Source organism: Enterobacter cloacae complex sp. S1 (genome assembly GCF_014930525.1).
GTDB lineage: Bacteria > Pseudomonadota > Gammaproteobacteria > Enterobacterales > Enterobacteriaceae > Enterobacter > Enterobacter hormaechei_C.
In genome coordinates, this window is record NZ_JADBRE010000010.1 from 1 (window position 1) to 115,343 (window position 115,343).

The window sequence follows — 115,343 nt, forward strand, 5'->3', positions numbered from 1 at the left end:
GGATAATTTTAAGTCAATTAACTAAAAGTTAATTGAGTTTGTACGGATTAATCTTATAGAGAGTAACATAAAAATACTCATTAGGGAGTAAATCTGAGGATTACTCTTGTCCGTATTTCTCTAAAAGTGCTTCAGCAATCGCCATGGTTTCCACATCCGCTACACCATTCCATAACTGCGGACGGAAATGCATCTGGAAAACCATGATGATGCGTTTTTGCTGTTCGGGCGTACTGTTTTCTGGCACCTCGTAACCGTAGCGCGCCAGCAAATCGAGGAGTGCTGCGGTATCAACCTGCTGATAATGCGGTCGCCCGTTGATATAAAAATTCACGCGCCCCGGATCGGGCCAGGCTCCGATACCCTGCTGCGCCAGTTCGCGCCACGGAAACAGTGGCCCAGGATCGTCTTTACGCTGCGGGGCGATATCCGAGTGTGCCACCACGTTCTGCGGTTTAATGTCGTAGCGGGCGATGATGTCTCTGGCAAGCGGGATCAGCGCCGCAATTTGCCCCGGTTCGAAGGGGGTAAAGGTTTTCACGTCACCGATTTTCCGCCAGCCGCGGTTTTCCAGCTCAATGCCGACGGAGGTATCATTTATGCGGTTGGTGCCACGCCAGAAGCTGATGCCCGCATGCCAGGCCAGTTCGCTCTCCGGGACCAGCTGCCAGATACGCGGTTTGCCCTGCGGAGCTGGCGGCTTTGCGGGGATGAGATAGTGAGAGCTGACGTTTTTATCGGTCAGGGTCGCAAGCGAGGTGTCGAAATCATCGGCGGTGTAGTGAATAACCAGCACCTTTATACGCGGGTAGGCCGCCTGCGCCTGATGGCGCGTATCCAGCTCGTACGCGCCTTTATCAACAATGCCCTCTTCCGAGGCGCATCCTGCCAGCAACATCGCCAGCAGGAGGGTTGAGAGCGAACGCTTCATCGACGGGTCTTCACCGCCGTGCCGCTTACGCTCACCATCAGCATGCTGGCATCTTTTCCGACCGTTTCGTAGTCGATATCAATGCCCACCACCGCATCCGCGCCCAGCGCTTTGGCCTGCTCGCCCAGCTCCTTAAACGCAATCTCGCGCGCTTTACGCAGCTCTTTCTCGTACGCGCCGGAGCGTCCGCCGACGATATCCCGAATGCCGGCAAAAAAGTCGCGGAAAATGTTGGCGCCCAGAATCGCCTCACCGGTGACCACGCCGCAGTACTCGGTAATCGGTTGACCTTCCAGGGTTGGCGTTGTTGAAAATTGCATACTTTCTCTCCTTCTTTAGCGTTCAATGCGTTAGCGACAGCATTATCGGTTCGTTACGCTATGATTGAAAGGATAGTTAATAAATAAGGAAATCAACATGCGCTACTCTGCTTTAACGCTTTTAGTGCCATGCGCGCTGGTGCTCAGCGCCTGCACAACGCCGGTCACGCCAGCCTTTAAGGATATCGGAACCCGCAGCGGCCCTTGTATTGAGGGTGGCCCGGATGCCGTGGCGCAACAATTTTATGATTACCGTATTCAGCATCGCGGTAATGACCTGACCGCCCTGCGCCCGTACCTGAGCGATAATCTGGCGAAACTGCTCACCGACGCTTCGCGCGATCCGCAGCACAACGCCCTGCTGTCATCCGATCCGTTCTCCAGCCGCGCCACGCTGCCGGACAGCGCCGACGTCGCCAGCGCGTCCACCATACCGAATACCGACGCACGCAATATTCCCCTGCGCGTGAAGCTCACCCAGGGGACGCAAACCTGGCAGGATGAGGTGCTGATGATCCGTGAAGGCCAGTGCTGGGCAATAGACGATGTGCGCTACATTGGCGGCAGCGTTCATGCCCCGGCGGGCACCCTTCGCCAGTCGATCGAGAACCGCTAACGCCTCCGTTCAATAAACGTTAACCCCGTAAAATGTCCGGCATTTCCTGCGGAATGCCGACATTTATACTCGCCCCCCTTTCCCGTCGCTATTTTGTGCTATGTTTAAGAGGAAACACGGGTTATATTTAACTTTTAACGCAGAAATATTGCATAACTATTCTGTCAACGGTACTATCTGCGGCCTCAATTGCTATAGATTGCCTGGATGAGTAAAGACTGCCCCGATGAGTATTAAACTAAACGGCATTAACTGCTTCTACGGCGCACACCAGGCGCTGTTCGACATTACGCTGAGTTGCCCGGAGGGCGAAACGCTGGTTTTGCTCGGCCCAAGCGGCGCGGGAAAAAGCTCCCTTCTGCGTGTTCTTAATCTGCTTGAAATGCCCCGTTCGGGGACGCTGGCCATCGCCGGTAACCATTTTGACTTCGCGAAAACCCCGTCTGATAAAGCGATTCGTGAACTGCGTCAAAACGTGGGCATGGTTTTCCAGCAATACAATCTCTGGCCGCATCTGACGGTGGTGCAAAACCTGATTGAAGCCCCGTGCCGCGTGCTTGGCTTAAGCAAAGACCAGGCGATGGCGCGTGCGGAAAAGCTGCTGGAACGTCTGCGTCTGAAACCGTACAGCGACCGGTATCCTTTACACCTCTCTGGTGGTCAGCAACAGCGTGTAGCGATTGCCCGTGCGCTGATGATGGAGCCGGCAGTGCTGCTGTTTGACGAGCCAACCGCGGCGCTGGACCCGGAAATTACCGCCCAGATCGTGAGCATTATTCGTGAGCTGGCGGAAACCAACATTACCCAGGTCATCGTGACCCACGAGGTGGAAGTGGCGCGCAAAACCGCCAGCCGCGTGGTCTATATGGAAAACGGGTATATCGTTGAGCAGGGTGACGCGAGCTGCTTCACTAACCCGCAAACCGATGCCTTCAAAAACTATTTATCTCACTGATGTGTTAGGGAAATTATAATGAAAAAAGTATTGATTGCCGCGCTGCTTGCTAGCGTCAGCCTTTCCGCTACCGCAGCCCAGACCATCCGTTTCGCCACTGAAGCGTCCTACCCTCCGTTTGAATCCATTGATGCGAACAACAAGATTGTTGGCTTCGACGTGGACCTGGCAAACGCCCTGTGTAAAGAGATCGACGCGACCTGTACCTTCAGCAACCAGGCGTTCGACAGCCTGATCCCAAGCCTGAAGTTCCGCCGTATCGACGCCGTAATGGCCGGAATGGACATCACTCCGGAGCGTGAAAAGCAGGTTCTGTTCACCACCCCTTACTATGACAACTCGGCCCTGTTCATCGGTCAGAAAGGTAAATACGCCTCCGTTGACCTGCTGAAAGGCAAGAAAGTCGGCGTGCAGAACGGCACCACGCACCAGAAATTCATCATGGATAAGCATCCGGAAATCACCACCGTGCCGTATGACAGCTACCAGAATGCGAAGCTGGACCTGCAAAACGGTCGTATCGATGCGGTGTTCGGGGACACGGCTGTCGTGACCGAATGGCTGAAAGCGAACGACAAGCTGGCCGCCGTGGGTGACAAGGTGACCGATAAAGACTACTTCGGTACAGGTCTGGGTATTGCCGTACGTCAGGGCAATACCGAGTTGCAGCAGAAATTCAACGCTGCGCTGGAAAAAGTGAAGAAAGACGGCACCTACGAAACCATCTACAAAAAATGGTTCCAGAAGTAATTCCTGATGAATGAAATTTTTCCTTTAGCAAGCGCCGCCGGGATGACCGTCGGCCTTGCCGTTTGTGCACTGATTATCGGCCTCGTACTGGCGATGTTCTTTGCGGTGTGGGAGTCCGTTAAGTGGCGCCCTGTCGCATGGCTCGGTTCAGCGCTGGTGACTGTGCTGCGTGGACTGCCAGAAATTCTGGTGGTCCTGTTTATCTATTTCGGCTCCTCACAGCTGCTGTTAACGCTGTCGGACGGCTTCACGATTAATCTCGGCTTTGCGCAGATCCCGGTGCAGATGCAGATTGAGAACTTCGACGTCAGCCCGTTCCTGTGCGGCGTGATTGCGCTCTCCCTGCTCTATTCGGCCTATGCGTCACAAACGCTGCGCGGCGCGCTGAAAGCGGTACCGCAGGGTCAATGGGAATCCGGCCAGGCGCTGGGTCTGTCGAAAGCGGCGATCTTCTTCCGCCTGGTGATGCCGCAGATGTGGCGTCATGCCCTGCCAGGGCTGGGTAACCAGTGGCTGGTACTGCTGAAAGATACCGCGCTGGTGAGCCTGATCAGCGTGAACGATTTGATGTTGCAAACAAAAAGTATCGCCACCCGTACGCAGGAGCCGTTTACCTGGTACATCGTCGCGGCGGCTATCTACCTGGTGATCACGTTGCTGAGCCAGTACGTTCTGAAGCGTATTGATCTGCACGCAACGCGTTTTGAACGGAGACCAGGCTGATGCTGGATTATTTACCCGAACTGATGAAAGGGCTGCACACCAGCCTGACGCTGACCGTCGCGTCTATCATCGTGGCGCTGATCCTGGCGCTGATCTTCACCATCGTCCTGACGCTGAAAACGCCGGTGCTGGTGTGGATTGTACGTGGCTACATTACGCTCTTTACCGGAACGCCGCTGCTGGTGCAGATCTTCCTGATTTACTACGGCCCGGGCCAGTTCCCGTCGTTACAGGAATATCCGGTTATCTGGCATCTGCTCTCTGAGCCATGGCTCTGCGCCCTGATTGCCCTCTCCCTGAACAGCGCGGCCTATACCACGCAGCTGTTCTACGGCGCCATTCGCGCGATCCCGGAAGGCCAGTGGCAGTCCTGCGGGGCGCTGGGCATGAGCAAGAAGGATACGCTGGCGATCCTGCTGCCCTACGCCTTTAAGCGCGCGCTCTCTTCCTATTCCAACGAAGTCGTTCTGGTGTTCAAAAGCACCTCTCTGGCCTACACCATCACCCTGATGGAAGTGATGGGCCACGGACAGCTGCTGTACGGACGCACCTACGACGTGATGGTGTTCGGTGCGGCGGGTCTGGTCTATCTGGTGGTCAACGGTCTGCTGACCCTGATGATGCGTCTTATCGAGCGTAAGGCGCTGGCGTTTGAGCGCAGAAATTAATCAACTTAATGCATAAATGTGTTTTTAAAGTGCGGGTAACCTGATGGGTTATCCGCATTTTTTTATGCTTTAAATAATATTTAATCATATTTATTGCATATAAATTCATTGAGTGGCATTGTACATCCATGCCGCAGACACGGCGCATAATGACAAGATTGACAGACGGGAGCATTACAATGAAAAAGTTAGTTCTGGCCGCATTACTCGCAACCTTCGCCGCTGGCGCATCCGCCGCCGATAAAATCAATTTCGGCGTTTCTGCCACCTATCCGCCGTTTGAATCGCTGGATGCCAGCAACCAGATCGTCGGCTTCGACATCGACCTGGCGAAAGCGCTGTGCAAGCAGATGCAGGCCGACTGCACCTTTACTAACCACGCATTTGACAGCCTGATCCCGTCCCTGAAATTTAAAAAGTACGACGCGGTGATCTCCGGCATGGACATCACGCCAGAGCGCAGCAAGCAGGTCGCGTTCACCGACCCGTACTACGCGAACTCTGCGGTGGTGATTGCGAAGAAAGGGGCTTATAAATCTTTCGACGAGCTGAAAGGCAAGCGCATCGGCATGGAGAACGGCACCACGCACCAGAAATACCTCCAGGACAAGCATCCTGAAGTGAAAACCGTGGCCTACGACAGCTACCAGAACGCCATTATCGACCTGAAAAATGGCCGTATTGATGGCGTATTTGGCGACACCGCGGTCGTGAATGAGTGGCTGAAAACCAACCCGCAGCTGGGTACAGCGACGGAGAAAGTGACCGATCCGCAGTATTTCGGCACTGGCCTCGGTATTGCCGTGCGTCCGGATAACAAGGCTCTGCTTGAGAAACTGAACGGCGCGCTGAAAGCGATCAAAGCTGACGGCACATACCAGAAAATCAGCGAGCAGTGGTTCCCGCAGTAATGGTTTTTGCCGGGTGACGGCTGCGCCTTACCCGGCCTACGGGGGGAGTTGTAGGCCGGGTAAGCGCAGCGCCACCCGGCACTCTCTCACAACGGCACAAAGAACCTGAACCGTGCCCCGCTCACGGACTCCATCAGCCTGATCCCCCCGCCGTGCAGCTCCAGCATTCTTTTCACGATTAACAGCCCTAACCCGCCCCGGTGCTCCCGCGAGGCCTGTGGATTTAACGCTGACGGACGCTGGAACAGATCGTCCCGTAATGCGGCATCAACACCCGTTCCGCTGTCGGCCACTTCAACCTGTAACCGGTCGTTCTCCTGCCACACCGCCAGACGAATGTCTCCACCTGCTGGGGTATGGCGTATCGCATTATCCAGCAGATTCGTCACCACCCGTTCAATCATGGAAACATCGGCCAACACCTGCGGCAGCGGACCCGGGACGTCAATGTGCAGATTTAACTCACGCGTGCGGGCAGCGAGTTCAAACTTTTGCGCCACGTCGGAAATCAGTTCAGCCATGGCAAAACGCTCGCGCTGGGGCTTGATGCCGCCGTGCTCAAGACGCGCCAGCTCGAACAGCTGCTGCGACAGATGGCGTACCTTTTGCCCCTGACGCAGCGCGGTAGCGAGGTACTGCTGATGCTCCTGCGGCGACAGCGTTGCGGATTTCAGCGACAGCGTTTCCAGATAACCCAGCAGCGACGTCAGCGGGGTGCGTAAGTCGTGCGAAATGTTGGCGATAAACTCCCGGCGCTGGCGGTCGCTGTCGGCCAGCCGATCCCACTGAGAGGTGATTTTGCGCGCCAGCTCGATAAAGGTATTGCGCAGGATCGCCACTTCATCCTGGCCGGCAGGCTCAAGCGGCTGGGCCGCCAGCTGCTTAATCGCGCTGATGCTGTCCTGCTCCAGCCCGGCCACGTCCAGCGTGAGCTCTTTAACCGGGCGCGTCACCCAGTACCAGAGCAGCAACCCCGCCAGCAGACCAAACAGCGCCACCAGCAGCATCGACCACAGCGCCGTACTCCAGAGCGCTTTGTGCCAGGCCATCTCCGCCAGCGCGTTGGACTCCTCCCCCTGCAAAATAATGTACAGATACCCCTTCAGCTCACCGTCCTGCCGCAGCGGGGTGGCGCTGAAGACTTTCTTATTCTGGCTTCGGGGATCGTCGCCAAACACCGGCATCACCGTCCCGCTGAGGAAATTCTGTATCGGCGCGAGGTCAATTTTTTGCCGCTGAATGTGCCCCGGCGGGGCGGCATCGGCCAGGATATCGCCATCTGGCGAGACAACATACAGCTCGACGCTCGGATTAAACGTCATCAGCCGGTCGAACAGCGGTTTTAAGGCGCTGCGATCCACCCTGCCCTGCGTATCCAGAATCGCTTCCCGCTGCACAATCTGCTGCGCCAGCCCGCCGGAGAGCCGCTGCACCATCGCATTGCCGTACTGCATGCTACTGTAGAGCTGCACCGCACAGGCGACGGTGGCGCAGAGCAGCAGTAACACCGTAAACAGCAGCGTCAGGCGCTGGCTCAGGCTAAAGCGACGCATCATGATTCTGCTCCGCAAATTTGTAGCCTTTGCCCCAGACGGTGCGAACGATCTCCGGCTCGGCGGCATCTTTCTCTATTTTAATGCGCAGGCGGTTAATGTGGGTATTGACGGTGTGTTCGTAGCCTTCGTGCTGATACCCCCATACCTGCTCCAGCAGTGCCAGCCGCGAAAAGACCTCTCCGGGATGGCGGGCAAAGAAATAGAGCAGTTCAAATTCGCGCGGGGTGAGATCGACGTGTTGACCGTTAAGGCGCACGGTGCGCGCCAGCGGATCGATAGTCAGTCCGTGCGCCTGAATAATGCCGTCCGTCTGCGCCTGGCCCATCGCCTGCTGACGTCGAAACAGCGCCTTAATGCGGGCAATCAGCTCCTGCACCGAGAAAGGTTTTGCCAGATAATCATCCGCCCCGGTTTCCAGGCCGGTAATACGGTCAGTTTCACTGCTGCGGGCGCTAATGATGATAATGGGCAGGTAGCGGGTCATCTGGCGGATACGGCGGCAAATCTCCAGACCATCGACATTCGGCAGCATCAGATCGAGGATCACCGCGTCCCACGGCTGTGTTTCAAGACGCTGTAAGGCGTTGCCCCCGTCGGGCTCGTGGGTAATGGCGTAGCCTTCATCTTCCAGATTAAGACGCAGGAGTGCCGCGATATCGTGGTCGTCTTCTACCAGCAGGATCTGCTTCATGGGTAAGCCTTCAATCATTTGTTATGACATAAGCTTACCTGATTTCGAGCGGGGGAAGAGTTCACATTTTGTTGAAGATTTGGAGGTTAACAAACCACATAACCGGTCTCCTCTGTATTTTCTGAAGCAGCCTCGCAGGATTTAACTTCTCCTTTCCCCCCTCTTTTTATTAAGGTTTTACCGACGTATGTTCAGCTCACACCAGCAAAATCTGGTGTCGGGATTGGCATCCTGCATAACATACTGACGACGTGAGACTTTTTTACGCTGTGCGTCCGGTTACACTTCAATGATGTTTATATGTCGATCGTCTCGCCTTTTTCAGACACACTTCTCACCCTTCCTGTTAATCACAATACCGAATTCACCGGTCTGGCCGACAACTGCCAACGCTACTGCGAAGCGCTGGTTGAAGAAATCGATCCTGCCAGAAAAATGGCGCTCTGTGGCCGCCTCGCCACCTGTCTTGCCTTGCTCCGCCCGATGCTGCTTGAACCTTTGCCGTTATTGTGAGGAAGGGAGTACTTGCGGGGGAGTCGCATTCCTGGGTTGAGCAAACAAAGCCGGGTGGCGGCTACGCCTTACCCGGCCTACTCCGGATCGTAGGCCCGGTAAGCGCAGCGCCACCGGGCGATGTTGAGGATTAACGCGTTTTCACCAACAACGTCAACACTTCATAATGGGCGGTATGCGGGAACATATCGAAAAGCTGAACGCGTGCAATGCGGTATCCCGGCAGGCTGGCAATATCCTTCGCCATGGTCTGCGCGTTACAGCTGGAGTAGACGATGTACTCCGGCGCCATCTGGCTCAGGTAGTCGCAGAGCGCCTGGCCGATACCCCGGCGCGGCGGGTTCACCAGCACCAGCTCCGGCACGTTGCCCTGTCCGGTGGCGAACCGGGTCGAGTCTAGCGCCTGGAAGTGCAGATTCGTCAGCCCCAGCTCTGCGGCGGACTGCTTCGCGCAGGCAATCGCTTCGGCGGAGATCTCAATTCCGGTGAGCTGCATGTCTGGCGTGGAACAGTGCAGACCAAAGCCGCCGACGCCGCAGAACAGATCCCACATGTGATGAACCTGTAACGCACGCACCCAGTCGCGCGCGGTGGCATACAGCGCGCTGGCGACGGTGGGGTTAGTCTGAAAGAAGCTTTGCGGACGGATCCACAGCGGCACGCCGTTAAAGCTCTCCGCCAGCGCATGCTGTTCGGTGAAGAAAATCTCTTTCTCCCCTTCCATGATCGCCATATGCACCGGCTGAATATTCGCGGTGATCACCTTGAGCTGCGGAAGCTGTTCCTGCAACCCCGGAAGCGCCGCGCGCAGCTGCTCCAGCTTGTTTTCCGAACGCAGCACAAAGCGCAGCATCATCCCGCCGTCGATCTGGCTTTCGGTCAGCAAAAGGTATTTCAGCTCGCCGCGCCTGCGGGCAACGTTATAGGGCGTTAACCCCGCCCGGGCGATAAACGGTTTCAGCGCGCTAAACACCGGCTCAAACGAGGCGGGATATAGCGGGCAGTCGGTTAAATCTTCCGGGGTGCCGTCGCGGTGCAGCATCCCCAGCAGCGGCTTTTCAACGCTGCCGCTGACCACCATTTTGGCTTTATTGCGAAAGCCCTGTTCCGGGCCACTGACGGGTGCGCACCACTCGCCCACCGCATGTGCTGTCAGCAGCTGTTGCAGGTCGGCCATTTTGGCGGTGAGTTGTTGAGAGACCGGCTGTTCTATCCACTGACAGGAGCGGCAGCGTCCGGCGTCATAGAGTGCGCACTGCATATGAAAACCTTAAGAAACACGAGGGCTGCGATTATACACATTATTGCAGGCGGAAGAACCGCCGACTGGAAGCCGGGAGATAAAGCAGGCAGAGCACCAGCATATCCGGCAGTTTTTGCATCACCAGTGAATGGAAAATCTCGCGTCGCGACTCACCGGGTATGCTGAACAGCTCCGGATAGCCATAGCCCAGCGAGGCGGCCCACAGGTAGCCTGCGGCGGTGATCTGCGTAAGCAAATACACCCAGCGCGCCCAGTTACGTCCTTTCACCAGCGAGAACGCACAGTAGATCTCAATAAACACCAGCATCAGGCTGCTGAGAAACACCAGCGTCAGATTCCACGTCTGCGCGCTGCGGTGAATAAATTCCCCCATTCCGCGCGGACCCAGCGTGTTCATTATCATCAGCACATCCAGGCAGCGGATCATAATAATGGCGAGCGCCGCCACCTGCACCAGTGCAGGGACGTTCGGACGAGCGTGCGAATGACGTGTTTTTTGTAAGAATCCCAATGTTTTTACTTCCCTGAAAAACAGTGCCGCGTCATACGCGGCACATCACTGGAAATAGTAATTCCTTCAGCCGCGTCTTGCACGCTGGATATCGCGCACACGCTGTTTTTCCGCGCGCGCCATCAAATACCAGGCGATAAATCCGACAATTCCGACCACGCCAAGGATGATGGACGCCAGGGCGTTGATCTCCGGATTCACCCCCATCCGCACGCTGGAGAAGACCAGCATCGGCAGCGTCGTCGCGCCCGGTCCCGACACAAAGCTGGCGATAACCAGATCGTCGAGCGAGAGCGTGAACGCCAGCAGCCAGCCGGAGATCACCGCCGGCATAATCATCGGCAGCGTGATGATGAAAAAGACCTTCAGCGGCGTTGCGCCGAGATCCATCGCCGCCTCTTCAATGGAGCGATCCAGCTCGCGCAGCCGCGAGGAGATCACCACCGCCACATACGCCGTACAGAAGGTGACATGTGCCAGCCAGATGGTGAGCATCCCGCGATCCGCTGGCCAGCCGATGGCGTGCGCCAGCGCGACAAACAGCAGCAATAGCGACAGGCCGGTGATGACGTCCGGCATAACCAGCGGGGCGGTGATCATAAACGCGAAACCATTCGCCCCGCGGAAACGGCCAAAGCGCACCATCACCAGCGCGGCAATCGTGCCCAGCACGCAGGCCATCGTCGCCGCCAGCGCCGCAATGGTCAGGCTCAGCCCCACCGCGCTCATCATCGCATCATCGTGGAACAGCTCGCTGTACCAGCGCGTGGACCAGCCCGCCCAGACGGTGACCAGCTTAGAGCTGTTGAACGAGTAGATCACCAGCATCAGCATTGGCGCATACAGGAAGGTAAAGCCGATAATCAGGATCGCAATTCGCCACGGGGAGCGTACTACCGGTAAGTTGTTCATCCGTGGTCTCCCATCTGTTTCTGCTGATGTTTGTGGAACCACATGATCGGCACGATCAGCAGCAGTAACATGACGATCGCCACCGCCGAGGCCACCGGCCAGTCGCGGTTATTGAAGAACTCCTGCCACAGCACGCGGCCAATCATGATGCTGTCCGGGCCACCGAGCAGTTCCGGGATCACAAACTCCCCGACCGCCGGGATAAATACCAGCATCGATCCGGCGATGATCCCGCCTTTGGTGAGCGGCACAATGACGCTGAAGAAAGTCTTCAACGGGCGTGCGCCGAGATCCAGCGAGGCTTCCACCAGCGAGTAATCGATTCGCGTCAGCGCCGTATAGATTGGCAGCACCATAAACGGCAGATAGGCATAGACAATCCCGATATACACCGCAAGGTTGGTGTGCAGGATCGTCAGCGGCTGGTCGATGACCCCAAGCCACAGCAGGAAGTTATTCAGTATGCCGTTATTCTTCAGGATCCCCATCCACGCGTACACGCGGATCAGGAACGACGTCCACGACGGTAAAATGACCAACAGCAGTAAAATATTTCGCGTCGACGGCTTGCTGTGCGCCACTGCCCACGCCAGCGGGTAGCCCATCAACAAGCAGCAAATCGTAGAAATAGCCGCAACCTGTAACGACTGCAAATAGGCTTCGAAATAGAGCGGATCGTCGGTCAGTTGCAGGAAATTACCGAGGTTTAAGGTCAGCGTCAGCTGCCCGTCGGCCCACTCCCACAGATCGGTATACGGTGGGATCGCCCGCGCCATCTCCGCCAGGCTGATCTTAAAGACGATCAGGAACGGCAGCAGAAACAGCAGGATCAGCCAGATATAGGGCATGGCGATGACCAGCTTGCGGCCATGCGCCATCTGCATGCGCGCCAGCCAGAGCGCGAAACCGCCCGGTTTTTTGACGCGGGCTGGAGGTTCAAGTGTGCTCATGACCGCTCCTTATACCGTCAGGACTACGCAACTGTCCGCATCCCAGCAGAGGCTCACTTCGTCGCCCCAGGTTGGCTGTCCCTTGCGATACCGGTGTTCGTTCTGTAACTGGGCGCTGAGCATCTGGCCGCTTTTCAGGCGCACATGGTAAATCGACAGATCGCCGAGATAGGCAATGTGCACCACTTCGCCCACGGCAAAGTTATAGCCATCGGCGGGCGGCTCATCGCAAAGCATGATTTTTTCCGGGCGCAGGGCAACGTAAACCGGCACGTTGTCGACCACGGAGTTATCAGAATCAACCTTCAACGGATGCACCAGCCCCGGCGATTCAATCACCAGACCGTCTTCCTGGCGTTCCTTCAGCAGCCCTTCGAAGACGTTCACCGAGCCGATGAACTCCGCGCTGTAGCGGGTTGTCGGGTGTTCATAAATCTCTTCCGGCTCGCCGATCTGCACAAACTTACCGCGATTCATGATCGCAATGCGCCCGGCCATGGTCATCGCCTCTTCCTGGTCATGAGTCACCATCACGCAGGTCACCCCCACGCGCTCGAGGATATCCACCACTTCCAGCTGCATCCGGTCGCGCAGCTTTTTGTCCAGCGCGCCCATCGGCTCGTCGAGCAGTAATAATTTTGGACGCTTCGCCAGACTTCTTGCCAGCGCCACGCGCTGACGCTGGCCGCCGGAAAGCTGATGCGGCTTACGCTTCGCAAACTCCTGCATATGCACCAGGCTCAGCATCTCCGCCACGCGCGCGGTGATTTCGGCTTTCGGCAGTTTGTCCTGCTTCAGGCCAAAGGCGATGTTCTGCTCAACGGTCATATGCGGGAACAGGGCATAGGACTGGAACATCATGTTTATGGGCCGCTGGTACGGCGGCACGCTGGAGAGGTCTACCCCATCCAGCACGATCTGCCCGGCGGTAGGCTGTTCAAAGCCTGCCAGCATACGCAGCAGTGTGGATTTGCCGCAGCCCGATGCGCCGAGCAAAGCAAAAATTTCACCTTTGTAGATCGTCAGGCTGACATCGTCCACGGCATGCTGGCCGTCGAAGGATTTGGTGAGGTTACGAATTTCAAGAAGCGGGGTCAGCGCTTTACGGACTTTCGCCTGCGGGCGGGGGATCGCGTCATTCACGGGGTGCTCTCCGGCATAGATCAACACTGGTGCAAACGCACCGTCAGGGTGCGCATCGCCGGGCGGCGCTAACGCTTGCCCGGCCTACGGGATCTGTCGGCCCGGTAAGCGACAGCGCCACCGGGCAACGATATCAAACGCCGTTACTTACCGCTTTTCACCTTGGTCCACGCGCGGGTACGCACACGGTCAATTTTCGGTTCCTGCACTTTCAGGGTGAAGAGCTTGGCAAACACATCGGCTGGCGGATAGATCGCCGGATTATTGCGGATTTCTTCGCTCACCAGCGGCACGGAGGCCTTGTTACCGTTGGCGTAGTAGACATGGTCGCTGATGTGGGCAATCACCTCCGGACGCATCAGGTAGTTGAGGAACTGATACGCTTCCTCTTTATTTTTCGCATCAGCCGGCATCGCGAAGACGTCGAAGAACGCCAGCGCCCCCTCCTTCGGAATGAAGTAGGAAACATTTACGCCGTTTTTGGCCTCTTTCGCGCGGTTCGCCGCCTGCCAGACATCGCCCGCCCAGCCGATGGCCACGCAGATATCCCCGTTAGCCAGGTCGTTGATGTACTGAGAGGAGTGGAAGTAGCGAATATTCGGACGCAGCTTCAGGAGCAGGTCGGTTGCCGGACCGGTGTAGTCGTCGGCCTTGCTGCTGTTAGGATCTTTGCCGAGATAGTTAAGCACGGTGGCGAAAATCTCTTCCGGCGCATCGAGGAAAGAGACGCCGCAGCTTTTCAGCTTCTCGAGGTTTTCCGGCTTCAGCACCACGTCCCAGCTGTCCAGCTTGACGTCCGGGCCCAGCGCCGCTTTGACTTTATCCACGTTATAGCCAATACCGGTGGTCGCCCACAGGTAAGGCATCGCGTATTTATTCTCCGGATCGTGCTTCGCCACCAGCTTCAGCACGTCCGGATCGAGGTTTTTCCAGTTCGGTAATTTGCTCTTGTCCAGCGGCTGGAAGACACCGGCGGTCAGCTGACGCTCCAGGAAGCTTGCCGACGGCACCACCAGATCGAAACCGGTGCTGCCCGCCATCAGTTTGCCTTCCAGCACTTCGTTGGAATCGAATACGTCGTAGACAACCTTAATGCCGGTCTCTTTTTCAAAATTCGCGACGGTGTCCGGCGCAATATAGTCAGACCAGTTATAGACGTGCAGCGTTTTTTGTTCCGCAGCGAGCGTGCCGGCAGAGACGGCCATCAGAGCACCCGCAACCAGACCCGATAACCATTTTTTATTCAAGGCGATCATATTGTTATTCCTTCTGAAAGTTCGTTAACAAACGAACCAAAACTGTGCAGCCTGAAGATATGCAATAATCATGCATAGTTTGTCGCTCTGCCCGAAATAAAATACCCCCCTCTTCCCGGCAGGTTCCGCTCGCTTTTTTAAGCACCGCAAGAATAACTGTAGCCCGTGTCTCCGGCTATAGCCCAGACGAAAAAACGCCTTTTATCAATTTTTTATGCAGATTATGTCTACGTGATAAGCCGAAACGGCCGGAGAGGAGGTGAAAAACTCTTTAAAGAAAGGTTAAAAGCAGCAGAAAAAATGGTGTTATGCAGCCGCTCTGGCAGCGACTGCGCAAAAGTCAGACAGGCTTAGTGGAGAAAATTGGGAGATGCATCATTATTCTCGGCATCATCTTCCGCGCTATACAGCAGGTGATGTGCGTTGGCTTCCATCATTACCATGGAAATTTGCTCTTCGCTCAGGCGCATAAACCAGGCGAACTGCTTGAAGGAGAGCCCCGCGCCGGAGAATAAAGACTGGCAAACCACCAGCTTTGGCAGATTATCATCCTGTATGTCGAGAAACGCTTTCACCGTCAAAGAACTGGCGTTGATCGCTGACAGATCAGACGCCAGCGCCAGCAGCGCAGAAGGCTTTACTTCAGCCAGCGCCGAGAACAGGATCACGTCGTTAATCAGATCGATTTTGGCATCGAAAATGCCATCGAAATTTTGCATGTGAGGCAGATGCAGCGCCTGGCAGGAGTCGCATTCGAAGAAAGTAATACCGGCATCATCGAGCCATTGACGTAACGTATCCAGTGTAGGTACGACCTGTAAATCCATCGCTGTGCAGCCTCTTAAATAAAAACGTTGTCCAGATTACGCAAAAAGTGCGCGCCGATCCATTTAACCGCCCGTTTTCAGGCAAAATCCCGGCGTCGCATGGCGTTCAATCCATGCGATCATTTTACCTGCAATATCGACGCCTGTGGTTTTTTCCACCCCTTCCAGCCCCGGCGAGGCGTTGACTTCCATCACCAGCGGCCCGCGCCCGGCACGCAGCAGATCGACCCCCGCCACGTCCAGGCCCAGCGTCTGCGCTGCTTTCACCGCAATCTCGCGCTCGCGCTCGCTAATAAGGGCCACCCGCGCGATACCGCCGCGGTGCAGGTTAGAGCGGAAGTCGCCCTCTTTTGCCTGCCGCTCTATGGCGGCCACCACCTCATCGCCCACCACAAAGCAGCGGATGTCGCACCCGTTGGCCTCTTTAATATACTCCTGCACCAGAATATGGGCATTCAGACCGCGAAACGCGTCGATCACGCTTTCCGCCGCCTGACGCGTCTCCGCCAGTACCACCCCAATACCCTGCGTACCTTCCACCAGCTTAATAACCAGCGGCGCACCGCCCACCATGTCGATTAAATCGCTGGTGTCGTCCGGGGAGTGGGCAATCCCGGTGACGGGCAGATCGATCCCCTGGCGCGCCAGCAGTTGCAGCGAGCGCAGCTTATCGCGGGCGCGGGAGATCGCCACGGACTCGTTGAGCGGATAGCTTCCCAGCATTTCAAACTGGCGCAGCGCAGCCGTACCGTAATAGGTGATCTGGGAGCCAATGCGGGGAATTACCGCATCAAAATGCGGGAGTTTGCGGCCTTTGTAATGAATCGACGATGCCGCAGGGTCGATGTTCATATAGCAGGACATCGGATCGAGGATCTCAACCTGATGTCCGCGTTTCGCCGCCGCTTCTCGCAGGCGTTTACATGAATAGAGCGTTCCATCCCGGGACAATATGGCAATTTTCACCCTGCACCTCTCTAAAGACATGGTAAAAGCCTGCCTATCATACACGAGGCGCAGGAGGAATGGACTACCGCGTTGCCCAGCCCTGTTTGTGCAGGTAATCAAGAATGAACGGGCGGTTCTCCTTGATGATGGTGCGACGAATATGGTCGCTCCAGGTGTCGCGGCGGTTGTTGCTGTCGCGCGTCAGATAGTAGTTCGCCAGCTCTTCATCGTATTGATGCAGAACGTCCTGGTCGACCGGCTGGTAGTGGTTTTCATGCACCAGCATCGCAGCAGGAATGCGCGGCTTCAGATCCGGGTTATCCGCCGGCCAGCCGAGGCACAGACCAAACAGCGGCAGCACGTGTTTCGGCAGCTTCAGCAGTTCCGTCACGCTTTCGATGTTGTTACGCAGCCCGCCAATATAGACGCCGCCAAGCCCCAGCGATTCCGCCGCCGTGAACGCGTTTTGCGCCATCAGCGCCGTATCCACCACGCCCAGCAGCAGCTGTTCCGCCAGCCCCAGCTCGGCCTCGGGGCAGATTTGCAGATGACGGTTAAAATCGGCGCAGAACACCCAGAACTCAGCCGCCTGGGCAACGTGCTTTTGTCCGCCCGTCAGCGTTACCAGCTGCTCACGCATCGCCGGATCGGTGATGCGGATAATGGAGCTGCACTGCAAAAAGCTGGAGCTGGAGGTGCCTCTTGCGCTGTCGATGATCGCTTCCCGCTGCGCCTGGGTAATCGGCTCATCGGTGAAATGGCGAATGGAACGGTGGGAACGAAGCAGGTCAATGGTTGGCGTCATTTTGTCTCTCTTTGTGTTGCGTAAAACGTATGGCAGCCAGTATAGGCAATGATCCACCTGATGTAATTGGCGAAACATAGCCTGACTGTATCAAAGTGACAGGTGAAACCTTCTTTCCATGACGGCAGGTTATCGTGCACTATAGGCGCCATTCGCCGTCAGGCTTGTTTTTTGAGGAGAGAGAAATGTTTGCAGTAATTTTTGGTCGTCCAGGATGCCCTTACTGTGTACGCGCGAAAGAGCTGGCAGAGAAACTGACTGAAGAACGTGATGATTTCAACTTCCGTTACGTGGATATCCACGCGGAAGGCATCACTAAAGCCGATCTGGAAAAAACCGTGGGTAAACCGGTTGAAACCGTGCCGCAGATCTTCCTCGATCAGAAACACATCGGCGGCTGCACCGATTTTGAGGCCTACGCCAAAGAACACCTGGGCCTGTTTGCGGCTCAGTAATGCGAAGACGCCCTCACCCTGAGGGCGTTTTTATTTACGGTGCTTCCTCTGTTGCAGCAGGCTGCGCGTAAATAAGAAACAGAGCGCGCCCAGCGCACACCAGAAAACGCCACTCAGTAGCCACGCCACTTCCTGCCAGACGCTTCTCGACGAGAGAAACAGCACGCGCATCAGAAGCAGGCAGAGCGGGGCCGCAAGCATTGCCCCAATAAGCGGCATCACCACCTCGCCTTTACGCGAGAGAAAACCGGCGACTACCCCCGGCAGGATGAAGAACAACAGGCCCAGCTCGGGATGACCGGACGCTCTGAAGGCGCCTTTCACGTTAAAAGCGAGCGACATGCAAACGACCGTAAACAGCAAAAAACAGCTGATTACGCCAGCCCAGTTTCGTTTAAAGTTCAAACTATCCTCCTGACTTATCTCTATCAAATACAAAAATCGTCCGGTGGACGCCCAGTCAGATAAAGCAATGCGGCAATCCTTGCCAAAGCACGCACAGAAGTCGTGCGATAATAGGTGGCTGTCGGTAGCTATTACGATTAAACTAACCGACTGCTAGTGTTTAGGGTATTTATCAGGAAGCAGGGAGATGCAAAGTGATTCCCTGACTCTGAAAACAGTAGCCCAAATAGTCCTTTCATTCAACAACTTACTGGTAAACAAGAAGTTAGCCTCCGTGAATATAAACGTCGCAGACTTGTTAAATGGGAATTACATCCTGTTATTATTTGTGGTACTGGCGCTGGGCCTTTGTCTGGGTAAATTACGCCTGGGTTCAGTTCAACTTGGTAATTCCATTGGCGTTTTAGTCGTCTCCCTGTTATTAGGTCAACAACATTTCAGTATTAACACGGACGCGCTTAACTTAGGTTTCATGCTGTTTATTTTTTGCGTAGGCGTGGAAGCTGGTCCGAACTTTTTTTCCATTTTCTTCCGAGACGGCAAAAATTACCTGATGCTGGCGCTGGTGATGGTCGGCAGCGCCCTGCTGATTGCGTTAGGGCTGGGCAAACTGTTTGGCTGGGACATCGGCTTAACGGCCGGTATGCTGGCAGGCTCGATGACCTCCACGCCGGTGCTTGTCGGCGCGGGGGATACGCTTCGTCATTCTGGCATGGCAGGCACGCAGCTTTCCTCCGCGCTGGACAACCTGAGTCTGGGCTATGCCCTGACCTATCTGATTGGTCTGGTGAGCCTGATTGTTGGCGCGCGCTATCTGCCAAAACTTCAGCATCAGGATCTCCAGACCAGCGCCCAGACCATCGCCCGCGAGCGCGGCCTGGACACGGACTCCAAACGTAAAGTTTACCTGCCGGTGATCCGCGCCTACCGCGTCGGGCCGGAGCTGGTTGCCTGGACCGACGGGAAAAACCTGCGCGAGCTGGGGATCTACCGTCAGACCGGCTGCTACATCGAACGTATCCGTCGTAACGGCATTCTGGCAAACCCGGACGGTGACGCGGTGCTCCAGATGGGCGATGACATCGCCCTTGTTGGCTACCCGGACGCCCACGCGCGTCTCGATCCGAGCTTCCGCAACGGGAAAGAGGTGTTTGACCGCGACCTGCTGGACATGCGTATCGTCACCGAAGAGATTGTGGTGAAAAACCACAACGCCGTGGGCCGCCGTCTGGCACAGCTGAAGCTGACCGACCACGGTTGTTTCCTCAACCGCGTGATCCGTAGCCAGATTGAAATGCCTATCGACGATAACGTGGTGCTCAATAAAGGCGATGTGTTGCAGGTCAGCGGCGATGCCCGACGGGTTAAAACCGTTGCCGACCGTATCGGCTTTATCTCGATCCACAGCCAGGTGACGGACCTGTTAGCCTTCTGCGCCTTCTTCATTGTCGGCCTGATGATCGGGATGATAACCTTCCAGTTCAGCAACTTTAGCTTCGGCATTGGTAACGCAGCCGGTCTGCTGTTCGCCGGGATCATGCTTGGCTTCCTGCGAGCGAACCATCCCACCTTCGGCTATATCCCTCAGGGGGCGCTGAACATGGTGAAAGAGTTCGGTCTGATGGTCTTTATGGCGGGTGTCGGATTAAGCGCCGGGAGCGGCATTGGCAACGGCCTGGGCGCGGTCGGCTGGCAAATGTTGGTTTCCGGACTTATCGTCAGCCTGGTACCGGTGGTGATCTGTTTCCTGTTCGGCGCCTACGTGCTGCGCATGAACCGCGCCCTGCTCTTCGGCGCGATGATGGGCGCGCGCACCTGCGCACCGGCGATGGAGATCATCAGCGACACCGCGCGCAGCAATATCCCGGCGCTGGGCTATGCAGGCACGTACGCAATCGCCAACGTGCTGCTGACGCTGGCGGGTACGCTGATCATCATTATCTGGCCTGGACTCGGATAAATCTCAAGTTTGCGTGTAGCTGAAAAAATTTTCGTTACGCGCAGAACTTTTTACGCAGGGTGCAGTCATAACTAGTGCCACTGCTTTTCTTTGATGTCCCCAATTTGTGGAGCCCATCAACCCCGCCGTTTTGGTTCAAGGTTGATGGGTTTTTTGTTGCCTGAATTTTATTAACATTAAAATCAACAGGTTATATTGCATCATCAAGCCCAGTGGCGGCAAAATGGCGACTAAAAATACATGTATCACCATCTTACGTTATCCCACCTCTTAACATGCTCAGTGGGCGCTTTACAAAAACCATCAAGATCAGGAAATAAGGTTAACTGTCGCACATCAAATGTTTCTGAAAGGATGCGCAAGAACATCAGTTTCATTTCAGCCGTTATTGCTAATGGCTAATAAAATCGTCCTGGCAGTGTGGGAACTTTCATAAGTCATTTCTATTACTTGGTTAAAATTTACCTGGTCAATTTCCTAAAAACAGATTCCTTGGGTTTAACATGATCAGGTTTGAATTTTCATCTCATCTGCGGGCATATGCTACGGCGAATAAATGTAAATGATGGAATTAACAGAGATGGACTTTTCAGCAGCAGTATTTGGATTAAAGATGACGACCATGCCGAAGATAACATCCAACGGTGACAAGAAGGGTTGGTATGTATGGCTATAAATGGAACAATGACGCTAAATGGTGCTGACTACGCCCCATTTAATTTATATGGGGTTGGCATCTTTATGGCGCATTCCGGTCAGGGAACTTACCGTAATCAAGGAACTTGTGGCGCAATACAAGGTGCAGGCCCAATTCCCCCAGGTAAATATTGGATTGTTGATCGAGGCTCAGGAGGTTTCTTATCCTCATTAAAAGCTCATGTTCAGGACCAATGGAACAAAATAAGATCCGGTGCGGAATTTGGCCGTGATGAGTGGTTTGCTTTATATAAGGATGATTGGGGAATCGACGATGGAACATGGGTTGATCACGTCTATCGCGGGCTGTTCAGACTCCATCCCGGTACAGTGTCAGAAGGGTGTATAACAATCGCTCATAACTCCGATTATGCATTAATCCGTAACGCTCTTATGAACACAGAGCTTATTCAGGTTCCATGTATGCGTTCACTTATGGCTCGCGGCTGTATTGAGGTTGTTGACGGTGGATATAGCTACACTTGCCCGTAAATGGGGATCAAGACTGCTTAAGGCCGTCTGGTTTGTGTTAATTAGCTTTCCGCTAGGACGCACGCTGGGTCCTTCAACAGATTATATTAATCATAATGTTGCAACTGCTATTTGCGGCTTCATCTATGGTGATGTGAATGCGGAAACAATGTACGAAACATATATAAACGCCGATATTTTAATCCTGTTTACTCTCACAACGGTTTTCTATCTCTTAACAATGAAGTTATTCAATAAAATAAGGAACAAATAATATGCCAATCCCTCCCTATATGTGGCTCAAAGACGACGGCGGCGCAGATATCAAAGGCTCAGTAGATGTTCAGGACCGCGAAGGAAGCATTGAGATAATCGGTTTAAGTCACGGTATCAATCTTCCGGTTAACAGCGCAAATGGAGCGATTACCGGTACACGACAGCACTCTTCTATGAGGATCGAAAAGGAGGTGGATAGTTCTACCCCATATCTTTATAAAGCTGCCGCCACTGGCCAGGCGCTAAAAAGCGCAGAAATTAAGTTCTATCATATTAACGATGCCGGTCAGGAAGTGTGCTATTACACAGTCTTCATGGAGAACGTGAAGGTGACTGGGGTTAACTGTAGCGTACCTAATGTGAAAATCGCGGCCAACGATAAAATTAACCACGTCGAAAGCGTCAGCTTGCAGTATGAGAAGATCACCTGGCGCATTGTTGATGGGAACATCCAGCACAGTGACGCCTGGAACGAACGCACTACGGCGTAAAATAAAAGTACTTCTTTAAGGGCATTTATTTGCCCTTATTGCCCTTCCCTCACCCGCCACAAACATATATGATTTAATGTATATGATAAAAACCACGCAGGATCGCCAGATGCTTCACCCCGTTCAGCTCTTCAAAACCCTCTCCGACGAAACGCGCCTCTCCATCGTCATGCTTCTGCGTGAAGCGGGCGAGCTGTGCGTCTGCGATCTCTGCTCCGCTACCAACGAGCCGCAGCCGAAAGTCTCCCGCCACATGGCCTTACTGCGCGAGGCCGGGCTGGCCATCGACCGTCGCGAGGGTAAGTGGGTCCATTACCGTCTCTCTCCCAACATGCCTGCATGGGCGGCAACCGTTATCGACACCAGCTGGAACTGCCTGCGGGAAGAGACGCGTATGAAGCTGAAAAACCGACTTCCGGGCTCGTGCTGACCAAAACACATTCCCAATAACAGATATAACGGAGTAAAAGATGTTTCTGGCAGGGGCTATTTTTCTGTTTACGCTGGTACTGGTTATCTGGCAGCCCAAAGGGCTCAGCATCGGGTGGAGCGCCACCATTGGCGCCGTGCTGGCGCTGATGAGCGGCGTGATCCACATCAACGATATCCCTGTGGTATGGAATATCGTCTGGAATGCGACGGCAACGTTCATCGCCGTCATCATTATCAGCCTGCTGCTGGATGAGTCCGGCTTTTTCGAGTGGGCCGCGCTGCACGTTGCCCGCTGGGGAAACGGTCGCGGGCGATTGCTGTTTACCTGGATCGTGCTGCTGGGCGCAGCCGTGGCGGCGCTGTTTGCCAATGACGGCGCGGCGCTGATCCTCACCCCTATCGTCATCGCTATGCTGCTGGCGCTGGGGTTCAGCAAGCAGGCTACGCTGGCGTTCGTGATGGCGGCGGGATTTATCGCCGATACCGCCAGCCTGCCGCTGATTGTCTCCAACCTGGTCAACATTGTGTCGGCGGACTTCTTTAAGCTGGGCTTCAGCGAATACGCCTCGGTGATGATCCCGGTTGATATCGCTGCGATTGCCGCAACGCTGGTGATGCTGCATCTGTTCTTCCGAAAAGAAATTCCCCCCGAATATGACCAGGCAAAACTCCGCGAGCCCGCACGGGCCATTCACGACCTGCCAACGTTCAGAACGGGCTGGATTGTGCTGCTGCTACTGCTTGTCGGTTTCTTTGTGCTTGAACCTCTGGGTATCCCGGTCAGCGCTATCGCAACAACTGGCGCGCTGATTTTGTTTGCCGTTGCTAAACGCGGGCACGCCATTAACACTGGAAAAGTGCTGCGCGGCGCGCCGTGGCAAATTGTTATCTTCTCGCTGGGGATGTATCTGGTGGTGTATGGCCTGCGCAACGCCGGGCTGACGGAGTCTCTTTCAGGCGTTCTTGATCACTTAGCCGGATACGGACTCTGGGTCACCACGCTGGGAACCGGATTTATCACCGCCTTCCTGTCATCCATAATGAACAATATGCCAACGGTGCTGATTGGCGCGCTCTCCATTGAGGGTAGTGCTGCAACAGGGTTGGTTAAAGAGGCAATGATTTACGCTAACGTGATTGGCTGCGATTTGGGGCCGAAAATTACCCCCATAGGAAGTCTGGCTACCCTGCTCTGGCTCCATGTGCTGGCACAGAAAAACATGACTGTTACCTGGGGCTACTACTTCAGGACGGGCATCATAATGACCCTGCCGGTTCTCTTTGTGACGCTCGCCGCACTCGCGCTACGTCTCTCCTTCACACCATAATGAGTCACTGATATGAGCTACATCACCATTTATCACAACCCCGCCTGCGGCACGTCGCGCAATACGCTGGAGATGATCCGCAACAGCGGTACGGAACCAGAGATTGTCCTCTATCTGGAAAACCCGCCGTCACGCGATCAACTGACCAGGCTGATTGCAGACATGGGGATTTCCGTGTGCGATCTGCTGCGCAAAAACGTCGAGCCTTATGAGCAACTGGGCCTTGCCGGGGGAAATTTCACCGATGACCAGCTTATCGATTTCATGCTGCAATACCCCATCCTGATTAACCGTCCGATTGTGGTGACGCCGCTGGGCACCCGTCTGTGCCGTCCTTCTGAAGTCGTTCTCGACATCCTTCCGGACGCGCAAAAAGGGGCATTTACGAAGGAAGATGGCGAAGTCGTCGTTGACGCCAGCGGGAAAAAAATCTCCCGACAGTAAGCGTAGCCGGGGCGAGTGCTATCAGACGGTATCCTCGCCTGCAATCCGCCCCACCATCACCCGGATCTCCTCCCGGGTTAACGGCGACCGATCGGTCACAAAATGCAGCGTCATCCCCTCGATAAACGCATCCAGCGCGCGGGCGGTGGCCGGCTCAAACCACTGCTCCAGCGTAGTCTGGCTCATCTTCATCCAGTCCTGCATCACCGTTTTCAGCGCGGCGCTGCGGTGCATAAACGCGTACAGCTGATACATCAGCGCCATATTGTGTGGCGTGGTCACGGCTGAACTGTGGATCAGCGTGGTAATCGCCTCGCACGCCCTCTCCCGCCCGGTAACCCCCGCGAAGAAATCCCGGTACTGCTGAGACATCTGCTGCGTAAACCACGTGAATGCCTCCTCCAGAAGCGACTCCATCCCGTCGAAATAGTAGGTCATCGACCCCAGCGGCACGCCTGCGCAGGTGGCAATTTTGCGGTGCGTGACGGCATGAATACCGTGCTCAGCAATGGTGTCCAGCGTCGCCTGGAGTATCTTCTCGCGGCGGTTAGGGTCGTTCGGTGGTCTGCTCATAAAATCCTCATCCGGTTTATGTACAAATGTACACAAAGTTGCTAGTGTTGTCGCTATTGTTGTACTTCTGGTGCTGATCCCAATGACGCTAACTTCTCCTCGCAAAGCCCTGCATCTGCGCATGTGGGCGCTATTTATGTTCTTCTTCATCCCCGGGCTGCTGATGGCTTCCTGGGCAACGCGCACCCCGGCAATCCGCGATACGCTATCCGTTTCGACTGCGGAGATGGGGATCGTGCTGTTTGGCCTGTCGATTGGCTCGATGAGCGGCATTCTCTGCTCGGCCTGGCTGGTGAAACGCTTTGGCACGCGCGCGGTGATCCGCACCACCATGTGCTGCGCCGTGGTGGGAATGCTCGGTCTGAGCGTGGCGCTGTGCTTCGCCTCGCCGCTGATGTTTGCCCTTGGGCTGATGGTATTTGGCGGCAGCTTTGGTGCGGCGGAAGTGGCCATTAACGTCGAGGGGGCCGCCGTCGAACAGGCGATGAACAAAACGGTGCTGCCGATGATGCATGGCTTTTACAGCCTCGGCACGCTGGCGGGCGCGGGCATAGGGATGGCGCTGACGGCGCTGGGCATTGCGGCCAATGTGCACATTTTACTCGCGGCGCTGGTCTGTATTATCCCGATCCTCACCGGCATCAGGGCTATTCCCGCTGGCACAGGACAAAATGCCTCGGACGAACAGAAGTCTGCGGCAAAAGGGTTGCCCTTCTATCGCGATTTCCAGCTGATGCTGATTGGTGTGGTGGTACTGGCGATGGCGTTTGCTGAAGGCTCCGCCAACGACTGGCTACCGTTGCTGATGGTGGACGGGCACGGATTTAGCCCCACCTCCGGCTCGCTGATTTACGCCGGGTTTACGCTCGGCATGACCGTCGGACGCTTTACCGGGGGCTGGTTTATCGACCGTTACAGCCGCGTGGCTGTCGTCCGTGCCAGCGCCCTGCTGGGTGGGCTGGGCATCGCGATGATTATCTTTGTGGATGTGGACTGGATTGCCGGCGTGTCGGTGATCCTGTGGGGACTGGGCGCCTCCCTTGGCTTCCCGCTGACCATTTCCGCTGCCAGCGATACCGGCCCCGACGCGCCGACGCGCGTGAGCGTCGTGGCGACCACGGGCTACCTCGCTTTCCTGGTGGGCCCGCCGCTGCTTGGATTCCTCGGTGAGCACTACGGGTTACGCAGCGCGATGCTGGTGGTATTAGGGTTAGTCATTATTGCCGCCCTGGTGGCGCGAGCGGTGGCAAAACCGGAAGCAGAAACAACGTCAATGGAGAAGGGATATGAGCGTTAAACTGATTGCAGTCGACATGGATGGCTCCTTCCTGAGCGATGCGAAAACCTATAACCGCGCGCGTTTTCTGGCGCAGTACACGCGCATGAAAGCGCAAGGCATCCGTTTTGTGGTCGCCAGCGGAAACCAGTACTACCAGCTGATCTCATTTTTCCCGGAGATCGCCCATGAAATTGCCTTCGTTGCCGAAAACGGCGGCTGGGTGGTGGATGCGGGCGAAGACGTGTTTAACGGCGAACTGTCGAAAGAGCATTTTCTGACCGTCGCCACCCTGTTAAACGACGTGCCCGGCATAGAGATAATTGCCTGCGGAAAAAACAGCGCCTACACGCTGAAAACGTATAACGACCTCTTCAAAGAGATTGCTGCGAAATACTATCACCGCCTTGAAAGCGTCAGCAGCTTTGACAACCTCAACGATATTTTCTTCAAATTCGGGCTAAACGTCTCTGACGACGAAATTCCGCGCATTCAGGCGCTGCTGCATGAGAAGCTTGGCGACATCATGGTGCCGGTGACCACGGGACACGGCAGTATCGACCTGATTATCCCCGGCGTACACAAAGCTAACGGCCTGCGGATCCTGCAAGCGCGCTGGGGCATTGAGGACAGTGAAGTGGTGGCCTTTGGCGACAGCGGTAACGACGTGGAGATGTTGCGCCAGGCTGGGTCTGGCTTCGCGATGGCCAATGCCAGACCGCACATTAAGGCGGTGGCCCGCTATGAAGCGCCGAACAATAATGACGAAGGGGTGCTGGACGTAATTGATAGGGTGCTGGACGGGGAGGCGCCGTTTAATTGATTCCGTGCGCTCTGGTGCCCTCACCCTAACCCTCTCCCACAGGGAGAGGGGACTGTCCCGAGCTCGCCCACGGGGGAGAGGGAATAAGAATTACGGTTGCAGGGCGTTTCCGACGCGTTTGTCTTTCAGGAATACCACCATCAGGGCAATCCACAGCACGCCGTTGGCGAGGTTAAACAGGCTGAACAGTCCGTTACCGCCGAAAGCATAGGCATGCTTGCTCACCTCAATACCGACGGTGAAAATCAGCATTTGCAGCATCCCCATCGCGGCAGACACCGTGCCTTTACTCATTTCACTGGCGAACAGCGTCAGGCGTACCAGACCGGCATTCGCCACGCCGATACCAAACGCGTAAACGCTCAGCCCCGCCGTCATCCACAGGTACGCATGGGACGAGACTACGGTCGCCACCGCCGCGATAATCAGCCCTGCCGCTATGGGCCAGCCACCCATAATAATCAGCGAACGCACGGTACGTCGCGACGTCAGACGCGCCAGCACCAGGTTACCGATAATCAGCGCGCCAAAAATCGGCACCTGTAACAGGCCATACTCATAGCTGCTAAGCTGTTCGCCGCTGATGATAATGACCGGCGACTGGGCAATCCACGCCAGCAGCGGCAGGCTGACAAAGCCCGTCGCCAGCGCGCCCGCGACAAAACGGCCGTTTTTCAGCACCGCCTTATAGTCACGCCCCAGCTCTTTAAGCGAGAGCTTTTCGCCCAGGCGGGTGGCGGTCTCCGGCATCGCACGGTGCAGCCCAAAGAAAGAGATGGCCGCAAGCGCGGCAAAGAGGACGAACATCCCTTCCCACGGCGCAACGTGGACCCATGCGGCTCCCACCAGCGGCCCCAGAAGCGGCGCAATCAGCGCCACGTTCGCCATCAGCGCGGTTATTTTGATACATACCGCCTCCTCAAACGACTCCTGAATAGCGGCGTAGCCCACGGCGCCAATAAAGCACAGGCTCACGCCCTGAAGGAAACGCAGCAGCGTGAATTGCTCAATGTTCTGCGCCAGCAGCGTGGCGAGACAGGTGACGATAAACCACACCACGCCCGTCAGCATCACCGGGCGGCGGCCAATACGATCCGACAGCGGCCCTAAAAGCCACTGTAAAAACATGCCGCCCGCCAGATAGGCGGTCATGGATGTAGGTACCCACTCAATATCTGCGTTGTACTGCTCAACCACAGCCAGCATGCCTGGCTGGATCATGTCGTTGCCGATGTAGGTAGAGAATTCGTAAAGCACCAGACACAGAGGAAAAAGTAACGCCTGACGACCCAGACGATTACCGGAAGAAGAACGGTTTATCATGCAATCTCTTTAGTATGAAAAAATCGCGATGAGTGTAATGAATTGCCGCTGTCTGAGATAGCATAATCACGTGAAAACACAGAAATAAGGCACTTATCGTTGTTGTTTAAGGTTTCCTTAAGTTGCCCTCCCTATGATAGTGCTATTTCACGTTATTGACCGAAACTATGACACACGCCGTCAGCCCTTCAGAATTATCTAAGTTACCGACAAATAAGACAAAAAGCCTTTACCGTTTGCCTGCCCGCTTTTATGGTTATCAGCTTTTCGGGCTGATCGTCCTTGCGCTGCTTTTTACCTTGCTTTCGCGCGATGAATCGCTTGACCGATGGATAACCGGCTTCTGGTATGACGCGGCGACGCACCATTTCCCGCTACAGCAAAACCCGCTGCTGGATCTGCTGAACCATCGGCTGGCGAAATATGTGGCCATTGCGCTGGCTGCCGCATCGCTGATTTACGGCGCTTACAAACGCAATGCCCGGCTGGTGACGGCCGCGCTTCTGATGGGGCTGGGGGCGCTGGTAGTTGGGGTGCTGAAAAGCATAAGCCACCACAGCTGTCCGTGGGATCTGGTGGAGTATGGCGGCAAAGCCGTCTCGTATCCCCTGTTCAGCGCCGTTCCGGCAGACAGCGGACCGGGACGCTGCTTTCCCGGCGGCCACGCCTCAAGCGGGTTTATGGTGATGGGGTTGTTTTTTGCCTTCTGGCGTGAACGTCCGCGCCTGGCATGGTCCTTTGTCGCGTTAGGCGTTGTTATGGGGCCGCTGATGGGATTCGGCCAGGTCATGCGCGGCGCGCATTTTTTCTCTCACAACCTGTGGGCCGGGTGGTGGGTCTGGTTTTCCCAGGTGCTGGTTTACGGGCTGGTTTCCACCTGGTTTGCTAAAGAGTAACGAGATTATGTTAGAAAATCTGAACTACGAACTGTTTTACCTGCTCAACGCCACGCCAGCATCACCGGAATGGATGATCGATCTCGCCACCTTCATTGCGAAAGATGTGATCAGCATTGTACCGGCGCTGGCGGTGATCCTCTGGTTATGGGGACCTCGTACACAGGTCACCGCCCAGCGCCATCTGGTGATCAAAATGGCGATGGCGATCGGCGTGAGCGTGCTGGCAAGCTACGTGCTGGGCCACGCCTTTCCGCACGATCGTCCGTTTGTCGATCGCGTCGGCTACAACTTCCTGCACCATGCGCCGGATGACTCGTTCCCGAGCGATCACGGCACGGTGATCTTCACCTTTGCGCTGGCCTTCCTGTTCTGGCATCGCCTGTGGTCTGGCATGGTGCTGATGGGGGTGGCGGTCGCCATCGCCTGGTCCCGCGTCTACCTGGGCGTGCACTGGCCGCTGGATATGGTCGGCGGTTTCCTGGTGGGGCTGATGGGCTGCGTCAGCGCAGCCATCCTGTGGAGCCTCTTTGGTCCGGCGCTTTATCGTGGATTATCACAGGCCTATCGCGTTCTGTTTGCCCTTCCGATCCGCAAAGGCTGGATACGTGACTAACCCCGGTCCGTCAGGTTACACTTGAGCCCCCGCCCTGCGGGGGCTCACTTTTTTAGCCCGAGGATCTATGGAAACACGTCGCGATGACCGCATTGCTCAGCTACTTCAGGCGCTGAAGCGCAGCGATAAGCTGCATCTTAAGGAAGCCGCTACCCTGCTTGGCGTGTCTGAAATGACCATTCGTCGCGATCTGAACAGCGACAGCGCCCCCGTTGTGCTGCTTGGCGGGTATATTGTTCTGGAGCCGCGTAGCGCCAGCCATTATCTGTTAAGCGATCAAAAAACACGCCTGGTGGAAGAGAAGCGCAAAGCCGCGCGGCTCGCCGCCTCGCTGGTGCAGCCGCATCAAACGCTGTTTTTTGACTGCGGTACGACAACCCCGTGGATCATCGAGGCCATCGACAGCACCGTTCCCTTTACCGCCGTCTGTTATTCGCTAAACACCTTCCTGGCCTTGCAGGAGAAACCGGCGTGCCGGGTGATTTTGTGCGGCGGCGAGTTTCATGCCAGCAACGCCATCTTCAAACCGCTGAATATTCAGGACACGCTGAGCAATGTATGTCCGGATATCGCCTTTTACTCTGCGGCGGGTGTGAATGTGAAACAGGGGGCAACCTGTTTTAATCTTGAAGAGTTACCGGTGAAACAGTGGGCGCTCAACGCCGCACAGCAGCATGTGCTGGTGGTTGATCACAGTAAATTTGGCAAGGTTCGTCCGGCAAGGATGGGGGAACTGTCGCGCTTTGACGCCATCGTCAGTGATTGCCGCCCGGATGACGAGCTGGTGTCGTATGCAAAGGCGCAGCAGGTGAAGTTGATGTATTGAGGTTGTGCCGGGTGGCGGCTTCGCCTTACCCGGCCTACAACGGCTCAAACGAAGGCCGGGTAAGCGCAGCGCCACCCGGCAAAAACCTAGCTAAACCAGCTGCCAAACCAGCCGTGGAACTTCATTAATACAAAGTCCCACATCCGGCTGAAGAAGCCGCCCTCTTCCACCGCTTCCATCACCACCAGCGGACGCTGCTCAATGGATTTGCCGTTAAGCTGGAAATCTATCGTCCCGACCACCTGGCCTTTTTTCAACGGCGCGGTCAGCTGTGGCTCGGTCAGGGTATAGCTGGCTTTCAGGTTTTTCAGCTGACCGCGTGGAATGGTGACGGACCCCGCTTCACCTGCCCCCAGGTTCACTTCGCTTTTATCCCCAAACCAGACGCGCTGGCTGACGAAGGTGGCGTCCGGCTTAATCGGCGTGACGGTTTCAAAGAAGCGGAAACCCCAGGTCAGCAGTTTTTCGGATTCATTAAAACGAATGCGGTCGGTTTTCGTCCCCAGCACCACCGAGATCAGGCGCATGTCGCCCTGCGTCGCAGAAGCCACCAGGTTGTATCCGGCCCCGGCGGTCGTCCCCGTTTTCATGCCGTCCACGTTAACGTTACTGCTCCAGAGCAGACGGTTACGGTTAGGCTGGCGAATATTGTTGAAGGTAAACTCTTTCTCTTTATGGATGGCGTACTCATCCGGCACGTCATGGATCAGCGCTTTGCCCAGCAGCGCCATATCGCGCGCGGTACTGAACTGACCGGGCGCATCCAGGCCGTGAACGGTTTTAAAGGTGGTGTTGGTCAGGCCCAGTTTTTGCGCGTAGCCATTCATCAACCCAATAAATGAGTCCTGACTGCCTGCGACGTAATCGGCCAGCGCAATACAGGCATCATTTCCCGACTGAATAATGACCCCTTTATTCAGATCGGAAACGGAGACCTGATCGCCGGGCTTCAGGAACATGACGGACGAGCCGCGCAGCGCCGGGTTACCGGTCGCCCAGGCATCTTTGCCGACGGTGACCATGTCATCCAGCTTGATCTTGCCCGCTTTCAACGCCTGGCCGACCACATAGCTGGTCATAATTTTCGTCAGGCTCGCCGGGTCGAGTTTTTCGTCAGCGTTACCTTCCGCCAGCACTTTCCCGCTGGCGTAATCCATCAGGATCCAGGCGCGCGCATCGACAGGCGGCGCTTCGGGCGCCGTCTGTTCCGCCGCATGGAGCGTTGGGGCAAAAAGGAAAAGCAGCGCCGAGCCTGCCGCCAGGCTGCGCAGAGAAGAAGTTTTTTGCGTCATAAATGCCACCCGAGTGTCCATTCTAAAAATCACGTCACAATCACCGTGTCGCAAGAAGCGATGAGTAATAGCGCACTACAGCGTTCAAAGAAACCTGTTCCAGGTAAAGTTTTTAAAGTTTATGCAATAACATTCAGATACGCTTTGATTGCGGCGTTTTTTTTAGCATCTGTTGCGTAATTGTTAGGTTTATCTCACCATGGCGAAAAGCTGACTCGGATTCACATCTCATCGGGAGTAAATATGATTACGCTGTGGGGCAGGAACAATTCGACCAACGTGAAGAAAGTGCTTTGGACGCTGGAGGAGCTGGATTTACCGTTCAATCAAATCATGGCAGGCATGGCGTTCGGGGTGAATAAAGACGCCGACTATCTGGCGATGAACCCAAACGGACTGGTGCCGTTGCTGCGCGATGACGAGACAGACGCCACGCTGTGGGAGTCCAACACCATCGTGCGTTATCTCGCCGCGCAGTACGGCCAGGGTCGCCTGTGGGTGGAAAATCCGGCCCGGCGCGCGCAGGGCGAAAAATGGATGGACTGGGCAAACCAGACGCTTTCCCCCACGCACCGGGTGATCCTGATGGGGCTTGTCCGCACGCCGGAAGCCGAACGTGATTATCCCGCCATTCATGCCGCCCAGGACGCCTGCGAATCCCTGTTCGCGATGATGGACGACGAACTGGCGAAGCACGCCTGGTTCTCCGGCGACACCTTCGGCGTGGGCGATATCGCCGTCGCCCCCTTCGTCTGGAACCTCACTAACATGGGTCTTAGCTGGACCCCGCGCCCTCACCTGGAGCGCTGGATCCAGCAGCTTAGCGAGCGCCCGGCGTATCGCAACGTGGTGATGATCCCGGTGACCTGATTACGACCCGGACGGGCTGACTTTCAGCAGTTGCCCGTCCGTCTCGTCAGTCAGCACGTATAGATAGCCATCCGGCCCGACGCGCACATCGCGAATACGCTGATCTTTATCGCCCAGAATGCGTCCGTCCTCCGTCACGCTATTGCCCTTCACGCTCAGCACGATCACGTCTTTCTCCTTCAGCGCGCCGATAAACAGCTTGTTTTTCCACTGCGGGAAGACGTCGCTGTTGTAGAACGCCATGCCGCTGACGGCGGGCGATACTTTCCAGACAAACAGCGGCTTTTCGGTGCCCTCAACGTGCTCGCCTTTCGCTTCCGGGATTTTCAGGCCGCTGTAATTGATCCCGTGCGTCGCCAGGGGCCAGCCGTAGTTTTTGCCCTTCTCAGGAATGTTAATCTCATCCCCACCGCGTGGTCCGTGTTCGTTGAGCCACAGCGTGTCGCTCCACGGGTTCATCGCCATCCCCTGCGGATTGCGAATGCCATAGGACCAGATTTCAGGGCGTGCGCCGGCGGTGTTCACAAACGGATTATCCGGCGGCACTTTTCCGTCCTCCGTCAGGCGCACCACCTTGCCCTGAAGCTTGTCCAGATCCTGCGCCGTCGGGCGCTGGTTGTTTTCACCCAGGCCAATAAAGAGATGGCCTTTGCCGTCGAACACCAGCCGTCCGCCAAAGTGGTTGCCGGTAGAGAGCTTCGGCATCTGTCGGAACACCACCTGGAAGCCCTCAATGCGCGACAGGTCATCGCTCAACCGCCCGTAGCCCACCGCGGTACCCGCTTTGCCATCATTACCTGCCTCGGCGAAGCTGAGCCAGACCCGCCGTGACTGTGCAAAATCCGGGGCCAGCGCGACGTCCAGCAGTCCGCCCTGGCCGCTCGCCCACACTTTCGGCACGCCGACAATCGGATCGGAGAGCCCTTTTCCTGCCTGCCAGTGCTTAAGCTGCCCGTCTTTGAGCGTGATGAGCAGCCCCTTGTTATCTGGCAGAAACGCCAGCGACCAGGGGTGATCCAGTTTTGTCTGTAGCACGTCGACCTTAACCGTCTCAGGTGCTGCAAGCAGTGAAAGCGGGAATAACAAGACTGGAAGGGAAATCAGCGAGGATCGAGGCATAACGCGCTCCTTTATCGACATATGGCTTAAAGATTAGCCACTGTTCCCGGGTGCGTTACCACTTTTACAAAAGCTTAATCAGAAGGGGGAGTTGCCTCCCCCGGGTTCAGTGCCGGGCAAGCGTTTCCGGCTTGTTCAGACACATGATGCAAAGCGCGAGCGTGGTCAGGCAGTTTTCAAGCTTCTCCGCGTTAACGGCAATAAAATTCGGGCAGTCGTGACGTCCGTTCATCAAACAGACCCCGGCGATGGAGAGCACCTCGGCGGCGCGGCGCAGCGCCACTAATTCGCTTTCAGCGTAGTGCGCTTTCAGGATGGGTGCTTTTTCACGCATGAAATTGCAAAGTTCAAAGAAGTTATCACGCAGATTTTCGCTTTCGCTGACTGACATATACCCTTTCGCCTTGCGGAGTTGCAGATATGCGGCCAGGTCGATTCGGGCGTTGATCAGCTTGTTAAGCAGATCGCGTTTCAGTCTGTCAACGGACATGCTATTTCCTCCCCTGTCAGCCATGTTACCTTATTAAGGATAAGGTCATTTTTTGTACAATGTAATGCCTGAGATCAATAAACGATAACTGATTAACATTCTTTACAATGTTACAACGATTGCCCGCCTCAACTGCGCCATCAAGAGTGTATAAATCCCCCGCGATACGCTGTAAAATCCCGCCCTGATAACTCCATAATTGATGAATTTTTAACCTATGAGCAATGTTACGCACCCGCCGAAAATCGGCTTTGTCTCCCTCGGCTGCCCGAAGAACCTGGTGGACTCCGAACGCATCCTGACTGAACTTCGCACTGAAGGCTATGACGTGGTGCCAAGCTACGACAACGCCGACATGGTGATCGTCAACACCTGCGGGTTCATCGACAGCGCGGTCCAGGAGTCACTGGAAGCCATTGGTGAAGCCCTGACGGAAAACGGCAAAGTGATTGTCACCGGCTGCCTGGGCGCGAAGGTGGATCAGATCCGCGAAGTGCACCCGAAAGTGCTGGAGATCACCGGCCCGCACAGCTACGAGCAGGTGCTGGAACATGTTCATCACTACGTCCCCAAACCAAAGCACAACCCGTTCCTGAGCCTGGTGCCGGAACAGGGCGTGAAGCTGACGCCGCGCCACTACGCCTACCTGAAAATTTCCGAAGGCTGCAACCACCGCTGTACCTTCTGCATCATCCCGTCGATGCGTGGCGATCTGGTGAGCCGTCCGATTGGCGAGGTGCTGGCAGAAGCCAAACGCCTGGCCGACGCGGGCGTGAAGGAGCTGCTGGTCATCTCCCAGGACACCTCCGCCTACGGTGTGGACGTCAAACACCGCTCCGGTTTCCACAACGGCGAGCCGGTGAAAACCAGCATGGTCGGCCTGTGCGAGCAGCTGGCTAAGCTCGGGATCTGGACGCGCCTGCACTACGTCTATCCTTACCCGCACGTTGACGATGTGATCCCGCTGATGGCGGAAGGCAAAATCCTGCCGTATCTTGATATCCCGCTACAACACGCCAGCCCGCGCATTCTGAAGCTGATGAAACGTCCTGGCTCCGTGGATCGCCAGCTGGCGCGCATCAAGCAGTGGCGTGAGATCTGCCCGGATCTCACCCTGCGCTCCACCTTTATTGTCGGCTTCCCGGGTGAAACCGAAGAAGATTTCCAGATGCTGCTCGACTTCCTGAAAGAGGCGCGTCTGGATCGCGTCGGCTGCTTCAAGTACAGCCCGGTTGAAGGCGCAACGGCCAACGAGCTGGCGGACCAGGTACCGGAAGAGGTAAAAGAGGAGCGCTGGAACCGCTTTATGCAGCTACAACAGCAGATCTCTGCTGAACGCTTGCAGGAGAAAGTGGGCCGCGAAATTCTGGTGATTATCGACGAAGTGGACGAAGAAGGCGCGATTGGCCGCAGCATGGCGGATGCACCGGAAATCGATGGCGCGGTGTACCTGAACGGCGAAACACAGGTTAAGCCGGGTGATATTATTCGCGTGAAGGTTGAAAACGCGGATGAGTATGACCTGTGGGGTAGCCGGGTTTAAACACCCTGCTTCCCTTTTGTAGGCCGGGTAAGGCGTAGCCGCCACCCGGCACATTCCACAGCACTACCCTTTTATCCGCGGATCCAGCGCGTCGCGCAGCCCATCCCCCAGCAGGTTAAACGCCAGCACGGTCAGGAAAATCGCCAGGCTCGGGAAGATCGCCACGTGTGGCGCAATCACCATATCCGCCCGCGCCTCGTTCAGCATCGCGCCCCACTCCGGCGTCGGCGGCTGTGCCCCTAACCCCAGAAACGACAGGCTGGCCGCCGAGATAATCGACACGCCTATGCGCATGGTGAAATAGACCACGATAGACGAGACCGTTCCCGGCAGAATATGGCTGAACAGGATGGTGGCATCGCTGGCTCCCATGCTGCGCGCCGACTCGATAAAGGTCTGCTGCTTCAGCACCAGCGTGTTGCCACGTACCAGACGCGCGAAAGCGGGAATCGAGAATACCGCCACGGCGATAATGACGTTCGCCATGCCGCTGCCCATCACCGCCACCACGGCAATCGCCAGCAGAATACCGGGAAAGGCAAACAGCACGTCGCAGATACGCATGATGATGCGGTCCCACCAGCCTTCGTAGTACCCGGCCACCAGCCCCAGCACGGTGCCAATTGCTGCGCCCATCAGCACCGCGAAGACCCCGGCCGCCAGTGAGATCTGCGCCCCTACCAGCACGCGGCTGAATATATCGCGCCCGAGCGAGTCCACGCCAAACCAGTGCATCATCGACGGACCATCGTTCAGCCGGTCGTAGTCGAAGTAGTTTTCCGCATCAAACGGGGCTATCCAGGGGGCGATAATCGCCACCAGGATCAGCAGTAACACAAACAACCCGGCGACCATAGCGACGGGCTGACGACGGAATCGACGCCAGAACTCAACCCACGGGGTGCGAATATGGTCCGGCCTGATCCCCGGCATAGCGTTTAAAATGGCCTGGCGACGCCAGTTCAGTAATCGCATCTTACTTATACCTGATGGCCGGGTTAATGGCGGCGTAAAGCACATCCACCACTAAGTTGATAAGAATAAACTCCAGCGAGAAAAGCAGGACTTCAGCCTGAATAACCGGATAGTCACGCATATCGACCGAGTCGACCAGCAGGCGCCCCAGCCCCGGCCAGTTAAAGACCTTCTCAACCACGATAGAGCCCCCCAGCAGGAAGCCGAACTGTAGCCCCATCATCGTGACCACCGGGATCATCGCATTACGAAAACCATGCTTCAGAATGACCCATTTCTCACTCACCCCTTTTGCCCGCGCGGTGCGAATGTAATCTTCGCTCAGCACGTCGACAAACGAGGCGCGGGTAAACCGGGCCATAACCGCCGCAACGGCCGCGCCTAGCGTCATAGAGGGCAGAATGTAGTGCTTCCAGGTGTCGGCCCCGACGGTCGGCAACCAGCCCAGCTCGACGGAGAAAATCTGCATCAGCAGCATGCCCAGCGCAAACGCCGGGAAAGAGATGCCGGTGACCGCCAGCGCCATACCGAGCTTATCCGGCCAGCGGTTGCGCCAGACGGCGGCGACAATCCCCGCCCCCAGGCCAAAGACAACCGCCCAGCTCATACTGGCAATCGTTAACCAGAAGGTAGGCATAAAGCGGCTGGCAATCTCCTCCGACACCGGACGACGCGACACCATTGAGATGCCGAAATCGCCCTGAAGGACATTGCCAATGTAACGCAGAAATTGCCTGTACAGCGGTTGGTCAAGACCGAGCTGTTTACGCACCAGTTCAATAACCGTCGCATCCGCTTCCGGTCCGGCAATCAAACGCGCCGGATCGCCGGGCAGCATATGGACAAACAAAAACACCAGCACGGCCACAATCAGCAGCGTCGGGATAAGCCCCAGCAGGCGTTTACACACATAATTCAGCATGAGTTTTATTTCAAATCCGCGTCATCAAAGCTAAAGCCCGTATCCGGCATGATGTAAAAACCGGTCAGCGCTTTGTTGTGGGCTGAGACCAGTTTTTCCACCACCAGCGGCACCCACGGCGACTCTTTCCAGATAATGTCCTGCGCCTCTTTGTACAGGCGTGCTTTCTCTTCCGGTTTGGTGGTTTTTAGGGCATCGGCCAGATCTTTATCCACCTGCGGATTACTGTAGAACGCGGTATTGAACAGCGTTGGCGGCCAGTTCTGGGAAGCAAACAGCGGCGACAGGGACCAGTCCGCTTCTCCGGTTGAAGCCGTCCAGCCGGTGTAGAACATCCGCACTCCGCTCTCTTTCTGTCCTTTGCCTTCCACTTCCGCCGCTCGCTGTCCGGCATCCATCGCCGTAACCCTGGCTTTAATGCCCACCTGCGCCAGCTGCTGCTGGGTAAATTGCAGCACCTTCTGCGCGGTACTGTGGTTATGCGACGACCACAGCGTAGTGCTAAAGCCGTTCGGATAGCCCGCCTCTTTCAGCAGTTCCCGCGCTTTCGCCGGATCGTAAGGCCACGGCTGATAGCTTTGCGCGTACTCAATGGTTGGCGGCATCACGCCCGTCGCCGGGGTGGCATAGCCGGCAAAGGCCACCTTCACCAGCGCCTGGCGGTTAATGGCGTAGTTGATGGCTTCACGCACCTTCGGGTTATCAAACGGTTTCTGCGTGACGTTCATGCTGATGTAGCGCTGCATAATCGACGGGCTGGCCACCAGTTCCAGCTTGCTGTTTTTCGCCAGCAGCGCCGCCTGTTCGTACGGGATCGGGAAGGCAAACTGCGCTTCGCCGGTTTGCAGCATTGCGGCGCGGGTGTTGTTGTCCACTACCGGCCGCCAGGTGATGGTATCCAGTTTCGGCAGCCCCTGCTGCCAGTATCCGGCGAATTTTTTCACCTTCACAAAATCGGTCTGGTTCCAGGTGAGCAGTTCGTACGGTCCGGTCCCCACCGGGTGGAAGCCAATCTCTTTGCCGTATTTTTTCAGGGCGGCGGGCGAAATCATCGCCGTCGCGGGATGCGCCAGGATATTGATAAACGCCGAGAACGGCTCTTTGAGGGTGATCTTCACCGTCGCCGGATCAACCACCTCGGTTTGGGCGATATTTTTATACAGGTTGTAGCGTTTAAGACCGTTTTCCGGATTGCTGGCACGATCCAGGTTGACCTTAACCGCCTCGGCGTTGAAGTCGGTGCCATCCTGGAACTTCACGCCGGTACGGAGCTTAACGGTATAGACCAGCCCGTCGTCCGACACGGTATAGCCTTCCGCCAGCACGTTTTTCAGCTTCATTTCGCGGTCCAGGCCGAACAGCCCCTGGTAGAAGGATTTTGCCACCGCCTGAGAAAGAGTGTCGTTGGCATCATACGGATCCAGGGTCGTGAAGTTAGACCCCACAGCCACCACCACATCTTTCGCCGCGAACGCGGGGGCGGCGGCCAGCGCAGCCGCCACGCTCGCGGCCAGCAGCCATTTACGAGCAACAAAAGGAACCATTGTGTTCTCCTGCCTGTTGTAAGTTATAACCGCGAGAATGCATTGCCCTGACGCGGTGGTGCGACAAAATGACCGGGTCCCACCTCACGCAGCGCCACGCGCTCCAGGGTTTCGCCCCGTTTACGAATATTGCTCGGCATTTCGTCCTGCAACAGCACGCGCTGGGCGTGACGATGCTCAGGATCGGCAACCGGTACGGCAGCCATCAGCTTGCGGGTGTACGGGTGCTGCGGGTTTTCAAACACCGCCCGACGGGGGCCGATTTCAACAATTTGCCCCATGTACATCACCGCCACGCGATGGCTGATCCGCTCCACCACCGCCATATCGTGGGAGATAAACAGAAACGCAATGCCCAAATCCCGCTGTAAATCGAGCAGGAGATTGATGATTTGCGCGCGGATAGAGACATCCAGCGCTGACACGGACTCATCCGCAATCACCACTTTCGGATTGAGGGCCAATGCCCTCGCAATGCAGATACGCTGACGCTGACCGCCAGAAAATTCGTGCGGATAACGCCAGGCATGCTCCGGCTTCAGGCCCACGCGCTCCAGCAGCCATGCGACGCGGCGCTGCGCGGCTTCACCGTCGAGCAGGTTATGCACCCGCAGCGGCTCCATAATCGAGTACCCCACCGTATGGCGCGGATCGAGCGACGCATAAGGATCCTGGAATATAAACTGAATATCCCGGCGCACCGCCTGCAATTTACTGTTAGGGAGCGCGTCGATGCGCTCACCGTTGAAGGTGATGCTCCCCTCCTGCGACGCCACCAGCCTGAGCAGCGCCCGCCCGGTGGTGGATTTACCGCAGCCGGACTCCCCCACCAGCGCCAGCGTTTCGCCCGGCCAGAGATCAAAACTGACGTTTTCAACCGCATGCACTTCGCGCTTCACGCGATTGAGGATCCCGCTACGCAGCGGGAAACGGGTCACCAGGTCACGCACTTCGAGGATTGGCCTGCCGGGAACCACCGTATCCTGCTCGGTTTCGTCTTCCTGCTGGCCCTGTTCGGTCTGTGAGAACAGCGGAAAACGGCGCGGAAAATCACTGCCATTCATGGCCCCCAGACGCGGGACCGCCGCCAGCAGCGCTTTGGTATAAGGATGCACCGGCGCATGAAAGACCTGCTCCACCGTGCCGGTTTCCACGGCATTGCCCTGATGCATAACCAGCACCCGATCGGCAATATCCGCCACCACCCCCATATCGTGGGTGATGAAAATCACCCCCATCTCCATCTCCTGCTGCAATACCTTAATCAGTTGCAGGATCTGGGCCTGAATGGTGACATCCAGCGCCGTGGTGGGTTCGTCGGCAATGAGCACCGCCGGACGGCACGACAGCGCCATCGCAATCATCACCCGCTGGCGCATGCCGCCGGAAAGCTGATGCGGATAGCGGGACAAAATCGCGTGCGCCTCAGGGATACGCACCAGCTCCAGCATCCGTTTTGCTTCGTTGAGCGCCTCATCACCGCTCAGTCCCTGATGCAGGCGGATAGATTCGGCAATCTGCTCGCCCACCGGAAAAACCGGGTTCAGGGAGGTCATCGGCTCCTGAAAAATCATCGCAATATCTGCCCCGCGCACCCCCTGCATCTGGGACGCACTCAGCTCGTTGAGATCGATAACCTGACGGTTGCGACGGCGCAACAGCATCCGCTCGCTGGTGACCTGCCCGCCCGTCTGCTCAAGCAGACGCATCAGCGCCAGCGCGGTAACGGATTTACCGGAACCTGATTCGCCAACAATCGCCAGCGTCTCGCCGCGCCTGAGCGAAAACGATAAATTCTGTACTGCGGGGATGAACTGCCGCTCTTCCTGAAACGCAATATTCAGTTGGTGGACAGCCAGCACTTCGCAGTTGTCCAGCTCTTCACGGTGCGGCACGCAATGCCCCCTTATTCACGATAAATGCCTGTGCTGGGCGCATCGCCGGCATACCCCCACGCCCGGTACATCCCTTCACTGTTGAACGGCAGAGCCACGTTGCCCTCCCGATCCACCGCAATTAAGCCGCCAATCCCGCCCAGCGCCGGCAGTTTCTCCATCACTACCCGCTCGCAGGCCTCACTCAGGCTTAATCCGCCGTAATCCATTAGCGCGGTAATGTCGTAGGCCGCCAGCGCGCGGATAAACACTTCGCCGGTGCCGGTGCATGACACCGCCGCGGTGGCGTTATTGGCGTAACACCCGGCCCCCGGCAGCGGGCTGTCGCCGACGCGACCGGGAAGTTTGTTGGTCATACCGCCTGTCGACGTCGCGGCGGCGAGATTACCGGCTTTATCCAGCGCCACCGCGCCTACCGTGCCCATTTTGCTGCGTTCATCGAGCGGCGCGGCATGGTCCAGCTGCGTCATCCCCGCTGTACGGGCGTCCAGCAGTTGCCGGTAACGCTCCTCGGTGGAAAAAAGATCGGGCGAGACCGTGTCCATCCCGTGCTCAACGGCAAATTTTTCCGCCCCCGCCCCGGCCAGCAGCACATGCGGGCTTTGTTCCATCACCAAACGCGCGGCCAGCACCGGATTACGCAGACGGCTGACGCCCGCTACCGCGCCCGCCTTCAGGGTGACGCCGTCCATCACGCAGGCATCCAGCTCGTGCGTTTCATCGCGCGTAAAGACCGAGCCAATACCGGCATTAAACAGCGGGCACTCCTCCAGCAGACGTACTGCTTCGGTCACCACGTCCAGCGCGCTGTCGCCCGCTTCCAGCATCCGCTGGCCTGTTTCCACAATGGCGTTCAGCGCATCAATATAACGCTTCTCCTGCTCGGGACTGAGCTGTGCACGGGTGATTGCCCCGGCACCGCCATGAATTGCGATAACCGCTTTACTCATTTCGCATCACCCATTAGCCTGGCTGGCTGCTTTTTCTATAAATATCATTATCGTCGACGAATCTTCAGATGATTTTTGAATATAGAAAGACGCAACTGTGATGTAAAGCGTACACCCATCGGGTCATACAGTTAGCCGCACTTTTCTGCCATAATGAGCGCTTTCGTTGTTACTCCGCAGGAGCCCACCATGGATTTTACCGCCGGACTGATGCCGCTTGAGACGGCACTCTCGCAGATGCTTGACCGCATTACTCCACTGCACGACGTTGAGACACTGCCGCTTGTGCGCTGTTTTGGCCGTATTGCCGCGCGCGATATCGTCTCGCCGCTGAACGTGCCGGGGTTCGATAACGCGGCGATGGACGGCTATGCCGTACGTCTGGCGGATCTGCAAACGGGTCAGCCGCTGCCGGTGGCAGGTAAAGCGTTTGCCGGGCAGCCGTTTAACGGTGAGTGGCCAGCGGGCACCTGCGTGCGCATTATGACCGGGGCACCGGTGCCAAAGGGCTGTGAAGCCGTGGTGATGCAGGAAGAGACCGAACAAACGGACGACGGCGTGCGCTTTACCGCCAGCGTCAAAGCGGGACAGAATATCCGCCACATCGGGGAAGACATTACCCTGGGCGCAACGGTCTTTGCCGCCGGGCAAAAGCTGACGGTCGCCGAACTGCCGGTGCTGGCATCGCTTGGCATCGCGGAGATTGACGTGGTCCGCAAAGTGCGCGTGGCGGTGTTCTCCACGGGAGACGAGCTACAGCTTCCGGGTCAGCCGCTGAACGAGGGGCAGATTTACGACACCAACCGTCTGGCGGTGCACCTGATGCTTGAGCAGCTGGGCTGTGAGGTGATTAACCTCGGTATCATTCCTGACGATCCGCAAAAACTGCGCGCGGCGTTTATCGACGCTGACGCCTCTGCCGACGTGGTGATCAGCTCCGGCGGCGTATCGGTTGGCGAAGCGGATTACACCAAAAGCCTGCTTGAAGAGCTGGGCGAAATCGCCTTCTGGAAGCTAGCGATTAAACCGGGCAAACCGTTCGCGTTTGGCAAACTTCCGCACAGCTGGTTCTGTGGCCTGCCGGGTAACCCGGTCTCTGCCGCGCTGACCTTCTACCAGCTGGTGATCCCGCTGCTGGCGAAGCTTTCAGGCAACAATGCCAGCCCGCTGCCGGAGCGTGTGCGCGTGCGGGCGGCAACGCGCCTCAAAAAATCACCGGGCCGTCTCGATTTCCAGCGCGGCATTCTGGCGCGCAACGCCGACGGCGAGCTGGAGGTGAGCACCACCGGGCATCAGGGTTCGCACATCTTTAGCTCCTTCAGTCAGGGTAACTGCTTTATCGTGCTGGAGCGCGATCGCGGCCACGTTGAGGCGGGCGAATGGGTTGAAGTGGAACGCTTTAACCACCTGTTCGGAGGCTGACATGACGGTGGAACTGAGCGACCCGGAGATGATGCGCTATAACCGCCAGATCGTGCTACGCGGGTTTGATTTCGAGGGCCAGGAAGCGCTCAAGGCGGCCAGCGTGCTGGTTGTGGGCCTGGGCGGTCTGGGCTGCGCAGCGGCGCAATACCTGGCTGCGGCGGGTGTCGGCAGCATGACGCTGCTGGATTTCGACACCGTGTCGGTGTCCAACCTGCAACGCCAGACGCTGCACAGCGACGCGACGGTCGGTCAGCCTAAAGTGGAATCAGCACGCACGGCGCTGGCGCGCATTAACCCCAACGTTCAGTTCACCCTGATTGACGCGATGCTGGATGACGACGCGCTGTTTGCGCAGATTGCACGGCATGACCTGGTGCTGGACTGCACCGATAACGTCGCCATTCGCAACCAGCTCAATGCGGGCTGCTTTGCCCGTAAAACGCCGCTGATTTCCGGCGCGGCCATCCGCATGGAGGGGCAAATCAGCGTCTTCACCTACGCTGAAGGAGAGCCCTGCTACCGCTGCCTGAGCCGTCTGTTTGGCGAGAATGCGCTGACCTGCGTCGAGGCGGGCGTGATGGCGCCACTGGTTGGCGTTATCGGTTCCTTGCAGGCGATGGAGGCGATCAAAGTGCTGGCGCACTACGGCACGCCCGCAGCGGGTAAAATCGTGATGTATGACGCGATGACCTGCCAGTTCCGCGAGATGAAGCTGATGCGTAATCCCGGGTGTGAGGTGTGTAGCCAGTAAAAAAGTCGGGTGGCGGCTTCGCCTTACCCGACCTACAACGGCCCGAGCGTAGGCCGGGTAAGCGTCAGCGCCACCCGGCAACAGCGTCAAATAGACGTCCGCCCAAACGCCCCCTGCCAGTCCTGCTCAAACTTCACAATTGCCGCATCCACGGCCGGAGAGGTAATAAACTGCTGCGCCACGTCCAGCGGCAGCGTGATGGACTCGCACCCTGCCAGCAGGCAGTCCAGCGCCTGGCGCGGGGTTTTAAAGCTCGCCGCCAGCACTTTTGACTGCGGGGCATGCAGGGTCAGCAGCTGTTGCAGTTCAACCACCGTCTGGATCCCGTCCCCGCCCTGCGCGTCCACGCGGTTCACATAAGGAGCCACATACTCAGCCCCCGCCAGTGCGGAGAGCATCCCCTGTGCTGCGCCGTACACCGCCGTACCCAGCGTCGGGATCCCTTCTGCTTTCAGCATTTTGAGCGCCGCCAGCCCTTCAGCGGTCACGGGCACTTTCACCACCAGGTCATTGATTATCGCGCGCAGTTTACGTGCGTCTTCCACCATTCCCTCGGCGGTCTTCGCCATCACCTGAGCGAACAGCCGGCCCTTGCCGCCCAGCGCGTCGTGCAGCGCGGGCAGCAGCTCTTCCAGAGGCGTTTTACCCGCCGCCACAATGCTTGGGTTAGTGGTCACGCCCGCCAGCGGGAAGATACGCGCCAGCTTTTTGACTGCCGCAACGTCAGATGTGTCGAGATAAAGTTCCATGATGTCACCCTCAAAATTAGCCTGCACTTACCCTATCACAGCAAAACCTGCTCAGGAATTGACCCATATCAAGATAACTTTCATTCGAAAGTAATTTAATCTTCATATGTAATTTGAGGGCAAGAAAATGATCTTCAATATACAGCGTTACTCCACCCACGACGGTCCCGGTATTCGAACCGTGGTATTCCTGAAAGGCTGCTCGCTGGGCTGTCGCTGGTGTCAGAACCCGGAAAGCCGCTCCCGCACGCGGGACGTCCTGTTTGATGCCCGCCTGTGCATGGACGGCTGTGACCTGTGTCAGCAGGCCGCGCCGGGGTGTGTTGAACGCGCGCTGAACGGGCTGGTCATTCATCGTGAGACGCTTAACGACGAGACGCTCACTGCCCTTACCGACTGTTGCCCGACCCAGGCGCTTACCGTCTGCGGTGAAGAGAAGCAGGTGGAGGAGATTATGGCCACCGTGCTGCGCGACAAGCCCTTCTACGACCGCAGCGGCGGCGGGATCACCCTCTCCGGCGGCGAGCCGTTCATGAACCCGGCGCTGGCACACGCCCTGTTTAAAGCCAGCCATGAACAAGGTATTCATACCGCCGTTGAAACCTGCCTTCACGTACCCTGGCATTATATCGAGCCGTCACTGCCGTATGTCGATCTGTTCCTGGCAGATCTGAAACATGTGGACAGTGACGTATTCAAACAGTGGACCGATGGCTCAGCCAGACGGATCCTGGACAACCTGAAGCGCCTCGCCGCTGCCGGGAAAAAAATCACCATCCGCGTGCCGCTGATCCAGGGCTTCAACGCCGATGAAGCGTCGGTTACCGCCATTACCAATTTCGCCGCCGATGAACTCGGCGTTCACGATATTCATTTTCTGCCGTATCACACGCTGGGCATGAACAAATACACCCTGCTCGGCCAACCCTACTCTGCCCCTGACAAACCGCTGGATAACCCTGCCCTGCTGGACTTCGCGCAGCAGTATGCCTGCCAGAAAGGGTTAACCGCGACCTTACGAGGATAAACTTATGACCACCCTGAATCTCAACACCCTCAGCGAGCGCATCAAGGCGCACAAAACGGCGCTGGTGCATATCGTTAAGCCGCCGGTCTGTACCGAGCGCGCGCAGCACTATACCGAAATGTATCAGCAGCATCTGGACAAGCCGATCCCGGTACGTCGCGCGCTGGCCCTCGCCCACCACCTGGCAAAACGTACCATCTGGATCAAGCACGACGAGCTGATTATCGGCAACCAGGCAAGCGAAGTGCGTGCCGCGCCGATCTTCCCGGAATATACCGTCTCCTGGATTGAGAAAGAGATTGACGATCTGGCGGACCGTCCGGGCGCGGGCTTTGCGGTCAGCGAAGAGAACAAGCGCGTCCTGCATGCGATCTGCCCGTGGTGGCGCGGCCAGACGGTGCAGGATCGCTGCTACGGTATGTTTACCGACGAGCAGAAAGGCCTGCTGGAAACCGGCATCATCAAAGCGGAAGGCAATATGACCTCCGGTGACGCACACCTGGCGGTTAACTTCCCGCTGGTGCTGGAGAAAGGTCTCGACGGCCTGCGCGCGAAAGTGGCCGAGCGCCGGTCGCGCATCAACCTGACGGTGCTGGACGATCTGCACGGCGATCAGTTCCTGAAAGCCATTGATATCGTGCTGGAAGCCGTAAGCCTGCACATCAAACGCTTTGCCGACCTGGCGCGTGAAATGGCCGCGACAGAAACCCGCGACAGCCGCCGCGACGAGCTGCTGGCCATGGCGGAAAACTGCGACATCATCGCCCACCAACCGCCAAAAACCTTCTGGCAGGCGCTACAGCTGTGCTACTTCATTCAGCTGATCCTGCAAATTGAGTCCAACGGTCACTCCGTCTCCTTTGCCCGTATGGACCAGTACCTTTACCCGTACTATCGCCGCGATGTGGAGCTGGACCAGAGTCTGGATCGCGAGCACGCCATTGAGCTGCTGCACAGCTGCTGGCTGAAGCTGCTGGAAGTGAACAAAATCCGCTCCGGCTCGCACTCCAAAGCCTCTGCGGGCAGCCCGCTGTATCAGAACGTCACCATCGGCGGCCAGAAGCTGGTCAACGGTGAACCGATGGACGCGGTCAACCCGCTCTCTTACGCCATTCTCGAATCCTGCGGTCGCCTGCGCTCCACCCAGCCAAACCTGAGCGTGCGCTACCACGCGGGCATGAGCAACGACTTCCTCGACGCCTGCGTGCAGGTGATCCGCTGCGGCTTCGGGATGCCGGCGTTTAACAACGATGAAATCGTCATCCCGGAATTTATCAAGCTCGGCGTGGAACGAGAGGACGCGTATGACTATGCGGCGATTGGCTGCATCGAAACCGCCGTTGGCGGCAAGTGGGGCTATCGCTGCACCGGCATGAGCTTTATCAACTTCGCCCGCGTGATGCTGGCGGCGCTGGAAGGCGGTCGCGACGCCACCAGCGGCCAGGTGTTCCTGCCGCAGGAAAAAGCGCTTTCTGCCGGTAACTTCGGGAATTTTGATGAGGTCATGGCGGCGTGGGATAACCAGATCCGCTACTACACCCGCAAATCCATTGAGATCGAGTACGTGGTGGACACCATGCTGGAAGAGAACGTCCACGATATTCTCTGCTCGGCGCTGGTGGACGACTGTATCGAACGCGCGAAAAGCATTAAGCAGGGCGGCGCGAAGTATGACTGGGTTTCCGGCCTACAGGTGGGGATCGCCAACCTCGGCAACAGCCTGGCAGCGGTGAAGAAGCTGGTGTTTGACCAGGGCGTTATCGGTCAGCAACAGCTGGCGGCGGCGCTGGCGGATGACTTCGAGGGGCTGACCCACGAGCAGCTGCGCCAGCGCCTGATCAACGGCGCGCCGAAGTACGGCAACGACGACGACAGCGTGGACCTGCTGCTGACCCGTGCCTACGAAACCTACATTGAAGAGCTGAAGCAGTACCATAACCCACGCTACGGCCGCGGCCCGATTGGGGGTAACTACTATGCGGGCACGTCGTCTATCTCCGCAAACGTGCCGTTTGGCGCAGCAACCATGGCAACGCCGGACGGCCGTAAAGCCCACACCCCGCTGGCGGAAGGGGCAAGCCCGGCCTCCGGTACCGACCACCTCGGCCCGACGGCGGTGATTGGCTCCGTGGGTAAACTGCCGACGGAAGCGATTCTCGGCGGAGTGCTGCTAAACCAGAAGCTGAACCCGTCGACGCTGGAAAACGACAGCGATCGCCAGAAGCTGATGGTGCTGCTGCGCACCTTCTTCGAGGTGCATAAAGGCTGGCACATTCAGTACAACATCGTCTCCCGCGAAACGCTGCTGGAAGCGAAGAAACACCCGGATCAGTATCGTGACCTGGTGGTGCGCGTGGCGGGCTACTCGGCGTTCTTCACTGCCCTGTCGCCAGATGCGCAGGACGATATTATTGCCCGTACTGAGCATACGCTGTAACGGTTTATCCCCTCTCCCTTGAGGGAGAGGGTTAGGGTGAGGGGGAAATGCGCACGCTGATGCCCTCACCCCGGCCCTCTCCCACGGGGAGAGGGAGAAAACACTAAAAACGGCAACTTTGGTTGCCGTTTTGCTTTGACTTTCGAATGAAATTAAATTTGTGCTCCCCGTCACCTTGTTATTAGAATGTTTCAAACGCAGTGACCCAGGAGCACAGTATGACCGTAAAAGTTATCGTCACCGATATGGACGGAACTTTCCTTGATGATGCCAAGCAGTACGATCGTGACCGCTTCCAGGCACAGTTTGAGCAGCTTAAAGCCCGCGACATTGAATTTGTTGTCGCCAGCGGCAACCAGTATTACCAGCTCATCTCCTTCTTCCCGGAGCTGAAAGATCAGATCTCCTTCGTCGCGGAAAACGGCGCGCTGGTCTTCGATCACGGCGAACAGATTTTCCACGGCGAACTGACGCGTCATGAGTCGCAGATCGTCATTGGCGAGTTGCTGAAAGACAAAGGGCTGAACTTTGTGGCCTGCGGGCTGGAGAGCGCGTACGTCAGCGATAAAGCACCAGAAGCGTTCGTGAAGCTGATGTCGAAACACTACCATCGCTTAAAACCCATCAGCGATTACCGCGAAATTGACGACGTGCTGTTTAAATTCTCCCTGAACCTGCCGGACAGCGATATCCCGAATCTGGTCGATAAACTGCATGTCTCCCTGGACGGCATCATGAAGCCGGTCACCAGCGGCTTCGGTTTTGTCGATTTGATTATCCCCGGCCTGCACAAGGCCAACGGCATCAGCCGCCTGCTTAAACGCTGGAAAGTCTCACCTCAGGCGTGCGTCGGCATTGGCGACAGCGGCAACGATGCGGAAATGCTGAAGCTGGTGAAATACTCCTTTGCGATGGGCAACGCGGCGGACAGCATTAAAGAGGTCAGCCGTTACACTACCGACGATAACAACCATCAGGGCGCGCTGAATGTGATTCAGGCCGTGCTCGACGCGCACTCCCCGTTCGACGCCTGATCCCCCTACCTGCCGGAGCCTCGCTCCGGCCCGCTCACTCTTTTCCCATCCTGTGGCACCCGTCAAGGTTTTAAACTTGCATTAACTTTTTTTTAACTTAAAGTATCACTTGTAGACACTTTTACTTTCGAATGAAAGATGCGAGGCAGTTATGACCTTTACCAGCGAAACGTTGCCAGCGGACCATAAAGCGGCAATCCGTCAGATGAAACGCGAGCTACGGGCCCAGATCGGCGATGTGCAGGCGGTGTTCGACAAGCTCAGCGACAGCATTGCCACCCGCGTGGCGGAAATCAACGCTCTCAAAAACAAAGGCGAAACCGTCTGGCCAGCGATCCCCTTTGCGGACGTGAAAAACGGCACGATCACCGCCGAACAGCGCGAAGCCGTTAAACGTCGCGGCTGCGCAGTGATCAAAGGCCACTTCCCGCGCGAGCAGGCGCTGGCATGGGATCAGTCGATGCTCGACTACCTCGATCTGAATAAGTTTGACGAGGTGTACAAAGGCCCCGGCGATAACTTCTTCGGCACCTTAACGGCCTCTCGTCCGGAGATTTATCCGATCTACTGGTCTCAGGCGCAAATGCAGGCGCGTCAGAGTGAAGAGATGGCGCAGGTACAGTCGTTCCTTAACCGCTTATGGACATTTGAGAGCAACGGCAAGCAGTGGTTCGACCCGGACGTGAGCGTGATTTACCCGGACCGCATCCGCCGTCGTCCACCGGGAACCACCTCGAAGGGACTTGGCGCACACACTGATTCTGGCGCGCTGGAGCGCTGGCTGCTGCCCGCTTATCAGCAGGTCTTTGCCCGCGTGTTTGACGGCAACGTTGAGAAATACGATCCGTGGAATGCCGCGCACCGTACCGAAGTGGAAGAGTACACCGTGGATAACACCACCAAATGCTCGGTGTTCCGCACCTTCCAGGGCTGGACGGCGCTGTCGGACATGATCCCCGGCCAGGGGCTGCTGCACGTGGTGCCGATCCCGGAGGCAATGGCTTACATTCTGCTGCGTCCGCTGCTGGACGACGTGCCGGAAGACGAGCTGTGCGGCGTGGCGCCGGGACGCGTACTGCCGATTTCCGAGAAGTGGCACCCGCTGCTGATCGAAGCGTTAACCAGCATTCCGGCGCTGGAAGCCGGTGATTCCGTGTGGTGGCACTGCGATGTGATCCACTCCGTCGCGCCGGTGGAAAATCAGCAGGGCTGGGGCAACGTGATGTACATTCCTGCCGCGCCAATGTGCGAGAAGAATCTCGCCTATGCGAAAAAGGTCAAGGAAGCGCTGGAAACCGGCGCGTCGCCGGGCGATTTCCCGCGCGAGGATTATGAGAAAAGCTGGCAGGATCGCTTTACCGTGAACGATCTCAACATCCACGGCAGGCGCGCGCTGGGCATGGCTTAACCGTCGTACAGCCCTTCCCGCTCCACGGCGGTGCGTCGCTTCCCCTGACGTATCCGCCGTACCGACTCCCGCACGGTCAGCGTGCCGTTTAGCAGCAACGTTCCTACCGGCGCGTCCGGGCGCATCAGCCGCTGCTGGAGCATATATACCGCTTCTGTTCCCAGCTCATCGCGCGGGACATGCACTGCCGTTAAGGGCACATCCTGAATCGCGGCCAGATTAAACCCGTCAATGCTCATCACCGAGACATCCTGCGGCACGCGCAGACCGTGTTTTTGCAGCGCGCTGATGGTCCCCGCCGCCATAAAATCGCCACCAACCAGGAACGCCGTCGGCAGGTCCTTCCCTTTCTGCTGGTGAAGCCACTCGCTCACCAGCTGCTCCGTCTCTCTGGCACTGAAGCTGGACACCATCAGCAGGTCGCGCCTGTCGCTGAACCTGAGGTTATGACCGTGCCAAGCGCCGCGGATCCCGGACAGGCGCAGCTCCATGGTGTAGCGACGCAGGCACAGCACGTTCATCACCTCCCGGTGCCCCATCTCGAACAGGTACTCTGCCGCCCGCTCGCCAATCGCGCGATGATCCGGCGCGACGGCGGGCAGGCGCATGTGGCGGTCCCGGCAGTTAATCAGCATGCAGGGTTTGCCCACGTCTACCGCCAGATCGTGGATATGCGGATCGTCGATACCGAGGAGGATCGCCGCCTGAGTGTCCGCTTCGTTCATGCGGGCCAGAAACAGCTGGGCATCGCTGTCGTTCTCCTCCAGCGCACAGTAGCGCAGACGCACCTCGTGCGAGGCCAGTCCTTTGCTCACGCTCTGGATGACGCGGTAGTAAAAGATGTCGGACCGCTCGTCAAACGCCCGCTGCGGGGCAAACACCACCAGGCTGTTAAGCAGCAGACGCCCCGCCGCCATGCCGTCCATTACCCCCAGCTCCCGCGCGCACGCCAGCACCTTTGCCCGTGCCTTTTCGCTGGTGTTTGCCTTCCCCGCCAGCACGCGAGAAACGGTGCTGATGGAGAGCTGCGTCCGGGCGGCGATTTCGGTGATTTTAAGCCTTTTGTCCATTTTGTGATCTGGCTCCGGATGTGAAATGAAAAAATTTTCACAACATGTTTATCAGATAATAACTTGCGAGAGGGCCATAATGCCGAAAATTAAACCTCGGTTATGAGAAAATTTGCACAAAATCCACTATTCCCTGCCCAATTTCTTTCTTAAGGTGAACCTGTCACACAACTTCCATACTAGTTGTATAGCAGCTTAGTACTCTAAAACAGATAACTTTCAAACGCCTGACGCTGTGTGACACCTGAACCTTTGTCCCCTTACCGTCCGTCTTGTGGAGAAGAAAATGAGTCAGGACATCAATAACACCGTTGCGACAAGCAAAACACGTCGCGTCATCAGGAACCTGCGCTGGTACATACTGGTGCTGTTTCTTCTCGGCGTGACCGTTAACTACATCACCCGTAATTCGTTAGGTATTCTCGCCCCTGAACTGAAAGAGAGCCTCGGGATCACCACCGAGCAGTACTCCTGGATCGTCGGCGCGTTCCAGATCGCCTACACCATTTTCCAGCCCCTGTGCGGCTGGCTGATTGACGTTATCGGCCTGAAAATCGGCTTTATGGTCTGCGCCGGGATCTGGGCGCTGATGTGTATCTTCCACGCGGGTGCCGGAAGCTGGCTGCACCTGGCGATTCTGCGCTTCTTTATGGGTGCGTCCGAAGCCGCCGCCACGCCAGCGAACGCCAAAACCATCGGTGAATGGTTCCCGAAATCAGAGCGCCCTGTTGCCGCAGGCTGGGCGGGGGTAGGCTTCTCCATTGGGGCCATGCTGGCCCCGCCTATCATCTACTTTGCCCACGCGTCGTTCGGCTGGCAGGGTGCGTTTATGTTTACCGGCGTGCTGGCGCTGCTGTGGGTGATCCTGTGGTGGGCGTTTTATCACAACCCGGAACAGCACCCGAACCTGAGCCGCGATGAACTGGCGTTTATCAAGCAGGATAACGAACCTGCGCCGGTCAAACTGCCCTTCCTGACCGCGCTGAAAACCGTCTCGAAGAACAAACGTTTCTACGGTATCGCCATCCCGGCCTTTATGGCGGAACCGGCCTGGGCCGTGCTGAGCTTCTGGGTGCCGCTGTACCTCGCCAAAGAGCACGGCATGGACCTGAAGCAGATCGCGATGTTCGCCTGGCTGCCGTTCCTGGCCGCCGACCTCGGCAGCGTGGCGAGCGGCTACCTGACACGGCTCTACACCCGCTGGTTTGGCTGCACCCGCGTCAACTCGGTGGTAGCCAGCTCCGTCACCGGCGCGTTTCTGATGATTTCTCTGGCCGTCGTGGCCGTGACCCGCGACCCGTATATCACCATCGTGCTGATCTCTATCGGCGGCTTCGGGCACCAGATCATCTCCTGCATGCTGAGCGCCCTGGTCGTGGAGTCGTTCGACAAAGGCCAGATGGCGACCGTCAACGGCATGCGCGGCTCGGCGGCGTGGATCGCCAGCTTCCTGTTCTCACTGTTAATCGGTGTGACCGCCGACAAAATCGGCTTTAACCCGCTTTTTATTGCCATGGGCTTCTTTGACCTGATTGGCGCTGTCTTCCTGGTAGCATTTATTGCTGAACGTCGCGCCAAGCGCGCCTGATAGTGGATGTATTGCATATGAAAACCCTGAAAAACTGGACCGTAGATAAGCAGTCAGCAAACCATCTGGAACTGCTGGTCGATAATCAGCACCGCCTGTGTCTGTATGTGCTGGAAGAGAATCTGTTCCGTGTGCTGATCAAACGTAAAGGCGAGCTGGCGCTGAACCGCACCTGGAGCATCGCGCCGGAACAAGATGTGCCGTGGGAAGGCCGCCGTCGTGACGATGTCAGCGGCTTCACCTGCCCTGCCTGGACGCTGACGCAGCAGGACTACACGTTAACCGTAGCGACTGAACAGCTGCGCGTCACCATCCACCAGCCGCTGTGGCTGGAGTGGCACTACCGCAATGAGGCGGGCGAGTGGCAGCCGCTGGTCAATGACCGCCCGACCAGCGCCTACCTGCTGAACGCCCACGGTGACGGCGTGGCGCACTATCTTAGCCGTCGTAAGGATGAACGTTTTTACGGTCTGGGTGAGAAAGCGGGTGATTTACAGCGCAACGGCAAACGCTATGAGATGCGTAACCTGGACGCGATGGGCTATAACGCGGCCAGCACCGATCCGCTTTACAAGCACATCCCGTTCACCCTCACCCGTCGCGATGACGTGAGCTACGGTCTGTTCTACGATAACCTGAGCAGCTGCTGGCTGGATCTGGGTAACGAGATCGACAACTATCACACTGCCTACCGCCGCTGGCAGGCGGAAGCGGGCGATATTGACTACTACCTCTTCACCGGCAAGCGCGTGCTGGACGTGACCAAAGCCTTCGTGCGCCTGACGGGGAAAACGCTGTTCGGACCGAAATGGAGCCTGGGCTACAGCGGCTCGACCATGCACTACACCGACGCGCCGGACGCGCAAAACCAGCTGATGAACTTCATCCGCCTGTGCGATGAGCATGCCATTCCGTGCGACTCGTTCCAGCTCTCCTCCGGCTATACCTCGATTAACGGCAAGCGCTACGTCTTTAACTGGAACTACGACAAAGTGCCGCAGCCGAAGGTGATGAGCCAGGCGTTCCACGACGCGGGGCTGCGGCTTGCGGCCAACATCAAGCCGTGTCTGTTGCAGGATCATCCCCGCTACAGCGAAGTGGCGGAACGCGGCCTGTTCATTCGTGATTCAGAAACCGATGCGCCTGAACGTTCCAGCTTCTGGGATGACGAAGGATCGCACCTTGACTTTACCAACCCGCAGACGGTGCAGTGGTGGCAGAACGGCGTGACCACGCAGCTGCTGGAGATGGGCATCGACTCCACCTGGAACGACAACAACGAGTATGAAGTGTGGGACGGGGAAGCGCGCTGCTATGGCTTCGGTCAGGAGATCGCCATCAAGCACATTCGCCCGGTGATGCCGCTGCTGATGATGCGCGCCTCGCTGGAAGCGCAGCAGCGCTTTGCGCCGGAGAAACGTCCGTATCTGATCTCCCGCTCCGGCTGTGCCGGGATGCAGCGCTACGTTCAGACCTGGAGCGGCGACAACCGCACCAACTGGGACACCCTGCGTTATAACATCCGCATGGGGCTGGGCATGAGCCTGTCCGGACTGTTCAACGTCGGTCACGACGTCGGCGGTTTCTCCGGCGACAAGCCGGATGCCGAGCTGTTCGTGCGCTGGGTACAGAACGGCGTGATGCACCCGCGCTTTACCATTCATTCGTGGAACGATGATCACACGGTGAACGAGCCGTGGATGTACCCGGGCGTCACGCCTGCGATTCGCAGCGCCATTGAACTGCGCTACCGCCTGCTGCCGTATCTCTACACCCTGCTCTGGCAGGCGCACGCCGACGACGAGCCGATGCTGCGCCCGACCTTCCTCGATCATGAGCACGATGCGCAGACGTTTGAAGAGTGCGACGACTTCCTGCTGGGCCGTGACCTGCTGGTGGCCAGCGTCGTCGAAGCCGGGCAGCGCGAGCGCCGCGTCTGGCTGCCGGATAACGAAACCGGCTGGTACGATTTTTACACTCACGCGTGGTATGCGGGCGGGCAATCGATCGTCCTTGATGCGCCGCTGGAAAAGCTGCCGCTGCTGGTACGCGCCGGGGCCGGTTTGCCGCTCAGCGAGCGCATCCGTCACGTGAGCGCCGATAAAGACGATACCCGTGAGCTGAAACTGTTCCCGGTGAAAGGCGTCGGCACCACCGCCGGGCTGCTGTTTGAGGATGACGGCGAAAGCTGGGGCTACCAGAACGGCAATGCGCTGTGGGTGGAATGGGAGATGGTGTGCGACGGCGCAAGTATCAACCTGAAAGTGAATGCGCGCGGCGACTATCGTCCGGCATGGAAGGCGCTGAAGGTGTCATTACCGGCGGGGGAAAAACGTACGTTGCGGGTGAACGGAGTTGAAGGGAGCGAGTGGGTGGTGTAGTGCGGCCTGTTGCCCTCACCCTAACCCTCTCCCACAGGGAGAGGGGATAGAACGTAGGCCGGGTAAGGCGAAGCCGCCACCCGGCTATTTTTTTAACTCTCGATACCTTTACTGCGCAGGTAATCTTCGTAGTTACCGGTGAAGTCCACCACGCGCTCTGGCGTAATTTCGATCACGCGGGTCGCCAGCGAGCTGACGAACTCCCGGTCGTGAGAGACGAAGATCAGGGTGCCCTGATACATCTCCAGCGCCATGTTTAGCGACTCAATAGATTCCATATCCAGGTGGTTGGTCGGTTCGTCCATCACCAGAATATTCGGTTTTTCCATCATCAGCTTGCCGAACAGCATACGGCCCTTTTCACCACCGGAGAGCACTTTGGCTGGCTTTTTGATGTCGTCCTGGCTGAACAGCAGACGCCCCAGAATGCTGCGTACCGCCTGCTCGTCGTCGCCTTCCTGCTTCCACTGGCTCATCCAGTCGAAGACGGTCAGATCGTTTTCAAACTCATATTCATGGTCCTGCGCGTAGTAACCAATCTGCGCGTTTTCAGACCATTTCACGGTACCGTTATCCGGTTGCAGTTCACCGACCAGGGTTTTCAGCATAGTGGATTTACCCACGCCGTTGGCGCCGAGGATGGCAATCTTCTCGCCCACTTCCAGCAGCAGGTTGAAGTTTTTGAACAGCGGGCCTTCATCGAAGCCTTTGGTGAGGGCTTCCACTTCCAGCGCGTTACGGAACAGCTTCTTGTCCTGCTCGAAGCGAATGAACGGGTTCTGACGGCTGGAGGCTTTAACCTCTTCCAGCTTGATTTTGTCGATCTGACGTGCACGCGACGTTGCCTGGCGCGATTTAGAGGCGTTGGCGCTGAAGCGGCTGACGAAGGATTGCAGGTCCGCAATCTGCGCTTTCTTCTTGGCGTTGTCGGCCAGCAGACGCTCGCGCGCCTGGGTTGCCGCCGTCATGTACTCATCGTAGTTGCCCGGATAAACGCGCAGCTCGCCGTAGTCCAGATCTGCCATGTGGGTACACACCATGTTCAGGAAGTGACGGTCGTGCGAGATGATGATCATGGTGCTGTCGCGATCGTTCAGCGTCTGCTCCAGCCAGCGGATGGTGTCGATGTCCAGGTTGTTCGTCGGTTCGTCGAGCAGCAGGATGTCCGGGTTAGAGAACAGCGCCTGTGCCAGCAGCACACGCAGCTTCCAGCCTGGCGCGACTTCGCTCATCGGGCCGTAATGCTGTTCAACCGGAATACCGACGCCCAGCAGCAGTTCGCCCGCACGCGCTTCCGCAGAGTAGCCGTCCATTTCGCCGTATTGCGTTTCCAGGTCGGCCACTTTGTAACCGTCTTCTTCGCTCATCTCAGCGAGACCGTAGATACGATCGCGCTCCTGCTTCACTTCCCACAGCTCCGCGTGCCCCATGATCACGGTGTCGAGCACGGTGAACTCTTCGAAGGCGAACTGATCCTGACGCAGCTTACCGATGCGCTCGTTAGGGTCGAGCGACACGTTACCGAGCGTTGGCTCCAGGTCACCGCCGAGGATCTTCATAAAGGTGGATTTTCCGCTACCGTTGGCACCAATCAGGCCGTAACGGTTGCCGCCGCCAAATTTGACGGAAATGTTTTCGAACAGCGGCTTACTGCCAAACTGCATAGTGACGTTGCTGGTAACTAACACGGAGAGATTCCTGCGAAAAGTGTGATAAACGCGGCATTATGCCACAATTCCGAATTGAGATCCCGTGTTGCGGTAATCCACTAAACTTTAACAAAATCGAAAAAAATGTGATTTCGTACACATCTGAATTCCCAGTTAACGGGAATGCACATATAATGCGCTCCCATTACCGATTCAGACTTATCAACTCATCGCCAGAATGGCTTAGATACCTCGCATAACATGAACATGAAATTAACAACGCTTTTTGCGGCGGCGTTAGCCGTAGTAGGTTTTTGTAAGACCGCGTCTGCGGTGACGTATCCCCTGCCGACAGACGGAAGCCGTCTGGTGGGTGAAAACCAGGTGGTGACGGTGCCGGAAGGGAACTCTCAGCCGCTGGAATACTTCGCGGCGCAGTATCAGCTCGGTCTGTCGAACATGCTGGAGGCGAACCCGGGCGTTGACCCGTATCTGCCGAAAGCGGGTACCGTACTCAACATTCCACAGCAGCTGATCCTGCCGGATACCGTGCACGAAGGTATCGTGATTAACAGCGCCGAAATGCGTCTGTATTACTACCCGAAAGGCACCAACACCGTGATTGTGCTGCCTATCGGTATCGGTCAGCTGGGTAAAGACACCCCGCTGAACTGGACCACCAAAGTGGAGCGTAAGAAAGCGGGCCCAACCTGGACGCCGACCGCCAAAATGCACGCTGAGTACATTGCTGCCGGCGAACCGCTGCCAGCCGTTGTGCCTGCCGGCCCGGATAACCCGATGGGTCTGTACGCGCTGTACATTGGACGTCTGTATGCCATCCACGGTACTAACGCCAACTTCGGTATCGGCCTGCGCGTAAGCCACGGCTGCGTGCGTCTGCGTAATGAAGACATCAAATTCCTGTTCGATAACGTGCCGGTCGGTACGCGCGTGCAGTTCATTAACGAACCGGTGAAAGCGACGTCAGAGCCGGACGGCAGCCGCTACATTGAAGTGCATAACCCGCTGTCCACCAGCGAAGATCAGATCAACAACAACGAAATCGTACCGATTAAGCTGACCAGCGCGGTACAGTCCGTCACCTCTCAGGCGGATGTTGACACAACCATTGTTGACCAGGCGATTCAGAACCGTTCCGGTATGCCGGTGCGTCTGAACTAATCGTGAGAATTAAAAAAGCGGGCCGCGGGGCCCGCTTTTTTTTATCCGTTATTCACGATAACGATGCCGCCATGGTCATAGCGATAGTGACAATGGGCGTACTCCAGCGGCGTACCATCTTCAAGATAGATCACCTGCTCTACCTCCAGCACCGGATCGGTCTGTTCACAGATTAAGTGCTGCATATCCAGCGCATTTGGCTTCAGCGCCCGCACCACCCGATACGATCCCATGATCTTCAGCCCCAGCGTCTCCTGTACATACCGGAATACCGAACTTTCAAGATGGGTTTTGTTCAGACCGGGCACCAGATTGAGCGGCATTACCGTGGAGTCCAGAGACATCGGCTCACCGTTCAGTAAACGCAGACGGATAAAGTCATAGATCGGCGTATCCGGATTTATCATCAGCGATGCCTGCTCTTTCTCGTTCGGGAAGCGCAGTTCGAAGTGCACCACCTGGCTCGTCACCGTGCCTAAATGTTCCCAGGTTTTGGTCGCCCCGAAGTAGTCGCTGCCGGAGAGATCCCACTGGGAAAGCTGGAGGAAATTTTTGCGGATGAACGTGCCCTGCCCCTGTCGGGTATAGACCAGCCCTTCTACGATCAGCTGACGCATCGCCTGCTGAATGGTCATCCGGCTGGTGCTGAACTCCGCCGCCAGCGCGAACTGGTCCGGCAGAGGTTCATTGGCGGCGTACTGCTGGGTGATAATGCGTTTCTTAATTTCCCGCGCTATGGTGATGTACTTCGCCGCCATCGTCCTTCCTTAAATTAGTGTTCTGTCCCGCTGTTTTTCAACGCCACTCGCTCGGCAACTTTGAGGAAAGGCAGGTAGAAGAATACACCAAATACGATGATTGCCAACTGCACCACCACCGCCCGCCAGTCCCCCGCCGTCGCCAGCCAGGCGCTGAGGATCGGCGGGGTCGTCCACGGGATCATCACCACGCAGCGCGACATGAGCCCCAGCGTGGTACAGAGCCACGCAAAGTAAATCCCGATAGCGGGCAGCAGCACAAACGGGATCATCAGCGGCAGGTTAAAGACTATCGGCAGGCCGAAAATCACCGGCTCGTTGATGTTAAACAGACCCGGCGCCAGCGACAGACGCGCCACCTGCTTCGCTGATTTCTGTCTTGAGAAGATGAAGATAGCAATCAGCAATGAGATTGTGCTGCCCGTCCCGCCCACCATGCCAAAGGTCGGCACAAAGATGTTGTTGATGATGTGCGGGATCGGCTGGCCGTTGGCAAAGGCCAGCATATTCTCATTGGTATTGATCAGCAGGAATGGCTCCAGCACCACGCTGTTGACCACCGACTGATGAATACCGAGCGTGAACAGGAAGTTACCGAAGCTGTAAATGAAGATCGTCCCGGGCAGACTGGTGTTGATCAGCCGCAGCGGCTGCTGAATAAATGTCGTAATGAGATGGATCAGATCCGTGTGCAGCACGTTCGCCAGTATGGCCGCCAGCACCGCAAACAGGGAGAGCGTGAGGATCGTCGGGATCAGCGCGGTAAAGGATTTGCTCACCGCTGGCGGTACGTTCTCCCCCAGCGAAATGTGCAGCGCCTTCAGCCGTGAAATGGCGATAAACAGCTCGGTTGAGAGCAGCCCAATCAGCACCCCGGCGAAAATCCCGGTGGAGCCGATATTGGCGAACGTCAGCACCTGGGTAACGTTTACCGTGGCGTCGCTGCCGACGGGGGTAATCTGTAAGCGCATCGGCATCATGATGATGAAACTGCTGACGGCGATAACCACTGCCGAGACCGGATTGTCGAAATCTTTGTTGCGCGCTAGCGACCAGGCGATCATCGGCGCCAGCAGCAGCGCGGCGATGTTCAGCGTGCCGTTGATGATCGCCTCGCCCCACACCTTAAACTGCGTAAGCGTGTCGCCCGCAAAAATCCACGGGAACACCACGTTATTCACCAGCACCGCCAGACCGGCAAGGATGAAAATCGGCATTACCGTGGCGAAGGCATCGCGCAGGGAGCGAAGATGCACCTGGTTTGCCAGGCGCGCTGAGAACTCAACAAATTTATCGACAAAAGACTGCATGTGCGGTGTTATTTTTGTTTCAGACATAGCGGATAGTTCCCATCAATCAGTCACAAAAACGGCCCGGCAGCGTACGGCTTACATCTCGCGTCCGTTGGTATGGATAACCTGTTTTAACCACGCATAGCTCTTCTTCGGCACGCGCTTCAGGTCTTTCAGGTCGTGATTTTCACGGTTGACGTAGACCACGCCGTAGCGCTTGCGCATGTCACCCTGCGAGCTAAGAATGTCAATCAACCCCCAGCCGAGATAGCCCAATACCTCTGCCCCGTCCTCGAACATCGCCTCTTTCATGGCCTCGATATGCGCCCGGTGGTAGTCGATGCGGTAGGTATCCTCTATGGGGTTTACGCCATCCCAGGACTCAATCACCCCAATGCCGTTCTCAATCGGGAATACTGGCATCCGCCAGTCGTTGGCATAGCGGGTGATGATGGTGCGAAAGCCCAGCGGGTCGATCTGCCAGTTCCACTCGGTGGCCTTCAGGTACGGATTGTTTTTCTCGCCGTGCAGCAGGTAATAGTTCACCGGCGTGCCTTCCGGGATGGCATCGCTGTCCAGCGTTTTGCTGGCGTAGTAGCTGAAGGCCATAAAGTCGTTCTTCGTGCGCGCAAACAGCGCGAGATCGTCTGCGCGGTAGATATCGCCGAAGCCTTCCTGCTCCACCACCGCCATCACCGCCGGGCTGTAGCCCTGGCCCGCGAAGACGCGCAGCAGGTTCTGGTTGAGGAATTCGTCGTACTGCTGGGCGCAGAAGATGTCACGTGGTTTGCAGGTGGCCGGATAAATCAGCTGGTGCGCCAGCATGCCGCCCATCAGCTTGCCCGGCTTAGTCTGGTGCAGGTACTCGGTCAGCGCCATGTGCGCCACCATGGTGTGATGCTGCACTTCGTACAGATCGCGCAGGGTTTCCTCCCCCTTCATATAGCCGGAGATGCGAAAGGCTATCGGCATGTGGAAAATATTCTGCTCGTTAAAGGTCAGCCAGTACTTCACCCGGTCACCGTAGCAGTCGATCATCTTTTTGCCGTAGCGGATAAACGCCTCCACCACGCGACGATCGTTAAATCCGTTGTACTCCTGCGCCAGCGCCAGCGGCATATCGAAGTGGTAGAGGCAGACCATCGGCTCGATACCGCGGGCGATCAGATCGTCGATAAAACGGTCATAAAACGCGATGCCTTCGGCGTTGAACTCGCCGTCACCCTGCGGGCAGACGCGGCTCCAGGAGATCTGGAAGCGGTAGCAGTTCATGCCCAGATCCTGCATCAGGTCGAAATCTTCCCGGTAGCGGTGGTAGGAGTCGGTGGCCACTTTCCAGTCAGAGATATTTTCACCGGCTTCGCGAATGTCATACACCGACATCCCCTTTCCGCCCTCATTCCAGGCCCCTTCCGTCTGCATGCTCGACACCGAGTTGCCCCATAAGAAGTTGGCTGGCAGTGATTGATTCATGGTTGCCTCCTATATGACTAGTCATTTAAATGATATGACTAGTCATATAGCCGGAGATGAAATTTCGATCAAAGGGGAGGAACGATTTTTGTGAGATGGGTTTGAATAATGACGAGGGATGTCTTGCGAACTGCGCCCTGGCAGCAAGTCATATTGCTGCCAGACGTAAATGAGTCTGCGCAATTCAGGGGAAAGATACCGAACCGCCGAACTCCATATAGATTTTTGCCAGATTATTTAACTGGTTAAAGCGATTTTCATACAGTGCCAGTTCGGCCTGACGGCGTTTCTCCTGAGCATCAAGCCAGAAAGAAATTCGCACCGCGCCCTGGCGATAGCGAACTTCGTTTAACCTCTCTGATTTTTTCGCCAGTTCCAGGCCTTCACGTAGAAGCGTCTCCTGTTCCAGGAGTTGATGACGCAAAGCAAGCGCATCTTCTATGCTACTCATCGCCTTGTAAAGTTCCTGTTTAAACTCCAGAACCCGTTGCTCGTAGTCGTTGCGGGCAATCTTCACGTCCATGCCCCTTTCTCTCCATTCCAGGAACGGCAGGGTCAGGTTTGCTCCAACAGAGCCTACAGGATTTTCCAGGAAGGCCATAAGGCTGCTGCTGCTGGTGCCAAGCGAGCCGGTCAGACTAAACGCTGGATAAAATGCAGTACGCTGGACATCAACGGTGGCCAATGCTTCCCGTACCCGCCACTCTTTAGCGCTGATATCGGGTCGATGCCGCAGCACGTTGACCGGGATCTTTCCACTGACCTGCGGCAGTGGTCCCATTGGTAACGTTTTCGGTTCGACTATCGCGCTGCCCGGCGCGGTTCCAAGCAAAACGGCTTGCTGATTGAGCGCCTGTAAACGTTCATTCTTCAACGCCGCCAGCCTGTTTTCCTGCGAAAGCACGCCCTGCTGAGCATCCACAACATCCAGAGAGGAGGCACCGCCCGCGGCATAACGCGCGTTAGCCAGGCGCAGCGTCTCTTTTGCATAGTCGATGCTTTGTTGCAGGACAGACAGCTGCTGGTTAATAAAGCCTAAGCGCCAGTAATTATTACTGGCATTTGAAAGCAGCGTCAGGCGTGCAGAACGCAGATCCTCTTCCGAGGCAAAACGTGCCCACGCCTTCGCATCGCGCTGCCGCGCTATTTTGCCCCACAGATCCAGCTCATAGCTGGTATTAATACTGGCAACGCTGCCCCTGCTCCAGTGGGCTGAGCTGTTCAGCTGTTTTTTACCGTCAAGCGCGAGCGAACCTTTTAGTCCCGGATCGTTTGTGATGCCAATCCGCTCTTCTTCCAGGCGGGCGCGATAAACACGCAATACTGCTCCAGCGACATCGTTATTGCGCACCATCACCTGCCGCAGCCAGCCGTCGAGGTCTGGATCGTTAAAGGCCTGCCAGTCGAACGGCATCCTCTCCTCCGCAGCATCCGCCTGATACCAGTTGGCAGGGTATTTCACCTCAGGAGGCTGATAGTCGCTCTTCAGAGAGTCGGCGCAGCCAGCACTAAGCAGGACAGCAAGGCATACCGTTAAAGGGGATAATATTTTCATGGGTTACTCGCTGGCCAGTGAAACGACCGGATCCATCCTTGCTGCCTTGCGGGCAGGGAGATAACCAAAGATCATGCCGATTAAAGTTGAGCAGAAGAATGCGGCAGCAGCGGCCTGCCACGAATAAATGGCGGTGAAAATGCCCCCTGCCAGCGCGGTGAACAACGCTCCGGCGGCATACGACAGTGCAATACCTAACACTCCGCCTATTAGACATACCAGCACAGCCTCAATCATAAACTGCTGCATGATATCGCCCTGACGCGCACCGACCGCCATTCGTACGCCAATCTCATGGGTCCGTTCCGTAACCGACACCAGCATGATATTCATCACCCCAATGCTGCCGATCATCAGCGAGATGCAGGCCACCATCAGAATCAGGATGCTAAAGGTCATTGAGGTCCGTTCTATTGATTGTCGAATCTGCTCGAAATTATAAAGCTGGAAGTCTTTCACGCCGTGGCGTTGAGTGAGAAGCTGAGAAATAGCGCTGACCGCTGCCTCGTTGGCAACATCATCCTTAAGCCTTACGCTGATGCTGGTCAACACCGGTTTTCCTGTCATTCGATACATCACCGTGCTGTAAGGCATCCAGACGTTAATGCGATTAGGCGCATAGCTTCGGCTGTTCCCTTTGGCGATGCCGACAACCCGTGCAGGCACGGAACCCAGAAAAACGATTTGCCCAAGTGCCTTGAGTCCCGCATCGTCAAATAACGCCTTGCGGGCGTTTTCATCAATGATGACTTCCTGCGAGGCATTTCGATCGTCCTGGAAAGTTGATCCCTGCAACAGTTCAATACCGTTTACGCGAAAATGATCGCGCCCAACGCCATTGATCGTGGCGGTAGCGGATTTACCCAGAAAGCGAATGTTGTCGGAAGCGTTAACTTCGGGGCTGACGCTGTCAACAAACCCCTGCTTTGCTAATGCTTCGGCGTCTGCCGGGACGAGTGTACGAATGGCTTCAGTGCTGTCGTCAAAGAAATCCCTTCCCGGGTAGATGCTCACCACGTTGGTTCCAAGCTCCTTGATATTATCAAGGGTTCGCTGTTTCGCGCCTTCACCCAGTGCCACCACCGTAACAACCGCGGCGATACCAAAAATAATGCCCGTCATGGTTAACGTCGTGCGCAGGCGATGCGCATTCATCGCTTTTAACGCCATGTGCAGGGATTCACGGGTGCGGTCAACAATACTTTGCCACCAGCTTTGCTGAACGCTGTCAGGTCGTTTAAGGGCAACCCCGGAGGTAACACGACTGCCGGTATCAGAAATAATTTCACCGTCACGCAGCTCAATAATACGGTTAGCATGCTGCGCTACCTTCATATCATGTGTCACCATAACCACGGTATGGCCACGCTGATTCAGTTCACTGAGTATTGACAGTACCTCCTGACCGGACTGCGTATCCAGCGCGCCGGTGGGTTCATCCGCCAGAATGATTTCACCGCCGTTAATCAGCGAGCGGGCAATACTCACACGCTGCTGCTGGCCGCCTGAAAGCTCTCCCGGCTTATGATGTTCACGACCTTCCAGCCCGAGTCTTCCAAGCAATGTCGCCGCGCGCAGACGGCGCTTTTCGCGCTCACTATTGGCATAAATCGCCGGAATTTCAACGTTACTTAACGCGCTCAGGTCGGGCATTAAATGATAACGCTGGAAGATAAAACCGATGTGCTCACGGCGGATCCTTGCCAGATCGTCAGGTGAAAGCTGGGCGGCATTTTGACCGCTGATATAGTAATCGCCACAATCAGGGACATCGAGACAGCCCATAATATTCATCAGGGTTGACTTACCGGAACCGGAGGCGCCGATGATCGCGACCATCTCCCCAGCAGCGATAGTCAAATCAATCCCTTTAAGCACGGTGAGATCCTGTCCACCGTTCCTGTAGGTGCGGCTGATGCCCTTGAGTTCTATGATATTACTCAAGATACAAACCCTTCCCCGGGCGCTTTTTCACCCGGCTGCGATAACACAACATGTTCCCCGACTTTTACACCGTCCAGGATCTGGATATCCACACTGTTAGTAATGCCGGTTTTGACCTCACGGGTTTCCAGCCGCTTATCACTGGTCAATATCTGCACCTGCTGCTTGTTGCCACTCACCTTGTGCACAGCCTGAATCGGCACCAGTAACGTATTTTTAGCTTCTCCAGCCAGCAAGGTCACCTGTGCTGTCATGGCAATTCGCAGCCGATTTTCTGGATTGGGGACATCCAGCAGCGCGTTGTAGTACACCGAAGCATTTGACGTGCCTGACCCTGAGGCTGAGCTACTGCTGGCAAGGCTATCATCTTTCATAACCGACTCAGGTGCCAGTTCAACGGTACGTAACGTGGCGTCATAATGCTTATCCGGCTCAGAGAAAATGGTGAATCTGGCTTTCTGTCCCGGTGAAATTCGCGTGATATCCGCCTCAGAGATCTGGGCTTTAATTGTCATCACGTCCAGACGCGCGAGTTTGATAATGGTCGGCGCACTTTGGCTGGAGTTAACCGTTTGGCCCTGTTGGGTGACAACGGCAATAACAATGCCGTCCATGGGAGCAACAACTTTTGTATAACCCAAATCGACCTTTTTCTTGTCGACATCAATTTGCGCCTGGACGAGTTTGGCATTCAGTGCCGATAGCTCAGCGCGGGTACTGGCCAGCGTGGTTTCAGCCGTTTCGAAATCTTCTCTCGAGCTGGCATCCTCATTTAACATCTGGCGCTGGCGCTTAAAACGCAATGAGGCTTGCTTCAACTGCGCCTGCTTAGCCTGAAGGTCCGCTTTTACCACGTTGAGAGCAGCTTCTGCGTTGCGTAAATCATTCCGCTGCGGCACGTCATCAATTTCAGCGATGAGCTGCCCTTTAGTGACACGATCGCCTAACTTCACCTTCAGCGACTTAACCTGGCCAGAAACCTGTGCCCCAACGTTGACCCGCTCAATCGCATCAATTCGACCGGTAGCAAGTACGGCGTTTTCAATATCGCCGATGCGTACTGGAGCGGTAACATACTCAGGAACCTCGGGGCTTCTCAGGAAGAAAAACAAGGCGATGCTAAAAATAATTAGCAGAGCCGCAGCACAGGTCATTACGCGTCGGGGAGGGAATTTTGTTAACATTACGCAGGTTTTCCATAACGATAAACAGCAGTGAATCAGGCATCATAGTAACATCGCCAGTATTTACGGGAGGTAAACCCGCGCTATTTGGTGAAGTAGCGTCATCGTAGACCCCCGCCATCAATTACACAGAATCACCAGGTCCGCCTGTAAACCGCCGCAAGCGTGGGATTTTGTGCCTAAATCCACAGAGTCCCCTTTTGCTGAGCCCCACCTGCGATTTTTCCCATAATCGATTCATTGTGCATTAAGTGCTTAATTATAGTTGCAACTCACATATGATAATAGTAATTATTATCATTAGCATTTGCACTGATGGTTTATCTGGCAAGGTATACAGAGGTATCAGGAAACAAGCCTCTCCAGGTTTGTTGAACGGTCTCACACTCAACAAATGCATCTGAACACCGCGGCGTGGCAGCACGACGCCTGGGCTGTTCAAAAGGACAACGGCGCGTAAGCGTTAATGGAAGCCGGGACAAGGAATTCCCGATTCACCAGCCTACGTCACGGAATAGTCAGCGACAGGACCGTTCGTAAGGCTGGTGAAACTCAAAAAGGACGCGGCGTCTGTCAAAGCAGGCTTAACGAAAATTAACGTCCTGCTGCTGGCATATGACTGCGTCGACTTCCTGATTTAGTTCGTCAAGCGGAGAGGGATTTTCTCATGCGTATTTTGTTTGTAGGCCCGCCTCTCTATGGGCTGCTGTATCCTGTGCTGTCTCTGGCACAGGCGTTTCGCGTTAACGGCCATGAAGTGCTGATCGCCAGCGGAGGAAAATTCGCCCAAAAAGCGGCAGAAGCAGGGCTGGTGGTATTTGACGCCGCACCCGGTTTTGATTCTGAAGCTGACTATCGCCGCCGCGAGGCACAGCGAAAAGAAAGCAACATCGGCACAAAAATGGGCAACTTCTCATTCTTCAGCGAAGAGATGGCCGACCACCTGGTGGAGTTTGCCGGACACTGGCGGCCCGATCTCATCATCTACCCGCCGCTCGGCGTCATCGGGCCTCTGATTGCCGCCAAATACGATATACCGGTCGTAATGCAAACCGTCGGCTTCGGCCATACGCCCTGGCATATCAAAGGCGTAACGCGTTCGCTCGCGGACGCCTATCATCGCCACGGCGTTGGGGCCGCACCGCGCGATATGGCCTGGATCGACGTAACACCACCGAGCATGAGCATTCTTGAAAACGACGGAGAACCCATTATTCCCATGCAGTACGTCCCGTACAACGGCGGCGCGGTGTGGGAACCGTGGTGGGAGAGGACGCCCGACCGTAAACGTCTTCTGGTGAGTCTCGGTACCGTCAAACCGATGGTCGACGGCCTTGACCTGATCGCCTGGGTGATGGATTCCGCCAGTGAAGTCGATGCCGAGATCATCCTGCATCTTTCGGCCAATGCGCGGTCGGATCTGCGCTCACTGCCCTCAAATGTTCGCCTGGTCGACTGGATACCCATGGGAGCCTTCCTGAACGGCGCAGATGGCTTCATTCATCATGGTGGCGCGGGCAATACCCTGACGGCGCTGCACGCCGGTATTCCACAGATCGTCTTCGGCCAGGGTGCCGATCGCCCGGTAAATGCCCGCGCTGTTGTCGAACGCGGCTGCGGGATCATCCCCGGCGACGACGGCCTGTCGAGCAGCATGATCAATGCTTTCCTCGACAATCGCGCGCTTCGCGACGCCTCTGAAGAGGTAGCGGCGGAAATGGCAGCGCAACCCTGTCCCAGCGAGGTGGCGAAAAGCCTGATCGCGAGGGTACAGAAAGGGTAGCCACTACGCCGTCATGACGATCATACGCCAGCACGCATCCAGGAGATACGCCCGTAACAATGCGGGACCGGATCGGGCTGGCGCTTTTTTTTGCACAGCGATCCGACTTGGATCCTATTGTTTACAGACGGAGGAGGCTTAATGCCTGCGACTCACTCTCCCACTCCTGCGCGGTCCTGGATAGTTCGCCTGGCACGCGTGTGCTGGGAACGTAAGAAACTTAGCATCATCGTAGTGGTAGCGTCGGTCTCGACCATTCTGCTGGCCGCGCTGACGCCGTTGCTGACAAGGCAAGCGGTGAACGACGCGCTGGCGGGCAATCCGACTCGTCTGCCGTGGCTGGCCTGCGGGCTATTGCTGATTGCCTTTTTTGATTTCATCGGTAACTACGTGCGCCGCGGTTATGCCGGGGAGCTCTCGCTCTGGGTGCAGCACACCCTGCGAGGACGGGCATTCGACAGTATTCAAAAACTTGACGGCGCAGGCCAGGACGCACTGCGCACCGGGCAGGTGATTTCACGGACCAACAGCGATCTGCAGCAGGTGCATACCCTGCTGCAGATGTGCCCGGTGCCGCTGGCGGTGTTCACTTATTACATTGCCGGCATTGCCGTGATGCTGTGGATGTCACCCGCCATGACGCTCATCGTCGTGTGCGTACTGGCGTGCCTGGCGATCACTGCGCTGCGCGCGCGTCGCCGGGTCTTCGCGCAAACCGGGCTGGCCTCGGACCGACTGGCAAATCTCACCGAACATATGCGCGAAGTGCTGGCGCAGATCTCAGTGGTAAAATCCTGCGTGGCGGAGCTGCGTGAAACACGCTGGCTGGATCGCCAGTCGCGGCAGATGGTGCGGGTACGCATCGGCGCGGCCATCTCGCAGGCGATGCCAGGTGCCACCATGCTGGCGCTACCGGTGCTCGGGCAAATCGTCCTGCTGTGCTACGGCGGCTGGTCGGTTATGCACGGGCGCATCGATCTCGGCACCTTCGTGGCGTTTGCCAGCTTCCTCGCGATGCTGACCGGGCCAACCCGTGTACTGGCATCGTTTCTGGTTATCGCCCAGCGCACCCAGGCGTCCGTGGAGCGCGTGTTTGCTCTGATCGACACCCGTTCGCAGATGGAAGACGGGACGGAGGCGGTTAACGGTCAGGTTATCGGGCTGCAACTGGAGAATATGAGCTTCGAGTACCGTGGCGGCAGACGCATCCTCAGCGATGTCTCCTTTTCCCTGCACGCCGGTGAAACCGTGGCGGTAGTGGGCGCATCGGGTTCCGGGAAATCCACGCTGCTGATGCTGCTGGCGCGTTTTTACGATCCCAGCGCCGGAGAGATATGGCTCAACACCAGCGCAGGCCGACAGAACCTCCGCGATCTCAGGCTGGAGGCGCTTCGTCGTCGGGTAGGCGTTGTGTTTGAGGATGCTTTTCTGTTTGCCGGTACGGTGGCGGAAAATATCGCCTACGGGCACCCTCAGGCAACGGCGGACGACATTCGCCTCGCGGCGAGGGCAGCAGGAGCCAGCGATTTTATCAACGCCCTGCCGAAAGGTTTCGATACCCAATTAACCGAACGCGGTACAAATCTTTCCGGCGGACAGAGGCAGCGAATCGCGCTGGCACGGGCGCTCATTACCGCGCCGGAAGTGTTGATCCTCGATGACACCACCTCGGCGGTCGATGCCGGTACTGAAGCGGAGATCAACACCGCGCTGAGTCGCTATGCTGACGAAAAGCATATGCTGCTGGTGATTGCCCGACGCCGTTCGACGCTTCAGTTAGCCAGCCGGATTGTGGTGCTGGATAAGGGCCGGGTGGTGGACACCGGAACCCAGGCAGAACTTGAAGCGCGCTGTCCGGCGTTCCGCGCGCTGATGACCGGTGACGGCGATTTCCTCGCGCCTTCCCACAGTGGGCCTAACGGATTGTGGCCGGCCGTACCAGCGCCACAAGACGATGCGGCGCAGACGGGGGATAAAGGCTTTGTCGCCCGTATGACGCGCGTGCCGGAAAATGCAGTACAGCAGGCGCTGGCCGGTAAAGGCCGCAAAGTCACGTCGCTGCTGAAGCCCGTGGCGTGGATGTTCGTCATCGCCGCCCTGCTGATCGCCCTCGATTCGGCGGCAGGCGTCGGGGTACTTATACTGCTGCAGCGCGGCATTGACTCCGGCGTTGCCACAGGCGATATGTCGACTATCGGCCTCTGTGCCCTATTCGCCCTGTGCCTGGTGGCCGTGAGCTGGTGCTGTTATTCACTACAGACTGTCTTCGCCGCCAGAGCGGCAGAGTCAGTCCAGCATACGGTGCGCTTGCGCAGCTTCGGCCATATGCTGCGTCTTGGTCTCCCCTGGCATGAAAAGCATGTCGATTCGCGTCTGACCCGCATGACCGTAGATGTGGACTCTCTCGCCCGCTTTCTGCAAAACGGCCTTGCCGGTGCAGCCACCAGCCTGGTGACAATGTTCGCCATCGCCGCCGCCATGTTCTGGCTCGACCCGCTCCTGGCGCTGACGGCATTAAGCGCGGTGCCAGTGGTCGCACTGGCAACCTGGATTTATCGCCGCCTCAGCTCCCCTGCTTATGCGCAGGCGCGGCTGGAAATAGGCAAAGTCAACAGCACCCTGCAGGAGAAAGTCTCCGGCTTGCGCGTTGTGCAATCGCATGGCCAGCAGGAACAGGAAGCCGCCCGGCTGCGCGCGTTATCGGATCGGTTCCGTGCGACCCGCGTACGTGCGCAAAAATACCTTGCCGTCTATTTCCCGTTCCTGACCTTCTGCACCGAGGCCTCCTATGCCGCCGTTCTTCTGGTGGGTGCATCGCGAGTCGCCGAAGGCGAAATGACCGCCGGGGTGCTGGCGGCTTTCTTCCTGCTGCTGGGGCAATTCTATGGGCCAGTGCAGCAGTTATCAGGAATTGTCGACGCCTGGCAGCAGGCGACGGCCAGCGGCAAACATATCAATGAACTGCTGGCGACCGAAGGCACAGAGAACATCGAGCCCTCTTCCGCACCGCCCGCCACCGGCGCGCTGCATCTTGATGAGGTCACGTTCAGTTATCCCGACAGCCCTGAACCCGCGCTGAACAAACTTACCCTGACAATCCCTGAGGGAAGGGTCGTCGCGGTCGTTGGTCGCAGCGGTGCGGGTAAGTCAACGCTGATTAAGCTGATCGCCGGATTGTATTCCCCCACCCACGGCAGGATCAGCATTGGCGATCGGATAATTGATGATGCCTCGCTTGCCGATTACCGTCGCCAGATTGGGCTGGTCGATCAGGATGTGGCGTTGTTTAGTGGTGATATCGCGGAAAACATTCGTTATTCACGGCCATCCAGTACCAATGACGACATTGAGATTGCCTCTCAACAGGCAGGGCTGTATGAGACGGTGCGCAATCTGCCGCAGGGATTCCGCACACCGGTGAATAACGGCGGTGCCGATCTGTCCGCAGGTCAGCGCCAGCTGATTGCGCTGGCCCGCGCACAACTGGCGAATGCTCACATCCTGCTGCTCGATGAAGCCACGTCACGCCTGGATCGCACATCCGAAGAGCGATTGATGTCATCGTTAACAGACGTCGCGCACGCCGGGAAGCACCTGGCGCTGATTGTGGCGCACCGTCTGACCACCGCGCAGCGCTGCGATCTGATTGCCGTTATCGATAAGGGGCAGCTTGCGGAATACGGCACCCACGAACAGCTGTTAGCGGCCGGCGGCCTCTACACCCGCTTGTGGCATGACAGCGTCGGCAGCTCTGTTCCCCATCGCCACCACGACATCACGGGGGAAATCGTGGAAGAGTAATTGCGCACGTAAGACATTACAAAACACGCGCTAAAGCGGCTGTTCCCGGAATAGCCGCTTTAGCTATTTATACTGACACCCTTCATATTCAAAGAGAGTGAATGCTGAACATGCAACAACATCCCTCTGCTATCGCCAGGCTGCGCAGCCAGCTGGCAGCAGGCCACATTGCTAACCTTTCTGACTTCTGGCGAGACGCTGAGTCGCTAAATGTACCGCTGGTGACGCCAGTCGACGGAGCGAAAGACGAGCGTGATGTGACATTTCTGTGGCGCGCCAGGCACCCTCTACAGGGCGTTTATCTGCGTCTGAATCGGGTGACGGATAAAGAGCACGTGGCGAAAGGGATGATGACCGCCCTTCCCGCGACGGATATCTGGACTCTGACACTGCGTTTACCCGCAAGCTACTGCGGCTCCTATTCGCTGGTGGAAATCCCCCCCGGCACCCCGGCCGAGACGATTGCACAGTCCGGAGGCCGCTTTGCTACCCTCGTCGGGCACGCCGATCCGCTAAACAAAACGCCGGGGATCAACGTTCGGGGAAGCACACAGGAGTCGGTGCTGGCGCTTGATAAAGCCCCCGCCCAGTCCGAATGGCGCGGCGGGTCACCCAGCGGACAATTGCTTACCTCGGCGCGCACTCTCGCCGGGGAATCGCGCCGGGTTCGGCTCTATCTGCCGGACGTTGATGTTTCGCAGCCCCTCGGCCTGGTGGTACTGCCCGATGGTGAAACCTGGTTCGATCACCTTGGCGTATGCGCGGCAATTGACGCCGCCATAAACAACGGACGCATCGTGCCTGTGGCTGTACTTGGCATCGACAATATCGATGAACACGAGCGAACTGCGATACTCGGCGGGCGCAGCGAGCTGATAAAGGATATCGCCGGCCAGTTGTTGCCGACGATCCGCGCCGAACACCCACAGCGGCGATGGGCAGACCGTTCGCGCACCGTGCTGGCCGGACAGAGCCTCGGCGGGGTCAGCGCGCTCATGGCCGCTCGTTACGCACCGGAAACGTTCGGGCTGGCGCTCAGCCACTCCCCTTCGATGTGGTGGACGCCAGAGGGTGCCAGCCGGCCAAACGTGTTCAGCGAAACCGATACGTCATGGGTGAGCGAACATCTGCTTTCTGCCCCGCCGCAGGGCGTGCGCATCCGCCTGTGCGTGGGATCGCTGGAAGGTTCGACGGTACCCCACGTTCAGCGGCTGCATCAGCAGTTGCTTACCGCTGGCGTCGACAGCCATTGCGCAATGTATACCGGGGGGCACGATTACGCATGGTGGCGCGGCGCACTGATTGACGGGCTTGGTTTACTCCAGGGTTGACTTGACCCGCGAACACTTTCAGGCAACTGTACAGGCTTCCTGAATAAAGAAAATGTCACCTGCGGAAAAGGAATAAACATCAGATGTATGCCCGCGAGTATCGCCCAACACGCTCACGCAAGGCGCTTGTCACTCTTCTTTCTGGTCTCACCCTTATCTGGAATGCGCACGCTTTCGCAAAGCCGGATATGCAGCCACTGGGGCCGAATATCGCCGATAAAGGCTCTGCGTTTTACCATTTCAGCGTCAACTCGTTCGACTCCGCCGATGGCAGCCGCCATTATCGGGTATGGACGGCCGTGCCAAATAAAGCCGCACCGGCGTCGGGCTACCCGATTTTATATATGCTCGACGGCAACGCAGTTATGGACCGCCTGAACGACGACCTGCTCAAACAGCTGGCAGAAAAATCACCGCCGGTGATTGTGGCTGTCGGGTATCAGACCAACCTCCCCTTCGATCTCAACGGCAGGGCCTACGACTATACGCCAGCAGCAGAAAGCGGCAAAACGGATACCCGCAACGGGCGTTTTAACCGTAAGAGTGGGGGTAGCAACGACTTCCGCCAGTTACTGGAAACGCGTATAGCGCCAAAGGTGGAACAGGGATTGAATATCGATCGGCAGCGTCGCGGCCTGTGGGGGCACTCCTACGGCGGCCTGTTCGTGCTGGATGCATGGCTGTCTTCCCCTTATTTCCGGACGTATTACAGCGCCAGCCCGTCGTTGGGCAGAGGCCATGATGCGCTACTGAGCCGCATCACGGCGGTTGAGCCGTCGCAATACTGCGCCAGGCGCCTGATGATAATGGAAGGTTCGGCGACACCGGGCGATAACCGGGAAACGCATGCTGCCGGAGTGCTGACGAAAATTCATGCCACCCTCGCCACGCTGGAAGATAAAGGCGTCAATGCCGCCTTTTGGGATTTCCCAAACCTGGGACACGGGCCGATGTTCAACGCCTCCTTCCGCGGAGCGCTGTTAGATATCAGTGGTGAAAACGCAGGTAACACAGCAGGCTGTCATTCATTAAGCCGCTAAACACTGCCCGCCTTGACGCGGGCAGTACACCTGTAACACTACGATCAGAATGACGCGGTAACACCGGCATAATAAGCCCGGCCAGGCTCGTTATAGGTATTCGCCCCTTCGGAAGATCGGTAGATCTGTTTATCTAAGATATTGCTGACACCAACGTTAAGACGCAGATTTTTATTAATATCGTAATTGAAGTTCGTCCCCACCAGCGAATAAGCGCCCAGCTCTTTACCTGACAGACCGCCAGTATCTTCACTACGAGTTTCCGAATGAGTACGCGGTTTTTGTCTGCCGTATAACGTCCAGTTGACGCTGGCAGAGAACGCCTGGGTGATGGTCCAGTCAAGCGAGTTATTAATGGTGTATTTGGGGATGATCGACAGCGGGTTACCGGTGTCTTTTTGCTCCGAGGTGATCATCCAGGTGGCATTGGTATTCCAGTTCAGACGATCTTTCACCAGCGGGAACGCCATGCTGGCTTCGATACCGTCCACCAGCGCTTTCCCGCCGTTCTGCCACTGGAGAATATATGCGCCGGAAGCGGTTTGCCCGATAACATTATCGCCGGCCACAATCTTATTCTGGTAGTCATTGCGGAAGTAGGTCACGCTGGCATGGTAATCTTCCCAGGCGAACTCCAGCCCAATTTCTTTATTGATGCTGATTTCCGGATCGAGATCTTTATTACCGATCAGGTAGCAGCCGCCCGATGTAATATCTTTTGGACAACCGTTGCCTTTCGAGTAGAGCAGATAACCTTCGCTGGATTGATACAGGTTTGGTGCTTTAAAGGTTCGGGCAATCCCCGCTTTGACTTTGAAGTAATCCCCCAATTCCTGCGAGAGGTTCAGGCTGGGGCTGAAGTTACCGCCGGACTCGTTGAGATAATCAAAGCGCAGGCCGGGAATGATATTCGTGCCGGGAACCGGCTCAATATTATCTTCAATATACAGCGCACTGATTTGGGAATGGTTTTTACTGCTGCGATCCGCAGCCGAGCCAGAAATGCCGCCGATATCACTGTCATCCACGGTCAGGCTGGTAGAGGAAGGATCGTCGAGCTCATCGCGGCTCCACTCCGCACCCACGGTCAGCGTTTGATCGACCAGCGCATTCAGCGGAATATTAAGCTCGCCGCTGGTTCGCCAGGAGCTCAGGCGATTGGTCGTGAACTTTTCATCCGCTGAAATACGCCCTTCACCGCCACCGGATAATCCTTCATTCATGCGGGTGTTATTGGTTTTCTCGTAATAGACACCAAAACGGCTTTGACCCCAGTCCCAGATACCATTATGTGTAACGCCATAATTCTGCCGGTACAGGCGGTTCGTCTCTTCGCCGGATTTCGCCAGGCTTTCAGTGACGGCACTGGAAGAACTATTTTGCGTATCGCCCGCATAGATATTCCCCTGACGGCTATATCCGGCTTCGAAATCGATAATTTGCTGCGGATTTAATTTCCACGAGACAACGCCGTTAATATCTTTGTTGCGCACCCCTTCATGCCCGGCCGCGTTTTTCGTACCGGCCGAGGAGTTAATATCCCAGCTGTCGGCATCGGTTTTATTCAGGTTTCCGTACAGGCGCATGGTCAGCGCATCGCCAGCCAGCGGCCCGCTAAGGCTGAAGTTGGCGCGACGCGTAGCGCCTTCGTCGCTGCTTTCCGGCTGGTTGGTGTATAACGACAGCGAACCGTGCCAGTCGTTAGTAGGGCGTTTGGTAATGATGTTCACCACCCCGCCCGCTGCGCCCGAACCGTAGCGTGCCGCCGCAGGGCCGCGGATCACTTCAATACGCTCAACCTGTTCCGGTGGCACCCAGTTGGTGTCGCCGCGGGTATCACGCTCTCCACGCCAGCTATAACGCACGGCGTTGCGCGACGTCACCGGTACACCATCAATTAAAATTAAGGTGTTCTCCGGCCCCATGCCGCGAATGTCGATCTGGCGGTTATTACCACGTGTACCCGAGGCGCTGTTGCCGGTCAGATTGACACCGGGCATTTTGCGAATAATATCGGAGAGATCATTGACCGGAGGGTTCTTTTTAATATCTTCGCTGGTAATAATCGACACGCCCGGCTGCTGTTTGAGTACCTGCTCAGCGGTGGCTTCCACCACCAGGGTCTCGTCGTTATCATCGGAGGATTTTGCCAGTGATACCTGACTGTTCAACCCTGCCAGGAGCGCAGTGAGCGGCCAGAAGATCTTGATAATTCTCATACCCATTCCCTAATACATGCCTAACGCAAAAGTGATCGATCGTTAAGCTCACATCCTTGCCAGATATTTTAAACTGCCATTATTTTTATAATAAGAATGATAATTAATATCATTTGAGGAGGATTAAGGCAATCCTTAATACACGGATGCGCGCATTAATGAAACGCACGCATTGGCCCGGAGTGATTCTTCCCGGGTACCGCCCTGTGCGTTCGTAAAGCTGGCATACTGAAACTGCGGAAGAAGAGAACAGCCCATTGGTATTTCGTGTAGTGACATAACGTTAATATGTCATTACAAGGGAACGCAGCCCCGGTAAGCGCAAGCGCCACCGGGGAAAGAAAGGTTATTGTTGCGCTAACTGATTGCGACGGTACTCGCCCTGGCGCTCCAGCATCCAGCCAGGATACTCGCGCGGCAGCGCGCTGACCGCATCCAGCTGTTTCAGCTCATCATCGCTTAGCTGAACGCCGGTTGCGGCAATGTTGTCATCCAACTGATCGACGCGTTTCGCACCAATAATGACGCTGGTCACCGCTTTCTGGTGCAGCAGCCACGCCAGCGCGATTTGCGCCACGGAAACGCCTTTACTTTCGGCGATGGTACGCATCACGTCCACGCAGTCGAAGGCGCGATCTTTATTCACTGGCGGGAAGTCGAACGCCAGGCGACGACTACCGGCCGCGCTCTGCCCGTCGCGATCGTATTTTCCGCTTAGCAGACCACCCGCCAGCGGGCTCCATACCATCAACCCGACGCCTTCGCTCTGCATCATCGGCACCAGTTCGCGCTCAAGGTCGCGCCCGGCGATGGTGTAGTACGCCTGCAATGAGGCAAAACGCGCCAGCCCCAGACGCTCAGAGATGCCGAGCGCTTTGGCAATCTGCCATGCCGCCCAGTTCGAGACGCCGATATAGCGCACGTGACCGTGCTGCACAAGATTATCCAGCGCGTAAAGCGTCTCCTCGATGGGGGTCGCGGGGTCGAAACCGTGCAGCTGATAGAGATCGATATGATCCAGCTGCAAGCGACGCAGGCTCTCCTTCACGCCGCTGATGATGTGATAGCGCGAGCTACCGCGCGAGTTCACCCCCCGCTGTGCCGGTTTCACCGAACACCTTGGTGGCAACGACCACGTTTTCGCGCGGAATTTTCAGGTTCTTCAGCGCCTGCCCGGTGATCTCCTCTGAACGCCCTTCCGAGTAGACATCTGCCGTGTCGATAAAATTGATCCCGGCGTCCAGCGCGCGGCCCACCAGCTGCTCGGCGTCGCTTTGCTGAAGCTGACCAATTTTGCCCCACATGCCGCCTTCACCGCCGAAGGTCATGGTGCCGAGGCAGAGTTCAGAAACAAACAGTCCGGTATTGCCCAGTTTTTGATAACGCATAACGCTTTCCTCGCATGTCGATTGGATGTCTGTTAGTTATACCCGCCCCCCAGCCATCGCGAATGTGGCGTTCCTGTCCGTTTCTTGCCCAATCCTCTGAATCTATCCGCGCGGGGCGTCGCCAAAGACGCTGTAGTCTGGCAACCGCACCTGCTGATATGGCTCCCAGCCGCCGCCGAGGGCTTTGTAGAGCGCCACCAGATCAAGCGCGCTCTGCACCTGCGCCTGCGCCCGCTGCTGTTCGGCCTGAGCGAGCTGACGCTGGGCGTCCAGCACGTCAATAAAGCTGGCGATCCCCTGCCGGTAGCTGTCGCTGGCGAGATCAAAGGCGTTTTGCAGCGCGTCGATGGTTTTCGCCAGGCCCGCTTCACGCTGCTGGTCGGTGCGATAGCTCACCAGCGCGTTTTCAACGTCGCCGAGCGCCGTCAGTACCGTCTGGCGATAGTCCAGCACTGCCGCCCCCTGCTGCGCGCGCGCCACCTTGACGCTGGAGACCAGCCGACCGCCCTGGAAAATCGGTATGGAAACCTGCGGGCCAAAGCTGTAGAAGTGGCTGCTCCAGTCGGTCAGCCAGTTAGATTCACTGTTGCGCAGGCCAAACTGTCCGGAGAGGGTAAAGCTCGGGAACAGCTCTGCCACCGAGACGCCAATCTGCGCCGTGGCGGCATGGAGATTCGCCTCGGCTTCGCGCACGTCCGGGCGACGGCGGGCCAGCGTCGACGGAATACCGGTCTGCACAATATCTGGCAGGGCAGGCATCGGCTGCACGGATTGCAGTTCGGCATCCAGCGCGCCCGGCGGTTTGCCGAGCAGGATCGCCAGCCCGTTCATCGCCTGGCGTTCCTGCGCCTGATACTGCGGCAGCTGCGCTTCAAGATTGCCCAGCTGCGCCCGGGCATTTTCCACGTCCATCTGCGGCGACAGCCCGCCCCGCTGGCGGCTTTCGGTCAGATCCAGCGTCTGCTGTGCGCTTTCAATTTGCGTATTAAGCGTGGCAATGATGCTCTGCGCCCCACGCAGCTGTAGCCACGCCCGCGCCACTTCGGCTTCCAGCGAGACCAGCGCATCGTTACGCTGCTCGATCGCCGCCCGCTGCTGCGCCTCAGCCGCTTCTACCTGACGGCGCACCTTGCCCCACAGGTCGATTTCCCACTGGGCGTCGAAGCTGCCCTGATAGAGGTTTATCGGCTGCGTCAGCGGGCCTAACGCGCCCCGCAGTTCAGGATCGACATTATTCAACTGGTCATACACGCCGTGGGATTTCAGCTCCCCTTCCAGCCCAAGCTGCTGGCGCGTCGCCTGCACATTGCCATTCACCGACGGGAAAAACGCCCCGCCGGCCTGGTTAATCTGTTCGCGCGCGCCGGCAATGCGTAATACCGTTTGCTGTAGCGTCAGATTCCCGGCGATGGCGCGTTCAATCAGGCTGTCGAGCTGCGGCGAGCCGAAGGTTGTCCACCAGCGCGGTTTAGTGGCCGCGGAGGAAGTTTGCGATTTCACCGCGCTGTCGCCCTTATCGTTCCAGTGCGTGGTGGCGGGCGGTGCAGGCTGTTGGTAGTCCGGCCCGACGGCGCAGCCCACCAGCAGCATCATTATCATCAGGGGGTGTAAACGTCTGTGTATCATCAGTGTGCTCCTGCACTCCCCTCGCTCTTAACCGGCGAGAGCAACAAACAAAACGGAATCAGTAATAGGGCCACCGCGCTCAGAATGGTGAATACGTCGATGTAGGCCAGAAAGCGCGACTGCTCGATCATCGTCTGGTACATCCGCCCGGTGGCAATGCCGGTCGGATCGCCCACCTGAGTGGTGAAGTTCTGGATCGCCTGGGCGCTTTCGCGAATCGCCAGCTGGAACTGCTCGTTAAACGGCGAAGCGTGGTAAGCCAGATGCGCGCTGTGCGCCTGCGAGCGCTCGGTGATCGCCGCCGTCGAGAGCGAAATCCCAATCGAGCCGGCCACGTTGCGGAACATGGTAAACAGCGCCGCCGCGTCGGCGTTAAGCCGCCTCGGGATCGAGATAAAGGCGATGGTGGTGAGGGGCACAAACAGGAATCCCAGTCCAATCGACTGAGCGCTGCGGAACAGCACCAGCGTTTCGAAATCGATATCCGGCGTCAGCGTGCGGGACCAGAAGAACGACACCGCCAGGCAGGTAAAGCCGAACGCGATGATCCAGCGCGTCTGCACCACCGGCATCAGCTTCAGCACCAGCGGGATGGTCAGCACAATCAGCACCGCGCCGGGCGAGAGCACCAGCCCGGACCAGGTGGCGGTATAGCCCAAATCCTGCTGCGCCAGCTGCGGAATAACCACCGAACTGCCGTACAGGATCATCGCCATCCCCGCCATCAGCAGGCTGGAGATCGCAAAGTTGCGGTCCTTCATACAGTGCAGATCCACCACCGGCTTTCTGGCATACATCAGCCAGTAGATCGCGCCGATAATGCCGACCAGCGTCAGTACTGCGAAGGTGCGGATAAAGTTCGAATAGAACCAGTCATCATCTTCGCCCCGGTCGAGCATCACCTGCAAACAGCCAAGACCGAGGGCGATCAGGCCGATCCCCGTCCAGTCGACGGTGAGCTTCTCTTCCGACTTTTTCTCCCACGGCGGATCTTCCAGCAGCTGATAGATGGCCAGCACCGTCACAATCCCTACCGGGATATTGATAAAGAACACCCAGCGCCAGGAGTAGTTATCGGTGATCCAGCCCCCCAGCGTGGGACCGAGTACCGGCGCGACGATAATGGCAATGGATGAAAGGCCAAAGGCTTTGCCCCTGTCCTCCGGCTTGAAGTAGTCGAGTAGCACCGACTGCTGGGTAGGCTGCAATCCGCCGCCAAAGAACCCCTGCATCACGCGGAACAGGATGATTTGCCATAGCTCGGTGGCGATGCCGCACAGGAACGAGCAGATGGTGAACATCACAATGCAGATCAGAAAGAACTGCTTGCGACCAAACAGGCGGCTCAGAAAGGCCGAAATCGGCAGCACGATGCCGTTCGCCACCAGATAGCTGGTGAGCACCCAGGTGGATTCGTCATAGCTGGCCGAGAGCGATCCCGCGACGTGGGGCAGCGCCACGTTGACGATGGTGGTGTCCAGAATTTCCATAAACACCGCCAGGGTGACCACAATCGCCACCGCCCACGGGTTACTGGCGGGCTTCCAGTTATCGTGGCTGTGATCCGTCATTCCACGGTGACCTTCGGTTCAACCGACAGCCCCAACGGCAGCGGCTTGTTCGGATCCAGACCTTTATCAATGACGATTTTCACCGGCACGCGCTGAACGATCTTCACAAAGTTACCGGTGGCGTTTTCCGACGGGAAGGCGGAGAAGCGCGAGCCGCTGCCCTGCTGGATGCTGTCGATATGGCCTTCCAGCTCCATATCCGGCCAGGCATCGACGGACACGGTCACTTTGTCGCCCGGCTTCATGCGCTCAAGCTGCGACTCCTTGAAGTTCGCCACCACCCACACGTTCGGGGAAACCAGCGAGAACAGCGCCGTACCTGCCTGCACCAGCGTACCGGGCTGGACGTTGCGTTTGGTGACAAAACCGTCGAACGGGGCGCGGACTTCGGTATAAGAGAGGTTCAGGTTGGCGGTTTCCAGCTGCGCTCTGGCCTGATCGACCTGCCGTTCGCGGGCTTCGACGTTGGTCTCCTGCTGGCGGATTTGCAGCTGAACCTGCTCCGCCACTTCCAGCTGCGCCTGCGCGCTGGCCAGACCCGCCTGGGCACTCCGCAGTTGAGCGTTCGCGGCATCGATACTTTGTTGCGTGGTCGCGCGCGGGTCAACGCCGCGCTGACGGCGGTACTCCGCCTGCGCGTTGGCCATATCCGCCTGGGCTTTCAGTACCTGGGCTTTGGCTTCATCGCGCTGAGCGGGATATTGCACCTTCGAGAGCGCCAGCTGCGCCTGCGCCTGATGCAACTGCGCAATCGCCAGCCCAAGCTGGGCCTGGGCCTGATCGCGCTGGGCGGTGGTATCACGCGGATCGATCACCACCAGCACATCCCCTTTCTTCACGCGCTGGTTATCCCGCACGCGAAGTTCGGTAACGTAGCCTGCCGTTTTTGGGGCAATGGTTACAACGTCGCCGTCGGTGAAGGCGTCGTCGGTGGTCTCTTCGTTACGGGTTAAAAACCACCAGACCAGCGCCACAATCACCATCACGATGACCACGATGCCAAGGATAATTAACGGTTTTTTCCCCGGGCGCTTGCGCTCGTTATTGTTTTGATCCTGCTCGTCAGCAGGTGGGTTTTGATCTTCTGCCATAGTTCAGCAACGGTCCTGTCAGTGAGCGGCATCACACTATGCCGTTCACTAAAGCTAGGACGTTGCTATACATTTGCCAGGAAAAACTGACAAATTGCGCACTATATGAGAAGGAATAGTCCGAAACCGACCGCCGCTGACCAGAGCAGCATCGGGATTGACCATAAATGGAAGCGCCACCAGATGCGGCGATCGTTGGCCATCCGCAGGGCGATGAGGTTAGCCAGCGAGCCAGGCAGCAGCCCAAAGCCGCCGACGTTGACCGCCCACGCCAGCAGTACCGTTGGGGGAACATAGTTAAGCAGCAAAATGGTGGACGGCACGTTACTGATCACCTGCGAGAGACCAATCGCCGTCAGCCATAATCCCGGCTGTGACAGACCGCTGACGCTATGGAGAACGTTCTGCAATACCGGAAGCTGGATCAGGAGATGGACGTCAATAAACATCGCCATAAACACCAGCAGCAGCGTCCAGTCAACGCTCACCAGCACCCGCCGGGCGAGGAACAGGAAGCCGCACGCCACCAGCAGCGCGCCCGCCAGCGCCTGGTTTAACTCCAGCGCGATAAGGAAAACGATATACAGCCCCAGGCAGCTCCAGACGAGACGCGGCTGCCAATGGGGGCCGGTTGTACCGCTGTGATACTGCAACGATTTATTCGGGAAAGCAAACCAGCTCACCGCCAGCAGCGTCGCCACGATCGCCAGCGCCAGCGGCGCCATCTGCCCGGTAAACGCGGTAAACGACAGGCCGGAGCGTCCCCACAGCAGAATGTTCTGCGGGTTACCGATCGGCGTGAGCAGCGAGCCCGCATTGACGGCCAGCGCTTCAAAGATAATCAGACGGGTAACCGGTATTTCGCATAGTTTACGCAGCGTTAGCGTAAGCGGCACCACGATAAAAAGCGCCACGTCATTAGTGAGAAACGTCGACAACAGCGCCGCCGAAAAGACCATGAACAGGGCCAGTTTGCGCTCGGTGGCGAAGCGGCGCACCATTTTGCGCCCCAGCACGTCAAAATAGCCGCTCAGCTCCACGCCTTTGGTGAGCATCATCAAACCGCTCAGAGTAATAATGGTGCGCCAGTCTATGGCCGCCGGCCAGGTGTGCGGCGTGAAGGGCACAAAGACGCTGAGCCCAACGCCAGTGATAAGTAAAAGATGGAAAAAGCGATCGCGTTTCAGGGCCTGCAAGCCGGGGATGTTCATTCAGCGGAGGGACCGTATTTGAGCGTAAACTCGCGGAACTTCAACAGCGTCTCTTCGCTGACGTGGTGTTCCATACCTTCGGCATCCCGACGGGCAATTTCCGGGCTGACGCCCAGCACCAGTAAAAAATTCTCGACGATCTGGTGTCGCTCGCGGCTCTCCTGCGCCAGCTTTTCGCCCTCAGCGGTGAGAAACACCCCGCGCCAGGGGATCATTTCGATCAGCCCGACCGACGCCAGACGTTTTAACATTTTGGCAACGGTTGGCTGCGACACCCCAAGGCGTGCGGCCATATCCACCTGGCGCGCTTCTCCAACCTCACGGATCAGATCAGAGATCAGTTCGACATAATCATCAATCAGCTCCCGGCGGTGCGCCTCACGCACCTGGCGGAAGCCTTCCACATGCTCTTCAACGTTCACCAGTTGCGTCGTTTTTTTTGTTGTTGGCTTACCTGCGCGACGGTTCATTGTGCTTCCTCAATGGGGTTGACGCTTCCAGCGCCCTGTAACGGAGCGCACATTGTAAACCATAGCTCTACAAGCACAAAAAATTAACGAATTAGCCATAGCTATACAATATAGCCTGTGCTATATCTGTATGTAATGCAGTCACCCTTCACGGATCGAAGGGATCATGAATCAGGAGGTCTTATGAATGAATTCAAGAGGTGTATGAACGTGTTTACCCACTCTCCTTTTAAAGTGCGCCTGATGCTGTTGAACATGCTGTGCGATATGTTTAACGCCAAACCGCAGCAGGACGACAATTCTTCCCACTAAGCGGCGTCGCGGTACGCCGCTTCATTTTCCCGTCACACTTACGTTGTAAACTGGCCTGTTCCCGATTATTTTTGCGGATTTGCAGCCCCCTTCGCAAAACATCTGTTTAGCAACTGTTGACCTTAATTCACGCTCGCACTATCTTCTTGCAGCCCTGCACAATTTGCGGCTCGCTGAAGCGGACCTCTCATTCCCTTTCCACGCACTGTCCGGCAGGCTTTGACCCTTGACGCCAGGGTGAGCACATGGCGTTTTCGTGATAGTGATCTATGAACGTAACCCTGATTGATACACTTGTTACCCGCAGCCGGGCCTTAAGCCCGTGGACGGGATTCTATTTTTTGCAATCGCTGTTGATTAACTTTGCTCTTGGCTACCCCTTTAGCCTGCTTTATGCCGTCGGGTTCACCTGTATTCTTCACCTGCTCTGGCGAAGCGCACCGCGCGTGCAGAAAGTGCTTATCGGGATCTGTTCTCTGATTGCTGCCGCCTATTTCCCGTTTGGCCAGGCCTATGGCGCGCCGAACTTTAATACCCTGCTGGCGCTCCACTCCACCAATATGGAAGAGTCCACAGAGATCCTGACGATCTTCCCGTGGTACAACTACGTGGTTGGCCTTTTCATTTTTGCCCTCGGCGTGATTGCGGTTCGCCGTAAGCCCGTCGGGAAAAAGGCATGGGGTAAAATTGAAAGCCTGTGCCTGGCCTTAAGCGTGGTGACGTTTTTTGTTGCACCGGTACAAAATCTGGCCTGGGGCGGCGTGTTTAAGCTTAAAGATACCGGGTATCCGGTGTTTCGCTTCGTCAAAGACGTGGTGGTGAATAACGAGGAAGTGCTCGACGAGCAGGCGCGTATGGCCGAGCTTTCCACCATGAAAGACACCTGGAACGTGCTGGCGGTGAAACCGAAGTATCACACCTACGTGGTGGTGATCGGTGAAAGCGCGCGTCGCGATGCGCTCGGCGCGTTTGGCGGTCACTGGGATAACACGCCGTTTGCCAGCTCCGTTAACGGTACGCTGTTTACCGACTACGTGGCGGCCAGCGGCTCGACGCAGAAATCACTCGGTCTGACGCTCAACCGCGTGGTGGATGGAAAACCGCAGTTTCAGGATAATTTTGTCACCCTGGCCAACCGGGCAGGTTTTCAGACATGGTGGTTCTCTAACCAGGGACAGATCGGCGAGTATGATACCGCCATCGCCAGCATCGCGAAGCGTGCCGACGAGGTACAGTTCCTGAAAAGCGGTGATTTCGAAGCCGATAAAAACACAAAAGATGAAGCGTTGCTAAAAATGACGGCGCAGGTCTTTGCTACTCAGCGCACCCAGCCGCAGCTGATTGTCCTGCACCTTATGGGGTCACACCCGCAGGCATGCGATCGTACCGGGGGAAAATATGCGGAGTTTGTGCAATCCAAAGAGACCTCGTGTTATCTCTACACCATGACGCAAACCGACGATCTGCTCAGCAAGCTGTACGCACAGCTGCGCAACAGCGGCGACAGCTTCTCGATGGTCTATTTCTCTGACCACGGTCTGGCATTTAAGGAGCGCGGTAAACAGGTGCAGTATCTGGCACACGATGACAAGTTCCAGCAAAACTTCCAGGTACCGTTTATGGTGCTGTCGAGTGATGACAAAACGCATCGCATCATCAAAGCGCGCCGTTCCGCGAACGATTTCCTGAAATTCTTCTCACAATGGACGGGGATTAAGGCGAAAGAGATAAAAAATGATTACCCGTTTATCTCCGGGAAGAAGGGCCCGCCAGTTTACATTACCAACTTTAAGTTACAGAAAGTCGACTATAACCATCTTGGGACGGATATTTTCGATATTAAGAGTAAGTAATTTCTGCCGTTTTGTGCGGGCTGATGCCCTCACCCTGGCCCTCTCCCACAGGAAGAGGGTACAAACAAAAAAAATCCGCCACATTGGGCGGATTTTTTACTGGCTCACCGAAGTGATTAGAAGCGGTAACCTACGCCCGCGATCCAGGTGCCAACGTCTACGTTGCGGATACGGCTCTGCTCATAGGAGAAGTCCAGAGCAACGTTTTCGATTGGGTTGAACTGCATACCTGCGCCATAGGAGAAACCATAGTCGCTGTTGCTTGCAGTACGGTTCAGACCCTGGTTTTCGGTCTGCTGGAATTTACCGTAGCCAACACCTACAACACCGTAGATGCTTGCCCAGTCATTCAGGCGGTAAGCAGGACCCGCGGTGATGCCGTAGTACTGACCTTTATTGTAAGAGCCATTTTCAGTACGATCTTTCTCGGTGTAAGTGAAAGAACCGATCACACCCAGCGGGTTGTTGTCTTGCTCGTAACGGTACTTCAGGTTGAAACCGTTGGTTTTGTTCATCACGCCCTGCATATCGCTCTGAGCGTAACCACCGGTTACAGTAGAAGTTGCCGCTACAGCGGTACCTGCGGAAACAGCCAGAACAGCTGCCAGTGCTGAAAGACATGCAATTTTTTTCATAACCACCTCAAATGTGCTTCAAGTAAGTCCGTAAGTTTTAAATATATCAAAAAATTCTGTGAAACTCTTTGTCATTCACGATGTCTAATGCGACCTTTCCTGTAACAGAACATTTCCAGCACCAGCTATCTCGTTCAAATAACTCCAGATTTTCACCTGTAAATGCTAATAGTGCGCGTCATCGCCATTTAGTTCATCCAGATTATTCCTAATCTTTCAGGCGATAAAATCATCAACGTTTTCTCATTTTACGGATTTTCCCTGGATTTTTTTCAACAGTAGCTCAACCGTTGCAGCTTATTTCCATTACACTGCGACTTTTACCTCATTTGACATAAATTGACAGGAGAAAGGATGCCAGGTTTACCTCGTAAATCGTCGGTCTGGATGCCGGTGGCAGTCATACTTATCGCGATGATGTCCATACAAAGCGGCGCGTCGCTGGCAAAATCGCTGTTTCCGCTGGTTGGTGCGCCCGGCGTCACGGCGCTGCGTATCGCATTAGGCACCCTGATCCTCGTGGTTGTCTTTAAACCCTGGCGGCTACGGTTTAAAAAGGAGCAGCGACTGCCTCTGCTTTTTTATGGGCTGGCGCTGGGAGGGATGAACTACATGTTCTATCTCTCTATTCAGACGATCCCGCTGGGGATCGCGGTCGCGCTTGAATTTACCGGCCCGCTGGCGGTTGCCCTCTTCTCTTCTCGTCGTCCGGTAGACTTTATCTGGGTCGTACTGGCCGTGCTGGGGCTATGGTTCCTGCTGCCGCTCGGGCAAAGCGTTTCACAAATCGATCTGACAGGGGCAGCTCTGGCGCTGGGCGCGGGGGCGTGCTGGGCGGTGTATATTCTCACTGGCCAGCGTGCGGGCGAAGAGCACGGCCCCGCGACGGTCGCCTTAGGCTCGCTGATTGCCGCCGTTATCTTTGTCCCGATAGGAATGGCACAAGCGACAGACTCAATATGGCAATGGTCAATCCTGCCGGTTGGGCTGGCGGTTGCCATTCTCTCCACGGCGCTGCCCTACTCTCTGGAGATGATCGCCCTGACGCGCCTGCCCACGCGCATTTTTGGTACGCTCATGAGCATGGAGCCCGCGCTGGCCGCCATCTCAGGAATGATTTTCCTCGGTGAAACCCTGACCCTGGTACAAACGCTGGCGCTCTGTTCCATTATCGCGGCGTCAATGGGCTCCACCCTGACCATGCGTCCGGAACCTAAAGTGGAAAAAATAGACCTCAACTAAGCCTTAAATTCTGCATGGCTAACCCGCCATGCAGAATATACGCCACGTCAGTAGCTCAAATAATTTCTTACAAACTCTCTCATATTGCCAAAATATTTCACCTGCTCGCCTTCCTGGAGAGTGGATTAAGATTGATCTGTATCAATTTAAATAAACTACTTATTTTTCAAATAGTTGATAATACAACCTTCCTTTCGCTATTAAACCGATAGGCAGAGCCAAACCGCAGAGAAAAAATCCGGTGCTATACTTAGTCCCGTAATTACCTGGGACACAAACATCAAGAGGATATGAGATTATGAGTACCGCTAAACTGGTGAAAACGAAAGCGTCTAATCTGCTTTATACCCGTAACGATGTATCGGATAGCGATAAAAAAGCGACCATCGAGTTGCTGAATCGCCAGGTGGTCCAGTTCATCGATCTTTCGCTGATCACCAAACAGGCCCACTGGAATATGCGCGGTGCAAACTTTATTGCCGTTCATGAAATGCTGGATGGCTTCCGCACAGCACTGGTGACTCACCTGGATACCATGGCCGAACGTGCCGTACAGCTGGGTGGCGTGGCACTGGGTACCACACAGGTGATCAACAGCAAAACGCCATTGAAAAGCTATCCGCTGGATATCCATACCGTTCAGGATCACCTGAAAGAGCTGGCGGATCGTTATGCGATTGTGGCGAATGATGTTCGTAAAGCGATTGGCGAAGCCAAAGATGAAGATACCGCTGATATCTTCACTGCCGCATCACGCGACCTGGATCAGTTCCTGTGGTTCATTGAGTCCAACATCGAATAATCCCTGCGGATTGTCCGAATAACCCTCGCCCCTGGCGGGGGTTTTGCACATTTATGGTGCGCACTTTTGCCCGCGACGGCCGCAAAAGTGAATAAAATGTAATAATCACCTCACACAACCGTTAACGGAAGATTGTTTTTTCGTCAGATTCTGCGCTAAATATCCCCCTGTCAGAAGACCTTAACGAAGCGCACCAAAACGGTGCTCCATTCTGGTGCAACCTGGCAGAATTGCCACGCTTTTTGTGCAATGCGTGACATCATCCCCTTTGCAAAACAACAGCTTGTAAAATTGGCACGATTTTTTCATTGTGCCTGAGGTTCTCGCAGGGGATCGCCCCGTGGATATAAAAGGAAATGCTATGAAGTCTGTATTAAAAGTTTCACTGGCTGCACTTACCCTGGCGTTTGCGGTGTCCTCGCAGGCTGCCGACAAACTGGTTGTGGCGACTGACACGGCGTTCGTCCCGTTTGAATTCAAACAGGGTGATAAATACGTTGGTTTTGACGTGGATCTGTGGGCCGCTGTCGCAAAAGAACTCAAACTGGATTACACCCTGAAGCCAATGGATTTCAGCGGCATTATCCCGGCACTGCAAACCAAAAACGTTGACCTGGCGCTGGCAGGCATCACCATTACCGAAGAGCGTAAAAAAGCCATCGACTTCTCTGACGGCTATTACAAAAGCGGCCTGCTGGTGATGGTGAAAGCGGATAACAACGACGTGAAAAGCGTGAAAGATCTCGACGGTAAAGTGGTCGCCGTGAAGAGCGGAACCGGCTCCGTTGATTACGCGAAAGCCAACATCAAAACCAAAGACCTGCGTCAGTTCCCGAACATCGACAACGCTTACATGGAACTGGGCACCAACCGCGCTGACGCGGTGCTGCACGACACGCCTAACATCCTTTACTTCATCAAAACCGCCGGTAATGGCAAGTTCAAAGCGGTAGGTGATTCCCTGGAAGCTCAGCAGTACGGTATTGCGTTCCCGAAAGGCAGCGACGACCTGCGTAACAAAGTTAACGGCGCGCTGAAAACCCTGAAAGAGAACGGCACCTATAACGAAATCTACAAAAAATGGTTCGGTACCGAGCCTAAATAATTTCACCTGACTTCAGGTTTGTAACGCCCGGTGGCGCTTCCGCTTACCGGGCCTACGTTTTTTGTTTTTCACCACGGTATACAGGAATACATCATGCAGTTTGACTGGAGCGCCATCTGGCCTGCCATTCCTCTCTTGCTTGAAGGCGCTAAAATGACCCTGTGGATTTCGGTCCTCGGTCTGGTTGGCGGGTTGATTATCGGTCTGGTGGCCGGTTTCGCCCGCACCTACGGCGGCTGGATTGCAAACCACATCGCACTGGTTTTCATCGAAGTGATCCGCGGCACCCCCATTGTGGTGCAGGTCATGTTCATCTACTTCGCCCTGCCGATGGCCTTCACCGACCTGCGCATCGACCCGTTCAGCGCCGCCGTTGTCACCATCATGATCAACTCCGGCGCCTACATTGCGGAAATTACCCGCGGTGCGGTGCTGTCGATTCATAAAGGCTTCAGCGAAGCCGGCCTGGCGTTAGGTCTTTCCCGTCGCGAAACCATTCGTCACGTGATCCTGCCGCTGGCGCTGCGCCGCATGCTGCCGCCGCTGGGTAACCAGTGGATCATCAGCATTAAAGACACCTCGCTGTTTATTGTTATCGGCGTGGCCGAGCTGACCCGTCAGGGCCAGGAGATCATCGCGGGTAACTTCCGCGCTCTGGAAATCTGGAGTGCGGTCGCCGTTGTCTATCTGATTATCACGCTTGTCCTGAGCTTTGTTCTGCGTCGTCTTGAAAGAAGGATGAAAATCCTGTGATTGAATTTAAAAACGTTTCCAAGCACTTTGGTCCAACCCAGGTGCTGCACAATATCGATTTGAACATCAGGCAGGGCGAAGTGGTGGTGATCATCGGGCCGTCCGGTTCCGGTAAATCCACCCTGCTGCGCTGCATTAACAAGCTTGAGGAGATCACCAGCGGCGATTTGATCGTCGATGGTCTGAAGGTTAACGATCCGAAAGTGGACGAGCGCCTGATCCGCCAGGAAGCGGGCATGGTGTTCCAGCAGTTCTACCTGTTCCCGCACCTCACGGCGCTGGAAAACGTGATGTTCGGTCCTCTGCGCGTGCGCGGGGCCAGCAAAGCGGCAGCGGAAGCGCTGGCAAAAGATCTGCTGGCGAAGGTTGGTCTGGCGGAGCGTGCCCACCACTATCCTTCCGAGCTGTCCGGCGGCCAGCAGCAGCGCGTGGCCATTGCCCGTGCGCTGGCGGTGAAGCCAAAGATGATGCTGTTTGATGAGCCAACGTCGGCACTCGACCCGGAGCTGCGTCACGAAGTGCTGAAAGTTATGCAGGATCTGGCGGAAGAAGGCATGACGATGGTGATCGTTACCCACGAAATCGGCTTTGCCGAAAAGGTGGCGTCCCGTCTGATCTTCATTGATAAGGGCCGTATCGCGGAGGACGGGAATCCGCAGGCGCTGATTGCGAACCCACCAAGCCAGCGCCTCCAGGAGTTCCTGCAACACGTCTCCTGATAGCCACACCCAGAGCCGGGCATGCCCGGCTTTTTTACGCCGGATTGTTCCCAAAAACTCCCCTCCGCTCCCCGCGCTCTATACTTATCATTTTGCACGATATTTTTGTCGGAGGACGCCGTGCCGTGGATCCTGTTGCTACTGTTTAGCCTGTTTAGCGCGCCATCACTTGCTGTAACCCTTCCCGGCGTTACCACCGGAGCCACCGCCACCCAGCAAAATGCGCCGCCAGAGCCAGACGCTGAAAAGAAAAAAGCCGCCTACGGCGCGCTGGCCGACGTGCTTGAGAACGACACGTCCCGACAGGAGTTGATCGATCAGCTGAGGAAGGTGGCCGCCACGCCGCCTCAGGATCCGGTTCCTGCTATTGCGCCGCCGGAAGCCGAAGAAGAAAAAACGGTGCTGGAAAACGTCACCGACATCAGTCGCCGCTACGGGGAAGCCCTGTCGTCGCGTTTTGCCCAGCTCTATCGCAACCTGGTTGGCACCTCACATAAGCCTTTTAATCCTCACACCTTTTCCGCAGCCGCCACCCAGTTTGCTATTATGGCTGGCGCCGTCTTCATTTTTTACTGGCTGTTGCGCCTGTCTGTCTGGCCGCTTTACCGGAAAATGGGCCAGTGGGGGCGCAAAAAGAATCAGCATAAAAGCAGCTGGCTGCATCTTCCGGCAATGATTACCGGGGCGTTTGTCATCGATTTACTGCTGCTGGCCCTGACGCTGTTTGTCGGCCAGATGCTGGCCGACCGTCTTAATACCGGAAACAAAACCATCGCGTTTCAGCAGGGACTGTTCCTCAATGCGTTTGCCCTGATTGAGTTCTTTAAAGCCCTCCTGCGGTTGATCTTCTGCCCGCGCGTGCCGGACCTTCGCCCCTTCGCCATTTCGGATCAGAGCGCCAAATACTGGGCGGTGCGGCTCAGCGTGCTGAGCGGGTTGATCGGTTATGGCCTGCTGGTTGCCGTGCCGATTATTTCCAATCAGGTTAACGTGCAGTTCGGGGCGCTGGCGAACGTGCTGATCATGCTGTGCATTACCGTCTGGGCGCTGTACCTCATCTTCCACAATAAAAAAGCGATCACCGACAGCCTGCTGCACCTGGCCGATCGCTCCCTCTCCTTTTTCAGCCTCTTTATTCGCGCCTTTGCGCTGGTGTGGCACTGGCTGGCCAGCGCCTATTTTATTGTGCTCTGTTTCTTCTCCCTGTTCGATCCGGGCAATAGCCTGAAATTTATGATGGGGGCGACGTTCAAAAGCCTGGCGATTATCGGCATCGCGGCCTTTGTCTCTGGCCTGCTTTCCCGCTGGCTGTCGAAAACGATCACCCTGTCGCCGCAGGTTCAGCGTAACTACCCGGAACTGCAAAAGCGGGTAAATGGCTGGATGACGGTATCCCTGAAGGTGGCGCGTATTCTGACGGTCTGCGTGGCAATTATGCTGCTGCTGAACGCGTGGGGGCTGTTTGATTTCTGGAACTGGCTGCATAACGGCGCGGGGGAAAAGACCGTTGATATTCTTATTCGTATCGCGCTGATCCTGTTCTTCTCCGCCGTCGGCTGGACGCTGCTGGCAAGCCTTATCGAAAACCGTCTGGTGTCGGATGTCCACGGCAGGCCGCTGCCGAGCGCCCGCGCCCGCACGCTGCTGACTCTGTGCCGCAACGCGCTGGCGGTGATCATCAGCACCATCACCATCATGATTGTGCTGTCGGAAATCGGCGTGAATATCGCCCCGCTGCTGGCGGGTGCCGGTGCGCTTGGGCTGGCGATCTCCTTTGGTTCGCAGACGCTGGTGAAGGATATTATCACCGGCGTTTTTATCCAGTTCGAGAACGGGATGAACACCGGGGATCTGGTGACCATCGGACCGCTCACCGGCACGGTGGAGAGGATGTCCATTCGCTCCGTCGGCGTACGTCAGGATACCGGCGCGTACCACATTATTCCGTGGTCATCGATTACCACCTTTGCCAACTTTGTGCGCGGCATTGGTTCGGTGGTGGCGAATTATGATGTCGATCGTCATGAGGATGCAGATAAGGCGAAGCAGGCGCTGCGGGATGCGGTGAGCGAACTGATGGAGATGGAGGATATTCGCGGGCTGGTGATTGGTGAACCGTCGTTCGCGGGCATCGTCGGGCTAACGAACACTGCCTTTACCCTGCGCGTGTCGTTCACCACCCAGCCGCTGAAGCAGTGGACGGTGCGCTTCGCCCTCGACAGCATGGTGAAAAAACACTTCGATCTGGCGAACGTGAGAGCGCCGGTGCAGACGTATCAGGTATTATCGCCGCCCGCTTCGCCGCTCCCTCCGCAAGAGCCGACGCTGTAACCGAGCCGGGTGGCGGCTTCGCCTTACCCGGCCTGCGATGGGGGGCTATTTGCGGCGTTTATTATCGTCCATAAAGGTCCAGGCGATAAAGCGGCTCTGCTTCTGGCCCTGCGCCATCTCTTTTTTGACCACTTTCACCGCGCCGACGTCGGTCAGCGCGCGGTAAAGCGGCGGCAGGTTATCGCCGCGGGAGACCAGCGTGGTAAACCATTTCACCTGACGACCGAAGCCCTTACTCTCGGCAATCATGCGCAGAATAAATGCCACTTCCCCGCCCTCGCACCATAGCTCCTGCTGCTGGCCGCCAAAGTTCAGCGCGCCGTCTTCAGCCTGGCCCAGGTTACGCCGCTTGCGTTCACTTCCCGCACGTGCGGAGGCGGCGGAGTCGTGGAAGGGCGGGTTGCACAGGGTGGCATCATATTGTTCGTTCTTGTGAATAATGCCGTTGAAAATAGCAGCGGGATCCTTTTGACGACGCAAACGAACGGCCCGGCTTAACCCTGGGTTAGCGTTGATAATGGCCTGTGCGCTGGCAAAGGCCTCGGCATCGATCTCGCTGCCGGTAAACCGCCACTGGTACTCATGTGCGCCTATCAGGGGGTAGATCAGGTTCGCGCCCGTACCGATATCAAGCACGGTGGCCTGTTTCGGCACCACGCCGCCATTATCATCTGCCAGCAGATCGGCAAGATGATGGACATAATCCGCACGTCCTGGCACCGGTGGGCAGAGAAAGCCATCCGGGATGTCCCAGTGCGTAACGCCATAAAAATGGGCCAGCAGCGCTTTGTTCAGCGTCTTAACCGCCAGCGGATCGGCAAAGTTTACCGACGGTTCACCGGCTGGTGTCTGAACGATAAAATCCTGCAATTCCGGGCAGCTCAGGCACAGGGCTTTCATGTCGTAGCGGCTACGGTGGCGGTTACGCGGGTGCAATCCCGGCTTTTGGGAAGTCATGGCATTCTCCTTTAGACAGCCGCGTAAGATACCCTGTGACGGCGCGGGGGTAAATATCTGTCTGCGCTGCACAAAAAACCGACGAAAATCAGCAACCTGTATGTCTATGATCTGTCAGCAAATTGTCAGAATTTATCGTTCAAAAAATAAGCAGATCATCATCAAATTTTTGCGCTAAATCACGCGCGTCAGGCTTCTAAACTTAAGAGGAATCACCTGTTGTTTCCCCTGAGGATGTGATTATGAAAAAGTATCTGACCTTTATTATTGCGGGTGCGCTGGCAGGCGCATCGTTCTCAGCCTGGTCCGTTCAACCTCTGACCGACAGCAACGACACCAGCCAGCTACGTGCGGCCGGGACGGTCTCTGTCAGCCGGGCAAGCAACCTTGATGACCTTCAGGACAAGCTGGCCGAAAAAGCGCGTCAGGAAGGGGCTAAAGGCTTCGTGGTGAACGCCGCCGGTGGTGATAACCATATGTACGGCACCGCGACTATCTATAAATAACGCCCTCTTTTCCCACACTGCATCTGCAAGGCAGATGCAGTTCTCATTTCCTTCCTTCGCCTTGACTGTGCGTTTTTTAACCCCATATTAAGATGAATGGCTTAAACAGATCAGGAGAACATGATGGCTTCCGGCTGGGCGAATGACGACGCCGTTAACGAACAGATCAACAGTACCATTGAAGATGCGGTCGCGCGTGCTCGCGGTGAAATTCCGCGCGGCGAAAGTTTGACGGAATGCGAAGAGTGCGGGGATCCGATTCCTGAAGCACGGCGTAAAGCCATTCCTGGCGTACGGCTATGCATTGCCTGTCAGCAGGAGAAAGATTCAAAAAATGCGACACATTCAGGATATAATCGTAGAGGATCGAAAGACAGCCAGTTACGTTGACTTTCCTTTACCGAAGTTAACCGCGCCAGCCGTTTACTTTACGCTCACGACTTTTAGCGAAACGCGTAGCAAAACGTGCCCTTCCGATGGCTTCTGTAAAGCGCATCCCCAAGAAATGTCAATTGCGCTTCTGAATTTATTAATAATCAATAAGTTATTTGTCATTCAATTTTTTTGAGTAACCACGTCAATTCTCTTCGATTTTATCTTCCACTAAAAACCGTGATACTTATCACATCGACGGAACATCGTCCCCTTAACAGAATAACCTGCGAGAATTGACCTATGAAAACCATCAAATATGCTGTTGCCGCTGTTGCCCTGTCCGCTCTGTCTTTCGGCGCTTTCGCCGTAGAGCCAGTCTCCTCTACTCAGGCACAGGATCTGAACAAAATCGGGGTGGTGAGTGCTGAAGGCGCGACCACGCTGGACGGTCTGGAAGCCAAACTGGCGGAAAAAGCTGCCGCTGCCGGCGCAAGTGGATACACCATCACCTCCACTAACGGTAATAACAAACTGAACGGTACCGCGGTTATCTACAAGTAATCGAACGAATTATGCTCCACCCTCACCCTACCCTCTGGTGAGATGCTCCAACCCTCATTGACCCTGTTGTTGTTACCCTTGTTTGCCCGTCCGCCACTGGACGGGCTTTTTTTGCTTAAAAAGACTGCGCCACGCGCTGCAACCCGGCGTCCACGGACGCCACTTCCCCTGCCGCCAGCAGACAGCAGGCCATTTGCAGCTTGATAGACTGCGGAACCGGCACCTTTCCGGCCAGACACTGTACGATCCAGTGCGCGGTGACTTGCGGATCTTTCGACTCAGGCAGGATCACATCGCTGTTCTCTTCCCCACGTTCGAGCACGACCCGCGTCCCGGCAGGCTCAATCAGCATCAGCTGTGGACAACGCTGCGGGTTGGCGTAAACCTCCCCTTCAGTCCCGTGCATCAGCAGCGCTCGCCCGCCGATTTCGGCAAAGAATTGACCGACCCGCGTCACGTACTCCGGATGGGAGACGCTGGAAAGACGCAGCGCGGCGTCTTCGGCAAACGGCATCGCCAGCTTCGCCAGGGTGTGGGCGCTGTTACGTACCCCCATGCGCCAGCGCATGTCCAGCTGCTTTTCCAGCGGCGGGCAGAGCGCGCGCACGGGAATATAGACCGGCTGGTTCCCCTCCAGCTTTGCCTGCGCCTGGCCAGCATGGAGAGTGGGTTCGATGCCTAATAATTCCAGAATGGTTTCTGTCAGCACGCGCGTCGGATCTTCGCTCACGCCATGCACCACCACCGGGAAACCGAGTTTCTGCAACAGAATAGCCAGCAGCGGCGTGAGGTTTGCCTGCTTACGCGCACCATTGTAGGTCGGGATCACAATCGGCATCGGCTTCGTGACGGGCGGGGTTAAACGCATCGTCTGCGACTGCATGGCCTCATAAAAACCGCGCATCTCCGCCTCACCTTCCCCTTTGATGCGCAGCGCAATCAGAATGCCGCCCATTTCCAGATCCGGCACGTCGCCATTCAGCATATGCGTGTACAACGCACGGGCCGTTTCCTGATCCAGATCGCGAGCATGGTTTTTCCCACGCCCTACCTCTTTGATAATTTTGCGGTAATCCACGACATTTCTCCTGACAGCATCATCTTGTTAACAATATAGCCCGATGAACACGCACCCGATAGTGTTTTGTGATCATTATCAACCTGCTGTTTTCAGGTAAAAAAATAAACTCAAGCACTATTTGCATTATTTGTGATTGGAACAAAAGATTCGTACCTGCCCTTTTTTTGATTAAATAAACATCGGAAAGTTATTAAGGGTCAACGGTAAAAACGTCCAGGCAACGTTTTTACCAGAAACACATCGGGATTTACTATGAACAAGGTTGCATTAGGGTTGTTTATCGCCGCAACGGTGGGATGTTCTGCATCCGCATTTGCGGCAACCAACGGTGAAGGGCAGATTAATTTCACCGGAGAAATTATCGATTCTGCTTGCCAGGTCGTGAATGGATTAAGTAATCCATTAGATGTTCAGTTAGGAAAAGTATCTAAAACGGTATTTACCGGCGCAGGCTCTACCAGCACACTCACGAAATTTGATATTAAGTTAACCAATTGTCCGGAAACCGTAACCTCGGCTACGATTAACTTCGGTGGTACCCCGGATGCGGATAATAATGCCACGCTGGCATTAACGCCCGATACCGATGCGGCTACTGGTGTGGCTATTCAGCTAATGGATGCTTCCGGGCAGCCTGTCACTCTGTATACCCCTTCGAAGCAATATCCTTTAGCCTCCGGAACGGAGGTTAACGACCTGGAGTTCGGTGCGCGTTATATTCAAACTCAGGCCGCCATTACCGCAGGCCCTGCCAACTCCGTATCGACCTTCACCGTTATTTATAACTGATCTTATCAATCCTGAGATATTAATGCTCTTGCGGGCATTAATATCTCTTCTATTTATTGAGAAATTTTTATGCGCCACGGTTATTTACTGAGCACTCTTTTACTGGTAGCGGCCTCGGCACAGGCGGGTGTCGTGATCAATGGCACCCGTCTGGTCTATCAGGGCGATAAAAAGGAATCATCTCTTGGTCTTTCAAATCCAGATACCACAGATTATCTGGTGCAGTCCTGGGTCGATTCCGGCGGTAAAAACCTGGCCAAAGCCCCGTTCCTGATCACCCCGCCGCTTTTCCGACTGGATGCGAAAGAGGATAACGTCCTGCGCGTGGTGCGTACGGGAGGAAATTTACCGGAAGACAGGGAATCTCTGTACTGGCTGAATATTAAAGCGATCCCTTCCTCAAAGCATGTTGAAGGCGTAAATACGCTGCAAATTGCCATTAACACCCGAATTAAATTGCTCTATCGCCCGTCAGCGGTAAAAGGCAAACCAGAAGATATGGCCGATAAACTTGAATGGCATCGCGAAGGGAATGATTTAGTGGTGAACAATCCCACGCCTTTCTATATGAATTTTCAGGCCGTCACCCTGAATGGTCAGAAAATTACGAAAGCCACCTGGGCTGTGCCGAAAACTGAAACGCATTTTGCTTTACCTGGCAATGTCGGAGGCTCGACCGTCGCGTATTCCATTATTACGGATTACGGCAGCATCAGCCAGACATGGTCTAAACCCGTTCATTAATAATATTGCCCGGTAATAAAATCATCATGTACAGCCATAAAAAGCCGTTCACCTGCCGATTTTCGTCATTGCTGATGACTTTTTGTTGCCTGGCAATGGCGATCTTTGCGCAGCAGGTTTTGGCTGATGATTATTTTAACCCTGCTCTGCTGGACATTGATAACCCGCAGCAGGAAAAGACCGATCTGTCTGTCTATGAAAAAGGTCCCGGTCAGGCGCCTGGTAAATATCAGGCCGCGGTATTTATCAATAACAATAAAATTGATACCCGTGACGTGACCTTTAACGTAGTTAACGATCGGCAGGGAACCAGCACGCTTCAGCCCTGTTTTACACTGGACGAATTAAAGAGCCTCGGGATCAAAACGCAAAAATATCCGCAGCTGAGGGCAGAAGGTCAGTGCGCCGATCTACACGCCATCCCTTCGGCATCCGCGACCTTTCGCGTGCGCAATCAGCAGCTGCTGCTGAGCATTCCGCAAAAGGCGCTCGGACAGGTGCCACGCGGTTACATCGACCCGAAAGAGTTTGACGAAGGGATCAACGCGGGCCTGCTTAATTACAGCGTCAACGCCAGCCAGAGCCATGCGCGCCAGCAGGGTGAAGAGGATAGCAGCAGCCAGTACGTTAACCTGCGTCCCGGCTTCAACCTCGGGGCATGGCGCGTTCGTAACTACTCCACCTGGAATCGCAGCACCACGGGTAACGAGGAGGAACAGAAATTTACCTCCGTTTATACCTATGCGCAACGCGATATTGTGGCGATGAAAAGTGACGTGACGGTGGGGCAAAGCACTTCACCTTCCGACGTTTTTGACAGCGTCCCCTACACCGGCGTGGAGCTGAAATCCGACAACGACATGCTGCCGGACAGCGAAAAAGGCTATGCCCCTATTATTCGCGGCACCGCCCACAGTAACGCGCTGGTGATGGTCCGCCAGAACGGGTACGTGATTTATCAGAACACGGTCGCGCCGGGCGCATTCGAAATTAACGACCTCTACCCCACCGGCAGCAGCGGCGACCTCCAGGTCACGGTGAAAGAAACTGACGGCAGCGAAAGTCATTTCGTCGTGCCGTTTGCCTCCGTGCCGGTATTGCAGCGTGAAAAAAACCTGCGCTACAGCGTAACCGCCGGACGTTATCGCTCTTATGACAAAGACGTTGAAAAGACCCCGTTTGCCCAGGGAAGCGCCATCTACGGTTTACCTCACGGCTTCACGGCCTACGGTGGCGTGCAGCAGAGCAGCCATTATCAGTCACAGGCGATAGGCGCCGGGAAAAACATGGGCGATTTGGGGGCGTTCTCCATTGACGTGACGCGCGCCAGAGCCCTGCTGAATAAACAGCAGTCCAGCAAGGGCCAGTCGTGGCGCGTACGCTACAGCAAAGATTTCGCCGGTTCAGGCACCAACTTTTCGCTTGCGGGCTATCGCTATAACAGCAAGGGGTTTTACACCCTGGACGACACCATGGAGTCGTATACCCGCGCCGACGACTGGTCTGCTCCCCAGCAGCGCCGCGCCCGTACAGAAGCCACCGTTGACCAGATGCTGCCAGAAGGCTGGGGGTCGGTCACGCTGAGCATGGTGAAGGAAACTTACTGGAGCCAGAGCCAGAACATGACCTCCCTGAGCGTCAGCTACAACAACAGCTGGCACGGCGTGAGCTACAGCCTCAGCTACAGCATGAACAAAAACACCCACGACAGCGATGAAGACGGTAATGAGGTAACAAACGACAACCAGTTCTCGCTGAGCGTTTCGGTTCCGCTGGATCGCTGGATGCATAATACCTGGGCCACGTACAACCTGAACAACACCAAAGACGGCACCACGCAGAACATCGGCCTGAACGGTACGGCGCTGAAAGATGACAACCTGAACTGGAATATCCAGGAAGGGCTCAGCAGTACCGGCAGCGGTAACTCCACCAGCATCAACGCCGATTACAAAGCGACATACGGCGAAGTGAGCGCAGGCGTCAGTCAGGATAAGTATCAGCAGACCCTGAACGTTGGTTTGCAGGGCGGCGCGGTTGCCCATGCTAACGGGATAACCCTGAGCCAGCCACTCGGTGAAACCATCGCACTGGTGAAGGCGCCAGGTACGCACGGCACCCATATCATCAACCAGACAGGCGTGGAGACTGACTTCCGCGGCTATACCGTCGTGCCGTTCGTGACCGCGTATCGCCATAACACCATCGCACTGGATACCGAAACGCTGCCGGAGGATGCCGATGTCACCCACGCGGCGCAAATTGAGACGCCAACCCGCGGGGCCGTGGTGCGCGCCAGCTTTACTACCCGCGTGGGTAACCGGGTCCTGATGACGCTTACACAAAATGGTAAACCGCTGCCCTTCGGCGCAACGGTCACCACCGGGGATAAGGACAGCGAATTTATTGTCGGAAATGACGGCCAGACTTACCTCTCGGGTCTGCCACAGCAAGGGCATCTCAACGTTTCCTGGGGACAGGAGGCGAGCGAGCACTGCGTCGCTGACTATGCGCTAACGGATGAGAAAGAGAAAACCAGCATCATTAACGCTGCCGCGCAGTGTCATTGATTACCGTTCAGGCTAACGATTATGCAAATGATTAAACAGTGCTTTTTATTACTGGTTTTGGGGACCGCCGCGTTATTTATGCCGCATGCGAAGGCGACCTGCACCACGCCGGATCTGCCCAAAATGATTAACGTGGCCTCCATCTCTGTCCCGACGACGCTGGCCGTTGGCGCAACTATCCCGGGTACAGAGCAAAGCGTTCATGTTGCCGGGCACTGCGATCAGGGTATCGACAGCGGTCTGGAAATTGTTTCCTGCTACTACGGCACCGGAGCGGAAATTCCTGGGCTCAGGGGCGTTTATGATTCCGGCGTACCGGGGATTGGGGTCGCACTAATGAACGATCAGGGTCAGCGAATCAGCGGAGCAGGCGGAGTACAGTGCGATTCACGCGGAACGCCTGTTGCCTATGTTTCTACCGATGGCACACAGTCGTTTAACTTTGACGTCACGCTTGAACTGGTGAAAACAAGCGACGCCGTGACATCCGGCACGCTGATCCAGTCTCAGACCGAATTCGGCATTGGCGTTTTTGGCCATGAAGGGATCGGCAGCCCTAACCATATTGCGTATGCAGGTAACGTCATTTTGCATCAGGTCACCTGCTCTGTTTCGCCAAAAAATCTCACCGTTAATTTGGGCGATTTTCCCGTTAGTGATTTTATGAGCGTGGGTTTTTTATCCAGCCCCGCTCAGACGTTTAATATCACCGTTAACTGTGACACAACCGTTCAGCCTGAGCTAAAAATCACCAGTGCTAACGGGTACGAAACGGCATTTGAGGGAGTGATCAAACTGACGAAGCAGACGGGCATGGCAACGGGCGTCGGGGTAAGAATGCTGTTTGATGACCATATCGCGACCTTTGACACCTACGTCAACACCCAAAGCCAGGCCGTTGCCAATGAAACGCTGGATATCCCCTTTCAGGTTCGCTACGAGCAGACCAGCGATGTGGTGACGCCCGGCCCCGCCAACACCGTAGCAACCATCACTCTCGCCTATAAGTAACCGACATGAAAAAGACAATCGCGTTTCTGGCGGTGGGCTTACTGGCCCAGGCCCAGGCAGACGACATTCAGATCCAGATGACGGGAAATATTTACGCCAATACCTGCGTCATTGACAGCGCCAGCCGCAACCTGACGGTGGACTTAGGCCAGGCGGTATCGGGCAGTTTTAAAGACGTGGGGGATACCGGCGAGTGGAAAGACTTTTCCCTGTCAGTATCGCACTGCCCAGCCACGCTAGCACTTGCCACGGCCTTTTTCTATGGCCAGGCAGACAGCGTGCATCCGACCAAATTTGCCAATATCGGTAGCGCAAAGGGACTGGCGCTGGAGCTGGCAGACCGACAGGACAAAATACTGATTGCCCCGCAGGCCGCCTTTAACGCCGCCATCAATCCGAGCGACCACACGGCAACCTTTCCTCTGTCCGCACGTTACTACGCCACCTCAATGCCCGTCACTGCCGGCACGTTCAGCAGCGTGATTCAGGTGACATTCACTTACCAGTAGGACCGCGCCTCTTTGCACGGATGCTTTTTGTACGCCCGGCAGAAGGTTTTGCCGGGCGTTTTTTTACCTCCGGCACTTCTGGCTGCTCAATCGGGAAGATCGGCAGCGCATTCAGCAGCCGCTGGCCGTAGTTTTTGGTGAGCAGACGTTTGTCATAAATCACCACCTCGCCCCAGCAGGCGTGGCTACGGATCAAGCGCCCGACCTGCTGGATCAAGTTAAACGACGCCGCAGGCAGGCTTTGCACTTCAAACGGATAACGGTTAAGGCTTTTCAGCCATTCGCCTTCGGTGATCACCACCGGGCTGTCGATGGGCGGAAAAGCGATTTTATGGATATGCACCTGCGTCAGGTAGTCGCCTTTTAAATCCAGCCCTTCCGCAAAGGACTGTAACCCCACCAGCACGCTGCGCTCGCCGTTATCAATGCGTTTACGGTGGGTTTCCACCAGCCGATAGCGCGGCTGATCGCCCTGCACCAGCAGGAGTAAGCGCAGATCGGTGACGTGCTCCAGGAAGCGTTGCATCGCGCGGCCGCTGGCAAACAGCACCAGCATGCCGGGGTATTTTTTACTCTCAACCTGCTCGCGGAAGTAGGCCGCCATTTCCGCAATATGCTGCTCTTCGTTATCGATAAGCGGCTCATAGTTCATGCGCGGGATCACCAGCTTGCCCTGCTCACAGTGGTTGAACGGCGAGTCCAGGGCCACAAAACGGTCCCCCGCTTTCTCTTTCAGGCCGCTCATTTCCTGCAACCTTGAGAAGCTGTTCAGGGAACGCAGGGTCGCCGACGTCACTACCACGTGCGGCACGCTGCGCCAGATCAGCTTTTCCAGCTGATCGGCCACGCGGATGCCCACGCAGTGGAAGAACAGATGTACCTGCCCGTCTCGCACTTCGCGGGTGGCCCACTTTGTCACTGGCGCCCCGGATGCCTGCGCCATCGAGGCCAGCCGCCAGAGTTTGCTCTGCGCCTCAAACATGCCCAGCGCACGGTTCATTTGCAGCAGAATGCGGTGCAAACGCACCACGTCATGGGTACCGGTCTTCTCGCTTAGATCGTTCAGGAACATCTCCGCCAGCCCGCGCAGCTTTTCAAGGTGCTTCGCCAGCTGCTGGCAAATCTCCATCACTTCCTGCGGCAACTCCCCCATCGCAAAGCGGTGTTCCGCTTCCTGGGTGGCGGGAAGATACAGGTTAAGGATGTTATTCAGCGAGGAGATGAGGCCGTACACCTCTTCACAGTGCTCGCTCAACCGCTCCGGGACCGCCAGCGGCGGCGTGGTTTTCGGGCGGAACTGCTCCATGCAGGTTGCCACCAGCTTGCAGAACAGATCGAGTTGCAGGCGAAACCACGGGGCGGTAATTTCCGCGCTCATCTCCAGCGCATCCCGCGCCACGTCGGGCAGATGATGACCTTCATCCAGCACCAGCAGCAGGTTTTTGGGCTCCGGCAGGACCGCTTCACTCTCCAGGGCAGCCATCACCAGCGCATGGTTGGCGACAACCACCTCCGCTTCCTGAATCTCACGCCGGGCGACAAAGAACGGGCACTCGCGATAGTAGTGACAGTTGCGGTTCAGGCAGCTCGCTTTATCGGTGCTGAGCCTGCGCCACAGGTCGTCGCCGATCGCCTGGCTGGTGTGATCCCGCAGGCCGTCCCACCTGTAGCCGTCGAGATCGGCCTTTAGCTTTGCGCACTGCTCCTGCTCCGCCTTGTTGTTTGGCGTCAGCTCGTCATCAAGAAACGCGAGCAGATCCTGCTGGGAGGGTTCACTGCTGGCCAGCGCCGCCAGATTGCGCGGGCAGACGTAGCGCCCGCGACCAAAGGCGGCGGTGAACCGTAAATCGGGGATAATTTTGCGCAGCAGCGGCAAATCTTTGCTGAAGATCTGATCCTGCAAGGCCACGTTAGCGGTACTGACCACCAGCGTTTTGTCTTCTTCCCGCGCGATGGCAATGCCGGGAATGAGATACGACAGGGTTTTCCCGACGCCGGTCGGGGCTTCAATCGCCAGATGTCGCCCGTCGTCCCCGGCGAGCGTTTTCGCCACGTCGGCAATCATCTGCCGCTGCGGGGCTCGGGGGATAAAATCGGGGATCTGCTGTTGTAGCGCCTTATACCATGCGCCAATTTGCGCCTTGAGCGCAGCGGTTAAAGCCATCGGAAAACCTGAAATACTGTATAAACAGCCACTATTGTGGCACTTTCTCTCCGCTGCCGCAAAAAGAAAAGCCCGGCTTTACGACCGGGCTTCCAGATTACTGCGGGTTAGCAGGTTTACGCGGGCGGCGTCGGCGCTGCCCCTCGCCTGCCGGTTTCCCTTCGCCGCTACGCCACGGGTTTTCACCGGCTGGTTTGCTGTCGTTATTACGACGCGGCGGTTTGCCCGAAGATTTCGGCGCGCCACCTTCGGCACGACGCGGCTGCTGACCGCGACCACCGCCGCCCTGACCGCGACCGCCGCCCTGACGACCGTTCTGAATTGGCTCAGCTTTGATCGACGGGTCCACTTCATAACCCGGGGTCTCAATGCGCGGGATCTCTTTCTTCAGCAGGCGTTCGATGTCGCGCAGCAGCTTGTGTTCATCCACGCAGACCAGAGAGAGCGCTTCCCCGGTTGCCGCCGCACGGCCGGTACGGCCGATACGGTGCACGTAGTCTTCCGGCACGTTTGGCAGCTCATAGTTCACCACGTGCGGCAGCTCTTCAATGTCCAGGCCACGGGCGGCGATGTCGGTTGCCACCAGCACACGTATGTCGCCGGATTTAAAATCAGCCAGCGCGCGGGTACGCGCACCCTGACTCTTGTTGCCGTGGATCGCCGCGCTGCGAATACCGTCTTTATTCAGCTGTTCCGCCAGGTGGTTAGCGCCGTGCTTGGTGCGGGTAAAGACCAGTACCTGCTGCCAGTTGCCCTGGCCGATCATCTGGGAGAGCAGTTCCCGCTTGCGCTTCTTATCCACAAAGTGCACGTGCTGCGTCACCTGCTCGGAGGCGGTATTGCGGCGCGCGACTTCCACTTCCAGCGGGTTATGCAGCAGCTTTTCCGCCAGTGCCTTGATCTCGTCGGAGAAGGTTGCCGAGAAGAGCAGGTTCTGACGACGCGTCGGCAGCTTCGCCAGCACGCGGCGAATATCGTGGATGAAGCCCATATCCAGCATACGGTCGGCTTCGTCCAGCACCAGAATTTCGATGTTATCGAGCTTCACCGCGTTCTGGTGTTCCAGATCCAGCAGACGCCCCGGCGTTGCCACCAGCACGTCCACGCCGCCGCGCAGCTTCATCATCTGCGGGTTAATGCTTACCCCGCCGAAAACCACCAGCGAACGAATGTTGAGGTAGCGGCTGTATTCACGCACGTTCTCGCCAATCTGGGCCGCCAGTTCGCGGGTTGGGGTGAGGATCAGCGCACGCACCGGACGACGGCCTTTGGCGTGCGGCTGGTTTTTTACCAACAGCTCCAGCAGCGGCAGGGTAAAGCCTGCGGTCTTACCGGTACCGGTCTGCGCGCTTGCCATCAGGTCACGGCCCTGCAAAACGGCCGGAATGGCCTGCTGCTGGATAGGGGTTGGCTCAACGTAGCCCTGCTCTGCGATGGCGCGCAGAATTTCCGGGTTCAGACCAAGGGAATCAAAAGACATAAAAACTCCGAACCGCCCCGACCATCACAGGTGTAGTTTTCAGGGAGATATAACGAATAGAAGGACAAAAACCACAATGTCGCGAAGGAGCGGAGTGTAGCAGCTTTTGTGACGTGGCGCATAAAATATCCCCGGCGATGACTCGACGTTTGCGCAAATCAGGCATAATCTTAATCAATCGATTGATTAATTTTTAATGCTGCTATGAATACAACCCCAACGACAACCAAAGGCGAACAGGCGAAAAGTCAGCTTATCGCCGCCGCGCTGGCGCAGTTTGGCGAGTATGGTCTGCATGCCACCACGCGGGATATCGCCGCTCAGGCCGGGCAGAATATTGCGGCCATCACCTACTATTTTGGCTCAAAAGAGGATTTATACCTCGCCTGCGCCCAGTGGATCGCGGATTTTATCGGCGCCAGCTTTCGCCCACACGTGGAAGAAGCCACCGCGCTGTTCAGCCAGCCAGAGCCTGACCGGGCTGCCATCCGCCAGCTGATCCTTAACGCCTGTCACAACATGATCCGCCTGCTGACGCACGACGATACGCTGAACCTGAGCAAATTTATCTCCCGCGAGCAGCTCTCCCCCACTGCCGCGTACCAGCTGGTGCACGATCAGGTGATCGCCCCGATGCACAGCCATCTGACCCGGCTGATCGCCGCCTATACCGGACGGGACGCCAGCGATACCGACACCATTTTGCATACCCACGCCCTGCTGGGCGAAGTGCTCGCCTTCCGTCTGGGGCGTGAGACCATCCTGTTACGTACGGGCTGGACACAATTCGATGAGGATAAAGCCGCGCAAATTAGCCAGGTCATTACCTGTCACGTTGATCTGATCCTGCAAGGCTTAACGCAAAGGAGCCAGAAGTCATGAAAAAACCTGTCGCCATCATTCTGGTGGTTGTTGTGTTACTTGCTGCGGGAATCGGTGGCTGGCTGTGGTATCAGAGCCAGCAGGATCGTGGCCTGACGCTGTACGGCAACGTGGATATCCGCACCGTGAACATGAGCTTCCGCGTCGGCGGACGGCTGGCCTCGCTGAACGTTGACGAAGGCGATGCCATCAAAGCCGGGCAGACGCTGGGAATGCTGGACAAAGCCCCGTTTGAGAACGCGCTGATGCAGGCAAAAGCAGGCGTCGCCGTCGCACAGGCGCAATACGACCTGATGCTGGCGGGCTACCGTGACGAAGAGATCTCCCAGGCGGCCGCTGCCGTTAAGCAGGCAAAAGCCGCCTATGACTATGCGCAGAATTTCTATAACCGTCAGCAAGGCTTATGGAAAAGCCGTACTATTTCCGCCAACGACCTGGAAAACGCGCGCTCATCCCGCGACCAGGCACAGGCGACGCTGAAATCTGCCCAGGATAAGCTAAGCCAGTACCGCACCGGTAACCGTGCGCAGGACATTGCCCAGGCGAAGGCCAGCCTTGAGCAGGCGCAGGCGCAGTTAGCCCAGGCGGAGCTGGATCTGCACGACACCACGTTAATCGCCCCGTCTGACGGCACGCTGATGACCCGCGCCGTGGAGCCGGGCAGCATGCTCAGCGCGGGCAGCACCGTGTTAACGCTCTCCTTAACCCGTCCGGTGTGGGTGCGCGCTTACATTGATGAGCCAAATCTTGGCCAGATGCAGCCGGGCCGCGAACTGCTGCTCTATACCGACGGTCGCCCGGACAAGCCGTATCACGGCAAAGTGGGCTTCGTCTCCCCTACCGCCGAGTTCACGCCAAAAACCGTTGAAACCCCGGACCTGCGTACCGACCTGGTGTATCGCTTGCGCATCATCGTCACCGATGCGGACGACGCGCTACGTCAGGGCATGCCTGTTACCGTGACCTTAAACGACGGGGAACGACATGAATGATGCGGTTATCCAGCTCAACAATCTGGTCAAACGCTTCCCGGGAATGGCCAAACCGGCGGTCGCACCGCTGAATTGTACGATTCAGAAAGGCTATGTGACCGGGCTGGTGGGGCCGGACGGCGCGGGTAAAACCACGCTGATGCGGATGCTGGCGGGATTGCTGAAGCCGGATGAAGGCAGTGCCAGCGTGCTTGGCCTCGATCCGATCAAAGACGACGCGGCGCTCCACGGCATGCTCGGCTATATGCCGCAGAAGTTTGGTCTGTACGAAGATCTGACGGTAATGGAAAACCTCAATCTGTATGCCGATCTGCGCAGCGTTACCGGCGAAACCCGGCAGAAAACCTTCCAGCGTCTGCTGGCGTTTACCTCCCTCGGCCCGTTCACCGACCGGCTGGCGGGCAAACTTTCCGGCGGGATGAAGCAGAAGCTAGGGCTGGCCTGCACGCTGGTGGGCGAACCGAAGGTGCTATTGCTGGATGAACCCGGCGTGGGCGTGGACCCGATTTCCCGCCGCGAGCTGTGGCAGATGGTGCACGAGCTGGCGGGTGACGGCATGCTGATCCTCTGGAGTACCTCTTACCTTGATGAAGCAGAGCAGTGCCGCGACGTGCTGCTGATGAATGAAGGCGAACTGCTCTATCAGGGCGAACCCACCGAGCTGACGCAAACCATGGCCGGGCGCAGTTTTCTGCTGCACAGCGCGCAGGAGTCCAACCGCAAGCTGCTGCAACGGGTACTGAAGCTGCCGCAGGTGAGCGACGGGATGATTCAGGGCCGTTCGGTGCGCGTGATCCTCAAAAAAGAGACTACCGCCGACGATATCCGCCGTGCGCAGGGTATGCCTGAGATCGACATGACAGAGACCGCGCCGCGCTTTGAAGATGCGTTTATCGATCTGCTGGGCGGGGCGGGAACCTCAGAATCACCGCTTGGCGCCATCCTGCACACGGTGGAAGGCACGCCGGGCGAAACGGTCATTGAAGCGAAATCGCTCACCAAAAAATTCGGCGATTTCGCCGCCACCGATAACGTCAATTTTGCCGTGAAGCGCGGCGAGATATTTGGCCTGCTCGGGCCGAACGGCGCGGGGAAATCCACCACCTTTAAAATGATGTGCGGCCTGCTGGTACCGACCTCCGGCAAAGCGCTGGTGCTGAACATGGATCTCAAAGTCAGCTCCGGCAAGGCGCGCCAGCACCTGGGCTATATGGCGCAGAAGTTTTCGCTCTACGGCAACCTAACGGTGGAGCAAAATCTGCGATTTTTCTCCGGCGTCTATGGCCTGCGGGGACGGGCACAGAATGAGAAGATCGGTCGCATGTGCGACGCCTTCGGCCTGACCGATATCGCCTCACACGCTACAGACGCTCTGCCTCTTGGCTTCAAACAGCGGCTGGCGCTGGCCTGCTCACTGATGCACGAGCCGGATATCCTGTTTCTTGATGAACCTACGTCAGGCGTGGATCCCCTCACCCGCCGCGAATTCTGGTTGCATATCAATAGCATGGTGGAAAAAGGCGTGACCGTGATGGTCACCACCCACTTTATGGACGAGGCAGAGTATTGCGACCGCATCGGGCTGGTCTATCGCGGCAAGCTGATTGCCCACGGCACGCCGGATGACCTGAAAGCGCAGGCCGCCGACGAAGAACAGCCGGACCCGACCATGGAGCAGGCGTTTATCACCCTCATCCACGACTGGGATAAGGAGAATACTCATGCGCAGTAACGCCCTTTCCTGGCGCCGGGTGCGCGCCCTGTGCGTCAAAGAGACGCGGCAGATTGTGCGTGACCCCAGCAGCTGGCTGATTGCGGTGGTGATCCCCCTGCTGCTGCTGTTTATTTTCGGCTACGGGATTAACCTCGACTCCAGCAAGCTGCGGGTCGGGATTTTGCTGGAGCAGCAGAGCGAAGAGGCGCTGGACTTCACCCACGCCATGACCGGCTCGCCCTACATCGATGCCACCATCAGCGACAACCGGCAGGAACTGATCCAGAAAATGCAGGCCGGAAAAATTCGCGGTCTGATCGTCATTCCGGTCGATTTTGCCGCCAATATGGCACGCCCGGGCGCCGATGCGCCAATTCAGGTGATCACCGACGGCAGCGAGCCGAACACCGCCAACTTCGTGCAGGGCTACGCGGAGGGTATCTGGCAGCTCTGGCAGATGCAGCGCGCCGAAGACCGGGGGGAGGAGTTTGAACCGCTGATTGACGTGCAGACGCGCTACTGGTTTAACCCCGCCGCCATCAGCCAGCATTTTATTATTCCGGGGGCGGTGACGATTATCATGACGGTGATTGGCGCGATCCTCACCTCGCTGGTGATCGCCCGCGAATGGGAGCGCGGCACCATGGAGGCGCTGCTCTCGACCGAAGTGACGCGCGTCGAGCTGCTGCTCTGCAAGCTGATCCCCTACTACTTCCTCGGCATGCTGGCGATGCTGCTGTGTATGCTGGTCTCGGTATTTATTCTTGGCGTGCCGTACCGCGGCTCGCTGGTGCTGCTGTTCTTTATTACCAGCCTGTTTTTGCTCAGCACGCTGGGGATGGGACTGTTAATTTCCACCATCACCCGCAACCAGTTTAACGCCGCGCAGGTGGCGCTTAATGCCGCCTTCCTGCCGTCGATTATGCTCTCCGGCTTTATCTTCCAGATAGACAGTATGCCGGCGGTGATCCGCGCCGTGACGTACATCATTCCGGCGCGCTACTTTGTGAGCACCCTGCAAAGCCTGTTCCTGGCGGGAAATATTCCGGTGGTGCTGATTATCAACACCCTGTTTTTGCTGGCGTCGGCGGTGATGTTTATCGGGCTGACGTGGATGAAAACGAAAAGAAGATTAGATTAGCCATCGGATTTTGTAGGTCGGGTAAGCGCAAGCGCCACCCGACAGGAGGACGACGCGATGTTTCACCGTTTATGGACATTGATCCGCAAAGAGCTGCAATCCTTGCTGCGCGAGCCGCAGACCCGTGCCATTCTGGTGCTGCCGGTGCTACTTCAGGTTGTACTGTTTCCGTTTGCCGCCACGCTGGAGGTCACCAACGCCACCATCGCCGTTTACAACGAAGACAACGGCAAGCATTCCGTCGAGTTGACGCAGCGTTTCGCCCGCGCCAAAGCCTTTACCCATGTCCTGCTTCTGGAAAGCCCGCAGGCGATCCAGCCCACCATCGACACGCAGAAAGCATTATTGCTGGTGCGCTTCCCGGCGGACTTCTCCCGCAACCTGGACACATTCCAGACCGCGCCGATGCAGCTGATCCTCGACGGACGTAACTCCAACAGCGCCCAGATTGCGGCGAACTATTTGCAACAGGTGGTGAAGGATTACCAGCAGGAGCTGATGGCGGGCAAACCCAAACCCAACAACAGCGAGCTGGTAGTGCGCAACTGGTACAACCCGAACCTGGACTATAAATGGTTTGTGGTGCCGTCATTAATCGCCATGATCACCACCATTGGCGTGATGATTGTCACCTCGCTGTCCGTGGCGCGCGAACGTGAGCAAGGTACGCTGGATCAGCTGCTGGTCTCACCGCTCGCCACCTGGCAGATATTTGTCGGCAAGGCGGTGCCGGCACTGATTGTCGCGACGTTCCAGGCCACCATCGTGCTGGGGGTGGGAATATGGGCGTACCAGATCCCGTTTGCCGGATCGCTGGCGCTGTTTTACTTCACGATGGTAATTTACGGCCTGTCGCTGGTGGGGTTTGGGCTGCTGATTTCCGCACTCTGCTCAACGCAGCAGCAGGCGTTTATCGGGGTGTTTGTCTTTATGATGCCGGCGATTTTGCTTTCAGGGTATGTTTCGCCAGTGGAGAACATGCCGATGTGGTTACAGGATTTGACGTGGATAAACCCGATTCGTCACTTCACGGATATCACCAAGCAAATCTATCTGAAGGATGCGAGTCTGGATATTGTGTGGGGAAGTTTGTGGCCGCTACTGGTCATCGCGGCCACAACGGGCTCAGTGGCCTATGCGATGTTTAGACGAAACATCGCGTAGCTTTTTCTCTTTGGTGAGCAACGACACCACCGCAGGCCCTGCGAGGATAGCCAGACCCGCCAGGGCCAGCAGCAGGTTGTTTTGCAACACGCGTGACAACAGCCACAGGACGATCATTGCCGCACCAAAATACCAGGTGGTGGTGAGCTCTTCGAGCACATCACCCACTTCACGCCAGCGCGCGTCGTGGTGACGCTGTAAAAACAGCATCGACAGCACGGTCACGCCGTAAACCACGCATAACCCTAAGCCGACACGCACCAGCGTGCCGCTCATCCAGCCCATCACCAGTACGGCCACGACCAGTAAATGCAACATTATCTGCCAGCAACTCAAACCGGTTGCGACACGAACGCGTTGTTGCCACTTCATGGCTTCTCTCCTGAAGGATTTTTCTCTGCTAATTCAGACTACCGCACTTTACGGAAAATTCCGTAACGCCGCATCTTTTTGTGACGCCTACTACACTTTATTTTCATCGGGATAGTCACCCAGGAAGGTGTTTATGAGCAAAAAAACGCAGCATTTCTCGCTTAAGGTGCTGACGATAAACATTCATAAGGGCTTCACAGCATTTAACCGCCGCTTCATTTTACCGGAGCTGCGCGACGCGGTACGCACCGTCAGCGCCGATATTGTTTGCCTCCAGGAGGTCATGGGCGCGCACGAAGTGCACCCTATGCATTTCGAAAACTGGCCCGACACGCCCCACTACGAGTTTCTGGCGGATACCATGTGGAGCGATTACGCCTATGGGCGCAATGCGGTCTACCCGGAGGGGCATCACGGTAACGCGGTGCTGTCGCGTTTTCCTATCGAGCATTATGAGAACCGCGACGTCTCCGTTGGCGAGAGCGAAAAACGCGGGCTGTTATACTGTCGTATCACCCCCCCGGCGCTCGATTTTCCCATTCATGTGGGCTGTGTTCATCTTGGCCTGCGTGAAGCCCACCGTCAGGCCCAGCTACAGATGCTGGCAGACTGGACCAATGCGCTGCCGGAGGGCGAGCCCGTAGTGGTGGCCGGTGATTTCAACGACTGGCGACAGCGGGCCAACCATCCGCTTAAGGTGAAGGCGGGGCTGGAGGAGATCTTTACCCGCTCACGCGGTCGTCCCGCGCGGACGTTTCCGGTGCGCTTCCCCCTGCTGCGCCTTGACCGTATCTACGTAAAAAATGCCCACGCCAGCAGCCCGACGGCGCTGGCTTTACTCAACTGGCGACATCTCTCCGACCATGCCCCACTCAGCGCGGAGATCCACTTATGAAATGCACATGGCAGGAAGGTAACCGTATTACGCTGCTGGAAAATGGCGATAACTTTTATCCGGCGGTTTTTGAGGCGATTAGCCACGCACAGCAGAAAGTCTTTCTCGAAACGTTTATCTGGTTTGAAGACGACGTGGGCAGGCAGTTGCACAGCGCACTGCTGCATGCCGCCCGTCGCGGTGTAAAAATCGAGGTTCTGCTCGACGGATATGGTTCGCCGGATCTCAGCGACGAATTTGTTAACGAGCTCACCGCCGCAGGGGTGGTGTTCCGCTATTACGATCCCGGCCCGCGTCTGTTCGGCATGCGCACCAACCTGTTCCGCCGAATGCACCGCAAAATTGTGGTGGTGGATGAAACGGTGGCCTTCGTTGGCGGCATTAACTACTCCGCCGAGCATATGTCGGATTACGGTCCCGAAGCTAAACAGGACTACGCGATCCGTATCGAAGGACCGGTGGTTCAGGACATCCAGCTGTTCGTGCTGGAAAACTTACCCGGCAAAGAGGCCGCACGCCGCTGGTGGCGACGCCGCCATCGCCCGGAAGAGAACCGCAAGCCCGGCGAGGCGCAGGCGCTGTTCGTCTGGCGGGATAACGAGGAGCACCGGGACGATATCGAGCGTCATTACCTGAAGATGCTGGCGAACGCGAAGCGCGAGGTGATTATCGCCAACGCCTATTTCTTCCCCGGTTACCGGATTTTGCACGCCATGCGCAACGCGGCCCGACGCGGCGTGAGCGTAAAGCTTATCGTGCAGGGTGAGCCCGATATGCCGATTGTGAAGGTCGGCGCGCGTCTGCTCTATCGCTATCTGGTCAAAAGCGGCGTGCAGATCTATGAATATCGCCGCCGCCCGCTGCACGGCAAAGTCGCCGTGATGGATGACCACTGGGCGACCGTTGGCTCCAGCAACCTCGATCCGCTGAGCTTATCGCTCAATCTGGAAGCGAACCTGATCATCCACGATCGCCAGTTTAATCAGACCCTGCGCGATAACCTTCAGGGTCTTATCAATAAAGACTGCGTGCGTGTGGATGAGTCCATGGTGCCGAAACGGAGCTGGTGGAACGTGGGCATCGGCGTGGTGGTGTTCCACTTCCT

Annotated in this window: 102 protein-coding genes and 1 pseudogene (1 of these 103 running past the window's edge); 57 read left to right on the forward strand and 46 right to left on the reverse strand. The window is 56.6% G+C overall.

What is annotated here, in order from left to right; genetic code table 11:
• Positions 1-100 precede the first annotated feature (100 nt).
• Both IM290_RS08665 and IM290_RS08670 read right to left on the reverse strand, forming a co-directional pair.
• Entirely contained in the window at positions 101-931 is an 831-nt protein-coding gene (locus IM290_RS08665; protein WP_193041648.1) for an N-acetylmuramoyl-L-alanine amidase, read from the reverse strand.
• On the reverse strand, positions 928-1,251 hold the full coding sequence (locus tag IM290_RS08670) for a heavy metal-binding domain-containing protein (RefSeq protein WP_006174327.1): 324 nt from the start codon (positions 1,249-1,251) through the stop codon (positions 928-930). The genes IM290_RS08665 and IM290_RS08670 overlap by 4 nt, the downstream gene beginning before the upstream one ends.
• Positions 1,252-1,348: 97 nt before the next feature.
• On the opposite strand from IM290_RS08670, the gene IM290_RS08675 reads away from it, so the two are divergent.
• The 6 genes from IM290_RS08675 to artJ all read left to right on the forward strand — a co-directional run bounded on the left by IM290_RS08675 (position 1,349) and on the right by artJ (position 5,874).
• A complete protein-coding gene (locus IM290_RS08675) occupies positions 1,349-1,867 on the forward strand; it encodes a lipoprotein (RefSeq protein WP_015571007.1) in 519 nt (172 codons plus the stop codon).
• A gap of 226 nt (positions 1,868-2,093) precedes the next feature.
• The gene (gene artP / locus IM290_RS08680; RefSeq protein WP_006809439.1) at positions 2,094-2,822 is read left to right on the forward strand and encodes an arginine ABC transporter ATP-binding protein ArtP; all 729 of its coding nucleotides are present in this window, start codon (positions 2,094-2,096) and stop codon (positions 2,820-2,822) included.
• 18 nt (positions 2,823-2,840) lie between these two features.
• Positions 2,841-3,572 (forward strand): arginine ABC transporter substrate-binding protein ArtI, encoded by a 732-nt coding sequence (gene artI, locus IM290_RS08685; protein ID WP_006174322.1) that lies wholly within the window; start codon positions 2,841-2,843, stop codon positions 3,570-3,572.
• 6 nt (positions 3,573-3,578) lie between these two features.
• Entirely contained in the window at positions 3,579-4,295 is a 717-nt protein-coding gene (gene artQ / locus IM290_RS08690; protein WP_193041649.1) for an arginine ABC transporter permease ArtQ, read from the forward strand.
• Positions 4,295-4,963 (forward strand): arginine ABC transporter permease ArtM, encoded by a 669-nt coding sequence (gene artM, locus IM290_RS08695; protein WP_003858369.1) that lies wholly within the window; start codon positions 4,295-4,297, stop codon positions 4,961-4,963. Before artQ ends, artM begins: the two co-directional genes overlap by 1 nt.
• A 179-nt stretch (positions 4,964-5,142) precedes the next feature.
• Entirely contained in the window at positions 5,143-5,874 is a 732-nt protein-coding gene (gene artJ, locus IM290_RS08700) for an arginine ABC transporter substrate-binding protein ArtJ (protein ID WP_015571008.1), read from the forward strand.
• Positions 5,875-5,960: 86 nt separating this feature from the next.
• Here the strand turns inward: artJ and IM290_RS08705 are convergent, their stop codons facing one another.
• Positions 5,961-7,430 (reverse strand): sensor histidine kinase KdpD, encoded by a 1,470-nt coding sequence (locus IM290_RS08705; RefSeq protein ID WP_047056416.1) that lies wholly within the window; start codon positions 7,428-7,430, stop codon positions 5,961-5,963.
• Entirely contained in the window at positions 7,414-8,121 is a 708-nt protein-coding gene (locus tag IM290_RS08710; RefSeq protein ID WP_022650690.1) for a response regulator transcription factor, read from the reverse strand. Before IM290_RS08710 ends, IM290_RS08705 begins: the two co-directional genes overlap by 17 nt.
• 300 nt (positions 8,122-8,421) lie before the next feature.
• Here IM290_RS08710 and IM290_RS08715 point away from each other — a divergent pair, with 300 nt between their 5' ends.
• Positions 8,422-8,634, forward strand: coding sequence for a hypothetical protein (locus tag IM290_RS08715; protein ID WP_226875975.1), 213 nt, complete (start codon positions 8,422-8,424; stop codon positions 8,632-8,634).
• A gap of 130 nt (positions 8,635-8,764) precedes the next feature.
• Here IM290_RS08715 and rlmC read toward each other — a convergent pair whose 3' ends face one another.
• The 9 genes from rlmC to nfsA form a co-directional block, all read right to left on the reverse strand.
• A complete protein-coding gene (gene rlmC, locus IM290_RS08720) occupies positions 8,765-9,895 on the reverse strand; it encodes a 23S rRNA (uracil(747)-C(5))-methyltransferase RlmC (protein ID WP_193041650.1) in 1,131 nt (376 codons plus the stop codon).
• A gap of 40 nt (positions 9,896-9,935) precedes the next feature.
• Positions 9,936-10,433 (reverse strand): YbjO family protein, encoded by a 498-nt coding sequence (locus tag IM290_RS08725; RefSeq protein ID WP_085929694.1) that lies wholly within the window; start codon positions 10,431-10,433, stop codon positions 9,936-9,938.
• A gap of 42 nt (positions 10,434-10,475) precedes the next feature.
• Positions 10,476-11,321, reverse strand: a complete 846-nt coding sequence (potI, locus tag IM290_RS08730) for a putrescine ABC transporter permease PotI (protein WP_003858378.1) — start codon at positions 11,319-11,321, stop codon at positions 10,476-10,478.
• Positions 11,318-12,271: a putrescine ABC transporter permease PotH gene (potH, locus tag IM290_RS08735; RefSeq protein WP_017693731.1), complete on the reverse strand. Its 954-nt coding sequence runs from the start codon at positions 12,269-12,271 to the stop codon at positions 11,318-11,320. The genes potI and potH overlap by 4 nt, the downstream gene beginning before the upstream one ends.
• Positions 12,272-12,280: 9 nt before the next feature.
• On the reverse strand, positions 12,281-13,414 hold the full coding sequence (potG, locus tag IM290_RS08740) for a putrescine ABC transporter ATP-binding subunit PotG (protein WP_006809449.1): 1,134 nt from the start codon (positions 13,412-13,414) through the stop codon (positions 12,281-12,283).
• Positions 13,415-13,557: 143 nt separating this feature from the next.
• Positions 13,558-14,670 carry a spermidine/putrescine ABC transporter substrate-binding protein PotF gene (potF, locus tag IM290_RS08745; protein ID WP_015571013.1) on the reverse strand — a complete coding sequence of 371 codons (1,113 nt, stop codon included), beginning with the start codon at positions 14,668-14,670 and terminating at the stop codon, positions 13,558-13,560.
• 350 nt (positions 14,671-15,020) lie between these two features.
• Positions 15,021-15,497 carry a YbjN domain-containing protein gene (locus IM290_RS08750; protein ID WP_003858385.1) on the reverse strand — a complete coding sequence of 159 codons (477 nt, stop codon included), beginning with the start codon at positions 15,495-15,497 and terminating at the stop codon, positions 15,021-15,023.
• A 63-nt stretch (positions 15,498-15,560) separates the two neighbouring features.
• The gene (rimK, locus tag IM290_RS08755) at positions 15,561-16,463 is read right to left on the reverse strand and encodes a 30S ribosomal protein S6--L-glutamate ligase (RefSeq protein WP_017384877.1); all 903 of its coding nucleotides are present in this window, start codon (positions 16,461-16,463) and stop codon (positions 15,561-15,563) included.
• Positions 16,464-16,527: 64 nt separating this feature from the next.
• Entirely contained in the window at positions 16,528-17,250 is a 723-nt protein-coding gene (nfsA, locus tag IM290_RS08760; RefSeq protein ID WP_015571015.1) for a nitroreductase NfsA, read from the reverse strand.
• Between the two features lie 185 nt (positions 17,251-17,435).
• Here nfsA and IM290_RS08765 point away from each other — a divergent pair, with 185 nt between their 5' ends.
• A complete protein-coding gene (locus tag IM290_RS08765) occupies positions 17,436-17,705 on the forward strand; it encodes a GrxA family glutaredoxin (protein WP_006809455.1) in 270 nt (89 codons plus the stop codon).
• Between the two features lie 30 nt (positions 17,706-17,735).
• On the opposite strand, the gene IM290_RS08770 is transcribed toward IM290_RS08765, so the two are convergent.
• Positions 17,736-18,110 carry an inner membrane protein YbjM gene (locus IM290_RS08770; RefSeq protein WP_017384878.1) on the reverse strand — a complete coding sequence of 125 codons (375 nt, stop codon included), beginning with the start codon at positions 18,108-18,110 and terminating at the stop codon, positions 17,736-17,738.
• Between the two features lie 274 nt (positions 18,111-18,384).
• Here IM290_RS08770 and IM290_RS08775 point away from each other — a divergent pair, with 274 nt between their 5' ends.
• From IM290_RS08775 to arsC, 6 genes are all read left to right on the forward strand, one after another.
• Entirely contained in the window at positions 18,385-20,070 is a 1,686-nt protein-coding gene (locus IM290_RS08775; protein ID WP_026080732.1) for an aspartate:alanine antiporter, read from the forward strand.
• A gap of 666 nt (positions 20,071-20,736) precedes the next feature.
• Positions 20,737-21,258, forward strand: a complete 522-nt coding sequence (locus IM290_RS08780) for a DUF2778 domain-containing protein (RefSeq protein ID WP_023303364.1) — start codon at positions 20,737-20,739, stop codon at positions 21,256-21,258.
• A 254-nt stretch (positions 21,259-21,512) separates the two neighbouring features.
• Positions 21,513-22,004, forward strand: coding sequence for a type VI secretion system tube protein TssD (locus IM290_RS08785; RefSeq protein WP_017384881.1), 492 nt, complete (start codon positions 21,513-21,515; stop codon positions 22,002-22,004).
• A 109-nt stretch (positions 22,005-22,113) separates the two neighbouring features.
• Positions 22,114-22,434, forward strand: coding sequence for a metalloregulator ArsR/SmtB family transcription factor (locus IM290_RS08790; protein WP_193041651.1), 321 nt, complete (start codon positions 22,114-22,116; stop codon positions 22,432-22,434).
• Positions 22,435-22,474: 40 nt separating this feature from the next.
• Positions 22,475-23,764, forward strand: coding sequence for an arsenic transporter (locus IM290_RS08795; RefSeq protein ID WP_045348010.1), 1,290 nt, complete (start codon positions 22,475-22,477; stop codon positions 23,762-23,764).
• 12 nt (positions 23,765-23,776) lie between these two features.
• Positions 23,777-24,208 (forward strand): glutaredoxin-dependent arsenate reductase, encoded by a 432-nt coding sequence (arsC, locus tag IM290_RS08800; protein ID WP_015571020.1) that lies wholly within the window; start codon positions 23,777-23,779, stop codon positions 24,206-24,208.
• Between the two features lie 21 nt (positions 24,209-24,229).
• Here the strand turns inward: arsC and IM290_RS08805 are convergent, their stop codons facing one another.
• Positions 24,230-24,781 carry a TetR/AcrR family transcriptional regulator gene (locus IM290_RS08805; RefSeq protein ID WP_193041652.1) on the reverse strand — a complete coding sequence of 184 codons (552 nt, stop codon included), beginning with the start codon at positions 24,779-24,781 and terminating at the stop codon, positions 24,230-24,232.
• 82 nt (positions 24,782-24,863) lie between these two features.
• On the opposite strand from IM290_RS08805, the gene IM290_RS08810 reads away from it, so the two are divergent.
• Both IM290_RS08810 and IM290_RS08815 read left to right on the forward strand, forming a co-directional pair.
• Positions 24,864-26,078, forward strand: coding sequence for an MFS transporter (locus tag IM290_RS08810; RefSeq protein WP_193041654.1), 1,215 nt, complete (start codon positions 24,864-24,866; stop codon positions 26,076-26,078).
• Positions 26,068-26,880, forward strand: a complete 813-nt coding sequence (locus IM290_RS08815) for a Cof-type HAD-IIB family hydrolase (protein WP_193041656.1) — start codon at positions 26,068-26,070, stop codon at positions 26,878-26,880. Before IM290_RS08810 ends, IM290_RS08815 begins: the two co-directional genes overlap by 11 nt.
• Positions 26,881-26,970: 90 nt before the next feature.
• Here IM290_RS08815 and IM290_RS08820 read toward each other — a convergent pair whose 3' ends face one another.
• On the reverse strand, positions 26,971-28,203 hold the full coding sequence (locus IM290_RS08820; RefSeq protein WP_193041657.1) for an MFS transporter: 1,233 nt from the start codon (positions 28,201-28,203) through the stop codon (positions 26,971-26,973).
• Positions 28,204-28,370: 167 nt separating this feature from the next.
• Between IM290_RS08820 and IM290_RS08825 the strand changes: the two genes are divergently transcribed.
• The 3 genes from IM290_RS08825 to deoR all read left to right on the forward strand — a co-directional run bounded on the left by IM290_RS08825 (position 28,371) and on the right by deoR (position 30,541).
• Complete coding sequence (locus tag IM290_RS08825) at positions 28,371-29,099, forward strand: phosphatase PAP2 family protein (RefSeq protein ID WP_193041659.1); 729 nt, start codon at positions 28,371-28,373, stop codon at positions 29,097-29,099.
• A 7-nt stretch (positions 29,100-29,106) separates the two neighbouring features.
• On the forward strand, positions 29,107-29,715 hold the full coding sequence (ybjG, locus tag IM290_RS08830; RefSeq protein WP_015571025.1) for an undecaprenyl-diphosphate phosphatase: 609 nt from the start codon (positions 29,107-29,109) through the stop codon (positions 29,713-29,715).
• 67 nt (positions 29,716-29,782) lie between these two features.
• Positions 29,783-30,541: a DNA-binding transcriptional repressor DeoR gene (gene deoR, locus IM290_RS08835; RefSeq protein WP_017384886.1), complete on the forward strand. Its 759-nt coding sequence runs from the start codon at positions 29,783-29,785 to the stop codon at positions 30,539-30,541.
• A gap of 86 nt (positions 30,542-30,627) precedes the next feature.
• Here deoR and dacC read toward each other — a convergent pair whose 3' ends face one another.
• The gene (gene dacC, locus IM290_RS08840) at positions 30,628-31,833 is read right to left on the reverse strand and encodes a serine-type D-Ala-D-Ala carboxypeptidase (protein ID WP_023296184.1); all 1,206 of its coding nucleotides are present in this window, start codon (positions 31,831-31,833) and stop codon (positions 30,628-30,630) included.
• A 243-nt stretch (positions 31,834-32,076) separates the two neighbouring features.
• Between dacC and IM290_RS08845 the strand changes: the two genes are divergently transcribed.
• Complete coding sequence (locus IM290_RS08845; RefSeq protein ID WP_193041661.1) at positions 32,077-32,703, forward strand: glutathione S-transferase family protein; 627 nt, start codon at positions 32,077-32,079, stop codon at positions 32,701-32,703.
• Here IM290_RS08845 and IM290_RS08850 read toward each other — a convergent pair whose 3' ends face one another.
• Positions 32,704-33,822 carry a PQQ-dependent sugar dehydrogenase gene (locus IM290_RS08850; RefSeq protein ID WP_193041663.1) on the reverse strand — a complete coding sequence of 373 codons (1,119 nt, stop codon included), beginning with the start codon at positions 33,820-33,822 and terminating at the stop codon, positions 32,704-32,706. It lies immediately after the preceding gene.
• A 106-nt stretch (positions 33,823-33,928) separates the two neighbouring features.
• Positions 33,929-34,312, reverse strand: a complete 384-nt coding sequence (bssR, locus tag IM290_RS08855) for a biofilm formation regulator BssR (protein WP_003858412.1) — start codon at positions 34,310-34,312, stop codon at positions 33,929-33,931.
• A gap of 217 nt (positions 34,313-34,529) precedes the next feature.
• Here bssR and rimO point away from each other — a divergent pair, with 217 nt between their 5' ends.
• Positions 34,530-35,855 (forward strand): 30S ribosomal protein S12 methylthiotransferase RimO, encoded by a 1,326-nt coding sequence (gene rimO / locus IM290_RS08860; RefSeq protein ID WP_017693743.1) that lies wholly within the window; start codon positions 34,530-34,532, stop codon positions 35,853-35,855.
• Between the two features lie 63 nt (positions 35,856-35,918).
• On the opposite strand, the gene gsiD is transcribed toward rimO, so the two are convergent.
• From gsiD to iaaA, 5 genes are read right to left on the reverse strand one after another with little or no spacing between them, the layout of a single operon-like run.
• A complete protein-coding gene (gene gsiD / locus IM290_RS08865) occupies positions 35,919-36,830 on the reverse strand; it encodes a glutathione ABC transporter permease GsiD (RefSeq protein WP_015571027.1) in 912 nt (303 codons plus the stop codon).
• Between the two features lies 1 nt (position 36,831).
• On the reverse strand, positions 36,832-37,752 hold the full coding sequence (gsiC, locus tag IM290_RS08870; protein ID WP_006809475.1) for a glutathione ABC transporter permease GsiC: 921 nt from the start codon (positions 37,750-37,752) through the stop codon (positions 36,832-36,834).
• A 5-nt stretch (positions 37,753-37,757) separates the two neighbouring features.
• On the reverse strand, positions 37,758-39,296 hold the full coding sequence (gsiB, locus tag IM290_RS08875) for a glutathione ABC transporter substrate-binding protein GsiB (protein ID WP_032671257.1): 1,539 nt from the start codon (positions 39,294-39,296) through the stop codon (positions 37,758-37,760).
• A gap of 23 nt (positions 39,297-39,319) precedes the next feature.
• The gene (gene gsiA / locus IM290_RS08880; RefSeq protein WP_193041664.1) at positions 39,320-41,191 is read right to left on the reverse strand and encodes a glutathione ABC transporter ATP-binding protein GsiA; all 1,872 of its coding nucleotides are present in this window, start codon (positions 41,189-41,191) and stop codon (positions 39,320-39,322) included.
• Positions 41,192-41,202: 11 nt separating this feature from the next.
• Positions 41,203-42,141, reverse strand: coding sequence for a beta-aspartyl-peptidase (iaaA, locus tag IM290_RS08885; RefSeq protein WP_017384893.1), 939 nt, complete (start codon positions 42,139-42,141; stop codon positions 41,203-41,205).
• A gap of 189 nt (positions 42,142-42,330) precedes the next feature.
• Here iaaA and moeA point away from each other — a divergent pair, with 189 nt between their 5' ends.
• Both moeA and moeB read left to right on the forward strand, forming a co-directional pair.
• On the forward strand, positions 42,331-43,563 hold the full coding sequence (moeA, locus tag IM290_RS08890; RefSeq protein WP_033486341.1) for a molybdopterin molybdotransferase MoeA: 1,233 nt from the start codon (positions 42,331-42,333) through the stop codon (positions 43,561-43,563).
• 1 nt (position 43,564) lies between these two features.
• Positions 43,565-44,317 (forward strand): molybdopterin-synthase adenylyltransferase MoeB, encoded by a 753-nt coding sequence (gene moeB, locus IM290_RS08895; protein ID WP_023303354.1) that lies wholly within the window; start codon positions 43,565-43,567, stop codon positions 44,315-44,317.
• An 86-nt stretch (positions 44,318-44,403) separates the two neighbouring features.
• On the opposite strand, the gene fsa is transcribed toward moeB, so the two are convergent.
• Positions 44,404-45,066, reverse strand: coding sequence for a fructose-6-phosphate aldolase (fsa, locus tag IM290_RS08900; protein WP_062938124.1), 663 nt, complete (start codon positions 45,064-45,066; stop codon positions 44,404-44,406).
• Positions 45,067-45,193: 127 nt separating this feature from the next.
• Here fsa and IM290_RS08905 point away from each other — a divergent pair, with 127 nt between their 5' ends.
• The 4 genes from IM290_RS08905 (at position 45,194) to IM290_RS08920 (ending at position 50,972) form a co-directional block, all read left to right on the forward strand.
• Positions 45,194-46,093, forward strand: coding sequence for a glycyl-radical enzyme activating protein (locus tag IM290_RS08905; protein WP_193041666.1), 900 nt, complete (start codon positions 45,194-45,196; stop codon positions 46,091-46,093).
• Positions 46,094-46,097: 4 nt separating this feature from the next.
• Positions 46,098-48,530, forward strand: coding sequence for a formate C-acetyltransferase/glycerol dehydratase family glycyl radical enzyme (locus tag IM290_RS08910; RefSeq protein ID WP_015571035.1), 2,433 nt, complete (start codon positions 46,098-46,100; stop codon positions 48,528-48,530).
• 218 nt (positions 48,531-48,748) lie between these two features.
• Entirely contained in the window at positions 48,749-49,564 is an 816-nt protein-coding gene (locus IM290_RS08915) for a Cof-type HAD-IIB family hydrolase (RefSeq protein WP_017693749.1), read from the forward strand.
• Between the two features lie 151 nt (positions 49,565-49,715).
• Complete coding sequence (locus IM290_RS08920; protein ID WP_193041667.1) at positions 49,716-50,972, forward strand: DUF1479 domain-containing protein; 1,257 nt, start codon at positions 49,716-49,718, stop codon at positions 50,970-50,972.
• On the opposite strand, the gene IM290_RS08925 is transcribed toward IM290_RS08920, so the two are convergent.
• Complete coding sequence (locus IM290_RS08925) at positions 50,969-52,042, reverse strand: LacI family DNA-binding transcriptional regulator (protein WP_193041668.1); 1,074 nt, start codon at positions 52,040-52,042, stop codon at positions 50,969-50,971. The genes IM290_RS08920 and IM290_RS08925 overlap by 4 nt on opposite strands.
• 286 nt (positions 52,043-52,328) lie before the next feature.
• Here IM290_RS08925 and IM290_RS08930 point away from each other — a divergent pair, with 286 nt between their 5' ends.
• The gene (locus IM290_RS08930) at positions 52,329-53,630 is read left to right on the forward strand and encodes an MFS transporter (protein WP_193041670.1); all 1,302 of its coding nucleotides are present in this window, start codon (positions 52,329-52,331) and stop codon (positions 53,628-53,630) included.
• A gap of 17 nt (positions 53,631-53,647) precedes the next feature.
• Positions 53,648-56,011 carry a TIM-barrel domain-containing protein gene (locus IM290_RS08935; protein ID WP_193041672.1) on the forward strand — a complete coding sequence of 788 codons (2,364 nt, stop codon included), beginning with the start codon at positions 53,648-53,650 and terminating at the stop codon, positions 56,009-56,011.
• Positions 56,012-56,103: 92 nt separating this feature from the next.
• Here the strand turns inward: IM290_RS08935 and IM290_RS08940 are convergent, their stop codons facing one another.
• Positions 56,104-57,699 (reverse strand): ABC-F family ATPase, encoded by a 1,596-nt coding sequence (locus tag IM290_RS08940; RefSeq protein WP_003858434.1) that lies wholly within the window; start codon positions 57,697-57,699, stop codon positions 56,104-56,106.
• Between the two features lie 222 nt (positions 57,700-57,921).
• Here IM290_RS08940 and ldtB point away from each other — a divergent pair, with 222 nt between their 5' ends.
• A complete protein-coding gene (gene ldtB / locus IM290_RS08945) occupies positions 57,922-58,842 on the forward strand; it encodes a L,D-transpeptidase (RefSeq protein ID WP_015571042.1) in 921 nt (306 codons plus the stop codon).
• 41 nt (positions 58,843-58,883) lie between these two features.
• Here the strand turns inward: ldtB and IM290_RS08950 are convergent, their stop codons facing one another.
• The 6 genes from IM290_RS08950 to IM290_RS08975 form a co-directional block, all read right to left on the reverse strand.
• On the reverse strand, positions 58,884-59,600 hold the full coding sequence (locus tag IM290_RS08950; protein ID WP_193041674.1) for a GntR family transcriptional regulator: 717 nt from the start codon (positions 59,598-59,600) through the stop codon (positions 58,884-58,886).
• A gap of 14 nt (positions 59,601-59,614) precedes the next feature.
• Positions 59,615-60,937, reverse strand: coding sequence for a PTS sugar transporter subunit IIC (locus IM290_RS08955; RefSeq protein WP_040117415.1), 1,323 nt, complete (start codon positions 60,935-60,937; stop codon positions 59,615-59,617).
• A 51-nt stretch (positions 60,938-60,988) separates the two neighbouring features.
• A complete protein-coding gene (locus IM290_RS08960) occupies positions 60,989-62,365 on the reverse strand; it encodes a glycoside hydrolase family 1 protein (protein ID WP_047364631.1) in 1,377 nt (458 codons plus the stop codon).
• A gap of 184 nt (positions 62,366-62,549) precedes the next feature.
• Positions 62,550-63,920, reverse strand: coding sequence for a TolC family protein (locus IM290_RS08965; protein WP_041910708.1), 1,371 nt, complete (start codon positions 63,918-63,920; stop codon positions 62,550-62,552).
• Positions 63,921-63,923: 3 nt separating this feature from the next.
• Positions 63,924-65,864 carry a MacB family efflux pump subunit gene (locus IM290_RS08970; RefSeq protein ID WP_032647803.1) on the reverse strand — a complete coding sequence of 647 codons (1,941 nt, stop codon included), beginning with the start codon at positions 65,862-65,864 and terminating at the stop codon, positions 63,924-63,926.
• Entirely contained in the window at positions 65,861-67,048 is a 1,188-nt protein-coding gene (locus IM290_RS08975) for an efflux RND transporter periplasmic adaptor subunit (RefSeq protein ID WP_039271269.1), read from the reverse strand. Before IM290_RS08975 ends, IM290_RS08970 begins: the two co-directional genes overlap by 4 nt.
• Positions 67,049-67,715: 667 nt before the next feature.
• Here IM290_RS08975 and iroB point away from each other — a divergent pair.
• The 4 genes from iroB to IM290_RS08995 all read left to right on the forward strand — a co-directional run bounded on the left by iroB (position 67,716) and on the right by IM290_RS08995 (position 75,003).
• Complete coding sequence (iroB, locus tag IM290_RS08980; RefSeq protein WP_017384908.1) at positions 67,716-68,831, forward strand: salmochelin biosynthesis C-glycosyltransferase IroB; 1,116 nt, start codon at positions 67,716-67,718, stop codon at positions 68,829-68,831.
• A gap of 141 nt (positions 68,832-68,972) precedes the next feature.
• Positions 68,973-72,632, forward strand: coding sequence for a salmochelin/enterobactin export ABC transporter IroC (gene iroC, locus IM290_RS08985; RefSeq protein WP_193041675.1), 3,660 nt, complete (start codon positions 68,973-68,975; stop codon positions 72,630-72,632).
• A gap of 101 nt (positions 72,633-72,733) precedes the next feature.
• Positions 72,734-73,963: an esterase family protein gene (locus IM290_RS08990; RefSeq protein ID WP_045615134.1), complete on the forward strand. Its 1,230-nt coding sequence runs from the start codon at positions 72,734-72,736 to the stop codon at positions 73,961-73,963.
• A gap of 83 nt (positions 73,964-74,046) precedes the next feature.
• Complete coding sequence (locus IM290_RS08995) at positions 74,047-75,003, forward strand: alpha/beta hydrolase (RefSeq protein WP_047746833.1); 957 nt, start codon at positions 74,047-74,049, stop codon at positions 75,001-75,003.
• Positions 75,004-75,047: 44 nt separating this feature from the next.
• Here IM290_RS08995 and iroN read toward each other — a convergent pair whose 3' ends face one another.
• The 7 genes and pseudogenes from iroN to mntR form a co-directional block, all read right to left on the reverse strand.
• Positions 75,048-77,222 carry a siderophore salmochelin receptor IroN gene (gene iroN / locus IM290_RS09000; RefSeq protein ID WP_026080738.1) on the reverse strand — a complete coding sequence of 725 codons (2,175 nt, stop codon included), beginning with the start codon at positions 77,220-77,222 and terminating at the stop codon, positions 75,048-75,050.
• 346 nt (positions 77,223-77,568) lie between these two features.
• Positions 77,569-78,610 (reverse strand): annotated as a pseudogene (locus IM290_RS09005) (aldo/keto reductase).
• A 102-nt stretch (positions 78,611-78,712) separates the two neighbouring features.
• Positions 78,713-80,236, reverse strand: coding sequence for an efflux transporter outer membrane subunit (locus IM290_RS09010; RefSeq protein WP_193041676.1), 1,524 nt, complete (start codon positions 80,234-80,236; stop codon positions 78,713-78,715).
• Positions 80,236-81,807, reverse strand: a complete 1,572-nt coding sequence (locus IM290_RS09015) for a DHA2 family efflux MFS transporter permease subunit (RefSeq protein ID WP_015571056.1) — start codon at positions 81,805-81,807, stop codon at positions 80,236-80,238. The genes IM290_RS09010 and IM290_RS09015 overlap by 1 nt, the downstream gene beginning before the upstream one ends.
• Complete coding sequence (locus IM290_RS09020) at positions 81,804-82,898, reverse strand: HlyD family secretion protein (RefSeq protein ID WP_032653048.1); 1,095 nt, start codon at positions 82,896-82,898, stop codon at positions 81,804-81,806. Before IM290_RS09020 ends, IM290_RS09015 begins: the two co-directional genes overlap by 4 nt.
• Before the next feature lie 101 nt (positions 82,899-82,999).
• Positions 83,000-84,109 carry an anion transporter gene (locus tag IM290_RS09025; RefSeq protein ID WP_193041677.1) on the reverse strand — a complete coding sequence of 370 codons (1,110 nt, stop codon included), beginning with the start codon at positions 84,107-84,109 and terminating at the stop codon, positions 83,000-83,002.
• Positions 84,106-84,579, reverse strand: coding sequence for a manganese-binding transcriptional regulator MntR (gene mntR / locus IM290_RS09030; RefSeq protein WP_015571059.1), 474 nt, complete (start codon positions 84,577-84,579; stop codon positions 84,106-84,108). Before mntR ends, IM290_RS09025 begins: the two co-directional genes overlap by 4 nt.
• A 183-nt stretch (positions 84,580-84,762) precedes the next feature.
• Here mntR and mntS point away from each other — a divergent pair, with 183 nt between their 5' ends.
• Positions 84,763-84,891: a manganase accumulation protein MntS gene (gene mntS, locus IM290_RS09035; protein WP_017384915.1), complete on the forward strand. Its 129-nt coding sequence runs from the start codon at positions 84,763-84,765 to the stop codon at positions 84,889-84,891.
• Between the two features lie 269 nt (positions 84,892-85,160).
• Positions 85,161-86,744 carry a phosphoethanolamine transferase gene (locus IM290_RS09040; protein WP_193041678.1) on the forward strand — a complete coding sequence of 528 codons (1,584 nt, stop codon included), beginning with the start codon at positions 85,161-85,163 and terminating at the stop codon, positions 86,742-86,744.
• 116 nt (positions 86,745-86,860) lie between these two features.
• On the opposite strand, the gene ompX is transcribed toward IM290_RS09040, so the two are convergent.
• Positions 86,861-87,379 carry an outer membrane protein OmpX gene (gene ompX, locus IM290_RS09045; RefSeq protein WP_003858450.1) on the reverse strand — a complete coding sequence of 173 codons (519 nt, stop codon included), beginning with the start codon at positions 87,377-87,379 and terminating at the stop codon, positions 86,861-86,863.
• A gap of 354 nt (positions 87,380-87,733) precedes the next feature.
• On the opposite strand from ompX, the gene rhtA reads away from it, so the two are divergent.
• From rhtA to ybiO, 6 genes are all read left to right on the forward strand, one after another.
• On the forward strand, positions 87,734-88,621 hold the full coding sequence (gene rhtA, locus IM290_RS09050; RefSeq protein WP_017384917.1) for a threonine/homoserine exporter RhtA: 888 nt from the start codon (positions 87,734-87,736) through the stop codon (positions 88,619-88,621).
• A 298-nt stretch (positions 88,622-88,919) separates the two neighbouring features.
• Positions 88,920-89,423: a DNA starvation/stationary phase protection protein Dps gene (dps, locus tag IM290_RS09055; protein ID WP_000100801.1), complete on the forward strand. Its 504-nt coding sequence runs from the start codon at positions 88,920-88,922 to the stop codon at positions 89,421-89,423.
• Between the two features lie 361 nt (positions 89,424-89,784).
• Positions 89,785-90,528, forward strand: coding sequence for a glutamine ABC transporter substrate-binding protein GlnH (gene glnH, locus IM290_RS09060; protein ID WP_003858455.1), 744 nt, complete (start codon positions 89,785-89,787; stop codon positions 90,526-90,528).
• A 93-nt stretch (positions 90,529-90,621) separates the two neighbouring features.
• Positions 90,622-91,281, forward strand: coding sequence for a glutamine ABC transporter permease GlnP (glnP, locus tag IM290_RS09065; protein WP_003858462.1), 660 nt, complete (start codon positions 90,622-90,624; stop codon positions 91,279-91,281).
• Complete coding sequence (gene glnQ, locus IM290_RS09070) at positions 91,278-92,000, forward strand: glutamine ABC transporter ATP-binding protein GlnQ (RefSeq protein ID WP_006809503.1); 723 nt, start codon at positions 91,278-91,280, stop codon at positions 91,998-92,000. The genes glnP and glnQ overlap by 4 nt, the downstream gene beginning before the upstream one ends.
• A 120-nt stretch (positions 92,001-92,120) precedes the next feature.
• Positions 92,121-94,331, forward strand: coding sequence for a mechanosensitive channel protein (gene ybiO, locus IM290_RS09075; RefSeq protein WP_193041779.1), 2,211 nt, complete (start codon positions 92,121-92,123; stop codon positions 94,329-94,331).
• Positions 94,332-94,376: 45 nt separating this feature from the next.
• Here ybiO and rlmF read toward each other — a convergent pair whose 3' ends face one another.
• The gene (rlmF, locus tag IM290_RS09080; RefSeq protein ID WP_193041679.1) at positions 94,377-95,288 is read right to left on the reverse strand and encodes a 23S rRNA (adenine(1618)-N(6))-methyltransferase RlmF; all 912 of its coding nucleotides are present in this window, start codon (positions 95,286-95,288) and stop codon (positions 94,377-94,379) included.
• 242 nt (positions 95,289-95,530) lie between these two features.
• On the opposite strand from rlmF, the gene mcbA reads away from it, so the two are divergent.
• The 3 genes from mcbA to ybiJ all read left to right on the forward strand — a co-directional run bounded on the left by mcbA (position 95,531) and on the right by ybiJ (position 96,730).
• Positions 95,531-95,794: a DUF1471 family periplasmic protein McbA gene (gene mcbA / locus IM290_RS09085; RefSeq protein ID WP_003858470.1), complete on the forward strand. Its 264-nt coding sequence runs from the start codon at positions 95,531-95,533 to the stop codon at positions 95,792-95,794.
• 123 nt (positions 95,795-95,917) lie between these two features.
• On the forward strand, positions 95,918-96,184 hold the full coding sequence (locus tag IM290_RS09090; RefSeq protein ID WP_003858472.1) for a DksA/TraR family C4-type zinc finger protein: 267 nt from the start codon (positions 95,918-95,920) through the stop codon (positions 96,182-96,184).
• Positions 96,185-96,469: 285 nt separating this feature from the next.
• Positions 96,470-96,730: a DUF1471 family protein YbiJ gene (gene ybiJ, locus IM290_RS09095; RefSeq protein ID WP_193041680.1), complete on the forward strand. Its 261-nt coding sequence runs from the start codon at positions 96,470-96,472 to the stop codon at positions 96,728-96,730.
• A 115-nt stretch (positions 96,731-96,845) separates the two neighbouring features.
• On the opposite strand, the gene ybiB is transcribed toward ybiJ, so the two are convergent.
• Positions 96,846-97,808: a DNA-binding protein YbiB gene (ybiB, locus tag IM290_RS09100; protein WP_193041681.1), complete on the reverse strand. Its 963-nt coding sequence runs from the start codon at positions 97,806-97,808 to the stop codon at positions 96,846-96,848.
• Positions 97,809-98,063: 255 nt separating this feature from the next.
• Here ybiB and IM290_RS09105 point away from each other — a divergent pair, with 255 nt between their 5' ends.
• From IM290_RS09105 to IM290_RS09125, 5 genes are all read left to right on the forward strand, one after another.
• Complete coding sequence (locus tag IM290_RS09105; RefSeq protein ID WP_193041682.1) at positions 98,064-98,600, forward strand: fimbrial protein; 537 nt, start codon at positions 98,064-98,066, stop codon at positions 98,598-98,600.
• A 69-nt stretch (positions 98,601-98,669) separates the two neighbouring features.
• Complete coding sequence (locus tag IM290_RS09110) at positions 98,670-99,344, forward strand: molecular chaperone (RefSeq protein ID WP_165747237.1); 675 nt, start codon at positions 98,670-98,672, stop codon at positions 99,342-99,344.
• A gap of 26 nt (positions 99,345-99,370) precedes the next feature.
• On the forward strand, positions 99,371-101,914 hold the full coding sequence (locus tag IM290_RS09115; protein ID WP_193041683.1) for a fimbria/pilus outer membrane usher protein: 2,544 nt from the start codon (positions 99,371-99,373) through the stop codon (positions 101,912-101,914).
• A 21-nt stretch (positions 101,915-101,935) separates the two neighbouring features.
• Positions 101,936-102,925 (forward strand): fimbrial protein, encoded by a 990-nt coding sequence (locus IM290_RS09120; protein WP_193041684.1) that lies wholly within the window; start codon positions 101,936-101,938, stop codon positions 102,923-102,925.
• Between the two features lie 5 nt (positions 102,926-102,930).
• A complete protein-coding gene (locus IM290_RS09125) occupies positions 102,931-103,434 on the forward strand; it encodes a fimbrial protein (RefSeq protein ID WP_193041685.1) in 504 nt (167 codons plus the stop codon).
• Here IM290_RS09125 and dinG read toward each other — a convergent pair.
• Together dinG and rhlE are read right to left on the reverse strand one after the other, a co-directional pair.
• A complete protein-coding gene (gene dinG, locus IM290_RS09130) occupies positions 103,421-105,598 on the reverse strand; it encodes an ATP-dependent DNA helicase DinG (protein ID WP_193041686.1) in 2,178 nt (725 codons plus the stop codon). The two genes, IM290_RS09125 and dinG, sit on opposite strands and share 14 nt — an antisense overlap.
• A 97-nt stretch (positions 105,599-105,695) precedes the next feature.
• The gene (rhlE, locus tag IM290_RS09135; protein ID WP_017693771.1) at positions 105,696-107,078 is read right to left on the reverse strand and encodes an ATP-dependent RNA helicase RhlE; all 1,383 of its coding nucleotides are present in this window, start codon (positions 107,076-107,078) and stop codon (positions 105,696-105,698) included.
• A 204-nt stretch (positions 107,079-107,282) separates the two neighbouring features.
• On the opposite strand from rhlE, the gene cecR reads away from it, so the two are divergent.
• The 5 genes from cecR to IM290_RS09160 are packed head-to-tail and all read left to right on the forward strand — an operon-like array spanning position 107,283 to position 112,971.
• On the forward strand, positions 107,283-107,960 hold the full coding sequence (gene cecR / locus IM290_RS09140; protein ID WP_193041687.1) for a transcriptional regulator CecR: 678 nt from the start codon (positions 107,283-107,285) through the stop codon (positions 107,958-107,960).
• Positions 107,957-108,952 carry a secretion protein HlyD gene (gene hlyD, locus IM290_RS09145; protein ID WP_193041688.1) on the forward strand — a complete coding sequence of 332 codons (996 nt, stop codon included), beginning with the start codon at positions 107,957-107,959 and terminating at the stop codon, positions 108,950-108,952. Before cecR ends, hlyD begins: the two co-directional genes overlap by 4 nt.
• Positions 108,945-110,684, forward strand: a complete 1,740-nt coding sequence (locus IM290_RS09150) for an ATP-binding cassette domain-containing protein (protein ID WP_193041689.1) — start codon at positions 108,945-108,947, stop codon at positions 110,682-110,684. The genes hlyD and IM290_RS09150 overlap by 8 nt, the downstream gene beginning before the upstream one ends.
• On the forward strand, positions 110,674-111,807 hold the full coding sequence (locus IM290_RS09155; protein ID WP_045343735.1) for an ABC transporter permease: 1,134 nt from the start codon (positions 110,674-110,676) through the stop codon (positions 111,805-111,807). The genes IM290_RS09150 and IM290_RS09155 overlap by 11 nt, the downstream gene beginning before the upstream one ends.
• Positions 111,808-111,864: 57 nt before the next feature.
• Positions 111,865-112,971, forward strand: a complete 1,107-nt coding sequence (locus tag IM290_RS09160; protein WP_193041690.1) for an ABC transporter permease — start codon at positions 111,865-111,867, stop codon at positions 112,969-112,971.
• On the opposite strand, the gene IM290_RS09165 is transcribed toward IM290_RS09160, so the two are convergent.
• Positions 112,933-113,343: a YbhQ family protein gene (locus tag IM290_RS09165; protein ID WP_003858499.1), complete on the reverse strand. Its 411-nt coding sequence runs from the start codon at positions 113,341-113,343 to the stop codon at positions 112,933-112,935. The two genes, IM290_RS09160 and IM290_RS09165, sit on opposite strands and share 39 nt — an antisense overlap.
• Positions 113,344-113,476: 133 nt before the next feature.
• Between IM290_RS09165 and IM290_RS09170 the strand changes: the two genes are divergently transcribed.
• Entirely contained in the window at positions 113,477-114,238 is a 762-nt protein-coding gene (locus IM290_RS09170) for an endonuclease/exonuclease/phosphatase family protein (RefSeq protein WP_017384933.1), read from the forward strand.
• Positions 114,235-115,343: the 5' portion of a cardiolipin synthase ClsB gene (gene clsB, locus IM290_RS09175; protein WP_015571079.1), read on the forward strand. Its footprint extends 130 nt past the window's final position; 1,109 of the gene's 1,239 nt are visible here — the first part of the coding sequence; the start codon lies at positions 114,235-114,237; the stop codon falls past the right edge of the window. The genes IM290_RS09170 and clsB overlap by 4 nt, the downstream gene beginning before the upstream one ends.

What these genes read in the sequence shown, in the direction of transcription:
- IM290_RS09115 (WP_193041683.1), top strand. Translation starts at nt 99,371, where the DNA reads ATGTACAGCCATAAAAAGCCGTTCACCTGCCGATTTTCGTCATTGCTG.
- artJ (WP_015571008.1), top strand. Translation starts at nt 5,143, where the DNA reads ATGAAAAAGTTAGTTCTGGCCGCATTACTCGCAACCTTCGCCGCTGGC.
- IM290_RS08820 (WP_193041657.1), bottom strand. Translation starts at nt 28,203, where the DNA reads ATGATAAACCGTTCTTCTTCCGGTAATCGTCTGGGTCGTCAGGCGTTA.
- rhlE (WP_017693771.1), bottom strand. Translation starts at nt 107,078, where the DNA reads ATGTCTTTTGATTCCCTTGGTCTGAACCCGGAAATTCTGCGCGCCATC.
- cecR (WP_193041687.1), top strand. Translation starts at nt 107,283, where the DNA reads ATGAATACAACCCCAACGACAACCAAAGGCGAACAGGCGAAAAGTCAG.
- IM290_RS08845 (WP_193041661.1), top strand. Translation starts at nt 32,077, where the DNA reads ATGATTACGCTGTGGGGCAGGAACAATTCGACCAACGTGAAGAAAGTG.
- IM290_RS09020 (WP_032653048.1), bottom strand. Translation starts at nt 82,898, where the DNA reads ATGGCAGAAGATCAAAACCCACCTGCTGACGAGCAGGATCAAAACAAT.
- IM290_RS08785 (WP_017384881.1), top strand. Translation starts at nt 21,513, where the DNA reads ATGCCAATCCCTCCCTATATGTGGCTCAAAGACGACGGCGGCGCAGAT.
- IM290_RS09170 (WP_017384933.1), top strand. Translation starts at nt 113,477, where the DNA reads ATGAGCAAAAAAACGCAGCATTTCTCGCTTAAGGTGCTGACGATAAAC.
- moeB (WP_023303354.1), top strand. Translation starts at nt 43,565, where the DNA reads ATGACGGTGGAACTGAGCGACCCGGAGATGATGCGCTATAACCGCCAG.
- moeA (WP_033486341.1), top strand. Translation starts at nt 42,331, where the DNA reads ATGGATTTTACCGCCGGACTGATGCCGCTTGAGACGGCACTCTCGCAG.
- dacC (WP_023296184.1), bottom strand. Translation starts at nt 31,833, where the DNA reads ATGACGCAAAAAACTTCTTCTCTGCGCAGCCTGGCGGCAGGCTCGGCG.
- ompX (WP_003858450.1), bottom strand. Translation starts at nt 87,379, where the DNA reads ATGAAAAAAATTGCATGTCTTTCAGCACTGGCAGCTGTTCTGGCTGTT.
- glnP (WP_003858462.1), top strand. Translation starts at nt 90,622, where the DNA reads ATGCAGTTTGACTGGAGCGCCATCTGGCCTGCCATTCCTCTCTTGCTT.
- fsa (WP_062938124.1), bottom strand. Translation starts at nt 45,066, where the DNA reads ATGGAACTTTATCTCGACACATCTGACGTTGCGGCAGTCAAAAAGCTG.
- rimO (WP_017693743.1), top strand. Translation starts at nt 34,530, where the DNA reads ATGAGCAATGTTACGCACCCGCCGAAAATCGGCTTTGTCTCCCTCGGC.
- bssR (WP_003858412.1), bottom strand. Translation starts at nt 34,312, where the DNA reads ATGTCCGTTGACAGACTGAAACGCGATCTGCTTAACAAGCTGATCAAC.
- IM290_RS08960 (WP_047364631.1), bottom strand. Translation starts at nt 62,365, where the DNA reads ATGAATCAATCACTGCCAGCCAACTTCTTATGGGGCAACTCGGTGTCG.
- IM290_RS09090 (WP_003858472.1), top strand. Translation starts at nt 95,918, where the DNA reads ATGGCTTCCGGCTGGGCGAATGACGACGCCGTTAACGAACAGATCAAC.
- IM290_RS09165 (WP_003858499.1), bottom strand. Translation starts at nt 113,343, where the DNA reads ATGAAGTGGCAACAACGCGTTCGTGTCGCAACCGGTTTGAGTTGCTGG.
- IM290_RS09040 (WP_193041678.1), top strand. Translation starts at nt 85,161, where the DNA reads ATGAACGTAACCCTGATTGATACACTTGTTACCCGCAGCCGGGCCTTA.
- IM290_RS09105 (WP_193041682.1), top strand. Translation starts at nt 98,064, where the DNA reads ATGAACAAGGTTGCATTAGGGTTGTTTATCGCCGCAACGGTGGGATGT.
- mntS (WP_017384915.1), top strand. Translation starts at nt 84,763, where the DNA reads ATGAATGAATTCAAGAGGTGTATGAACGTGTTTACCCACTCTCCTTTT.
- IM290_RS08825 (WP_193041659.1), top strand. Translation starts at nt 28,371, where the DNA reads ATGACACACGCCGTCAGCCCTTCAGAATTATCTAAGTTACCGACAAAT.
- iroB (WP_017384908.1), top strand. Translation starts at nt 67,716, where the DNA reads ATGCGTATTTTGTTTGTAGGCCCGCCTCTCTATGGGCTGCTGTATCCT.
- IM290_RS08905 (WP_193041666.1), top strand. Translation starts at nt 45,194, where the DNA reads ATGATCTTCAATATACAGCGTTACTCCACCCACGACGGTCCCGGTATT.
- IM290_RS09120 (WP_193041684.1), top strand. Translation starts at nt 101,936, where the DNA reads ATGCAAATGATTAAACAGTGCTTTTTATTACTGGTTTTGGGGACCGCC.
- ybjG (WP_015571025.1), top strand. Translation starts at nt 29,107, where the DNA reads ATGTTAGAAAATCTGAACTACGAACTGTTTTACCTGCTCAACGCCACG.
- IM290_RS08795 (WP_045348010.1), top strand. Translation starts at nt 22,475, where the DNA reads ATGTTTCTGGCAGGGGCTATTTTTCTGTTTACGCTGGTACTGGTTATC.
- artQ (WP_193041649.1), top strand. Translation starts at nt 3,579, where the DNA reads ATGAATGAAATTTTTCCTTTAGCAAGCGCCGCCGGGATGACCGTCGGC.
- artM (WP_003858369.1), top strand. Translation starts at nt 4,295, where the DNA reads ATGCTGGATTATTTACCCGAACTGATGAAAGGGCTGCACACCAGCCTG.
- IM290_RS08675 (WP_015571007.1), top strand. Translation starts at nt 1,349, where the DNA reads ATGCGCTACTCTGCTTTAACGCTTTTAGTGCCATGCGCGCTGGTGCTC.
- IM290_RS08750 (WP_003858385.1), bottom strand. Translation starts at nt 15,497, where the DNA reads ATGGATTTACAGGTCGTACCTACACTGGATACGTTACGTCAATGGCTC.
- IM290_RS08965 (WP_041910708.1), bottom strand. Translation starts at nt 63,920, where the DNA reads ATGAAAATATTATCCCCTTTAACGGTATGCCTTGCTGTCCTGCTTAGT.
- IM290_RS08920 (WP_193041667.1), top strand. Translation starts at nt 49,716, where the DNA reads ATGACCTTTACCAGCGAAACGTTGCCAGCGGACCATAAAGCGGCAATC.
- IM290_RS08815 (WP_193041656.1), top strand. Translation starts at nt 26,068, where the DNA reads ATGAGCGTTAAACTGATTGCAGTCGACATGGATGGCTCCTTCCTGAGC.
- potH (WP_017693731.1), bottom strand. Translation starts at nt 12,271, where the DNA reads ATGAGCACACTTGAACCTCCAGCCCGCGTCAAAAAACCGGGCGGTTTC.
- dinG (WP_193041686.1), bottom strand. Translation starts at nt 105,598, where the DNA reads ATGGCTTTAACCGCTGCGCTCAAGGCGCAAATTGGCGCATGGTATAAG.
- IM290_RS08925 (WP_193041668.1), bottom strand. Translation starts at nt 52,042, where the DNA reads ATGGACAAAAGGCTTAAAATCACCGAAATCGCCGCCCGGACGCAGCTC.
- IM290_RS08805 (WP_193041652.1), bottom strand. Translation starts at nt 24,781, where the DNA reads ATGAGCAGACCACCGAACGACCCTAACCGCCGCGAGAAGATACTCCAG.
- nfsA (WP_015571015.1), bottom strand. Translation starts at nt 17,250, where the DNA reads ATGACGCCAACCATTGACCTGCTTCGTTCCCACCGTTCCATTCGCCAT.
- iroC (WP_193041675.1), top strand. Translation starts at nt 68,973, where the DNA reads ATGCCTGCGACTCACTCTCCCACTCCTGCGCGGTCCTGGATAGTTCGC.
- iaaA (WP_017384893.1), bottom strand. Translation starts at nt 42,141, where the DNA reads ATGAGTAAAGCGGTTATCGCAATTCATGGCGGTGCCGGGGCAATCACC.
- rlmC (WP_193041650.1), bottom strand. Translation starts at nt 9,895, where the DNA reads ATGCAGTGCGCACTCTATGACGCCGGACGCTGCCGCTCCTGTCAGTGG.
- ldtB (WP_015571042.1), top strand. Translation starts at nt 57,922, where the DNA reads ATGAACATGAAATTAACAACGCTTTTTGCGGCGGCGTTAGCCGTAGTA.
- IM290_RS08705 (WP_047056416.1), bottom strand. Translation starts at nt 7,430, where the DNA reads ATGATGCGTCGCTTTAGCCTGAGCCAGCGCCTGACGCTGCTGTTTACG.
- IM290_RS08665 (WP_193041648.1), bottom strand. Translation starts at nt 931, where the DNA reads ATGAAGCGTTCGCTCTCAACCCTCCTGCTGGCGATGTTGCTGGCAGGA.
- IM290_RS08950 (WP_193041674.1), bottom strand. Translation starts at nt 59,600, where the DNA reads ATGGCGGCGAAGTACATCACCATAGCGCGGGAAATTAAGAAACGCATT.
- IM290_RS09015 (WP_015571056.1), bottom strand. Translation starts at nt 81,807, where the DNA reads ATGACGGATCACAGCCACGATAACTGGAAGCCCGCCAGTAACCCGTGG.
- IM290_RS08810 (WP_193041654.1), top strand. Translation starts at nt 24,864, where the DNA reads ATGACGCTAACTTCTCCTCGCAAAGCCCTGCATCTGCGCATGTGGGCG.
- rhtA (WP_017384917.1), top strand. Translation starts at nt 87,734, where the DNA reads ATGCCAGGTTTACCTCGTAAATCGTCGGTCTGGATGCCGGTGGCAGTC.
- glnH (WP_003858455.1), top strand. Translation starts at nt 89,785, where the DNA reads ATGAAGTCTGTATTAAAAGTTTCACTGGCTGCACTTACCCTGGCGTTT.
- IM290_RS08765 (WP_006809455.1), top strand. Translation starts at nt 17,436, where the DNA reads ATGTTTGCAGTAATTTTTGGTCGTCCAGGATGCCCTTACTGTGTACGC.
- iroN (WP_026080738.1), bottom strand. Translation starts at nt 77,222, where the DNA reads ATGAGAATTATCAAGATCTTCTGGCCGCTCACTGCGCTCCTGGCAGGG.
- mcbA (WP_003858470.1), top strand. Translation starts at nt 95,531, where the DNA reads ATGAAAAAGTATCTGACCTTTATTATTGCGGGTGCGCTGGCAGGCGCA.
- arsC (WP_015571020.1), top strand. Translation starts at nt 23,777, where the DNA reads ATGAGCTACATCACCATTTATCACAACCCCGCCTGCGGCACGTCGCGC.
- gsiB (WP_032671257.1), bottom strand. Translation starts at nt 39,296, where the DNA reads ATGGTTCCTTTTGTTGCTCGTAAATGGCTGCTGGCCGCGAGCGTGGCG.
- artI (WP_006174322.1), top strand. Translation starts at nt 2,841, where the DNA reads ATGAAAAAAGTATTGATTGCCGCGCTGCTTGCTAGCGTCAGCCTTTCC.
- IM290_RS09010 (WP_193041676.1), bottom strand. Translation starts at nt 80,236, where the DNA reads ATGATACACAGACGTTTACACCCCCTGATGATAATGATGCTGCTGGTG.
- IM290_RS08715 (WP_226875975.1), top strand. Translation starts at nt 8,422, where the DNA reads ATGTCGATCGTCTCGCCTTTTTCAGACACACTTCTCACCCTTCCTGTT.
- IM290_RS08670 (WP_006174327.1), bottom strand. Translation starts at nt 1,251, where the DNA reads ATGCAATTTTCAACAACGCCAACCCTGGAAGGTCAACCGATTACCGAG.
- IM290_RS09110 (WP_165747237.1), top strand. Translation starts at nt 98,670, where the DNA reads ATGCGCCACGGTTATTTACTGAGCACTCTTTTACTGGTAGCGGCCTCG.
- artP (WP_006809439.1), top strand. Translation starts at nt 2,094, where the DNA reads ATGAGTATTAAACTAAACGGCATTAACTGCTTCTACGGCGCACACCAG.
- IM290_RS08850 (WP_193041663.1), bottom strand. Translation starts at nt 33,822, where the DNA reads ATGCCTCGATCCTCGCTGATTTCCCTTCCAGTCTTGTTATTCCCGCTT.
- IM290_RS08780 (WP_023303364.1), top strand. Translation starts at nt 20,737, where the DNA reads ATGGCTATAAATGGAACAATGACGCTAAATGGTGCTGACTACGCCCCA.
- ybiJ (WP_193041680.1), top strand. Translation starts at nt 96,470, where the DNA reads ATGAAAACCATCAAATATGCTGTTGCCGCTGTTGCCCTGTCCGCTCTG.
- hlyD (WP_193041688.1), top strand. Translation starts at nt 107,957, where the DNA reads ATGAAAAAACCTGTCGCCATCATTCTGGTGGTTGTTGTGTTACTTGCT.
- IM290_RS09125 (WP_193041685.1), top strand. Translation starts at nt 102,931, where the DNA reads ATGAAAAAGACAATCGCGTTTCTGGCGGTGGGCTTACTGGCCCAGGCC.
- IM290_RS09025 (WP_193041677.1), bottom strand. Translation starts at nt 84,109, where the DNA reads ATGAACATCCCCGGCTTGCAGGCCCTGAAACGCGATCGCTTTTTCCAT.
- IM290_RS08910 (WP_015571035.1), top strand. Translation starts at nt 46,098, where the DNA reads ATGACCACCCTGAATCTCAACACCCTCAGCGAGCGCATCAAGGCGCAC.
- deoR (WP_017384886.1), top strand. Translation starts at nt 29,783, where the DNA reads ATGGAAACACGTCGCGATGACCGCATTGCTCAGCTACTTCAGGCGCTG.
- IM290_RS08955 (WP_040117415.1), bottom strand. Translation starts at nt 60,937, where the DNA reads ATGTCTGAAACAAAAATAACACCGCACATGCAGTCTTTTGTCGATAAA.
- mntR (WP_015571059.1), bottom strand. Translation starts at nt 84,579, where the DNA reads ATGAACCGTCGCGCAGGTAAGCCAACAACAAAAAAAACGACGCAACTG.
- gsiC (WP_006809475.1), bottom strand. Translation starts at nt 37,752, where the DNA reads ATGCTGAATTATGTGTGTAAACGCCTGCTGGGGCTTATCCCGACGCTG.
- IM290_RS08710 (WP_022650690.1), bottom strand. Translation starts at nt 8,121, where the DNA reads ATGAAGCAGATCCTGCTGGTAGAAGACGACCACGATATCGCGGCACTC.
- potF (WP_015571013.1), bottom strand. Translation starts at nt 14,670, where the DNA reads ATGATCGCCTTGAATAAAAAATGGTTATCGGGTCTGGTTGCGGGTGCT.
- dps (WP_000100801.1), top strand. Translation starts at nt 88,920, where the DNA reads ATGAGTACCGCTAAACTGGTGAAAACGAAAGCGTCTAATCTGCTTTAT.
- IM290_RS08975 (WP_039271269.1), bottom strand. Translation starts at nt 67,048, where the DNA reads ATGTTAACAAAATTCCCTCCCCGACGCGTAATGACCTGTGCTGCGGCT.
- IM290_RS08915 (WP_017693749.1), top strand. Translation starts at nt 48,749, where the DNA reads ATGACCGTAAAAGTTATCGTCACCGATATGGACGGAACTTTCCTTGAT.
- IM290_RS08930 (WP_193041670.1), top strand. Translation starts at nt 52,329, where the DNA reads ATGAGTCAGGACATCAATAACACCGTTGCGACAAGCAAAACACGTCGC.
- IM290_RS09155 (WP_045343735.1), top strand. Translation starts at nt 110,674, where the DNA reads ATGCGCAGTAACGCCCTTTCCTGGCGCCGGGTGCGCGCCCTGTGCGTC.
- IM290_RS09160 (WP_193041690.1), top strand. Translation starts at nt 111,865, where the DNA reads ATGTTTCACCGTTTATGGACATTGATCCGCAAAGAGCTGCAATCCTTG.
- gsiD (WP_015571027.1), bottom strand. Translation starts at nt 36,830, where the DNA reads ATGCGATTACTGAACTGGCGTCGCCAGGCCATTTTAAACGCTATGCCG.
- potI (WP_003858378.1), bottom strand. Translation starts at nt 11,321, where the DNA reads ATGAACAACTTACCGGTAGTACGCTCCCCGTGGCGAATTGCGATCCTG.
- IM290_RS08990 (WP_045615134.1), top strand. Translation starts at nt 72,734, where the DNA reads ATGCTGAACATGCAACAACATCCCTCTGCTATCGCCAGGCTGCGCAGC.
- rlmF (WP_193041679.1), bottom strand. Translation starts at nt 95,288, where the DNA reads ATGACTTCCCAAAAGCCGGGATTGCACCCGCGTAACCGCCACCGTAGC.
- IM290_RS09150 (WP_193041689.1), top strand. Translation starts at nt 108,945, where the DNA reads ATGAATGATGCGGTTATCCAGCTCAACAATCTGGTCAAACGCTTCCCG.
- IM290_RS08995 (WP_047746833.1), top strand. Translation starts at nt 74,047, where the DNA reads ATGTATGCCCGCGAGTATCGCCCAACACGCTCACGCAAGGCGCTTGTC.
- IM290_RS08790 (WP_193041651.1), top strand. Translation starts at nt 22,114, where the DNA reads ATGCTTCACCCCGTTCAGCTCTTCAAAACCCTCTCCGACGAAACGCGC.
- IM290_RS08935 (WP_193041672.1), top strand. Translation starts at nt 53,648, where the DNA reads ATGAAAACCCTGAAAAACTGGACCGTAGATAAGCAGTCAGCAAACCAT.